Genomic DNA, 81,842 nt, shown 5'->3' with positions numbered 1-81,842 from the left:
CCGGCGTCGTCTCCAAGATCCTCGAGTAATCACTCGAACGATCGAAGAAACTTGGGCCGCCCTTCGGGGCGGCCTTTCTTTTGTTTTCAGTCTCTTGAAGATCGCTTGCCATGGCTTTGGAGCCAGCAGCCCGGCGTTGCGTCACAAGAGTGTCACCGGCTGCTGGGGAATCGGGTTGACAGCATCGCGCGCATGTAATTAAAGGCCCGAACGGAATTCGTGGCGCCCCGGTCGTATAACCATGAGACTGGGATGTGCCGCATTTGTCATTCGAACGTCGAGGAAAAAACCATGTCGCGTGTCTGCGAACTGACCGGTAAAGGCCCGATGGTTGGCAACAACGTCAGCCACGCCAATAACAGGACCAAGCGGCGCTTCCTGCCGAACCTGCAGGATGTGACCCTGATCTCCGATGCCCTTGGGCGGAGCTTCAAACTGAAGATCTCTTCCGCGGCACTGCGGTCGGTGGATCACCGCGGTGGTCTCGACGCCTTCTTGGCGAAGGCTGCCGACGACGATCTTTCGAGCAAGGCGCTCAAGATCAAGAAAGACATTGCCAAGGCCCAAGCTGCCTGAGGCTGTCCTTTCTTTAAGATCTGATCGGCCCCGCTGTTTAGCGGGGTCTTTTCTTTTGGGGGAGGTCGTCGAGACAAGGTAGTTTGCGCTACCGCGTTGACTAGTGTTGGGGGGGAGCGCGCGCAAGAGCGCGGGGGCAACGCCCCCGTTCCAGCAGCAACAAGCGGCCCAAGGCGATCCCGCGAAGGATGGTGCGCGCTGTGTGTTGCGTGCAACTCGGGGCACTGCCGGTTCGCCCTGTTGATTGTGGTGTCCGGCAAGAATCCCCTTTGCCTCGGTCCGAAGCGGCTTTAGATTGGTCGGAATGTTTTTTGCGCGCTTCTGTTCCCTGATGCTCGTCCTGGCGCTCGGTCTTTCGACCGTGGGCTTCGGTGTGGCACGTGGTCAGGCGCCCGCAGTCGGTCAGATGGTGATCTGTACCGGGATGGGAATCGTTACCCTGTCTGTCGACGCCGAGGGCAGCCCGGTTGAAACGCACACGCTCTGTCCGGACGCCGCCCTTGTGTCGCTTGCGGCGGTCGCGAGTGTCTCTCTTGTCGTCAAGTCAATTGATGCGTCCCTTGCCTGGCTGGACTGGCCGCAGGATGCCCAACTGAGCCGGGTTTTCTCTCCGCTGACCCGCAGCGCGCGTGCTCCGCCGGTCTGATAGCGGGCCGTTCCTGCCCGGGTTTTAACGCGCGACCGACAGACCAACGACCTTTTACAGACGGAGACGAAAATGTCCCTCAAGACTCTTCTTGCGGCCACCGCCGCCCTTTCCCTTGCCGCTCCCGCACTCGCGGAAATCGAGATCAAGGATGCCTATGCCCGTGCCGCCATGCCCAATGCCAAGGCTGGCGCGGCGTTCATGCATATCGTCAATACCGGGACGGAGGATGACCGCCTTGTCGGCGCCGCGTCCGGGATCGCAGGGAAGACCGAGCTGCACACCCATATCGATGACGGAAATGGCATCATGAAAATGGTGCATGTCGAGGAGGGGTTCCCGATCCCTGCCGGTGGCATGCACATGCTCAAGCGTGGCGGCGATCACGTCATGTTCATGGGGCTTAAAGGGCCAATGAATGACGGCGAAAACGTAACCGTGACGCTGCGCTTCGAGAAAGCCGGCGATGTGACGGTGGAGATTCCGATCGACCTTCAGCGCAAGGAAGGCGAGATGAAGATGGACGGCCACTGAGCCTCGCTCCGGATGTCGGCCCTTCGTCGGCATCCGGGCCGGCGCGGCTATCGGGCTGAAAGCAGCGCCTCGACCCAGGCCGGCACGACCTCGCTGGCCGGCCCTTCGTGGCGCTCTTCGAACATGCCGCTGAGTTCCGACGCCTCCAGGTTCAACTCGACCGTATGCGCGCCCATGGCATTTGCCTGAAGCACGAAACCTGCGGCGGGGAAGACCTGCCCGGAAGTGCCGATAGAGGCGAAGATATCGCATTCCGCGATGCGGCTGTCGATCAGGTCCATGTCATAGGGGACTTCTCCGAACCAGACCACGTCCGGCCGTGTGGCCGGTTCGCCGCATTCGGGGCAGGGGTCCGAGGACTGCATGACCTTTGGCGCTTCCCAATGTGCACCGCACTCGGCGCATTTGGCTTCCATCAACTCGCCGTGCATGTGGATCAGGTTCTGATGGCCGGCGCGTTCGTGCAGGTCGTCGATGTTCTGGGTCACCAGATCGACGCGACCGGGCCACTCACGTTCCAGTCGGGCCAGCGCGACATGGGCCGGATTCGGCGAAGCGGCCAGTAGGTTCTCGCGGCGATGATTGTAGAAATCATGCACAAGCGCGGGATTGCGGGCAAAGCCCTGCGGGGTCGCGACCTCTTCCAGGTCGTATTGGGACCAGACACCGCCCGCATCCCGGAAGGTGCCCAGTCCGCTTTCGGCGGAGACGCCCGCGCCGGTGAGAATGACAATCCGTTTCATGCCGGTCTCCATTTGCCGGGCACCCGAGCGGCGCCCTGAGCATGACAAAGACATCGGGGCGCGCCGCGTCAATGGGTTGGAGGGTCGCGCCAGGGGTCGGGGCCGAGATGACGCCTTGACCTGCGGTCGCGCTCTGGGCAGGTCATTGCCATGACCCAGAAACATCCGCCCCGCCTCCTCTTCGTTTGTCTCGGAAATATCTGCCGTTCGCCCACGGCCGAAGGCGTGGCCCGCAGGCTCGCCAGGAGGGCGCGGCTGCAGGTCGAGGTCGACGGGGCAGGGACAGGGGCCTGGCATGTCGGAGAGCCGCCTGACAGGCGTATGCAGGCCGCTGCGCGGAAAGCTGGCTATGACCTTTCCTCCTTGCGCGCGCGACGTACGCGGCCGGAGGATTTCGAGAGATTCGACCTGATTCTCGCCATGGACGAAGAGAATGTCAGGGATCTCGAACGGCTGCGGCCAGCGGGCAACGAAACCCCGGTTCGGCTGCTGCTGCCCTATGGCTCACTGGGGCTGCGGGAAGTGCCGGATCCGTATTATGACGGCGGCTTCGACAAGGTGCTTCACATGATCGAGGATGCCGTGGCAGCCCTTCTGGAGGAGGTTGCCCAAGGGAAGCTCGGCTGAGCCAGAAGTGAAAAACGCCGCGCGGATGCCGCGCGGCGTTTCCCTGAGATTGGAATGCCGATTACCGGCAGATATTTCCGGCGCTTTGGCCGAAGGCCTTGTATCTTTTCCAGAATTCCTCATGCGCTGCGCGGTCCGACTGGCGGATCTCCTGCGCGCGATGCGGGTCGTTGAAGAATTTCGCGGCCATCCTCTGTTCCTTGCGGGTCAGCATCTGGTCGGCAACCCGTTGGATGCAGCCGCAAAGCGGTTTGGACGCCGCGCGACGGTTCGATTTCATGCAGGCGCGCTCGATGGTCGAGCCGGCCTCCGCCGATGGGGCTGACATGACGCTCAGCGGTGCGGCGAGCGCGAGGACCAGGGCGGTATTGGTCAGGAATTTCATCTACTCTGCCTCGTTGAGATGCGCCCGTCCGTCTTGGTGCGGTTCGGGCCTGAACGGGAAAACACTGTCAGAAAACGCGGTAAATTTCAACTTCGGTAATTCGCGCGATAGCGTTGCGCAATCCCGCAACAGCTGAAACTCCCCGTGCGGTTGCACCTTAGGGAAGTGCGCGCAATCTGCCTTGTCCTCTCAGGAAAGCTTGCCGGCGACGACGTAGCTGATCGGAATGGCGGCTGCGAACCCGATTGCCGCGGCGATGACGATGGGGGTTTGTGTATCGAAACCGGCCACGAGCGCGGCAACGATCAGAATTCCGGCGACGGACGCGCCGATGATAACGAAGAGCAGTAGGGCAAGGCGGAACGTCGGTGTCTCCTGGCTGACCAAAATCTACCAAATGTGTATTTTCAACGTACCTTATGTTCGTTGACATGAGTCAATTTTCTATGCCGCACCTGCAACGGCTATCCGGAAAGGTGTGGGCGGGATTGGATATATCTGAAGAGAGGAGGGCAGGCTGGCGCTCCGGCCCGCCCTCTATCGCTTAGTAGGAGAAGGTTCCGCCTTGCTCGATTGCCGAGCGAAGCGCGAATTCCGGCCACGAGGTGCGGCCGCCCCGCGTACGAATCTCGGTAAGTTGTGCGCGTGCGGCCGGCAGATCGCCCATCTCGACCAGTGCTTGCCCCATGTAGGACCGGACAAGCAGGTTGTCGGGGTTCTTCTCCAGCGCGGCGCGGTAATACTCCATCCCGGCGTCGACATTACCGGTCTTACGGGCGAGGAAGCCGCGATAGGTCAGAACGCGGTCGCTGTCCTGTTCGGACATGGCGTCGAGCGCGGCGATGGCATCGCCATACTGCCCTGCATAGGCGAACTCGCGCACCGCGTCGTAGCGGCTATCGTCGTTCAGCCGGGAATCCTTGGGGGCGACGCATTTCCCTGTTGCGGCGTCGAATATCATCCCGCTCTGGCAGGTCTTGGTCGTGTCTGTCGGGGTGGGCGGTGTGCTGCTGTCCGAACCCGCGGCATGGGCGAGGATCGGCAGGGCGAGGGATAGTGCAAGCGTGGTGGCCGATAGGCGCATGGGAATCTCCTGTTCGCGGTAATTCGAGCAGTATGCCTCAGCCTTGCCACTTCCCGATGCACGCTGTCATCACGCTGCCGTGAAGACCCGAAAAAAAGGGAGCGCCCGAAGGCGCTCCCGAATGGTGATGTTGGCTGCGGGCTTAGCCAACGACGTTGTAGCCACGCTGGCGCATGCAGTTCCGGATGATGACTTCCTTTTTCTGCTGCTGCTGTACGGCGCCGCTGATCGTGCCGGCGGCCGCACCGACAAGTGCCGCGTCGCGAACATTCGTGCCTCGGTTGTTGAAGACCGCGGTGGTGCCGCCGGCAATCGCCGCGCCGGCCAGCGCCTGTTCGCCTGTCGTCGAGGAGAAAGCGCCTTGTTGCGAGGCGAGCGCCTGGCACTGGGCGAGGTCGTTGGAGTAATTCGGGTTCGTGTTGGCGCCGTCGATGACGGGAACGTAGTTGGCGCCGGAGGTTGCGCAAGCGGCTGTGAGACCGGCGAGAGCGATGGCGGAAATGAACTTGGCGAGGCGCATGGAATGGCCCTTTCGTCAGCAATGAAAACTGGTTCGGACGGAGCGGGTTAAGGCGCCGCCATTTGGAGTGTAACGCGAAAGCCCCTGTCGAAACAACGCGTACGTTGCCTGAAACCGCGACGTTCCGCGGTGCTGCCCTCCCGCTGGAGGATACCTGACATGCAAACATTCGCAAGATTGTGGATTTTGGCCTGCCGGCGGCCTAGGCTGTCAGGGCGAACAGATGGGAGGACATCATGAAAACGATCATTGGCGCGCTTGGCGTGTCACTGCTGGCGACATGCGCGCTGGCCGAAGGGGCCTTACACAAGGTTGCCATCCACGTGAACCAGAACGACCCGGCGGTATTGAACATGGCTCTGAACAATGTTCAGAACCTCAACGCCTATTACATGGCGCAGGGCGACAACGTGGAGATCGAGCTTGTCGCCTACGGGCCGGGCCTGAGCATGTTCGTGCCGGGCAAATCGCCTGTTGCGGATCGCGTGTCGACCATGGGGCTGGAGATGGAAAACCTGAAATTCTCCGCCTGCGGGAACACGCTGGCCAAGATGTCGGCCAAGGCGGGCACGGAGATCGCCCTGATGGACGAGGCACATGTGGTACCTTCCGGGGTGGTGCGCCTGGTCGAGTTGCAACAACAGGGCTACGCCTATGTGCGGCCCTGATCGCGAATAACGGTCTGCGGCGCGCGCCCGGGAGCGCGCCCACGCCTTGTGGGTTGACCCATGTCATTGACCCAAGGGCCGTTCATGCGATCTGATGAAACTGGAAGCCGGCCCGGGCGCGAAAGGGCGCGGCCGGGCCGTCGCGACATCACAGACACTGGAGGAGATGCGATGACGACGGTTGAACATATTCTCGACAGCAAGGGGCGCGGCGTATTCTCGGTCGGCCTCGACGCCATGGTGCTGGATGCGCTGAAGCTGATGGCAGAGGCGGATATCGGCTCGGTCATGGTGATGGATGGTGAGCGCATCGCCGGCATCTTCACAGAGCGGCAATATGCGCGGCGGGTGTTCCTTGCCGGGCGCGCCTCGCCGGTCACGCCCGTGCGCGAAGTGATGGAACCGGATGTCATCTGCGTGCGTCCCGGGATGAGCACGGAGGATTGCATGGCGCTGATGAGCGAGAAACGTCTCCGTCATCTGCCGGTAGTGAAGGATGGCGAACTGCTGGGGCTGGTCTCTATCGGTGACCTGCTCCAGAGCGCAATCGCGGACCGTGAGTTCCATATCGACCAGTTGGTGGAGTATGTCGGCCACTGACACCCGGGCCGCGCGAGGCGCCCCGGGCCGTTTCGGTACGGGGGTCAGCCGGGCGGCGAATAGGCGGCCGCCATGGACGCGGCTTTCTGCTGCATCCCAAGAAGTTCGTCAGACGTGAAAGCGCGCTGCGTTTGCAGGTTGCTGGCCGCCCCCGAAGCGCCGGCCACGATCAATGCGCTCATCAGATTGGTCACGTCGTCGACGGAGGCGATGATGATGAAATCGGTTGGACCGGTGGTGGCATAATAGGCCTCCATCGTGCCGCCCGCCGCCTCGACCAGCGCTCCGGTGGCCGTGCCGCGGTCGCTCGGGTTGGTCAGCATCCCCTTGGCCGCAGCCTGGGTGTAATTCCCTGTGATGATGAAACGTGGCATGGGTGTCCTCCCTGAAAATGGGGACCCGGATTCCGATCCGCACCGTGCGGATCGTTTGTCGTCCGCGGCCCCTGGGGAGAGAGTAACATATTTGGTTGACGTAGGGTTAGGAGTGATTGCCGGCCCGATTCCTGCTCGGCTCAAATGCTCCGGAACAGCGCCTTTGGCCCCATTCCGCTTTCCGTTGGGACGCCCAGTCGGGCCCCTTCCTGTCTTATCCGCCCGTCAAGACGTGGTTCGAACGCGCCGAAACCGGGCCACAAAGAATCGTTGCGGCATGCCCGAAAACCCAGGCATCGTCGTCCTTACGTAAGGGAACTTTAGGACAGGAGAGCGTAATGGCGGTCTTTGAAGTGATGAACGCGGCGGTACAGGATCGGGATGTGCAGGCCTATCTGGACCTCTATTCCGACGACGCCGTCTTCGTTCGGCATCAGAGTGGCACGACCATGAGCAAGGCGGATTTCTCCACGATGATCCAGAAGATGATGGCCTCCGGCAATACGGTGATGGGGCCGCGCCGCAAGATTTACGAGAACGAGGACATTCTCGTGATCCACTCGATCAACGACTATCCTGACGGGACGCGGGAGGCGGTCCTGATGGCTTGCACGCTCAAGGATGGCAAGATCACCCGCGTAGAGACCGGTGCCACTCCGCTGGAAAAGTGAAGCAACTCCGCCAGAGCCGGCTCACACCGGCTCCCGCGGACCTTAGGAATCCATCTTGAGAGCGTTGATGAACGCTTCCTGCGGAATATCCACCTTGCCGAACTGGCGCATCTTCTTCTTGCCGGCCTTCTGCTTTTCCAGAAGCTTCTTCTTCCGGGTGGCATCGCCGCCATAACACTTGGCTGTCACGTCCTTGCGCATCGCCGAGAGTGTCTCGCGCGCGATCACCCGGCCGCCGATGGCCGCCTGGATTGGGATCTTGAACATGTGGCGCGGGATCAGCTCCTTCAACTTTTCGCACATCGCGCGGCCACGCATCTCGGCCCGGTCGCGGTGCACCATCATTGAAAGCGCATCTACAGGCTCTTCGTTTACCAGCACGGACATCTTGACCAAATTGTCGGTACGGTAGCCCGCAAGCTGGTAATCGAAACTGGCATAACCCTTGGAGATCGATTTCAGGCGATCGTAAAAATCGAACACCACCTCGTTCAACGGCAGGTCATAGACCACCATCGCGCGGGAGCCGGCATAGGTGAGGTCCTGCTGGATGCCGCGGCGCTCCTGGCAGAGCTTGAGCACGTCGCCGAGATACTCGTCGGGCACCATGATCGTCGCCTTGATGCGCGGCTCGTCGATATGGTCGATTTCGGCGGGGTCCGGCATGTCGGCGGGGTTGTGCAGCTCGATCTGCCTGCCGTCGCGCATGTGGATCTGGTAGATCACGCTCGGTGCGGTGGTGATCAGCTCGATATCGTATTCGCGCTCGATCCGGTCGCGAATGACTTCCAGATGCAGCAGCCCGAGGAAACCGCAGCGGAAGCCGAAGCCGAGCGCGGCGGAGGTCTCCATCTCGTAGGTGAAGGAGGCATCGTTCAGCGCGAGCTTCTCGATCGCGGTTCGCAGGTCCTCGAACTCGGCATTGTCGACCGGGAAGAGGCCACAGAAAACCACCGGCTGCGAGGGTTTGAAGCCCGGCAGAGGCTTCTCGCAGGGTTTCTTCTGATGCGTGATGGTGTCGCCGACGCGGGTGTCGCGGACCTGCTTGATCGAGGCGGTCAGGATCCCGATCTCGCCCGGGCCAAGCTCCGCGATGTCCTGCATCTTGGGGCGCAGCACGGCGAGCTTGTCGACGCCGTATTTCGCGCCGGTCTGCATCATCAGGATGTTGTCGCCCTTCTTGATGACGCCATCCATGACACGGATCATGACGACGACGCCGAGATAGGCATCGTACCAGCTATCGACCAGCATCGCCTTGAGCGGCGCGTCGCGGTCCCCGGTGGGCGCGGGAAGGCGTTTGACGATGGCCTCCAGAACGTCCGGAATGCCGATGCCGGTCTTGGCCGAGATCAGGCAGGCATCGCTTGCGTCGATGCCGATCACGTCCTCGATCTGCTCGGCGATGCGCTCGGGCTCGGCGGCGGGCAGGTCGATCTTGTTCAGAACCGGGACGATCTCGTGATCGGCTTCGATGGCTGTATAGACATTGGCCAGCGTCTGCGCCTCGACGCCCTGGGTGGCATCCACCACCAGCAGCGAGCCTTCGACCGCGCGCATGGAGCGGGAGACTTCATAGGCGAAGTCCACATGGCCGGGTGTGTCGATCAGATTCAGGATATAGGTCCGACCGTCCTTCGCCGGGTACTCGATACGGACCGAGTTGGCCTTGATCGTGATGCCACGCTCGCGCTCGATATCCATCGAGTCGAGGATCTGTTCCTGCATGTCACGTTCGGCCACGGTTCCGGTCAACTGGATGAGCCGGTCGGCAAGCGTGGACTTGCCGTGGTCGATATGGGCGACGATGGAGAAATTACGGATATGGGTCAGGTCGGTCATGGACGGCATATGCGGCTGAATGGGGCGGCGGTCAAGGTGGGATAGGAGTTGGGCGCAAGAGGACGGATAGCTTGTCCGATGGGCGCTCGGTCTGGTTTTGAAGGCGGCTGAACAGTCGGACGGTTTCGAGTTGTTTTCGAACAGAAAAAAGGGGGCGTTGCCCCCCGCGCTCTTGAGAGCGCTCCCCCCAGGATATTTTAGGACAGATGATGAGTTAGGCGGTGATCCAATTCATCTTTCCGGAAATACCTCCACCAGAGGCACGATCCGAAGGATCGTTCCCGCGCGCGGAGCGCGCGCCCTCGAGCGGCAAGCCGGCACGCAAAGTGGATTCGGTCACCTTTGGGCAAAATCCTCAAGCGACCGGAATGCCAGGCGCCGTCCTCAATGGGTGTGGTCCATTCCGGCCTTGCCGCGAAACTTCTCGGTCAGTTCCTCGGGCACTTCGGATCCATCCACGAGGAAGGGCAGGATTCCCTTTCGTCCCGACGCGCCTCGCCCTGCAGCGATTTCGGCGTCTGAGCGGGTGATCCGCTGCGACTGGCGGCGGCCCCATCGGGATAGCTGCGCGTAGAGCCGTTCGCGTGTTTCGGCATGCGCGGGAGAGGCTCCGAGGTCATGGAACTCGTCCGGATCCTCGGCCAGGTCGAACAGCATCGGGCGGAAGCCGCCTTCGAAATGAATCAGCTTGAAGCGCCCGTCATGGACCATGACCATCCGGGCGTCCGAGGGCGAAAGCCCGAGCTTCACGCAATGGCCGGTGGCCGCATAATCGTATTCGGAGATCACGCAGTCGCGCCAATCCGGCGTCTGCCCGCGCAACCATGGCAGCAGGGAGCGGCCCTCGACGATATGTGCGGGGCGCTCACCCCCGGCGGTCTCGATGAAGGTCGCAGCGAGGTCGATGCTCTCTACCAACGCGTCGCAGATCGTCCCACGCGTGGGATCGGCTTGGGCGCGTGGGTCGTAGAGGATGAGCGGGATCTTGACGGATTGCTCGTGAAAGAAATCCTTCTCGCCCAGCCAGTGATCGCCCAGGTAGTCGCCGTGATCGGAGCAGAGCACGATCATGGTATTCGCGGCCCGCCCGGTCTCTTCGAGATGATCAAGCAGAACACCGAGTTGATCATCGCATTGCTTGATCAGGCCCATATAGGCCGGGATCACCTTTTGCCGGACCTCTTCGCGCTGGAAGGCCTTTGCAACCCGGCCTTTCATGTAGGCCGCGAGAACGGGATGGGGATCGTTTTTCTCGGCCTCGTGGCGACGGGCCGGCGGAATATGTTCGGGGCCAAACATGTCGTGATAGGGGGCGGGCACGATATAGGGCCAGTGCGGCTTGATATAGCTCACATGCGCGCACCACGGACCCTCGGCCTGCTCGATGAAGGAGAGCGCTTCGCGGGTAAGCCAGGGCGTTTCGCTGTCCTCCTCGCGGATATTCGCCGGGCGATCGCAATTCTGGAACATCCAGCCCGAGGCGATATTGCCATTCTCGTCGACGCCGGCATTGGCGTAATCGGACCAGGGGTTGTCGGACGGGTAGCCCTTCGACTTGAGGTACTCATTGTAGGGCGAGGGCTTGGGGTCGTAGAAACCGTCCGGTCCTTCGCCCCAGAGCCCGTCATCGCGCACCCAGACATCGAAGCCGCATTCCTCCACGCGTTGGCCCGCGCGGCTTGCCGTGCCGATCCCGAGCCGCTCCATGCCGGCCGTGTCCGCCTTCATATGCGTCTTGCCGATGAGCCAGCAATCCATGCCGGCGGCGCGCAGGTGGTCGCCCAGCGTCGGCTCGCCCACGCGCAGCGGCACGCCATTCCAGCTCGCCCCGTGCGAGGAGACGTAGCGACCGGTATAGATGCTCATGCGGGAGGCGCCGCAGATAGGGGACTGGCAATAGGCGTTGGTAAAACGCACTCCCCGCGCGGCAACGCGATCGAAATTCGGTGTCTGAAGGTGCGGGTGTCCTGCGCAACCCAGGTAGTCGAAGCGGAGTTGGTCATACATCACGAAAAGGATGTTAATCCGGTCGCCTTGCTGTGCGTCACTTGCCATGGGGCACCTCCTGATCACCGTAGAAAGAGCACGGAAACCAGAGTGGATCAAACGCCGCTTGGTCGCGCCTGGTCAGTGTTTCTCGAACAGCTTCATCACGACAGGCGCGAAGGTGATAACGAGGACCATGCGGAAGATATGGTGCAGCACGACAAAGGTCAGATCGGCCCCGGCGATGATCGAGAGCACCACCATCTCCCCCTGTCCGCCCGGCAGGAAGGCGAGGAACGCGTCCAGCCCCGGAGCGATCCCCGTCCGGGCGATGAACTCGATGAAGACGACCGAGATCGCGGCCAGCAGCAGCCCGTTCGTCACGCCTGCCAGCACCGTCCGCCGCAGTTCGCTGAAGGCGACGCCGGTGTATTTCGCACCGACGCCGAGGCCGATGAAGAATTGCGAAGCCCAGATCATTTCCGCTGGTGGGCGATGTGTGATCAACCCGGAAAGGCTCAGCGCCGCGGTCAGGATCATCGGGCCGATGATCGAGGCGCCGAACATGCCGATCCGCGCCGCCAGCCGCCATCCGGCGATCCCCGCCGCGATCATGAGGGCAATCTCGTGCACGGGAATTTCGGTTGCCGGCAGGCCGGGGGGCGCATGCAGGTCGACCTTCCAGATTGCGGTGAGGATGATCGGGGCAAGACTCACCAGCATGAGGATACGGGTGGCATGGATCAGGGACAGAACGCGCATATTGGCGCCAGCCTCCTCGCCATAGACGACGATGTCCTGCAGCCCGCCAGGCATGGCCGAGAAATAGCTGGTGATGTGATCGAAGCCGAACAACCGGCGCAGCATCGGGTAGGAACTGAGCGCAATGACGGTGACGAAGACCGGCACCAGCGCCAGCGATCCGAGCATGTCGGGCACGCGCGAGACGACCTCTGGTGTAATGGAGGCACCCGCCGCGACGCCCAGGATGGTTCGGAAAAACACGCCCAGAAGCCCCATCCCCTCCATGCGGGCTCCCAGCAAGGCAAACCCGAGGCAGGCGAACATCGGCCCGAGAAGGAAGGGCAGCGGCAAGCGCAGAAAGCTGAACAGGAGAACGCCGAAACCGGCGATGGCGACGGTCAGAAGGCGACGGGGCAGGCGCGAAGGCGCGTCATTCTCGGCAATTGGATTCATGCGCGTGCGATACAGCAGTTCGAGGACAGACATGGGGCGCCTGTGCGGAAAACTCGGGAGATGGAAACGCCGAGCCAGAACGCCGATGAAACCTGTGGGCTCCTGCGGTCATGGGGGAGTATCCAGTTGATCCGTCGATAGCAAACTTCATTTGATTTGACCAATGTTGAAATTTCCGAAATTCATTCGATATGCGTATCAATTATGATTTCAGTGATCTCGAGGCCTTTCTGGCCGTGATGGAAACCGGCGCCTTTCATCTCGCGGCCGAGCGACTCGGTCTCTCGCAGCCGGCCATTTCACGGCGGGTTCAGAAGCTTGAATCCGCCCTGGACTCGATCCTGTTCGAACGCTCCACGCGGGCGGTCAGGCCGACGCTGGCGGCCAAGAGGCTGAAGGTCCGGGCCGAGGCCATCCTGAATGACGCGCAGGAAACGGCGCTGGCGATGCGGGATGAAAGCGTGGCCTTTGCCCACCAGCGCAACATGGTCGTTTCGGTGGCTACAATCCCGACGGTAGTGGCGGCGGTGCTCCCACAGGCGATCCGCCGTTTCCGGCAGTCGGGGTTCGCCGCCCGTATCCGCTTTCTCGACCTGACGGCCAATGACGTGGCGGAGGCCGTTTCCCAGGGGGATGCCGATTTCGGTATTTCATCGACGCCGGCACTTGAGCGTTCCATCGAGTTCGAACCGCTCTTCGACGACCGCATGATGCTGGTGCTGCCGCGCGATCATCCGCTGGTGCAACAGGAGAAGATCAAGTGGCCGCAACTGAAGGGTGAAGCGCTGATCCTTCCGACACGGGGAACGGGAAACCGTCTTCTGATCGACGAGGCAATGGCCCGGGAGAGACTGCAGCTCGGATGGACATTCGAGGTACATCGCTCGACCACGGCGATGGAACTGGTGGCTGGCGGCTCAGGCGTGGCACTGGTGCCGAATTCCGCGATCACCTGCGGATTCGCGCATGAGGTGATATCCCGTCCGATGGTGTCGCCAGAGATCGTGCGGCCCGTTGGGTTGATCAGCCGGGTTGGACACACCGACAGTCCGGTCGCTCATGGCCTCAAACAGGCAATTCGGGCCGGAAATCCGCGATCTTCAGGTAAAATTGCGGGCTGACAAGGCTGTTTTTCCGGGCGGGAGCGCCTTCCAGGCAGAAGTCGGAATCGAAGGTCGTCGTGGGATGTCATTGATCTGACGCAAGGAATACAGCAGCCTATCCGCTATATGCATGAAATGGAAAACGTCGGCAGAGGAGGACGGGCGGATGAGCATTGGCGAATTGTTCAAGGAGGAACCGGACGGTTGGGTTCTGCGGGGCGATCAGGTCTTGTGGCGTGAATTCGCAGTGACTTTTGCCGATACACCGCTCCCTGAAAGCACTGCCGAGCTTCAGCGGATGCTGGAAGCGGCCTTCTGGGACGCGACCGGAAACAGTCTTGCCTTCTGCACCGAGGTCCTGGTCGGGCGCTTGGCAAAAGAGGACGAGACGCGCGGCGGTGTGTCCTGCGCCATGTGGCGCTACAGGTTCTTCCCGCTCATCATCAAGCGGTTCGAAGAAGCGAAGAGCGCATCGGCTGCCTAGGAGTATCCCGGCAACCGACAGACGCTCGAAGCGGGGCAGGGTGTGGGGGCCTTGGCCCGCTTTTTTGCAATCCGTTCCCGCAACCGATGCTGATGACCTCTGTAAAGAGGCAACGGTTGGATATTCTGACGGGACGTGCTTCCATTCGGGGGCGCGCGCTTTGCGCGCGTGAACGATCCTGCGGATCGAGCCTCCGATGGAGGTATTTCAAAAAAGATGAATTGGATCACTGCCCAACTCATCATCTGTTCTAAAATATCCTGGGGGGAGCGCTCTCAAGAGCGCGGGGGGGCAACGCCCTCTTGGGTCGTCCTGTCGGCTCTCGGCGAACCGCATTCGAATTGCATAGAAGCCCCACAAAAAAGCCCCGCCAAACGTTCGGCGGGGCGTGCAGAGGATTTCGTTCAGCGAAAAGCGCGTGACTCAGTCGTTCAGATATGCCTGGAGCGTGGCTTCCGTACCGTTATCCCAAAGGGCTCTGAGCGCTTTTGCGAAGGCTTCCTGGAAGATCGGGGATTGGCCGACATCGCCGTAGATGTCACTCATTTGCAGCCAGGCGATTGGATTGTCACGGGCCACGCGGGATGTGTCCCGAAGGCGATCCCAGGAGGGATCGTTCGGGGGGATTTCCTCGTGATGCTCCCCTTCGCCGAAGCAATAACGACACCACAACGCGCTGGCGAGCGCGAGCCCATCGACACTGCGGCCGGCCTTCAGGCAGTCGGCGGCCGAGGGCACGATGAATTTCGGCTGGCGGTTGGAGCCGTCCAGGCAGAGGCGTGACAGCGTATCCTCGACGCGCGGGTTGGCGAAACGCTCTTCGATCAGTTTGAAATAGGCGGTGAGCGATGTGTCGGGCACGGGGGGGACGATCGGGATGACCTCGGTCGTCTCGACTTTCTCCAGGAAGCCGCGCACCAGCGGGTGGGCCATGGCGTCATGGGCATAGGTCAGGCCGAGCAACGCGCCGGGATAGGCGATCATGGCGTGTCCGCCGTTCAGAATGCGGATCTTCATATGCTCGTAGGGCGTCACGTCTGGCACGAATTGCACGCCGACCTCTTCGAGGGCGGGGCGTCCGTCGGTGAACTTGTCCTCCAGAACCCATTGCCGGAAGGGCTCACAGAAGACGGGGCGGGCATCCTCCAGCCCGAAGGCCTCGCGCAGGTGGTTGACGCGTGCCTCGGTCGTGGCAGGTGTGATGCGGTCGACCATGCCATTGGGGAAGGCGACGTTCTGGTCGATCCAGTCGGCCAGTGCCGCGTCCTGGCCCCGGGCGATGCCGAGCACGGCAGCGCGGGTTACCTCGCCGTTATGGGGAACGTTGTCGCAGGACATGACGGTGAACGGCACCATGCCGGCCTCCCGGCGCGCCCGAAGTCCTCCGACAATGGCGCCGAAGATGGTGCCCGGCTTGCCGGGATTGGCGATGTCGGCCTGGATCGTGGGGTGGTCGGGGTTGAAGCCACCAGTCTCGGCAGAAACGAAATAGCCGCCCTCGGTCACGGTCAGCGAGACGATGCGAATGGACGGGCTGGCCATCGCCTGCAGGATGCCGGCGTGGTTGGCGTCGACCGGAGCGAAATCGGTCATGGCGCCGATTACGCGTCCCTTGTCGCCGGAGGCATCCTGTTCGAGCACCGTGTAGAGGCAGTCCTGCGCCTTGAGGCCGTCGCGCATCTGCGCATCGGCGGGCATGACACCCGCGCCGAGAATGCCCCACTCATCGGCGCCGCCCTTGGCAAGCAGGTCGTCGATGTAGACCGCCTGGTGTGCGCGGTGAAAATTGCCGAGGCCGACATGAAGGATGCCTGGGGTCACTTTCGAGCGATCATAGGCGGGACGAGAGATCTCCGGGTGAAGGTCGTCGAGTGTTTCTTCGGAAAGTTTCATGGTCTCAGCTCATCCATTGGCCGCCATCGACATTATATGTCTGGGCGACGATGTAGTTTGCCTCCTCCGAGGCCAGGAAAACGGCCAGGCCGGCAAGCTCCTCCGGCTTGGCCATGCGACCGAAGGGAACGCCCGCTCCCGCGATATTCTTCTTGTCGCCTGGCGCGAGGCCTTCGGCGATGGCGACGGTGGCGCCTTCGCGGATATAGGTTTCCGCGAAGGCCTTGCCTATGCCGCGTGCCGATCCCGTGATCGGCGCGGCCTTTCCGTCCAGACGTCTCATCTGATCGCGAGTCCCTGCGCGTCGAACTTGTGGAGATGTTCGCCTTGCGGGGTGAGGAACACGGTTTCACCGCGGTGGAGGTCGACCTCGCCGCTTGCGCGGACGGTGAGGGGGTCCTTGGACCCTTCGACCTTCACGTGGAAGAACGTGTCGGAGCCGAGATGTTCGGAGACGCCGACCACGCCCTTCCAGGCGCCGCTCTCGCGGGAGATGTCGAGATGTTCCGGACGAATGCCGATGGTCTTGCAGCCATGTTCGGCCGCCGCAGCGTCGGTCAGGAAGTTCATCTTGGGCGAGCCGATGAAGCCGGCGACGAACTGGTTGCGTGGAGTGCGATAGAGCTCCAGCGGCGAGCCGACCTGCTCGATATTCCCGGCACGCAGCACGACGATCTTGTCGGCCATGGTCATGGCCTCGACCTGGTCATGGGTGACGTAGATCATCGTCGTGTCGAGTTGCTTGTGCAGCTCGGAGATCTCCAGCCGCATGTTGACCCTCAGCGCCGCGTCGAGGTTGGAGAGCGGCTCGTCAAACAGGAAGGCCGCCGGTTCGCGTACGATCGCCCGGCCGATGGCAACCCGCTGGCGCTGGCCGCCCGAGAGCTGGCCGGGACGCCGGTCGATATAGTCGGCCAGGTTGAGGATCTTGGCGGCATTGTCGACGCGCTTGTCGATTTCTGCCTGCTCCATCTTGGCCATCTTGAGCGGGAAGGCGATGTTCTTGCGCACGCTCATATGCGGGTAGAGCGCATAGGATTGGAAGACCATCGCCAGGCCGCGCTTGGCGGGTGGCACGTCGGTGGCGTCCTTGCCGTCGATGGCGATATGCCCCGAGGTCATGTCTTCCAGCCCGGCGATGAGCCGCAGCAGGGTGGACTTGCCGCAGCCCGAGGGGCCGACGAAGACCACGAACTCGCCGTCCTTGATCTCCAGGTCGAGCGGCGGGATGACATTGACGTCGCCGAAGGACTTGGTGACTTGATTGAGAGTGATTTGTCCCATTGCTCTTTCCTTACTTCACAGCGCCAAAGGTCAGACCGCTGACGAGTTGCTTCTGGCTGAACCAGCCAAGGACGAGGATCGGCGCGATTGCCATTGTCGATGCCGCGCTGAGCTTGGCGTAGAAAAGCCCTTCGGGGCTGGAGTAGCTGGCGATGAAGGCCGTGAGCGGCGCCGCCTTGGCGGCCGTCAGGTTGAGGGTCCAGAAGGCCTCGTTCCAAGCCAGGATGAAGTTCAGCAGCAGCGTCGAGGCGATGCCGGGAATGGCCATCGGCGTCAGGATGTGGACGATCTCTTCCTTGAGGCTCGCCCCGTCCATCCGCGCTGCTTCGAGGATCTCGCCGGGGATCTCCTTGAAGTAGGTGTAGAGCATCCAGACGATGATCGGCAGGTTCATGAGCATCAGCACGATGACCAGACCGGTGCGGCTGTCCAGCAGACCGAGTTTGATGAACAGCAGGTAGATCGGGTAGAGCACGCCGACCGCCGGGAGCATCTTGGTCGACAGCATCCACAACAGGATGTCCTTGGTCCGCTTGGAGGGCACGAAAGCCATGGACCAGGCGGCGGGCACCGCGATGAGGATGCCGAGGATCGTCGAACCGCCGGCGATGATGATCGAGTTCCAAAGGAAGCGCGAGTAGTTGGAGCGCTCCAGGACCACGCCGTAGTTTTCCAGCGTCCAGTCGAAGGCGAAGAAGACCGGCGGGTCCGAGATCGCCTGCGCCTCTGTCTTGAAGCTGGTCAGGATGGTCCAGAGGATGGGGAAGAAGATCAGCAGGGCAACGGTCCAGGCCGCGGCCGTGTTGATCGCCTTGCGTTGGGTATTGACTGCACGGGCCATGATTTACCTCACGCGTCCAGGTTCTTGCCGACAATGCGCATCAGGAAGATCGCAATGATATTGGCGAGAATGATTGCATAGACACCGCCTGCGGATCCGAGGCCCACATTCTGGCTCTCCAGCACGCGCTGGTAGATCAGGTAGGTGAGCGTGCGGGTGCCAAAGGCGCCGCCGGTGGTGACGAAGATCTCGGCGAAGATCGCCAGCAGGAAGATCGTCTGGATCAGGATGACGATGGTCACGGCGCGGCTGAGATGCGGGACCGTGATGAAGGCGAAACGCTGCAGCGGCTGGGCTCCATCCATCTCGGCGGCCTCGAGTTGCTCACGATCGAGCGACTGGATGGCTGTGAGCAGGATCAGGGTCGCGAAGGGCAGCCATTGCCAGGAAACGATCATGATGATCGAGCCCATGGAGACATCCGAGAGCCATTCGACAGGCGTTGCGCCGAAAGCCTTCCATAGATGCGCAAAGAGGCCGTTGACCGGATCCATGAACATGTTCTTCCAGACCAGCGCCGAAACGGTGGGCATGACGAAGAAGGGAGAGATCACGAGGATACGGACGATACCTTGTCCCCACATCGGCTGATTGAGCAGGATTGCCAGGAGCACGCCGAGGAACACGGTGATGAGGAGCACGCCGCCGACGATGACAAGCGTGGTGACCACGCTGGGCCAGAAGGCGGATGAAGTGACGAAACGCACGTAGTTCTCGAAGCCGACCCATCCAAGATCGCCGCCACGCAGGGGCAGGAATTTCTTGAACGAGAAATACAGGGTCATCGAGAGCGGTACGAGCATCCATCCCAGAAGCAGGATGACGGCCGGGGCCATCATGATGCGTGCAGCGGAGCGGGAATGCTGGGTTGCCATGAAGTCTCCTCCTCTGTGGACGGGCGGAGCCCGTCAGGATGGGATGGCGAGGGGAAAGGATCGGGGTGGATGTCCGGGGGGCACGGGGAAGGGAGATTGGCCCCCCGGACGGGGAGGAAAGCCTTAGTAGCCTGCGGCTTCCATTTCGTCGGCGGTCAACGCCTGCGCCTTCTCAAGCGCTTCCTCGGCGGTCTGCTGACCGGCGAGAGCAGCGGAGAATTCCTGACCCGCCATCGTTCCGATACCGGCGAATTCGGGGATCGCCACGAACTGGATACCGACATAAGGGACCGGCTGCACAGACGGGTTGGTCGGATCGGCCGCGTTGATGCTGTCCAGGGTCATCTTCGCGAAGGGGATCTTCTGGTATTCCGGGTTCTCATAGAGAGAGGTCCGGGTACCCGGCGGAACGTTGGCCCAGCCTTCGTTCTCGGCGACCAGAGCGAGATACTCCTTGGAGGTCGCCCACTGGATGAACTCCTTGGCTGCGTCGACCTTCTGTGTGCCGGCCGGGATGCCAAGCGCCCAGGCCCAGAGCCAGTTGGCGCGCTTGCCCTTGCCCGCGTCGGGCGCCAGGGCAAAGCCGACCTTGTCAGCAACGGTGGAGTCGTTGGGGTTGGTCACGAAGGAAGCCGCCACGGTGGCGTCGATCCACATGCCGCACTTGCCCTGTTGGAACAGCGACAGGTTCTCGTTGAAGCCGTTGGTCGAGGCGCCCGGAGGGCCGGCTTCGTCCATCAGGTCGAGATAGAATGTGAGCGCTTCGTTCCATTCCGGCGAGTCGAACTGGGGCTTCCAGTCCTCGTCGAACCAGCGGGCTCCGAACGAGTTGGCAACCGTGGTCAGGAACGCCATGTTCTCGCCCCAGCCGGCCTTGCCGCGCAGGCAGATGCCGTAGATCTCACCATCCTTGTCGGTCATCTTGCGAGCCGCTTCGGCGATGAATTCCCAGGTCGGGGCTTCGGGCATTTCCAGCCCGGCCTTTTCCATCAGGTCGGTGCGGTACATGACCATGGAGCTTTCGCCGTAGAACGGCGCGGCATAGAGCGTGCCGTCGACCGAAAGGCCGCCCCGCATGGCGGGAAGGATGTCATCGACATCATATTCTGCCGGCAGGTCGTCGAGCGCCACAAGCCAGCCTTGCTTGCCCCAGATCGGGGTCTCGTACATGCCGATGGTCATGATGTCGAACTGGCCGCCCTTGGCGGCGATGTCCTGCGTCACACGTTGGCGCAGCACGTTCTCCTCCAGGGTCACCCATTCGACTTCGTGGCCGGTCTTTTCGGTGAAATCGGCCGTCAGGCCCTGCATGCGGATCATGTCGCCGTTGTTCACGGTCGCGATGGTAATGGTTTCGGCGGTGGCTGCGGTGCACAGGGCGGCCGCGGCGCAAGCGCCGAGCAAGGTGGAAACCTTGATGTTCATGCTTCTCCTCCTAAGCATTTTGAGCATATGCTCATGTAGTGGGTATATGCTCACCTATGGGCGTGATTCTGTCAACTCCCGAGAATTAGATTTCTCAATTATCTTTAGGTATTACCTGTCCAGGAGTGCCTGCGCCGTCGGCTCATCTGTCACCAAGCCGTTGATTAGGTTTCCGGAAAGAGCCGCACGCAGGGCCGGAACCTTTTTCTCGCCAGCCGCCACGGCCACGACCGTATTCTCCTCGGGCGGCAGCACCCGGACGCCGGCGTTGCGAAGATTCGAGCCGAAATTCAGGTATCGCCCCGACTCGTCATAGATCCAGCCGACGATTTCCCCGGCCGCTCCGGCGTTCCGCATGGCTTCCAGTTCTACCTGGGTGATGAACCCGTCCAGCCGTATCGGGGCGGTGTCGTCAATCTGCCCGACGCCCACGAATGTCACGTTGGCGGAGCGGGCAAGTTCCATCGTCCGCCGCATCGGATCGAGCGCGTGGAACATGTCTCGTTCCCTTGGCGAACCCGCGAAAACCGGCAGGGGCATCGGGTAATGCGCAGCATGGACCCGGTCGGCAAGCCGCATGATCACGTCATAGAAGGAGGCCGAGCCGTCGGGAGAGATGTTGCCGATCAGCGAGACAAGCTGGTGGCGCTCGCATTGCATTGTCTTGATCTGCTCGACGGCAGCGCGAAGGGTCCGGCCCGTTCCGACCGCCATCACGATCGGTTCGGGCGAGGCCAGAACCCGCTCCATTTCCACCGCCGCAATGGGGGCGATGCTCTTCGTGGGATCGGTTCCTGCTCCAAGGCTCGGTGCAACGCGGACCACTTTGAGTCCGTACCTGCGCGTCAGGGCGGCCTCCATTGCCAGGCAGGAGGACAGGCCGTGCTCCAGACGGAAATGGATCAGACCCTCGGAGACCGCGCGGGAAACCAGCCGCTGTGCCCGCTGCCGGGACATTCCCAGCTCCCGTGCGATCTGGTCCTGGGTCTTGCCTCCCACGTAGTAAAGCCACGCCGCGCGCGCCGCCTCGTCGAGCGGTGTTGCGTCCGGGTCGGTCTGTTTGGGGAGGTTCATGGATCAGGTGCCGGTCTTCTGGAGGGTAGGGACAGGGTGATAGAAATCCTCGAAGGATGCAAATCTGCGGTGTGGCCGGGGAATGTCGGGTCCATCGAAAGACGTTCCCTGCATATGGCTGCCGCCGGTAAATTGCCAGACGGACATGTTGGCGGCGAGCCCGGAGCGGACACCGTTGAGGCTGTCCTCTATGACGAGGCAACGTTCCGGGACCACCTGCATTTTCGCAGCGGCATGAAGGAACAGGTCCGGCGCGGGCTTGCCGAACTCGACCTCGGAGGCGGTCCAGACCCGGTCCTCGAAAAGCGCGGACATGTCGACGATTTCCAGCGCCCGTTTCACGCGCGGGGGGCTGGAGCTGGTGGCGACGCAGAAGGGGATGGAGAGGGATTCGATCACTGCGCGCACGCCTGGCATCTCGACCAGTTCTGCGTCGAAGGCTGCGAGCAGGCGGGTGCGGTAATCGGCTTCGAACTCGGGAGGCAATTCGAGCCCGAATTCCTTGCGGATCTGAGATATCACCACCGGGTAGCTGCGACCAAGGAAATGCCGGGCCACATAGTCCAGATCGATATTCACGCCCCATTCCGCCAGTTCGGCCACGAGCATTCGGGCAGAAATCAGCTCGCTGTCGATCAGAACTCCGTCGCAGTCGAAGATGACAAGATCGAATTCCGGCATTGCCGTCCCTCCCCAGAGCGCGTCCCCGAGGCGCAGAGCCCCGGGAGCGTACTCAACGTCCGCGCGTGGCGAAGGTCAATGGGCGCGCCGCCGCTTTTTGCCTGGGCGACAGTCCGCGGGCGGTCAGGCGCTGTAGTTCAGCGAGGCTTCGAGCAGGTGCTTGGTGTATTCGTGCCGGGGGGTCATGGCGCGCATGGTCTCGATATCCATCACCTCGACCATCTCGCCATCCTTCATCACGGCCACTTCCTCGCACATATGCCCGACCACCGAGAGGTCATGCGAGACCATGACGAAGGTCAGCTTGTGCTCGGCACGCAGGTCGTTCAGCAGGTTCAGGATCTCGGCCTGCACCGAGACGTCGAGCGCGGAGGTCGGCTCGTCCAGCAACAGGATCTTGGGCTCGGGTGCGAGCGCGCGGGCAATGGCGACGCGCTGGCGCTGGCCGCCCGAGAGCTGGTGCGGGTAGCGGAAGCGGAAGGACGGCCCGAGGCCGACATCGTCCAGCAGGCCGCGAACGCGGGCATCGATATCCTTGAACCCGTGCAGTTGCAGCGTCTCCGACAGCACCTGGTCCACCGAATGGCGCGGGTGGAGCGAGGCATACGGGTCCTGAAAAACCATCTGCACGAGCTTGTAGAACTCACGTCCGCGCTTGTGCTGCACATGGCGGCCATCGACCTCGATCTCGCCCGACCATGTCGGGATGAGGCCGGTCACGGCCCGCAGGATGGTGGACTTGCCAGAGCCGGATTCGCCCACGATGCCGAAGCTCGCGCCGGCATTGACGTAAAAGGTCGCGCGCTTCACGGCGTCAACCTGATCGCGTCCCACACCAAACCAGACGTCGAGATTTCTGACGGATAATGCCTTCATTTCAATCCACTCACGCTCGGTTGATGGCGCCAGTCCGGGTCTCGCACCAGCGCTTCGAGCCGGTCCTTCGGGGCATCCAGGCGCGGCAGCGAGTTCAGCAGGCCGCGGGTATAGGGGTGGGTCGCTTCGTGCAGACGGTCGGCCTGGCAGACCTCTACGATGCGGCCGGCATACATGATGAGCACCCGGTCGCAGAAATCGGCGACGAGGTTCAGGTCGTGGCTGATGAAGATCAGCCCCATGCCACGATCCTGCACCAGCTTGTCCATGATGCGCAGCACCTGCCCCTGTACCGAGACGTCGAGCGCCGAGGTTGGCTCGTCCGCGATCAGGATCTTGGGGTTGGGGATCATCATCATCGCGATCATGATCCGCTGCCCCATGCCGCCCGACATCTCGTGCGGATAGGCGCGCAGCACCCGTTCCGCATCGCGGATCGAGACCGCTTCCAGCATCTCGATGGCGCGGGCCTTGGCCTCGCGGCGGTTGGTCTTGTTGTGGAGCTGATAGGCTTCCATGATCTGGTCGCCCACGGTCATCACCGGGTTCAGCGAAAATTTGGGATCCTGCATGACCATGGAGATCTGGGAGCCGCGCACGTCGCGCATCTCCTTCTCACTCATCTGCATGAGGTTCGTCCCTTCTAGGTCGATCCGTTCCGCGTCCACCTGACCGGGCGGGCGTATCAGGCGGAGGATGGCGCGGCCGGTCATGGATTTTCCGGAACCGGATTCGCCCACGATACCCAGCCGCTCCCGTCCGAGCGAGAAGGAGACGCCCCGCACGGCCTCGAACATGCCCGAGCTGGTCGGAAAACGGACCCAGAGGTCTTCGACGTCGAGCAGGTTCATGACTTTTCGTCCTTCGGGTCGAGCACGTCGCGCAGGCCATCGCCCAGCAGGTTGAAGGCGAGCGAGACGGTGAAGATGGCCAGCCCCGGCACGGTGGCGACCCACCAGTGATCGAGGATGAAACGGCGCCCTTCGGAGATCATCGCGCCCCATTCGGGCGAGGGCGGCTGTGCGCCAAGCCCGAGGAAGCCGAGGCCCGCCGCGGTCAGGATGATCCCGGCCATGTCGAGCGTCACCCGGATGATCAGCGAGGAGATGCAGAGCGGCCAGATGTGCCGGGTGATGATCCGTATCGGCCCGGCGCCTTGCAGCTTGATCGCCGAGATGAAGTCCGAGGAGCGGATCGTCAGTGTCTCGGCGCGGGCGAGGCGCGCATAGGGTGGCCAGGCGGTGAGCGAGATGGCGAGCACCGCGTTCTCGATCCCGGCGCCGAGGGCTGCCACGAAGGCCAGAGCCAGAACCAGCTTGGGGAAGGCAAGGAAGATATCGGTGATCCGCATCAGGATCACGTCCGTCCAGCCGCCCGCATAGCCGGCAATGGTGCCCACCAGCAGCCCGGCCACCGGCGCGATCATTGCAACCAGCGTCACGATATAGAGCGTGATCCGAGAGCCGTAGATCAGCCGGCTGAGAATGTCGCGCCCAAGCGAATCCGTGCCAAAGACATGGCCCTCGGACCAGATAGGCAGCAGCCGGTTCGACAACTCCTGGTAATACGGGTCATGCGGTGCCAGCCAGGGCGCGAAGGCCGCGACGAAGAGCAGGCCGATCAGGATGGCAAAGCCGAACATCGCCATGTGGTTCGACCGCAGCCGCAGCCACCCCTTGTAGAAGGAGGCGAATTTCGCATGCCGCCGCGAGGTGGGCGTGTCGGTCAGGAGCCAGTCGCGCAGGGACTGGCTCTCGGGTGTGGGGGTGGTGTCGGTCATCGCGCCCTCGGGTCGAGGACCTTGTAGAGAAGGTCGCAGAAGATGTTCAGGAGGATGAAGATCAGGCCCACAACGACCGTGCCGCCCAGAACCGCGTTCATGTCGGCCGAGAGCAGGGCGGTGGTGATATAGGAGCCGATCCCCGGCCAGGAGAAGATGATCTCGGTCAGCACCGAGCCTTCGAGAAGGTTGGCATAGCTGAGCGCGATCACCGTGATGAGCTGCACGCGGATATTGCGGAAACAGTGGCGCCAGATCACGGCGCGTTCGGACATGCCCTTGACCCGTGCGGTGATGATATATTCCGCCGAGAGCTGTTCGAGCATGAAGCTCCGCGTCATCCGGCTGATATAGGCGAGGCTGTAATAGCCCAGCAGCGAGGCGGGCAGGATCAGGTGGCTGAAGGCGTCCTTGAAGACGGTCCAGTTGCCGTCGAGCGCGCTGTCGATCAGGATCATGCCGGTGACCACCGGCACCATGTCCTCGTAGAAGATGCTCACGCGGCCCGGTCCACCGACCCAGCCGAGAATGCCATAGAAGACCAGCAGGCCCATCAGGCCGAGCCAGAAGATCGGCATCGAATAGCCCACCAGGGCGACCACGCGGGCGACCTGGTCGATCCAGGAGCCGCGGCGCACCGCGGCCATGACGCCCAGCGGCACGCCGAAGAAGATGCCGAAAATCGTGCCGAGCGTGGCCAGTTCGAACGTGGCGGGGAAGACGCGCTTGATGTCTTCGGAGACAGGGTGGGCCGTCAGCAGCGAGTTGCCAAAATCGCCATGCAGCACGTCCCACAGATAGTAGCCGAACTGCACCAGCAGCGGCTTGTCGAGACCCATTGCCTCGAAGGCGGCGTCATAGGTCTCCTGCGAGGCCCGCTCGCCAACCACGGCAAGGACTGGGTCGATCGGCATCACACGGCCGATGATGAATGTGACGAAGAGCAGCCCCAACATGGTGACTGCCACCGATCCGAGCGTCGACAAGGTCGTGTTCGCCCAGCGGGGAAGGGCCGGTGCGGCCCGCCCCTTCCCGTTTTTCTCGGCCATTGCCATGTTACTTCGTGACCGGCCAGTAAGAGACGGCGGTAATGGCGCCGCCGAGGTTCAGGTTTGCGACGCTCTCGGCGCGACCCGTCTGTTCGATCTTCTGGAACATGATCGCGAAGGGCGAGGTTTCCTGAAACTTGGCCTGGATCTCGTGATACATCTCCGCGCGCTTGTCCCGGTCGCCCTCGACCACCGCGGCCGCGGTCATCTCGGTCAGGCCATCGGTATCCCAGGCGTTCCGCCAGGCCAGAAGGCCGGTGGCACCTGCCTCGTCCGAATTGTCCGGGTTGTAGGCGAAAGTGCCGGCATTGGTGTGCGGGTCCGGGTAATCCGGGCCCCAGGCGCCGAGATAGACGTCCAGTTCACGCGCACGGTAGCGCGCCAGGATCTGCTTGGCGGTGCCGACGGTGATGTTCATCTTGATGCCGGCGGCTGCCAGCGAGTTTTGTAGCGACTGGGCGATCTCGATCCGCTCCTGCGCCTCGCGCACGCCAACCTCGATTTCCAGACCTTCGGGCACGCCGGCGGCTGCCAGCATTTCCTTGGCCTTCTCGGGATCGAAGGTGAAGGGGTTGTTGTCCACGGCGCCCAGATAGGTGCGCGGCAGGAAGTTCTGGTGGATCGTGTACTGGCCGTTCAGGAAGCTGCCTTCCATGCCCTTGTAGTCGATCAGGTATTTGAACGCCTGGCGGACCTCCGGCTTGGAAAGTTCGGGATGCTTCTGGTTGAGCGAAACATACATAAGGCGACCGCGCAGCTCGTTGTCGATGGCGACACCCTCGACATCCATGATGCCCTTGACGTCCTCGGGGTTGAGGTTGCGGGCCACGTCGATATCGCCACGCTCCAGCATCAGGCGCTGGGTGGCGCTTTCCTGAACGTGACGCACAACGACGCGTTCCATCGCCGGGGCGCCGAGATAGAAATCGGGGTTGGAGACCAGCGTGACGGCCTCGTTGGCCTTCCAGCTTTGCAGCTTGTAGGCGCCGGAGCCTGCCGAGTTGGTCTTGAGCCATTCGTTGCCCATGTCGCCGTCAACTTCGTTTTCCATGACGGTCTTCATGTCGACGATGCCGCCGATGGTCGACGTCAGGCAGTTCAGCACGAAGGAAGTGGCGTATTTCTTGTCCGTGGTGATCGTCAGGGTGTTGCCGTCGGCGACGATCGTCTCCGCGACGTTTTCCGGCGTGAAGCCGAACTGGGTGAGGATAAAGGCCGGGGTCTTGTTCAGGATCACCGCGCGGCGCAGCGAGTATTCGGCATCGGCTGCCGTGACCGGGTTGCCGGAATGGAAGGTCACGCCCTCACGCATCGTAAAGGTGATCGACTTGCCGTCCTCGGAGACTTCCCAGCTCTCGGCCAGATCCGGCTGGTAGCCGGCATCAAGGTCCATCGGGTCGAAATTGACGAGCTTGCCATAGACGTTGCGGATCACGTCGGAACCGGCGAATTCAAAGCTTTCGGCCGGGTCGAGCGTGGTGATGTCGTCAATCCGGTTGGCGATGACCAGCATGTTCGGCGGCGTTTCCGCGAAAGCTGTCAGCGCTGTGGTGCCGAGCGCTACGCTCAGCGCCGCCGTGGTCAGTATACGGCTAAATGATTTCATTGTGTTACCTCTTCTGTCGGACTTTGTTGTCGTCGGATCTTTTCGGCCCGGGTTCATGAAGACCATGTGGCCTCCAACACCCGGATCCAGTTCTTGTTGCAGAGCTTGTCGATCAATTCGGGCCCGTAGCCGTTTTCGGCCATGGCCTGCCTCAGATTCGGGAGCCCTGCACAATCTCCGATCTCTTCCGGAACAGTCGCCCCGTCGAAATCGGACCCGAATCCCACCCGGTCTTCGCCGAGCTTCTCGATCAGATGGTCCAGATGTCTCAGCATCTGGGCAATCGGTGTTTCGGCAACCTGCCTTCCATCCTCGCGCAGGAAGGCTACCGCGAAATTCAACCCTACCATACCGTTGCTGTCCCGTATCGCTTTCAGTTGAGCATCGGTGAGATTGCGGCTTATGGGCGTGATGGCATGGGCGTTGGAATGGGTGGCGACCAGTGGCGCGGTCGAATGGCGCGCGGCATCCCAGAAGCCGGCTTCGTTGAGATGTGACAGGTCGAACAGGATGCCAAGTTCGTTGCAGCGCGCCAACAGTCGCAGCCCGTGATCGCTCAGCCCCGGCCCGGTATCGCCAGTGGAGGGAAAGCGGAACGGCACGCCGTGGCCGTAGATATTGGGGCGGCTCCAGACCGGGCCGAGCGAGCGCAGCCCGGCGGCATAGAGTACGTCCAGAGTGTGGAAGTCCGGGTCGATCGCCTCGGCGCCCTCCATGTGCATCACGGCCGCAACCTTGCCGGAGGCCAATGCGCCGCGGATGTCGTCGGCGGTGTGGCAGATCTTCAGCGCACCGGTTTCTTCCAGTTTCAGCAGGGTCGCCACCTGCGACAGCGCCACCGGCAGGGCGTCTTCCCAGGCGATCGGGTCGGGCAGTGGCAGGTCGTAGCGCTCCGCCTGCATCGCCTCGACCCTTTCGGAGCGATCCAAGGGGGAGGGGACGAAAACCGCGAAGAAGCCGCCGCCGAAGCCGCCCCGTTTTGCCTTGGGCAGGTCTAGATGCCCTTCGCGCCCTTGCGCGAACAGGGGCGCCGCGGAGGGGCCGCCCTTGCGATAAAGGTTGAGCAGCAGGTCGTTATGGCCGTCGAAAACGGGGGGCATCTCCGGGTGTGTCATCTGCGCATCTCCAGCCGTCAGGGCTTTCCGCGGAGGTTAACGGAAGAATCGTCATTGCCGAGAGGAAAGTCTATGAGCATTACTCATAGTTCCATGATGGATGAGCGCGAGGTTTTCGCATGGCGCGCAAGGCGTGGCACAGCTTGCCTGAATACGAGGCATTTCGGGCACTTATGGAAACCGGCACCACGACCGCCGCCGCGGCGCGACTCGGCCTGTCGCAATCTGCCATCTCCAGGTCCATCGCGCATCTCGAAGGACGGCAGGGTAGCACGCTGTTCGAACGCAACGGCGGACGGCTGCGCCCGACGGATGAAGCCATGCGTCTCAACCGACGGCTCGACCCGCTTTTCGAAGCGTTGAACCGGATCGACGGACCGTCAGAGCCGTTCAAGGAAACCCTGCGCCTGATCGCCCCGCCGAGCTATGCGCATCGCTATCTCGTCTCGTTGATCGCGAGTTTCCTGCAAGCCAACCCGGCCTTCTATGTCAGCCTGGAGGTTGCGCCTGCCGACGATGTCATACGCGGGGTGCTGGAGGACAATTTCGATCTCGGTATGACGGGGGTGGAGCTTTCGCGCGCGGGTGTCCGGCTGGACATTTTCCGCCGCTCCCCGGCTGTCTGCGCGATGCCGAAGGGGCACCCGCTCTCCGAGCGGCAGAGCGTCGGGCTGCTGGATCTGGATGGCCAGCGTCTGATCACGCTGTCGCATCGCCACGCCCGTCGCGGCCAGATGGATCGTATCCTTCTGGAGGCCGGCTCTCAGCCCTTGCTCGTGGCCGAGGTTGCCACGTCCTTTGCCGCCGCCGATCTTGCGCGCGAAGGGTTGGGCCTCGCGGTGGTCAACCCTTTCCCGGTGGCGATCTACGAGACCGGCGGTCTTGAATTCCGCCGGTTTGAATCGCCCATCTCCTACCGAACCTATTTCGTCCAGGCCGAACATCGTCCGCTTCCCCGCATCGCGCGTGCCTTCATGCGGCATGCGCGGCTCTTTACCCCCGCAGACGGGTTTTCCACCTGAGTTTCGGGCGATGTGGTGATCGTGGTTCTGTCTTCTGCCCCTCAGATGCGCCGATGGCCATGAATGAGGGAGGTGACTTCGGAGAGGTTCCTCCGCAACCATGATCCTGAGCCTGTTGAGCGCGGTCCCCGCACCGGGCGACGAGGAGGGACGGCCACCGCCGCAGGGCAAGCCAGCAGGAATGCAGCGTGCGCAACGGACATCTGGCCAATATCGCCGGTGTGTTCATGCCAGGCACGCGTTGCTGCGCAAATTCGCGGGCAAGAAAAAACGGAGGCGATCAAAGCTGAGCGTTGCGTCTAGGTTTACCCGCTTTGCGAACGAATGCGGCACTGGAGCCAGATGGCGCTGATCATCATCCTCATGCTCTCCGGTTGCGGCATGAACGAGGTTCGTCTTCCCGGCGATGGGGCCTTCGTCGTCACCCATGTCTACCTTATGACGCTGGGCCATGGCTTCCGGGCACATGTCTGTCCGATGATCGACGGCTACGAGGATATCGACCTGGCGCCTGAGCAGGAGACCTATCTGGAGACGAACAAAGGGACAAGTGTATACATCAGGACGTCCAGCCAGCCGAATAGAGAGGCCCCCTTGCCGGGGGAGGGTCGGCTTGCGGGGAGAAGACTCTGTTCGGGCGGCCTTAAGATAGCTTGCGCAGCGACATTGCATAACTGGATCCGGTCGCGGAAACGCCCCGCCTGTGGGAAGGCGGGGCGTTTTGCATTCAGGTCCAGCGGACCAGCCCCGTTGTCATCGAGGCTGGAAGATGCCGGACTTCAATTGCCGATCTTCGCTTCGAGGCAGACCGGGACAAAACCGGCCGGAGCGGCGCTGTCGACCACGGATTTGCACAACAGGATGTCGCCCGTGCGTCCATCGACGATCCAGAGGCCGTCTTGGGTCGTGAAGCCCTCAAAGGCGATTGCCGGGGAGCGCTGGCCCTTTCCGGCGCCACGCGACTGATCTTGGCCGCCCTTCTGGCCCTGTCCCTTGCCCTGGCGTTGCATGCCCGGTTGGTGACCATATCCGCCGCCTTGCATCTGCGCCTGGTCGCGTCCCTTGCCCTGGCCCTGGCCACGCCCTTGTCCCTGGCCTTGGCCCTGACCGTTACCCTGGCCTTGACCGTTGCCGCGTCCCATGCCCTGGCCTTGGCCACTACCCTGGCCCTGACCGTTGCCACGGCCCATGCCCTGGCCATTGCCTTGTCCCTGTCCACGATTGGCGAAATCGCGATCCGAGACGACGCCATCACTGTCACGGTCCATGATCTGCAGCCAGGTCCGCGAGGCGGCCTCAAACTCTTCGACCGAGACGGAGGCGTCATTGTCACGATCGGTTGCTTCGAAGGTCAGGGCTTGCTCGGCACGTCCCGTGCCATTGCCACGACCACCGGGGCGCTGCATGGAGCCGGCGCGGGCCTCGTCCAGAAGTTTGTACTCCTCGGCCGAGAGCTGCCCGTCCTCGTTCTCGTCGAAGGCGGAGAAGACATCGTTGCGCCGTTCGAGAAGTTCTTCAAGGGTGACGGTCCCATCTTCATTTGCGTCCCAGTTCGACAGGAAATTTGCACCGGGGACGAAATCCGGATCCGCCTGCTGCGCCGAAAGCGGCGCAACGAGCAGGGCGGAGGCTGCGATGGCGGAGAATGCCGTGACGGAGATCAGGGTCGGTTTCATCGGGGTGATCCTCTTGGGTTCCTGTTTGCCTTGTCTTTTCATACGCAGCGCGCGTCAGTATCCGTCGCGGCGAAATGCAATTTCCGGGATATTTCTTTCTGCCTGCCAAAAAACAAAAAAGGCGCACGGTTTCCCGCGCGCCTTGCGAGCTGACAGGACAGGGCTGGTCAGTTCATGTTGGGCCCATGCGTGGAGAGGTGGGAAACGAGCGGCGCGCCCTCGGGGTTGGCGAGGATGCGCTCGATGGCTTGTGCATTGCCACCCTCTTCGCGCAGGGAAACGATCTGCACCAGTTGGCTGGTGCTGTAGAGGCCGGGTTCGACCCCGGCGGTACGGGCCAGTTGCGTCTGGCTTGCAAGCGCGGGCATCGCCAAGATGGCGACGATACCGGCAAGAACGGTTGTCCTTTTCATCTTCGTGCCTTTCTGATCCAAAAAATCGGCGCCGCCCCGGTTGGGGAGTTGGGACGGCGCCCAGGGGAGAACTGACCCTCAGATGGGCGTTCTGCGGGGGAAAAACACCTTTCGAAATTCGAGCGGAACTGTTCATATACGCACAACACAATGGCGAGAAACGGGTGTGAGTGGAATGACGGTTGAGGCATGGGACGAAATCCGGACATCTTTTCACGTGGCCAAGATGGGAACGGTTTCCGGGGCCGCCGAGGTACTGGGCGTTCACCACGCGACGGTGATCCGCCATGTCGATGCGCTGGAGGCGCGGCTTGGCACGAAGCTGTTTCAACGCCATGCGCGCGGTTACACCCCAACAGAGGCAGGGATGGATCTGTTGCAGGTGGCGGCTGCCACCGAAGATCAGTTCACGCAGCTTGTCGGCCGGATCCGTGGGCGCGGCGCGGATGTGTCGGGCGAGCTGATCGTGACCTCCATTCCCGTGCTATCGCCCCGCCTGACGCCGCTTCTGGTCGAGTTTTCCGAAGCGCACCCGGAAATCCGGATTCGCTTTCTGACCGATCAAAGGCTGTTCAAGCTGGAATATGGCGAGGCGCATGTGGCGATCCGGGCCGGAACGAAGCCGGATCAGCCGGACAATATCGTCCAGCATCTGGCCGACGAGGAAATGGCACTCTACGCGACTCGCGATTACGTTGAACGCCACGGCCCGTTGGTGGAAGGCGACTGGGAGGGGCATCGTTTCGTTTCGACCGATGACGTCAACAGCCGCGTGCCCTTCTATCGCTGGATGTTCGAAAATGTCCCCAACGATCTGATCACCTTTCGCGCTTCGCAACAGCGTGCGGTCAATGATGGCATTCTGGCCGGCGCCGGGATCGGTTTCATCCTTGTGCGGGATGCGGAGACCAATCCCGACCTCGTGCAAATGCTGCCGCCCAAGGCCGAGTGGAACAGCCGTTTGTGGCTGGTGACGCATGTGGATCTGCACCGCACGGCGAAGGTGCAGACGATGGTGAAGTTCCTGAAGGACAGGGTCCGCAGCGAGACGCCCGCATGAGTCGGGTGCGCGTGCCGGGGCAGGCCCGGCGCGGGCATATCGCGATGCTCGTCTTCTCCGCCCTTGTCGCGGGCTCGTTCAGCCTCGGCGGCCTGGTCGCCAACGAGATTGCGCCCACCGCGCTCAATGCCGCCCGTTTCGTCATCGCGGCCGCCGTGATCGGCGCCGTGGTCATGGCCCGCGGGCAGATGCAGCGCACCGCCTTTGTCGCGCCCTGGCGATACCTGGTCCTGGGCGGGCTTTTTGCCATCTATTTCGTGACCATGTTCGAGGGGCTGAAGACGGCCCCGCCCGTTTCGGCAGCGGCGGTTTTCACCCTGACACCGCTTATGGCGGCCGGGTTCGGCTGGCTCCTGCAGCGGCAGGTTCTGACGCCGCGCATGGCGCTGGCGCTCGGCATCGGCGCGTTCGGAGCGCTGTGGGTGATTTTCCGGGCAGACTTCGCCGCGATGCGCGCTTTCGAGATCGGCCGGGGCGAGTCGATCTTCTTCTGGGGCTGCGTCGCCCATGCCGCCTATGCGCCGATGGTGCCGCGCCTCAACCGGGGCGAGAGCCCGGTCGTCTTCACCTTCGGAACGCTGGTGGCGGCGGCGCTTGTCATCATTGTCTATGGTGCCGGGGACATTCTGGCGACCGACTGGAGCGCGCTGTCGCCGCTCGTGTGGGTCACCCTGTTTTATATCGCGATCCCGGCCTCCTCGGTGACCTTCGTCCTTGTGCAGTTCGCGGCGCTGCGCCTGCCGGCCTCCAAGGTGATGGCCTACACCTATCTCGTTCCGAGCTGGGTCATCTGCTGGGAGATTGCGTTCGGCCAACCCGTGCCCCCGGCGCTGGTTCTGATTGGCATCGCCATGACCGTGCTCGCGCTCCTATTGCTGCTGAAATCCGAGTGACGCGCCACTTTATGGGCTGTCTTCGTGCAATTCCTGCTCCAGGAAGCGCTCGAACGCGTCGAGATTGATCGCCTCGAACTGCCCGAAGCCCTGCATCCAGATCGAGGCATCGCGCAGCGCGTCCGGTTCCAGCTTGCACCATTTCACCCGCCCACGCTTTTCCTGGCTGATCAGACCGGCGCGGGTGAGGATCACAAGGTGCTTGGAGATCGCGGCCAGCGACATCTCGAACGGCTCGGCAACGTCGGTCACGGCCATGTCGTCTTCCAGCAGCATCGTCAGGATCTGGCGGCGCGTCGGGTCCGAGAGGGCGGCAAAGACGGTGTCGAGCGTGGGCTGCATGGGGGCGAGCCTACGCTGTGTCAGGGGCGAGGAAAAGGGGCACGCAAGCGCAGGAAACGGGTCGCCTTTGGCGGTGCTACATGGCAGGGGAGGGGCCGGAGGTTCGCATGGCACCAAAAGACTGGCTCTGGGTTCTGCTGCTCGGCTTCGGCTGGGGCGCGTCGTTCATTTTCAACGCGGTTCTGCTGCGCGAGATAGGGCCGCTCTCGGTCTCCTTTCTGCGCATCGCGCTTGGCGCGGTGACCTGCTGGGCCTGGGTGTTCGCAACCGGCAAGAAGGTCCCCTGGAAGCCCGTTCTGGCCGGCCAGATCCTGATCCTGGGGGTGAGCAATTATGCCATCCCCTTCGCGATCTATCCTGTCGCCCAGCAATTCGTGACAAGCGGCGTGGCCGGGATCGTCAATGCGATGATGCCGATCATGGTCGTGATCGTCTCGCATTTCTGGCCCGGCGGCGAACGCGCGACCCTGCTGCGCAGCTTCGGGATCCTCTTCGGCTTTGCCGGCATCGTCGTGCTGACGCTGCCGGCGCTCGCCTCGGGCGCGGGCTCGCAGGCCTGGGCGATCCTGTTCATGCTGCTCGCGCCGATCTGCTACGCGGTGGCCATGAATTTCCTGCGCCGGTTCCGCGGCATTGAGCCGGCGGTGATTGCCGCCATGGCGCTGACGGCCGGTGCGCTCGCCATTGCCCCGGTGATGCTGGCCGTCGAGGGCCTCCCGGTGATCGTCACGCCCGAGGGCTGGGCGTCGCTGCTCGGGATCGGCGTGGCGCTCACGGGGCTGTCCTTCATCGCCATGTATGCGCTTGTCGGCCGGGTCGGAGCCACGAACGCCTCCACTGTCACCTTCATCGCGCCGGTGTCGGCGGTGCTGCTGGGACGGTTGTTGCTCGGCGATCCGGTTGAACCGGCACATCTTTTCGGGATGGGACTGATTTTCTGCGGCTTGCTTGTAATCGATGGACGACTTTTTCGTCGCTAGGCGTTAAACATTAACGAATTTTAAAAAGTATTCGAAAATTGGTTACCGACATGAAAATCATGAGAAATACCTCCCAGCAATTGGTTCTGGAAAGCACGCCGTGGATTCTGGCCATAGTTGCCAGCGTCTTCATGCTGGCCTTCGTGGCCGCCGGCCTGCGCATGGTCTTTGCAGGCAATATGACGGGGCTCTTCATTTCGCTGTTCGGGGGCGGGCTCGGTGTTGCCTGCCTCGTGATCTATGTCGAACGGCTTCAGGTCATCCTGGATCGGGACAGCGAAACTGTCCATGTGCGCCGGCGCACCCTGACCAATCACGAGGAAGACCGTTTGCACCTTGGCGACCTGCTCGGCGCCGTGGTCGAAAGCTCTTACAGCAAGAGCGGCGGAACGACCTGGCGCCCGGTGCTCATGTTGCGCGGATTGGCCGGGCCCGTTCCCTGTCCCATCACCGAGATCTTCACCGGCGACGACATGGCTCGGCTTGCCGCCGATGCCATCAATGACTGGCTGGGGATCGAACGGAGCGACATTTCCGGGTTGACGGGCTGAGTCCCCGCCTGCGGGTTGGGTGACAGTGCCGCACCCCCGGCTGCCGCGATGACAGCGCGACCGGACAGGCGCACAATTGGCGCATGAAAACCAGCCGCAACACCCCGCAACAGCTTGTTCTGGACTATGTTCCATGGCTTTGGGCCGTGGCGCTTGGTCTCTTTACGCTCGTCTTCGTCGCCATCGGCTTGTCCATTCTCCTGGGCGGGGAGCTTTTCGGACTTCTGTTCATTTTCATCGGTGGCGGGGTGGGACTGATCTGCCTCGCCGTCTTTGTCGAGCGTCTGCAGGTGGTGCTGAACCGCGATACGAACCTGCTGCGCATTCGCCGCCGAACGTTGCTTGGCTACCGCGAGGACACCTGGCAACTGGACCGGTTGGAACGCGCCGTCGTCCAGTCCAACTCAGGCGGCCAGAACAACTCCCGGACGTACCGTCCGGCGCTGATGCTCGTGCCCGAACAGGGCGGCCCCGCCGAAGCGACGCCGCTCACGCATGTCTACAGTTCCGGGCGCGGGGCCGACCGCGCGGTTCGGGCGATCAATGATTGGCTGGAAGCCCGCTAGGGCCCGTATCAACCCTTGTCCGGCAAGGCAGGCAAGCTTCTCAGGAACAGGATAATCGCGGTGAGATCGTCTTCGCTCGTGCCGGCAAGGTAGCCATAGGGCATCGGCGGCAGCATCGGCGATCCGTCGGGGCGCACACCCTTGGTGATTATCTGGACCAGTTCCGCATCCGTGTAGCCCGACAATCCGTCCTCGTGCGAGGTGATGTTGCTGGCAACCGAAATGCCCCAAGGTCCCTTGAACTCGAACCCGCCCCGGCCGAGATCGGTCTCCAGCATCGGTCCTTGCGGTCCGAACGGCGTGTGACATTCCAGACAATGGGCGACGGGACCGGCAAGATAGGCGCCATATTCAACGCTTACGCCACGCGGGATATCGGCCACGCTCTCGACCGGTGGGCCATAGGCCGGTGGCAGCGGAATATTGTAGACCGAGCTGCCGGGGTCGTTTTCGACGGCAGGAACCGTGCGCAGGAAGGCGACGATCGCGGCGAGGTCGCCGTCCGACAGGCCGCGATACATCGCATAGGGCATGGGTGGGCCGATCAGGCTGCCATCGGGGCGGATGCCCTCGCGAATGGCGCGGGCAAGCTCCTCGTCCGACCAGTCGGCAATGCGACCTGCCGGGGTGATATTCGGGGCGATCGCGGTAAAGGCTTCATTTTTCTCGACCAGCCGCCCGGCCAACTCCTGCCCCGGGACCGGGCCGTCTGGGCCAAGAGGCGTATGGCAATTGCCACAGCCGGCGATGCCGCGCACAAGGTATTCCCCACGTTCCTCGGGTGTTTCGGCAAGGGCGAGGGTGGCCCAGGCAATCGAGAGCACTCCGGCATTCAAAAGCGTCTTCATGGCAATCTCCAGGAAAAAGGGCTGAATTGAGTAACGTAGGGTAACACAGGGCCGATCAGCGCCAAAGACACCTTGTGGTTGCCGAAATCGGCGTCAGTTCAACCGACAGATCACGGCGAAATCGCAGGAAACGGGTCGCGCCATGTGCCGCCGGGGCCTAGGGTCGAGGCAGGCAACAGAACAGGTCCGAGATGAACGCGCCCACGTCCGAATATCATTTCAATGTCATGCGTCGCGCGCTGGACGAGATCGATGCCGCGCAGGAGGCGGGCGAGCTTTTGTCGTTGGAAGGGCTGGCCGACCGAATGCACATGAGCCCGGCGCATTTCCAGCGGTTGTTCAGCCAATGGGTCGGCGTGTCGCCGAAGCGCTACCAGCAATACCTGACGCTGGAGCAGGCGAAGGTGCTGCTGCGCGACAGCTTCACCACGCTGGAAGTGGCTGACGCGGTGGGCCTGTCGGGGTCCAGCCGCTTGCATGACATGTTCCTGCGATGGGAGGCGATGACGCCGGGGGAGTATGCCCGCTCCGGGCGCGGGCTCTGCGTCTATTGGGGCCGGTTCGATACGCCCTTTGGCGAAAGTCTCGCCATGGGAACGGAAAAGGGACTCTGCGGGTTGGCCTTCTCCTCCGAAACCGGCCGCGATGTCGCGATGCAGGACATGATCAGCCGCTGGCCGGAGGCGGAGTTCCGTGAGGATCCCGCACGGTTGGCGCCGTGGATGCAAGCCGCTGTCGGCGAGGGAGGCGAGGCCCGACTGCACCTGATCGGTGCGCCGTTCCAGATCAAGGTCTGGGAGGCGCTGCTGCAGATCCCGACCGGCCATGTGACCACCTATTCCGAGATCGCTGGTGCCATCGGTCACCCGCGCGCCGTGCGGGCCGTGGGAACGGCCGTGGGCCGCAACCCGGTCAGCTGGCTGATCCCCTGTCACCGGGCGATCCGCAAATCCGGCGGGCTGGGGGGGTATCACTGGGGGCTGCCGGTGAAACGCGCCCTTCTGGCGTGGGAATCCGCCCGGGCCGATGCCGCGCTCGATGGCCGTGGTGCAGGTGGCGAAACCTCGCCCGGCTGAGCAATCGGGGGCTGCCAAAGCGCTATAACTGGCGTATCACGGGGCAAGAAAAAAAGTCGAAGAGGCTATGAGCATGACCCCCCGTCTTTCCCTGATCGTCCTTGGTGGCGCCGCACTGGCCCTGTCTGCCTGTACCGATCCTTCGCGGCTCGACCCGAACGCCAATTATACCCGCGACACCGCTATCGCTGGCGGTGCCTTCGGTGCCATCGCGGGGCTCGCCGCCAGCGGCGGACAGGCCAAGCAGGCCGTGATCGGAGCGGCCGTCGGGGCCGGAGCCGGCGCGTTGATCGGCAGCCAGATGGACGCCCAGGCCGCCGCGTTGCGGCAATCGATCTCCAACCCGAATATCACCGTTACCCAAGAGGGTGACATGCTGCGGGTGACCATGCCGCAGGACATCCTCTTTGCCATCGACAGCACCGAGGTGGGTGGCGCCTTGCAGGGCGACCTGGCCGCTCTGGCCGGCAATCTCAACCAATACCCGGACACCACTGCCCAAATCGTCGGACATACCGACAACACGGGCGATGCCGCCCACAACCAGGATCTTTCGGTCCGGCGGGCACAGTCGGTTTCGGCTGTTCTGGCGTCGAACGGCGTCGCCGCAAGCCGGTTGTCGGCGAGCGGGCAGGGCGAGGACAACCCGGTCGCTTCCAACCTGACTGAAGAAGGGCGCGCCCGAAACCGTCGGGTCGACATCCTCATTCGCCCGGCCAACACCTGATCCCTTCCGGCGAGGTTGGGGCCTGCGGGCCGGTCAATTCGGCCCGCTCTTGCCTCCGATCTGTATTGGTGGTCAAGTATCCTGACCAATTCAGGTGGTTCAGAGATGCCCTTCACAGCGATCCAGTCGGAAAAGCTCAGCAGAGCGGTTGTCGAGCAGATCGAGAAGCTCATCCTGCGCGGTATCTTGGAACCCGGGGAGCGCCTGCCGGCCGAGCGCGACCTGGCCGAGCGGCTTGCCGTGTCCCGTCCCTCCCTGCGCGAGGCGCTGGCCGAGCTGGAAGAGCGTGGCCTGATCCACCGCAAGGCCGGTGCGGGGATCTTCGTCGCCGAGATCATCGGCGCTGCCTTTTCGGACCCCCTGATCGATCTCTTCTCCCGTCATGACGAGGCGGTTTTCGACTACCTCTCCTTTCGGAGGGACATGGAGGGCCTTGCGGCGGAGCGGGCCGCACGTGTCGGCTCCGATACCGACATTGCGGTGATCAAGGAGATCTTCGCACAGATGGAGCGGGCCCATAGCAATCGATCGGGCGCGGAGGAAGCGCGGCTGGATGCCGATTTTCACCTCGCAATCGTCGAGGCCGGCCACAACATCGTCATGCTGCACATGATGCGCGCGATGTACCGCTTGCTGCGCGAGGGAGTCTTCTACAACCGGCAGGCGCTCTTTCGTCAACGGGTGACGCGCAGCGCGCTGCTGGATCAGCACCGGGCTATCCGCGATGCCATTGCGGTCCGCGATCCGGAAGGTGCGCGCTCCGCGGTAGAGGCGCATCTGGATTATGTCGAAACAGCCATGCTGGACCTGCGGCGCGCCGAGCGCAACGAGGCAATCGCACGGCAGCGGCTGCAGCACACCAGGAACAATTGAACACGGGCTGCGTGGCCATGTCTGGCCGCGAATTCGGAGATTCCGACGATCCATGCTATCGTTCCCTAAGGTCAACCGACCTTCCGTCCAGTGACGGATCATTTCAGGGAGGACGAATATGTTTGCCAGAGTCACGAATTACAAGATGAAACCGGGTTCGCGCGCGGCGGCAACCGAGATCATGAACAGCCTGCGGGGCGATATCATGGCCTTGCCCGGAATGACCCGGTTCATCAACGTGATGAATGACGATGGCAATGGGTATGTCATTGCGCTTTCGACCGAAGAGGCGATGGCTCCGGAGACCGCAAACAAGGTCAACCAACTCTGGGGAGCCTTCGGCGACCACCTCGAAGGGCCGCCGGAACGCGGGTCCTTCCACGTGATCGCGGACTGGACGCCCTGATAAACCGAACACCCTTGTGAACCCGCCAATCTTCTTCTGACCTCGGATATCCTGGGGGGGTGGGGGGGGCCCAAGGAGAACACGGCAGGAGGGATGTCCAATGCCGGTCCTTGCGGTTGGCCAGACAAAAGAAAAAGGCCGGCGCGAGGCCGGCCTTTGTTCAATTTGTCTTGCTGTCAGGTTCAGTGGAACTTGGCGTCCACCACCTTGATGCTCTCGTCGATCAGCGCGGCGGCGTCGCCTTCGTTCATGCCCTTGGCAATGACATCGGCGGCGGCGGCAATCGCCACGTTGATGGCGCTGTCGCGCACTTCCTTGACCGCATTCGCCTCGGCTGAGGCAATCTGGTCCTCGGCGGCCTTCAGGCGGCGGACGATGGATTTCTCCAACTCCACCTTGGCCTGCTTGGCGGCTTCCTCGGCATCAGCCTTGGCCTGCTGCACGATCAGGTCGGCCTGCTCGGACACCTCACGCTGCTTGCGCTCGAACTGGGCCAGAACGGTCTGGGCCTCTTCGCGCAAGGCACGTGCCTCGTCCAGCTCGCTGCGGATCGTGTCGGCGCGCTTGTCCAGCATGCCTCCAAGCAACCCCGGAACCTTGAAATAGACCAACACGCCAATGAAGACGATGAAGGCAATCAAGACGACGAAATTGGTGTTGCCGAGCGAGAAGAAGGGACCCGAGGCGGCAAAGGCCGGCGCGGCGGTGCCCGTCAGGGCAGCACTCAGGATGAGCTTGCGCATCAGGCGTCTCCCTTGATCTGTGCTTCGACGGCCGCAGCCACGGCGCCGGCATCCACCGGACGGCCCAGGCTCGCCACGATCTCTGCGGCGGTGTCGTTGGCCACGGCGTTGACCGCTTCGAGCGCGCTGTCGCGGATCTCGGCGATATGGGCTGCCGACTCGGCCGATTTGGCAGAGATATCGGCATCCGCCTTGGCGGTAGCCAGATCCAGCTGTTCCTTGATCGCGGCGCGGGTTTCCGCGGCGATCTTCTGAGCCTCGGAGCGTGCCTCGGCCAAAGCCTTTTCATAGGCCTTCTCAGCCTCGACCGCCTTGAGCTTCAACTCTTCGGCCGCGGCAATATCGTTGGTGATCGTCCCTTTCCGCTCGGCAAGAACGCCGGCGATACGGGGCAACGCGATCTTGGTCAGAATGAAGTAAATCGCCAGGATCGTGATGATCAGCCAGAAAATCTGGTTCGGGAATGTCGAGAAGTCCAGCTGCGGCATGCCGGCGCCCTCGGCTGCCTGATGCGCAGCGTCCGTGGCTCCGTGTGCAGCGCCTTGCGCGGCGTCCGTCGCTTGTCCCGTTGTGGTTGCGTGGCTGTCGCCTGCCATGCTGTCCTCCTGGATCTGAAGATTCACCAAGGGGGCCGGTTCAGGCCCGCCCCCCTGGCGGCAAGGATCTCAGAAAGGTTTCTTAGACGGCGAACATCAGCAGAAGCGCGACCAGGAACGAGAAGATGCCCAGGGCTTCGGCGAATGCGATACCGATAAAGAGAGTGGCGGTCTGGCTGGCAGCCGCGGTGGGGTTGCGCAGGGCGCCGGCGAGGAAGTTGCCGGCAACGTGGCCAACACCGATGGCGGCAGCGCCGGAACCGATAGCTGCGAGGCCTGCGCCGATATGTGCGAGATCGCCTTCCATGATGATTTCTCCTTGCGATTGGAAGTTGATGTATTTGGTATTCGGGACCTTTGCGCCGCCCTTAGTGGGACGGGTGCAGCGCGTCCTTGAGATAGACGCAGGTCAGAATGGTGAAGACGTAGGCCTGGATGAAGGCCACGAGCAGTTCGAGCCCGTAGATCGCGGTGATGGCCAGGATCGAAAAGGGCGCAATGGCGGTGACGGCGGCGAAGCCCGCGAACACCTTGATCACGGCGTGACCGGCCATCAGGTTGCCTGCCAGACGAATGGAGTGGCTGACGGGGCGCACGAAGTAGGAAATCACCTCGATGATCGCCAGGATCGGGCGCAGTGCCAGCGGCGCGGAGCTCACCCAGAAGAGGCCAAGGAACTTGGTGCCGTTCTTCCAGAAGCCCACGAAGGTTACCGTCAGGAACACCGCCATCGCGAGGATCGCGGTCACCGCGATATGCGAGGTGGTGGTGAAGGACATCGGCAGCAGGCCAAGGAAGTTGGCAGTAACGATGAACATGAAGAGCGTCATGATATAGGGGAAGAAGCCAACGGCATCCTTGCCGGCGACATCCTCGACCATCTTGTAGACAAAGCCGTAGGCAAGCTCGGCGATCGACTGGGCACGGCTGGGAATGATCGCGCGGCCGCGGGTGCCGACAACGAGGATCACCGTGATCGCCAGCACCGACATGGCCAGCCAGAAGGTAACATTGGTGATCGTCAGCATGCCGACATGGTCGCCGCCAAAGAGCGGTTCGACCTTGAACTGGTCCATCGGGTGAATCTGGATGCCACCGCCGCCGTGTGCTTCGTCTGCCACGTCTCAGTCCCTCTTTTCCTCGACAGCGTCCGCCGTCTTCGTTTCCTGTGCAGCGGCCTGGGCCATCTGCTTCTTCTGAACATCCGCAGCGGTTCGCATCATAACGCGCACACCGGCCACGAAGCCCAGCAATATGAACAGCACCAGCAGGAAGGGTTTCGTGCCCAGAAGCGCGTCCAACCCAAGGCCGATGCCAAGGCCGATCACGATACCGGCCACCAGCTCCGTCACCATCTGCCAGGCGAAATTCGCCTGAGAGAGGTCTCCAGCCGGAGTGGCGTCACTTTCCTCGCCCTTGGCGCGTGCGATTTTCTCTTCGAGCTGCCTGAGCCGCTCTCGCTCGCTAGTTTCCGCCAATGGGGGGCACCCTCCAACCGTTGCGTTGGACACTATGCCGGGGGTGTGCTCAGAGTCAATCGGCTATGCTGCACGTGCATTGCTCCCTAAGATTATGAAAAATAATGATAAAAAATACAGGTGCGGATTCCGTTTTGGTTGTTAGCGCATGACAGTCCCGCCTGGGCAAATTCAACCAATCGGTTGATGGTTTCCTGGGCGGGATCGTCCGAAGGCGAGCACTCCAACCGCGCGGCGACCAGATCGGTCGCTGAAGGGGCGCCTCGTGGGTCTTGCGCCCGCTGTCACGCGCGGGCAAGACCGGGCCATGAGCAAGCAACTTCATTACAATGTCCTGCGGCAGATCTTCGAACGCTTCCGCGAGAGCGATCCGGAACCCAAGGGCGAGTTGGAACATACCAACGCCTACACGCTCCTCGTGGCCGTGGCGCTTTCCGCGCAGGCGACGGACAAGGGCGTCAACCGTGCCACGCGGGATCTGTTCGCGAAAGTAGCGACCCCGCAGGAGATGCTCGATCTCGGCGAGGAGACGTTGATCGAGCATATCAAGACGATCGGCCTTTTCCGCAACAAGGCGAAGAACGTGATGAAACTCTCGCGGATCCTCGTGGAGGAGTTCGGCGGTGAGGTTCCCAATTCCCGCGCCGCGCTGGAGAGCCTGCCAGGTGTGGGGCGCAAGACGGCCAATGTGGTGCTCAACATGTGGTGGGGAATGCCGACGCAGGCGGTCGACACGCATATCTTTCGGGTCGGCAACCGGACGGGCATTGCGCCCGGCAAGGATGTGGTCGCGGTGGAGCGCGCCCTCGAGGACAACATTCCGGCCGATTTCGCCCATCACGCCCATCATTGGTTGATCCTGCACGGCCGCTATGTATGCAAGGCGCGCAAACCCAATTGCGGGATCTGCGTGATCGAGGAATTCTGCCAGAAGGACGGCGTCGAATGAGTGCAAAATACCAGGTTGTCGGCATTGGCAATGCCATCGTGGACGTGTTGTCCCATTCCGATGACAGCTTTCTGGATATCATGGGGATCGAGAAGGGGATCATGCAGCTCATCGAAAAGGAGCGCGCCGAGATCCTCTTTGCCGCGATGGATGACCGCCAGCAGGCCCCTGGCGGCTCGGTGGCCAACACGCTGGCCGGGCTCGGCCATCTCGGGCTGAAGACGGCCTTCATGGGGCGGGTGCATGATGACCACCTGGGGCAGTACTATGCCAATGCGCTGACCGCGGACGGGACGGATTTCGTCAACCCACCGGTGCCCAACGGGGAGCTGCCCACCTCGCGCTCGATGATCTTTGTCTCGCCGGATGGCGAGCGGTCGATGAACACCTATCTGGGCATTTCGGCGGAAGTCGGCCCGGGCGATGTTCCCGAAGATGTCGCCAGCGGTGCCGAGATCCTGTTCCTCGAAGGCTACCTTTTCGACAAGGACAAGGGGAAGGAAGCCTTTCTCAAGGCGGCGCGCCTGTGCAAGGCCGGCGGTGGAAAGGCCGGGATCGCGCTTTCCGACCCGTTCTGCGTGGACCGTCACCGTGCCGATTTCCGCGCGCTGGTGGCGCAGGAAATGGATTACGTCATCGGCAACAGCCACGAATGGTGCTCGCTCTACGAGACCGAGGATCTGGAGAAAGCCCTCGCGCATGCGGCGGTGGATTGCGACCTGGTGGTCTGCACCCGGTCCGGCGACGATGTCGTCCTGATCCGGGGCGAAGACCGGGTGGAGGTTCCGGTGCACAGGGTGACCCCCGTGGATGCGACCGGCGCAGGCGACCAGTTCGCCGCCGGATTCCTTTACGGGTTGAGCACCGGGCGGGATCTTGAAACCTGTGGCCGCATGGGCGTGATCTGCGCGACGGAAGTGATTTCCCACATGGGGCCGCGTCCGCAGACGGATACGCACGACCTGTTCCACGCGGCGGGCCTTCTGTAGCAGCCTGTTTCCTGCATTGCTGGCTTGGGAGGCTGCCAACTGCGGGCGCCTTCGGGCTCCAGCGCGCGATAGCGTCCTTCCGAAATTCCTATCGCAATCGAGCGCATCTCCGCTGGCGAGCATCGCCGTGGCGATGTCTTTGCCATCCGTCGTGCTGGTGCCGATCAGCTGGTCCGAGAGACGGCAGGTGACGACCCTGCCTTCGAGGATTCCTGCATCCGGTGACGCGCGGTTTCGGCCTCCTTGCGCGCACACCGGGCGGGCGCCATTCCGTTCAGGCGATCAGAGGCGGACGTCACAGGCGTATCGCCGCGCGCCGCGTAGTCTTTCTCCTGCGAAGCGGCCGGGATCAGGGCAAAGACCGTTGCGAATAGAGGAATTTTAAATACGGTTTCAAATCGCTGAACTCGCAAAGTCTGAAGAATAATAGAGTATTTAACAGGTAGCAGTTCTGCTAGGCAGGGTTGATTTTTTCATTCCCAAATGCGATGCGGCGCGCATGAAAATCGGCGAAGTGATATCCCGCGCTCGGCGCGCGGCCGGCTTGAAGCAAAAGGAGCTGGCAGCGTCGGCGGGCGTCCATGTTCAGACGCTCAAACGGCTGGAAGGCGGCGCCGGCGCCGGGTACTCGACGGTGCGCGCCTTGGAAAAGGCTTTGGGCAAGGCGGGCGCCACCTGGACCGAGACCGAAAACGGCTACGAGCTGCATGTGGTGCTGAAGTCGAAGAAATAGAGACGATCTGCGGATCGTGCCGGTGACGATTGAAGGCCGCTTCGTAGCCTGCCTCCGACAGAGGTTTTTTCGAAAGATGAAGTCGACGGCGTCGCGCAGCGACTTGCGCGCGGAACGCGCGCGAGCCCAAACGGTGGGCGGTGCGACAGCGCCAGAGCCGGAGGGGTCCTCCCCGGTAGGCCCGATCAGCGCCCGAGCTTTGCGTGAACCTCATTGAGGTCTATCTCACCGGTGGGCATCTTGTTGGCCGGGTTTTCGAAATCGTAGCGGAACAGTTCGAAGTCGCGATTGTAGATCTCGTAGACGAGATGCATGGACAGATCGTCGAAATAGTCTTCGACCGGGTGGGCACGTTTCGGTCCGTGCCCTTCGCTTTCGTTGAAACGCGGGATCGTGCTCAGGTCTACCGGATGCGGAAGCGCGAGCCCGTCAAGGACCTGCGCCATGCCTTGGTTGAATTTCTCCGTCCAGACAATTCGGTCATAACGGCCGCCATTGACGATGAAGGTGGAGATATGGCCCGACATGGCCGACCAGTGAATGTCGGGGTCCATCGGGCGACGAAAACGGATCGTGTCGCGGGCAAAGAGCAGGAAACGGCGGAAGCTCTTCACCTGGTCGAAATCGAAATCATCTTCGGGCGAGCCAACCTCCACACCGTATTGTTGCGCGAGTTTGGGCACCAGGTTGCCGCGATAGCGACGGCCATTGCGTTGGATGCCGGCAATCTTGTCGAAAAACGAGGACAGGATGCGCGTATAGGGGTTGCGCACGCAGGTGAAGCTGCGCGAGCGATGCGCTGAGACATTGGCCTCGATCAGCGGCTGGCTCTCCTCTTGTGCCCATTTATGCAGCCCTTCGGTGGAATCGTGGATGTCGCCGTCGAAAAAGCGCCCATGGTCGGAATAGAACATGATCTGGCCGATGGTCGAGCAGGCGCATTTTGGCACCACGCGATAGACCATGCTTTCGCTTTCCGTCATCCAGGTGCCGGGGTATCCCATGGGTTTTTTCCTAGTTTGGGCTCTCTGCTCTGCTCTCTTTTGAGAGATACTCATAAAAAAGCAAACAAACCCTGTCATTTCAATTGGCGTTCGGGCTATCTGGCTTGAACAATGCCGCGCAAGCCCCGAGGATTGTTCTCGAAATGGTACAGATCGCCTATATCCTGCTCTGTCACAAGGATCCTGACGCGATCGTCGCGCAGGCCCGGCGGCTGACGGCGGCGGGCGATTGCCTGTCCATTCATTTCGACGCACGCGCTTCCGCGGCCGATTTCACCAAGATTCGGAGTGAACTGGCCGACAATTCCAATGTCACCTTTGCCGCAAGGCGCCTGAAATGCGGCTGGGGCGAATGGAGCCTTGTCGCGGCATCGCTGGAGGCGATCCGGGCCGCCACCGCCGCCTTTCCGCGCGCCACGCATTTCTACATGCTGTCGGGCGACTGCATGCCGGTCAAATCCGCCGAATATGCCCATGCCTTCCTGGAGGCGGAGGATGTGGATTACATCGAATCCGTCGATTACTTCGATGGCGGCTGGATCAAGACCGGCTTCGTGGAAGAGCGGCTGATCTACAGGCATTACTTCAACGAGCGCCAGCGCAAGTGGCTGTTCTATCGCAGCTTCGAACTGCAGAAATGGCTCGGCCTAAAGCGCAAGGTGCCGCAAGACCTGCAGATGATGATCGGCAGCCAATGGTGGTGCCTGCGCCGGCGGACCATCGAGGCGGTGCTGGATTTCGCCGACAAGCGACGCGATGTCATGCGTTTCTTCGCGACAACGTGGATTCCGGATGAGACCTTTTTCCAGACCATCGTGCGCCACCTGATCCCGCGGCAGGAGATCCGCTCGCGCACGCTGACCTTCCTGATGTTTTCCGACTACGGAATGCCGGTCAATTTCTACAACGACCATCACGATTTGCTGCTGGCGCAGGACGCGCTTTTCGCCCGCAAGATCAGCCCCGAGGCAACGGAGCTGAAGACGCGGCTCGGCAAGCTCTATTCCGCCAGGGGCAAGCAGTTCCAGATTTCGAACGAGGGGCGCAATCTCTTTCACTACCTCACCGGGCGCGGCCGGGAAGGGCGACGCTTTTCCCCGCGTTTCTGGGAGGAAGGCGGGGGCCTTGAGCGCGACAAGGAACTGCTCCTTGTCGTCTGCAAGAAGTGGCATATCGCCAAGCGTCTCATCGCCGAGATGCGTGGGCAGACCGGCCTGCAGGCCGTGGAGTACCTGTTTGCCGAACAGGATGCCGGATTGCCCGAACTCGGCGGGATCGAGACCAGCATCTACAAACGCATGCGGCACCGGCGCGTGCTTGTTTCCATGCTCTTCGGCTATCACGACACGAGCAAGCTCGCACTCTGCCTGGACCCGTCCATGTTCGATATCATCAGCGATTTCGCTGGCGACCGGGCGACGGTGCGTATCCTCGATATCCGTTGCCAGTTCTCCGATGCGTATCTGGTCGGCCATGCCGAGCGCGTGGGGTTGGCTGGGGCAGGCGGCAATGCCGAGACTTTGGCGGAATTGATCGACACGTTACGCCGGGATTTCGCGCAGGAAACAGACCGGATCCGCGACGCCGGGTTCCAGCATCACCATGTGATCGCGCAGGATGCGACGCGGGAACAGAATGCCCTGTCGCTGGCGGCGTTTCTGTCTATACCGAAAGAGACAGCGCTGAAGATTGCGGCGTGTGAGACCCTGTTTGACGACTGAACGGAAGGAGAAGGGTAGGAAATGGCATATGTGTATGACGAGCAGAATATCTTTGCCAAGATTCTGCGCGGCGAGATCCCCAGCAACCCCGTGCTGGAGACGGAACATTCGCTGGCCTTCAACGACATCAACCCGCAAGCGCCCGTGCATGTGCTGGTGATTCCGAAAGGGCCGTATGTCTGCTACGACCATTTTGCCCTCGAAGCCTCCGATGCGGAGATTGTCGATTTCACCCGCACCGTCGGGCGGATCTGCAAGATGCTTGGCGTGCAGGCGGATGCTGCGGGCGACGGTTGCCGCCTGATCGCCAATGCCGGCGCGCATGGTGTGCAGGAGGTTCCGCATCTGCATGTCCATATTCTTGGTGGACGGATGCTCGGACGGATGCTGGCACCCGCGAAGTGATCGCGGCGCCGGCTCGAACGGGCAGGGGGCGTCTCAGTTCTCGCCGATCCGCAGCCGGAGCATCTCCGTTACGATAGAACGGGCGCGTGGCCAGTTCTCCGGCGTGGCGGTAGCGAAATAGTCCAGCCCGGGCGCTGAATTGACCTCGAGAATGGTCGCGCCCTCCATGCCCTTTTCGAGAGCCGGAGCCAGTATGTCCACGCCGGCAAGGCGCAGGCCAAGGCTGTCAGCCGCCCGGATTGCGAGGGCTTCGGCCTCGGCGGGCATATTCCCCGTCCAGTCGCGCAGGGTGCCGCCGGTGGACAGGTTCGCATTGTCCAGCAATCTCTGGCTTTCGCCTTGGCGTAGAATCGTATCCAGGCTGCGACCATCGGCGGCGAGACGCAGACGCAAGCGGGGGTCGTCGGCGGAAATCTTGGCGCCGCGATGTCGTGCCCGCAGCTCCGCGAGCACCACATCGACAAGCTGGGCCAAAGGGGTGGATCCGTCGCCTTTGACCGAGAGCGGGACACGCTCATAGGCCAGCAAGACGCGCCCGTCCAGAACCAGCAACCGGTAGTCCCGCCCGGGCACGCGTCGCTCGACGCGCAGGACGTCGTCGCTGGCAAAGGCCAATCGCAGGTCTGAAAGCAGGTGTTCGCGATCCGTGCACAGGCGGATATCCCGCCCTTCGGAGCCCGTATTTGGCTTGACGATTACCGGCCAGCCCTGCGCCTCGGCAAACTCGGCAGCGGCTTCAGGGCCGGGCAGGCGGGCTGCGGTGTCGGCATTTCGCAGCGCCATGCGGTTCTGGTAGGCGGGGCTGAAGACGATCCTGCCGGCGGGAGTCGGCAGAGTGTCCGCCGCAAGCCAGCGGGCGGTATAGTCCTTGTCGGCTGCGATATGGGCGGCGGCATCGGCATTCAAACCGATTGATTTTCCGAAGATCGGATGGCGCCGGCCCTTCCTGTCAACGATCCGGCCAACGAAACCATATTCGTCGTCCATTTCCAGCGAGATACCGAGCGCTTCAGCCGCCTCGGACAGCATGCGAACGAAGGGCGCCGTGCGCGCCATCAGCTTGCTGTCGGGCCGCGACAAGGACAGCACGGATCAGGCGGCCCGGTGCGCGCCAGCGGTGAGCGCGAGGAAAATGTCCTCCAGCCGCGGATCCTCGGAGGCGACGTCCGATATCCGGATGCCGGCCGCGCGAACGGCGTCCAGCACATCTTCGGCCGATGTCACCCCGCGCCGATAGGAAAGCGCAATAGCTCCTCCGGGGCGGCGCTCGCAGGTCACATCCGTTGGCAGGGGAAACTCCTCGGGCACCGGTCCTTCCGGCTGGATGACCAGCGTCTTTGCATCTAGACGCCCGATCAGGCGGTCCGTGCGGTCATGCGCGATCTTCTCGCCATTATGGATGATGGCGATCTGGTCGCACATCTGCTCGGCCTCTTCGAGGTAATGCGTCGTCAGGATGATCGTCATCCCCTGCTCGTTGAGCTTGCGGACATTGTTCCACAGCATCTGGCGCAGCTCGATATCGACGCCGGCCGTCGGCTCGTCGAGCACCAGCACGTGCGGATTGTGCACCAGCGCTTTTCCCAGCAACAACCGCCGCCGCATGCCGCCCGAAAGGGTTCGCGAATAGGCATCGGCCTTGTCCGTCAGCCCGATCATCTCGAGGATCTCGTCGGTCCGCCGCTCGCGTTTCGGAACCCCGTAGAGTCCGGCCTGCACATCAAGCGCGGCGCGGGCGGTGAAGAACGGGTCGAGATTGAGTTCCTGTGGCATGACGCCGATGGCCGCGCGGCTCTGGCGCGGGTTCACATCCTGATCGAAGCCCCAGATTCGGACACTCCCCGCGGATTTGCGCACCAATCCGGCAAGGATATTGATCAGCGTCGATTTCCCCGCCCCGTTCGGACCCAGCAGGCCGAAAATGGCCCCCTGAGGCACCTGCAGGTCCACCCCTTTGAGCGCTTCCTTGGGCGGTTCGCCCTTGTGGGCGGCGTAGGTCTTGGCCAGTCCTTCGATTTCGATGGCGAATTGGCTCATATGCGGCGCTCCGGCACTTGCCCGCGCACGGGCGTTCCCTATGATGCCGCGAACCTATTCCGAGCCGGGCTGCGCCACAAGGAGCCGCCGGACCAGATTGCCAGGAGCCTGTTCATGTCCGTGATCCCCCAGCCTCCCGAAACCGAGGTCGTAACCGCCAGGCGCGTCTGCTGTGATGGCGGCGAGGGGGCTTTGGGCCACCCCAGGGTCTGGTTGAGCCTGGGCGAGGATGGCGAAGTCGAATGCCCCTATTGCGACAAGAGATTTGTCCTCGAGGGCAAATCCAAGACCTGATCCCATAACGATTGTTGGCTTGGACGGCATGGCTGTCGATCAGCTCCGCGAGCCAAGCCGCCTTTTGCAGGCGCACGCTTTGAGCGCGCGAACGGTCCTGTGGATCGTGCTTCCGGCGGAGGTATTTGGGGGGCGATGAAATCCATTTGGGTTTCTCTTCCATTTTCTACAAATACCTTGAGGCAAGAGCGCGCGGCGGGCAAAGCGCCCCGACTTTATCGGGAACCTTCGTTGGCAGGACGGCATCGGCGCTGTTGTAAGGTTCGGGGGCTGCGCCAAAGGCACTGGCCCACTTCTGCGTATCGCGGTGCCACGCTGCGCAGCATCTGTCGGGCTGGTTCTCCCGTGCAGAACATGTCACCAAAGAACAAGCACTGTTTCATGGAGCGCGGAATGGCATTCGGCAAGGGACATCACCTGCATCTGATCGACGGCTCGGCCTTTATTTTCCGGGCCTATCACGCGCTGCCGCCGCTGACGCGCAAGTCCGACGGGCTGCCGATCGGCGCCGTGGCGGGTTTTTGCAACATGTTGCACCGCTATATCGAGGGAAATACCGGGCCGGATGCACCGACCCATGCGGCGGTGATATTCGACTATTCCGGCAAGACATTCCGCAACGAGCTCTATGATCTCTACAAGGCCAACCGTCCTCCCGCGCCGGAGGATCTTGTGCCGCAATTCCCGCTGACGCGGGAGGCGACGCGGGCCTTCAATGTCGCCTGCGAGGAGATCGAGGGATACGAGGCCGATGACATCATCGCCACGCTGGCCTGTCAGGCGCGCGAGGCCGGTGGGCGCTGCACGATCATCAGCTCCGACAAGGACCTGATGCAGCTTGTCGGGGGCGGTGTAGAGATGCTCGACGCCATGAAGAACAAGCGGATCGGAATCGAGGAGGTCGAGGCCAAGTTCGGTGTCGGCCCGGAGCGGGTGGTCGATGTGCAGGCGCTGGCGGGCGACTCGGTGGATAACGTGCCCGGCGCGCCGGGGATCGGCATCAAGACCGCCGCCCAACTCATTCAGGAATATGGCGATCTCGAAACGCTGCTGGACCGCGCCGAGGAGATCAAGCAGCCCAAGCGCCGCCAGACGTTGATGGAAATGCGCGAGCAGATCGAGCTGTCCAAGCGGCTTGTCACGCTCGATTGCGCCACTCCGCTGGGCTTTACCCTCGACGATCTGGAAGTACGGGATCCGGAGCCAGAGGCGCTTCTGGGCTTTCTGGGCAAGATGGAATTCCGGACGCTTTCCAAGCGGATCGCCGATCAACTTGGTGTCGAGGCACCGGCAATTGCGGAGGCGCCCGCGGCGGCGACCGAAGCCGATGCCCCGGAATCGCTGCCCTTCGATCACACGAAATACGAGATCGTTCGAGATGCCGCGGCGCTCCAGGCTTGGATCGACCGGATCAACGCCATGGGTCGCGTCGCCGTAGATACGGAAACGACTGGGCTGGACGAGATGACCGTCGATCTGGTCGGGATCTGCCTTTGCGTTGAGGCGGGCGAGGCTTGTTACATCCCGCTGGGGCACAAGGCGGGCGGCGGCGACGGCCTTTTTGCGGACGAAGCGTTGGCCGAGGGCCAGATGGCGCTCGACGAGGCGCTCGCGCTTCTGAAGCCGGTTCTGGAGGATGGGGCCGTCCTCAAGATCGGCCAGAACATGAAATACGACGCCAAGATCCTGTCGCGCTATGGCATCGAGGTCGCCCCCTATGACGACACGATGTTGCTTTCCTATGCCATGCATTCCGGGCTGCATGGCCACGGTATGGATGCGCTTTCGGAGCGGTACTTGTCCCACGTTCCCATCCCCATCAAGGAACTGATAGGAAGTGGGAAAAGTGCAATCACCTTTGACAAGGTCGAGGTGGAAGTGGCTGCAAAATATGCGGCTGAAGATGCCGATATCACGCTGCGATTGTGGGAATTGTTCAAGCCGCAACTGCACCTGAACAAGGTCACGACCGTCTACGAGACGTTGGAGCGGCCGCTTTCGCCGGTTCTGGCACGGATGGAGATGGCGGGCGTGAAGGTTGACCGCGACACGCTCAGCCGCATGTCCAACGCATTCGCACAGAAGATGGCGGGGCTGGAGGCCGAGATCCACGAATTGGCGGGCGAGAGCTTCAATGTCGGTTCGCCCAAGCAGCTTGGCGAGATCCTTTTCGACAAGATGGGGCTGGAGGGCGTGAAGAAGGGCAAGACGGGCGCATGGTCGACCCCGGCGCAGGTCTTGGAAGACCTCGCCACGGAGCACGAGCTTCCGGCGCGGGTGCTGGACTGGCGCCAGCTTTCCAAGCTGAAATCGACCTATACCGACGCGCTGCAGGACCATATCAACCCCGAGACCGGCCGGGTGCACACCTCCTATATCCAGTCGGGCGCCAATACCGGCCGGTTGGCGTCGACCGATCCGAACCTGCAAAACATCCCCGTGCGCAGCGAGGAAGGCCGCCGTATCCGGGAGGCATTCGTCGCCGAGCCGGGCAAGTTGTTGGTCAGTCTCGACTATTCCCAGATCGAACTGCGCATCCTGGCCCATGTGGCCGGGATCGACGCGCTGAAACAGGCCTTCCGAGAGGGCCAGGACATTCACGCCATGACGGCGTCGGAAATGTTCGATGTGCCGCTGGACGAGATGACGCCCGATATTCGCCGTCAGGCCAAGGCGATCAATTTTGGCGTGATCTATGGCATTTCGGGCTTCGGACTTGCGCGGAACCTGCGGATTCCGCGCTCAGAGGCGCAGGGCTTCATCGACCGCTATTTCGAGCGCTTCCCCGGGATCCGGACCTACATGGACGACACCGTGGCCTTTGCCAAGGAGCATGGCCGGGTCGAAACACTGTTCGGTCGCCGTATCCACACGCCGGAGATCAATGCCAAGGGGCCGGGTGCGGGCTTTGCCAAGCGGGCGGCGATCAACGCGCCGATCCAGGGCACGGCGGCGGACATCATTCGCCGGGCGATGATCCGGATGGAGGACGCAATCGCCGGTTTGCCAGCCAAGATGCTGCTGCAGGTGCATGACGAACTGATCTTCGAGGTGGACGAGGACGCGGTGGACCAAACCATTGCGCGTGTCCGCGAAGTGATGGAGGCCGCCGCCGAGCCGGCGGTGAAGATCGACGTGCCGCTGGTTGTCGATGCCGGGCAGGGGGCGAACTGGGCCGAGGCGCATTGAGTGCTCCGTCACCGCGCGCGGTGACGGAAGTCCGTCTCAACTTGCCTGCTCGCGGATTGCCCGTGGTGCGCCTTTACGGGCCAATGCCGGGGGACGTTCGTAGCGGAGCGGCGTCGATCTCGTTGGTGTCTGCTCGCGGTCGGCGGAAGTACCGGTGCGGCGGGCGAGCCCCCAGAGGCCAAATCCGATGAAACCTATCTGGATCAGAAAGGCCGCGAGGTTGAAGGAGTCGATCAGGCTCAAAAGGACAAGGGCTGCGGCAATGATCTTGGAGACGGAATAGGCCGTTCCATTACCGCAAGCGATGTCGCACTGAACCAGCGCGAAACCGCCGACATAGACGATCGACCCTATTACGCCACAGATTTGAAGGAGGAGGGGCAGGTTGTCTTGAATCGGGACAGGGTTGAACATTGATAAAGGTCCATAAAAATAAATTGGCACATTTCACACGCAAACGATCCGGTTAATGCCGGAAATCAAACGAAATAGGGTCCAGAAAATCGACCCGTCACCGCTTTCTGCTCACCTTGGAGAAGGACCCGAATGGGAGTGCCGACTTTTCAGGTGATCAGCGACGATGGGGACTATTCTACAGGAATTCGGCCTTCAGGGCACGCCAAAATAATCGACCGAGGCCCGTAGCTTCCATGTCCCTGGACTGACCGTGCCACCTAGATCTCCGGCGGCGAGAGAGGTAGCCCGGGATGGAAGAAACAGGTGTGAGGGACAACGATGCCGCACGACCATCATCATGACCATCACCACGGTCTCGATCCCGAGAGCGGCGACCGACGGGTCTTTGTCGCCATCGCAGTGAACTTCCTGTTAACCTTCGTACAGATCATCGCAGGAGTGATTTCCGGCTCTCTCGCGCTGGTGGCCGATGCCATCCACAATCTAAGCGACGCGCTTTCGTTGGTGATCGCCTTTGCTGCCCGCAAGATCGCGCGGCGTCCCGCCGATGCCCGGATGACCTTCGGCTATGGCCGGGCCGAAGTCGTGGCCGCGCTCATCAATTATACCGTGTTGATCGTGATCGCTTTTTACCTCGCGGTCGAGGGCATCAACCGCCTGCTGGATCCGCCACAGGTGCAAGGCTGGCTTGTTGTTGGCGTGGCCGCTGTCGCGTTGGTGATCGACACCGTGACAGCGTTGCTGATTTTCCGGATGTCGAAGGACAGCGTGAACATGCGCGCGGCCTTTCTTCACAACCTCATGGACGCCCTGGGCTCGGTGGCGGTCATCATCGGGGGCACGTTGATCCTGCTCTATGACTGGCGGCTGGTTGACCCGATCGTGACGCTGATGATCGCGGGCTATATCCTGTGGCATACGGCGCGCGAAATCGGCCCGGTCATTCGCATTCTCATGCTGGCCAGCCCGGGCTCGCCAACCGTCGAGGAGGCGATCGCCGGTATGGAAGAGTGCCCCGACGTGGTCGAGATCCACCACCTCCACCTCTGGCAGATGGGCGAACACGAGACCTCGCTGGAGGCGCATGTCGTGCTCGCACCGGGAGCGGCCGCCGCACAGGTCAAGGCGGCACTCAAGGGCCTTTTGGCAGAGCGTTTCGGCATTCGACATTCGGTGCTGGAAATGGAAGGCGCTGCGGATCGTTGTGTCGATGCCCAGCCAGTTGGTCACGGTTGAGACGAACGTACCCTCCGTCATGCTTGACCTCTGCGTAAGCTCTGGCCTTTGTTGCTTAAGGGACGGAGGAGAGCAGGATGTCACAGGAATTCGTTGAACTGATCGGGGCCGATGAGGCTGTCGCCGAGGTGCGCCTGAACCGGCCGGAGAAGAAGAACGCGCTGACGCTGGAGATGCTGGATGCGCTGGTCGCCGTCGGCAAGGAACTGTCGGGCAAGCCGGGGTTGCGGGCGGTGATCCTGTCCGGCGAGGGCAGCGATTTCTCTGCCGGGCTTGATACCGGAGCGCTGATGGGGATGGCGGGCAAGCTGGATGCGATAAAGCAGGAGATGCTCAGCCCGCCTGAGGGCGAAACCGCCAACCGCTTCCAGCTTCCGGCCATGGTGTGGAGCCAGCTTGCCGTGCCGGTCATTGCCGCACTGGAGGGAGTCTGTTTCGGCGGCGGGGCACAGATCGCGCTTGGAGCGGATTTCCGGGTCGCCCGGCCGGATATGCGGTTTTCGATCATGGAAGGCAAATGGGGGCTGATCCCCGATATGGGCATTTCGCAAAGCCTGCCGAGGCTGCTGCCGGCAGACAGGGCGAAGGAACTTGTCATGACCGCGCGCGTGATCACTGGGGCAGAGGCGCATTTGCTTGGCCTGGTGACCCGGCTGTCGGATGCCCCGCGCCAGGAGGCCCGTGCCTTTGCCGAGGCCCTTGCCGGACGTTCTCCCGAGGCGATCCGTTCCGGCAAACAGTTGGTGGACGCGATGTATGAGGGTAAGCCCGCCGAGCATCTGCGGCTGGAGGCCGTCCTGCAAGCAGAACTGATGGGGGCGCCAAACCAGGTCGAGACGATCATGGCCAATATGCAGAAACGCCCGCCGGTCTATACGTAACGCAGCCGCTCAGAAGCGCGCCGGCCGATGGGTCCGTCAGGCGGTTTCCTTCATCGCTTCCAGCGTATGGGCCAGTCCGCCGCGGATGTGGGTTTCGAGAATGTCACTGGCCTTCGTCGCGTCCCGCGCGAGCGCCGCGTCGAGAATTGCCCGGTGCTCGAGAACGGCCGTTTCGCCCCGGTTGGTCAGCACGAGCATCTGGTAACGCAGGTATTTGTCGTAAAGCAGCGCGTGCAGCGAGAGCAGGTTCGTGGAGTTGCAAGCCTGGATCAGGGCCAGGTGAAATTCCCAGTCATAGCGCTTCCAAGCTTCCACCTCGGAGTGGTCGCCCTGGAGCATCCGCTGTTCCATGAGGTGCAGCTTGTGATGGGCGGCAACGAGATTGCCCTCCCACTCCGTATCTCCGTTCGAGATCGACAATTCCAGTGCGTGGCATTCCAACAGAACGCGCAGGTTGGACACTTCGATGAGGTCCTCGCGAGAGACGGGCGTGACGAAGAAGCCGCGCTGCTCGGGGGCATCGACGAAACCCTCGCTGGCAAGGCGGTTGAGCGTTTCGCGCAGCGTCGACAGGCTCGCCGAATACCGTTGCTTGAGCGGTTCCAGCTTGAGCTTTTCGCCCGGCTCGAGAACGCCGAAGATGATGTCGCGCTTGATCCGTTGGTAGGTGCTTGTCCCTACCGTTGTACGTGCTTTGGTCATCTCGGTCATTCATCGGAGTTTTCAGATTTTGTCATGAATATAGATAGGCATCATAGGATGCTCAATGGAAATTAAACAACCTACAAAGCTAATAATATCGGAAATTATTGAAAGTGCCGGTGGCATGCCCTAGTCTCTCCGAGACAGTTGCGAGTCGCCTGGATGTGGCGCCGCGCCGGCTTGGGAGGGAGATTTCATGTTCATGGGATTCGAGAGAGGAGTGCGTCATGTGCGCTTTCCCGGGGGGAGCGCGGCATGACGGGTGACGTGTGTATGGCAGTTGCGGGTGTCGGCCTGGTTGGTCGGCGTCATGTGGATGCGATCGCGAATACGGCCGGGGTCACCCTTTCCGGGGTCGTGGATCCTAGCGAGGAAGGGCGCAGCTACGCGGCAGAGAACGGCCTGCGCCATTTCGATACGCTGGAAGCGCTGTTGCAAGCGGGAGGCACGGACGGGGTGATCCTGTCGACGCCGACGCCCTTGCATGTCGAGCAGGCGCAGGTTTGCGTTGCGCGCGGGCTGCCGGTGCTGGTGGAGAAACCGCTGGCAACTTCGGCGGAGGCGGCTGCAAAGCTGGTCGCGGAAGCGGAACGCAAGGGGGTACCGGTCCTCGTCGGCCACCACCGGCGGCACAATCCGTTGATCCGGAAAGCCTGGGAGTTGATCGACGCCGGCGAGATCGGTCAGGTTCGAGCAGTTCAGGCAACCGCCTGGTTCTACAAGCCGGACGGGTATTTCGAGGTCGCGCCCTGGCGCAAACAGAAGGGCGCGGGGCCGATCTCGGTCAATCTCGTCCATGACGTGGATCTGATGCGCCATCTCTGCGGCGAGGTGATAAGCGTGCAGGCGCAGGCGACGCCCTCGCTGCGCGGTTTCGAGAACGAGGATGTCGCCGCAGCTGTGTTTCGTTTCGAGAATGGCGGCATCGGCACGATCACTGTCTCCGATTCCATCGTCGCGCCGTGGAGTTGGGAGCTGACCTCGCAGGAGTACCCGATTTACCCCCGCACCTCGGAGAGCTGCTACCTGATCGGTGGCTCGCATGGCGCGCTCTCGCTGCCCGACCTTCGGCTCTGGCGTCACGGCGGCGAACGCGATTGGTGGAGCCCGATCAGCGCGACCTCGATGGTGCGGGCCTCCTCGGATCCGCTTTACAACCAGATCGCCCATTTCGCCGCCGTAATTCGAGGTGAGGAGGCGCCGTTGGTCAGCGGCCGCGAAGGGCTGCGCACGCTCAGGGTGGTCGAGGCGATTCAGGCGTCGGCCGAGGCAGGAACGACGGTCACGATCCCTCGGGACTAAGGCCCCGTTGAGCGGGACGCTCAGCAGAAAATCTAGATACCGATACCAGGGAGGGCAGCGCATTCGAGCAGCCCTCCCTTTGTCATTGATCTTGGCCGATGCAGTTTGGATCGGGTTCCGGGCCGAAAATCGTCCTCGCGAATTCAATAGTTGATAATTTAAAAAATATCAGATAATTTATAAATCGAATGATTATTGACGCTGGCACGGAAAGTCCGGAAGGAACCCAAAATGTCCCATGAACTCAGGAATACCGGCGGCAGATCGCTCTTCGCGCGGGCGATTCTGGCGTTGATCGAAGCGGCCACCCGGGAGTTGGTCCATTTCACTGGGCGCGAGGGCATGATCCAGCTTTCCCGCGACGCGCAGCTCAACTCAGGCGAGAGATGAAGCGGCGTAACAGGAAATGTCGAAAGCGCGCTGCTGCCCGCGCCCCGCGACGGAAACATCCAGCGATTCGCGGTCCCGCCACCGCATGCCGGACATGGCTGCCATTCAGGGAAACGAGGAAAACCATGGGCAAAGAGCTCACTGAACAGGAAGCGGCACTGGCCGCCGAGATGCTGACACGTGCACGCGCAGCGATGGCCGAGATCGAGGATTGGAGCCAGGCCGACCTGGACCGCCTCTCGCAGGCCATTGCCTGGTATGCGGGGAACGAAGAGACGTTCACGCGGCTGGCACAGCGGGGTGTAGACGAAAGCGGCATTGGCGACCGCGACGGCCGCCCGGGCAAGCGCTTCAAGATCCACATGGTTCTTCGCGACGTTTTGCGCACGCCCTCGACGGGCATTGTCGAGGTGGACGAAGCGAAAGGGCTGGTGAAATATGCCAAACCCGCCGGCGTGATTGCCTCCCTGATCCCGATGACCAACCCGGCCATGACGCCGCCGGTCACGGGCGTCTCCTCGGCCAATGCGCGCAACGCGGTGATCTTCTCACCCCACCCGCGCACCGCGGGCACGACCTATGAGATGGTCGAGGTTATGCGCGCGGCCTGCCGGGCCGTGGGCGCGCCGGAAGACCTGTTCCAGTCGATCCAGAAACCCTCGATCCCGCTCACCCAGCACCTGATGGAAATCTGCGACCTGACGCTGGCCACCGGTGGCAAGCCGATGGTCAAGGCCGCTTATTCGTCGGGCAAGCCGGCCTATGGCGTGGGCGCGGGCAACTCCTCCATCGTCATCGACGAGACAGCGGATATCGAGATCGCGGCGCAGAACACCCGCATATCCAAGACCTCCGATTTCGGCTCGGGCTGCTCGGCGGATGGCAATATCATCATCCAGCGGTCGATCTATGACCGCATGGTGAAGGCGCTGGAGGCTGAGGGCGGCTATCTGTGCAATGATGAGCAGAAGGCGCGGCTGGAAAAGGCGATGTGGGACGAGAAGGGCAACCGCACCTTCCCGACCATCGCCTGCCGCCCGCAGCAGACGGCGGATGTGGCCGGTTTCTCCATCCCCGAGGATCGAAAGTTCCTGATGGTCGAGAACCAAGGCCAGATCGGGCGGGAGCACAAGTTCTCCAAGGAGAAGCTGACCACGCTCATGGCGCTCTACCATTTCGAGAGCTTCGACGACGCGCTGGAGACCGTCCGCCAGATCTACGAGACCGGCGGCAAGGGCCATTCCTGCGGGATCTACTCGCATGATGACGCGAATATCGACGCGCTCGCCCGTCTCGCGCCGGTCAGCCGGATGATGGTCCGCCAGCCGCAATCCAAGGCGAATGCCGGTGCCTGGACCAACGGTATGCCGATGACCTCATCCCTCGGCTGCGGCATCTGGGGCGGCAATATCACCAATGAGAACGTCACCATCAAACACATGATGAACTACACTTGGGTGAGCCGTCCGATCCCGGAGGACCGGCCCTCCGAGGAGGAACTGTTCGGCGAGTTCTACGGCAAGGAAGCGCTGTGACGGCGAACAACAAGACCGTCGCCCAACGTATCGTCGGTTTCCTTGAGCGGCGGGAGATCACTCATGTCTCCGGCCTCTGCGGACATACCAATATGGCCGTGCTGGCGGCGGTGGCCGAGAGCCCGATCGCGTTTGTGAAGGGGCTCCATGAATAGATCGCCAGCCATGCCGCCGATGCGTATTCCCGCGTGCAGGGCAGGGCCTCCATCGTGTTCTCGCACCTTTCCCCCGGCCTGACGAACTGTGGCACCGGCGTCGCCAATGCTGCGCTGGATTGCATCCCGATGGTGGTGATCGCGGGCGACATCCCGACCCATTACGACGGCAAGCACCCGCATCGGGAGGTGAACCTGCACGCGGATGCCCAGCAATACGATGGATATCTTCTCCAAGGTGATGCGCTCGGACGGCTTCGAGCGCATCCGTGGCAAAACCCGTGCGATTGTGAAGCCTTCCATCGACGACGAAGCCGCGCGGATCAGCCTGCGCAAACTTGCCGAGGCCGAGAAGCCGGTGATCCATGGCGGCGGTGGCATCCTGCTGGCAAAAGCCTCCGAGGAGCTACGCGAATTCGTCGATCACATGCGGATCCCGGTCGCGCATTCGCTGATGGGCAAGGGCCTGCTGCGCGACGACCGTCCGCTGGTGCTCGGCATGAACGGTTTCCGGGGCACATCGCTCACGAAAAATGCCTGCCTTGAAGCCGATTGCGTCTTTCCCATCGGCACGCGGTTCAAGGAGGCGGATTGCTCCTCCTGGTATCCCGGTTACACCTTCAATATCGGCGGCAAGGATGACAAGACGAAGGTCATCCACATCGATATCGAACCGCAGGAGATCGGTCGCAATTACCCGACCGAGATCGGTGTGGTGGCAGATACGAAAGCGGCGCTGCGTGTGCTGACACGGGTGGCAAGGGAAATGTACCCGGATGGCTTCCAGCGGCCGGAAACCGTCCAGAAAATCGCGACTTTCCGTGCCGGGTTCAAGGAAAGCAGGCGCGAGATGGCGATCTCCAGCGCCTTCCCGATGATGCCCGAACGCATCCTCGCAGACACCCGAGCGGCCCTGCCGGAGGATGCGACCCTCACCACCGATGTGGGCCGGAACAAGAACGGCGTCGGCCAGCAATTCGACATTCTGACCCCCGGCTCGATCCTGACCCCGGGCGGTTTCGCCACCATGGGCTTCGGCCCGCGGAGGCCATCGGGGCCAAGCTCGCGGCACCCGATCGGGTGGTGCGCTCCCTCGTCGGTGACGGTGGTTTCGGTCGGAACCCGGCCATGCTCGCCACGGCGGTGGAACTGGATCTCGCGATCATTTGGCTGGTGATGAACAACAACGCCTTCGGCACCATCGCCGGGCTGCAAAAGGCGCATTACGGCCTGACCGATGACGCTGAAGGGCTGCGGATCCGTTCGGCCGATGCGCTTCTGCCAGCCCTCAAGGCGGCCATCGCCAGCGGAAGGCCGACGGTTCTGGACGTGCCGATGATCAACAACCCGACGCCCACGACCGGGCATTGGAACATCCTCGACATCTATTTGCCCGGCAAGGATGTCTCCCAAGTGGCCACCTGACGGAAACGTGGGGTCGCCAGACAGGGCGCGCGTCGCTGGCGCGCGCCCATGATCTTGCTGACAAGCGACGAAAACAGGCGCAGACTGCGTATCAGGAATGCGCGACGATGATTCATTGGGAGGAGTTCATGGCTCGCTTCGCATTTCCGATTGCATTCGCCCTCGTTCTGTTCGGCAGTTCTGCCATGGCACAGCAATTCGTGCCGGGTGGAAACATGCTGACCCGGTGGGACACGAACAATGATGGCAGGGTAACGCTGGCCGAGATAAAAACCGGTCGTGCCGCCTATTTCGACGCTTACGACACGAATCGGGATGGCGCGCTTTCCGCTGCCGAGTTTGATCGCATTTCGCAGAAATCCAATGGCGGGCGTCAGGCAAACGGGGTCCGCGGGACGACCGGCGTTCTGGGCAGCCAGATTGACACCAATCGTGACGGCTACGTTTCCCGCAAGGAATACGTGGACGGCGCGCGGCTCTGGCGGGACCGGATGGACCTGAACGGGGATGGCGTGCTGACCTCTGCGGATTTCGGCCGCTCGCAGGGTGGCAAGGGGCGCGGTGTGCGCTGGAACAACGGCTGACGCACCCATTTCCCGGCAACTCGCCGAACCCGTGTCGACAGCGGCGCGGAATGCCTCGCTGTCGAAGGTGGCCGTCCTCCAGACGGCGGAATCCTCCTCGAAATCCAGATCGCAGGCCATAGGCTCCGCCGCGCGGGCTGCTCCTGCTCTCCGGCCGCGACAGAGGCCGCGATGGCGTGCAGTCCGGCCAGCAACCCGTTCAGCCATTGCCGCTGTGCGAGGTCGAAGGGCGCGTCTTCGGGGGTGTCTCAGGCGGCGGTTGCCGTGCGCGACGAAGACGCGCAGCATCGTTTCCGCCACATTGCCCGCCCCCTCAGGGCGACAGACAAGTCCGGTATCGCGGGCAAGATCCTTGTGCCCGGTGATCCCGCCGGGGGGCGATACGACACCAGATGCCGGGCTCCACGCCGTGATCGTTGGCCTGCACATCCCCGGTCAGCAGCTTGGCAACATCGTAAACCGTCAACATCCGGCTTTGTTCCTTGTCCCCCATCGACCCGCTCGCGCGCCGCCGGCGTGTGTCGCTGGAGATCAGACGGATGCGCCGTGCGGTGGCGTCTAAACAGGCGCGGATCCCGTCGGGCGCTGCCGTGTGGTGTTTGTGTGGGCCGGGGCGGTCTGGCCCTCCTATTCTCCTTGACCTTTGCCGTATCGCGCCTGAACGCTTTGATGAAACGCAACGCAAGAGGCTCGAAGTGAAGGTATTTTTCAGCGAGGAACACCGCCGGCATTTCCCACAGGCGGAATTGTGCGGTGGCGAGTTCGTCACCCCGTTCGAACGGCCGAGCCGGGTGGAATACGTGCTCGGGCGGCTTAACGAGCAAGGGCTCACCGACATCGTCGCCCCCGGCCCGGTGGACATGGCGCCGATCCGGGCGATGTGCGATCCCGGCTATCTCGACTTCCTCGAAAACGCCTGGGACGAGTGGAAGGCCGAAGGCTTCGCCGGCGAGGTGATCGCCGCGAATTTCCCGGCGCGGCGCATGCAGATTTTCCGCCCGCCACGCAATATCGACGGCAAGGTTGGCTATTACTCGCTGGCCTCGGAGACCGCGCTAACCAATGGCACATGGGCGGCAGCGCTCTCCTCGGCGGCCTCGGCGCAGGCCGCGCAGGCCCACGTCGCCGCCGGCGCGAAATCCGCCTTCGCGCTCTGCCGCCCGCCGGGGCACCACGCCACCGCTGACATGTTCGGCGGCTATTGCTTCCTCAACAACGCGGCGCTGGTGGCCGAGGCATTCCGCCGTGACGGTGCCGGGCGGGTGGCAATCCTCGACATCGACTTCCACCACGGCAATGGCACGCAGGACATCTTTTTCGGGCGCGGCGATGTCTTCTTTGCCTCGTTGCACGGCGCGCCGGAGGATGCCTTCCCCTATTTCCTCGGCTATGCGGACGAGACCGGGATCGGCACCGGTGAGGGGGCGAATGCGAATTACCCGATGCTGCCGGGCACGGCCTATGATGTCTGGTCCGGCGCGCTCGACACGGCGCTGGCGCGAATCCGGGCGTTTGGCGCCGAGGCGCTGGTGATCTCGCTGGGCACGGATGCCTACAAGGACGATCCGATCAGCTTCTTCAAGCTTGACTGCCCCGATTTCCTTGATGCCGGGCGCCGGATCGGATCGCTCGGCCTGCCGACCGTCTTCTGCATGGAGGGTGGCTATGCTATCGAACAGGTTGGCATCAATGCCGTGAACGTATTGGAAGGATTCCTCGATGCGTGAAGTTACCGTAGCCGTCACGCAATTCGCGTGTTCCGACGATCACGGCGCGAATGCCGATCGTGCCGAAGCGCTGGTCCGGCAGGCCGCCGCGGAGGGTGGGCAGGTGATCCTGCCGCAGGAGCTGTTTCACGGCCCCTATTTCTGCATCACCGAGGATCCGCGCTATTTCGACTGGGCCGCGCCCTTTGAGGGCAACCCGCTGATTGCGCGTTTCGCGGAGCTTGCCCGCGAGTTGGGCGTGGTGCTTCCGATCTCCTATTTCGAGCGCGCGGGGCAGGCGCATTTCAATTCGCTTGCGATGGTCGATGCCGATGGCAAGGTGCTCGGAAACTACCGCAAGAGTCATATCCCGCAGGGGCCGGGCTACGAGGAGAAGTTCTATTTCTCCCCGGGCGATACCGGCTTCAAGGTCTGGGAAACGGCGTTTGGCACCATCGGCGTGGGCATCTGCTGGGACCAGTGGTTCCCGGAGGCGGCGCGGGCGATGGCGCTTCAGGGCGCGGAAATACTGCTCTATCCGACCGCCATCGGCTCGGAGCCGCCGGCGCCGGAATATGACAGCCAGCCACATTGGGAAATGACGATGCTCGGCCACGCGGCGGCCAATATCATGCCCGTGGCGGCGTCGAACCGGATCGGACGCGAGGTACAGGACGGCCGGGAGGTGACCTTCTACGGCACCTCCTTCATTGCCGATCAGGCCGGGCAACTCGTGACCCAGGCAGGGCGGGAGGACGAAGCGGTTCTTCTGGCGCGGTTCGATCTCGACGAGATCGGCGCTCTTCGGCGGAGCTGGGGCCTCTTCCGCGACCGGCGCCCGGAGCTTTACCGGCCCCTGATGAAGCTCGGCGGCTGACGGATCAGAGCGGCGGCGGGCGGCGCCCCGGCCAGTCCGTCGCCGCGTGATAGGCATCCCCCATGGCGAGGATCGCGGCATCGGCGCCTGTCGGGCCGAAGAGCTGCATCCCCATCGGCAAACCTGTCTGCGAAAAACCCGCCGGCATCCCGAGGCAGGGCAGGCCGGCGAGGCTGACCGGCACGACCACTTCCATCCAGCGGTGATAGGTGTCCATCTGGCGGCCGGCGATGGTTTCGGGCCAGCGCCAGTCGACGGGGAATGGCCAGACCTGCGCCGAGGGCAGGGCGAGCGCGTCGTAGCTTGCGAAAAGCTCCGAGGTGCGTTTGTACCAGCGCGAACGGGTCATGCTGGCAGCGTAGAACTCGGCGGCGGTCAGGGTTGCGCCCTGTTCAATCTCCCAGAGGGTTTCCGGCTTGGTGAGCGCCCGCTTGGCAGGATCGCTCGCATAGTCGCCCTTCGCGCTGGCGTTGAGGCCCGCACGGAGTGATGTCCACGAAGTCCACAGCTCCTCGGCGGGAAAAGGGGGTGCGAGCGGTTCGACCACGGCGCCGAGGCTTTCGAAGACCTTGAGCGCGGCCTCGCAGGTTTCAAGGATACCGGGTTCCATCGGATGGGCGCCGCCCCAATCGCCGAGCCAGCCGATGCGCTTGCCGGTGAGGGGGGCTCCGAAACGGGCAGTGAAATCCTCCGTCGCGCGGCAGAAAGGCACCTCCGGGTTCGGGCCAGCGAGAACGGAGAGCAGGAGCGCTATGTCGCGCGGGCTGCGGGCCATCGGGCCTTCGGTCGCGAGTGTATGAAGGAAAGTCTCGCCGCCGGCATCCTGCGGCACCAGTCCCCAGGAGGGGCGGAAGCCGTAGACATTGTTGAAAGCGGCGGGGTTGCGCAGCGAGCCCATCATGTCGGAGCCGTCGGCAAGCGGCAGCATCCGGGTGGCCAGCGCCGCCCCTGCGCCGCCCGAGGAACCGCCGGCGCTGCGGGAGAGGTGATAGGGATTGCGCGTCGGCCCGAAGACCGGGTTGAACGTGTGCGAGCCGTGGCCCCATTCGGGCGTGTTGGTCTTGCCGATGAGGATCGCGCCGGCCGCTTTCAGCCGGGCGGCGACCAGTTCGTCCGCCTCGGGGACGTGATCGGCGAAGAGGGGCGAGCCGAAGGTGGTGCGGATGCCCTTCGTCGCCACCAGATCCTTCACCGCGATGGGCAGGCCCGCGAGTGGGCCGCTACGGGGTTGGGCAGCCTCGGCGAGCAGTTCCGCGCGCGGGCGCAGGGTGACGATAGCGTTGACCTTGTTATTGACCGCCTCGATGCGGTCGAGGAAAGCGGCCATGACGTCCGGTGGCGAGACCGTTCCCGCGCGCATGTCCGCAAGAAGCTGCGTGGCGTTGAGATCGACGAGGTTTTCCGGCATCCTGCCCTCCGAATGAAGACGGGCGCCGAAGCGCCCGTCCGTCTTGCATCTAAATTTCGCTTACTTCTGAAGCTCGGTCCAGATCGCGGTGTAGTATTCCTGCGCCTTGGGCGAGCAGGTGGGCAGGAAGTGGCCCGCGGACTTCAGCTCCTCCGGAACGATGATTTCCGGTGCGGTCTTCATGTCCTCGGGCATGAATGCATCCGATCCGGTTATGCCGTTGGCATAGCGCGCGAAGGAGGAGATCATCGCCGCGTTCTCGGGCACCATGATGAAATCGAGGAACTTGTGGGCTTCCTCGACGTTCTTGGCATCCGAGAGCAGCATCACCTGGTCCATCCAGAGCGGGAAGCCTTCCTTCGGATAGCCATAGACCACGTCGGCGTTCTTCAGCCGGGCGCGGAAGATGGCGCCGCTCCAGTAGACCGAGGCCATGACGTCATTGGCGGCCATCTTCTCGGTCATGCCGTAATCCATCGACATCCAGTTGGGCTTGGCGGCCATCAGCGCATCACGCGCCTTCTTCAGAACCTCGGTATCTTCGGTGCAGGGCTCGCCGCCGACATACCACAGCGCCAGCGACATCACGTCGTTCATCTCGGGTGTGACGTTGACCTTGCCGACCAGCGCCTCGGGCGTGTCCATGAAGATCGCGGAGGTGTTGATGTCCCCGTCATAGGCGGTCTTGTTGACCGCGATGCCGGTCGAGCCCCACTGCCACGGCACCGAGTATTTCCGGCCCGGATCGTATTCGGATTCCAGCCATTCAGCTGCGATATTGCCGTGATTGGGCAGCTTGGAGAGGTCGAATTCCTGCACCAGCTCCTTCTCGACATAGATCGGCACCCAGGAGTTCGACGGCACGACGAGGTCGTAGCCATGTCCGCCGGCCTCGATCTTGGCCATCGCGGTCTCGTTGCTGTCATAGTCGGTGACTGTCACCTTGATGCCGGTCTCGGCCTCGAATTTCTCGAGCAGTTCCGGGCTGGTGTAGTCGCCCCAGTTGAATAGCTGCAGCTCGCCCTCGGCCTGCGCCATCGTGGCGGCAGCGAGGGTCATCGCCGTGGTCAGGAGTATTTTCTTCATAATTACCTCCGGGTTGGTATCTCAATTTTCGCGGGTTCAGTCCCGCTTTCGCGTGAGTAGAAAGAAGGCGGTGAGCAGGATCACCGTCAACAAGAGCAGCAAGGTCGAGATCGCGTTGACCTCGGCCGAAACGGACCGGCGGATCTGCCCCAGCATGTAGGTGGGCAGCGTATCCTGTCCGGCCGATTTCACGAAGAGGGTAATCACAACGTCATCGAGCGAAGTGACGAAGGCCAGCATCATGCCCGCGCCGATGCCGGGCGCGAGAAGAGGCAGGGTAACATGGCGGAAGGTCTGCCAGGAGGAGGCGTAGAGGTCGCCGGCGGCGATCTCCAGCGTCAGGTCCATCCCTTCCAGGCGTGCGCGGATCGGCAGGTAGGCGAAGGGAATGCAGAAGGCGGTATGGGCGGCGATCAGGTATCCCAGCCCCTGATAGCCGGTGGCGACCTTGATCGAGGCGAAGAAGATCAGCAGCGCCACGGCGGTCACGATCTCGGGCACCATCAGCGGCTGGTTGATCAGCAGGTAGATGAAGGTCTGGCCGCGGGTCTGGCGGCGGCGGGTGGTGCCAAGGGCGGCCATCGTGGCAACCGTGGTTGACAGCAGCGAGGCCGTTGCCGCGATGGTCAGCGAGCGCAGCGTGACCTCGCGTACCTCTGCATTGTTCCAGGCGACCGGATACCACTTGAGCGAGAAGCCTTCCCAGATCGCGATGCTGTCGCCGGCGTTGAAGGAATAGGCCACGAGCATCAGGATCGGTGCGTAGAGCGCGACGAAGACGGTGATGGCGATGGTGGCGAAGCCCGGCAGGCGGGAGGCGGAAAAGTCGCGTCTAGCCATGGGGACCCTCCTTGGTCGCTGCCCGCGTGTAGACGATGAGCGCAGCCGCGACGATGACGAGCAGGAGGACCGAGAGCGCAGCGCCGAGCGGCCAGTTGCGGCCGGGGCCGAACTGCATCTCGATGAAATTTCCGATCATCATGTTGCGCCCGCCGCCGAGGATCCGCGGCGTGACATAGGCGCCGAGCGAGGGGATGAAGACCAGGATCGAGCCGGCGATGATGCCGGGCTTGACGATCGGTAGGATCACCTTGCGCAGGACCTGCCAGCGCGAGGCATAGAGGTCGTAGGCGGCCTCGATCAGCCGCATGTCGAAACGGTCGATGGCGGCAAAGAGCGGCAGCACCATCAGCGGAAGGTAGACATAGGTCATGCCGATGAACACGGCGAAGTCGGTGTAGAGCAGGATGAGCGGCTCGTCGATCACGCCCAGCCACAGAAGGAAGGTGTTGAGCATCCCTTCGGTGCGGATGATCTGGTTGATCGCGAAGGTTCGGATCAGCAGGTTGGTCCAGAACGGGATGGTGATCAGGAAGAGCAGCGCGGCGCGGTTGCGCTCGCCTCGCGTGGCGATGAACCAGGCGGTGGGGAAGCCCACGAGGAAGGTGAAGAGCGTTGTTATCAGCGACAGTTTCACCGAGCGCCAGAAGATCTTCAGATGCGCATCTGCGAGGCTCAGCGTGCCATCGAATATATCGCGGGTGAGCACCGTGGAGACCCAGGCATCGGTCGAGAATTCCCAGATGACATTGCCGTATTTGCCGGGTGTCAGGAAGGAATAGACCAACATGATCAGGAGCGGACCGGCTGCGGCGAAGATCAGGATGATCAGCGCCGGCGTGGAGAGCAACCACATGCTGCGGGTCTCGCTCCGGGCGGTTTTCTCTTCGCCTGCGCTCATCGGCTCAATCCTCGAGAACCTGAAGCGCGCCGGGAGCGAAGATCAACCCGACCTCGGTATCCACGGGGGGCGCGTCGCCGCCGGCTTCGTCGGACTGGAAGCGGGCCATGAGTTCGATGTCGTTGGCCAGCCGCAGGCGGACATGGCTGTCGGTGCCGAAATAGACCGACTCGGTGACGAGCGCCCGAAGCGTCGCCTCCGCGTCCGATGGGACGATGCGGATATGTTCGGGACGCACCGCGAGCGTATGGGAGCCCTGGGGAGAGGCGGGATCAACGGGCAAGGCGATGTCGCCGCCGATGGTTGCCGTTGTGCCCGCGACCTGTGCGGGAATGAAATTCGTCTCGCCGATGAAATCCGCGACGAAGCGGTTCACCGGGTGGTTGTAGATCTCCTTCGGCGTGCCGACCTGGAGCAGGTTGCCCGCGCTCATCACCGCGATCCGGTCGGACATGGTGAGCGCTTCTTCCTGGTCATGGGTAACGAAGATGAACGTGATGCCAAGTTCGAGCTGGAGCCGCTTGAGCTCTGTCTGCATTTCCTTGCGCAGTTTCAGGTCCAGCGCCGAGAGCGGCTCGTCGAGCAGCAGAACTTCGGGCGAGGGCGCCAGCGCCCGCGCCAAGGCCACGCGCTGCTGCTGGCCGCCCGAGAGCTGCTGCGGCTTGCGGTCGGCCATTGCTTCGAGCTTCACCAGCCCGAGCGCGCGGTTCACCACCTCGTCGACCTCGGCTGCCGGCCGGCCCAGCATGTTCAGCCCAAAGCCGACATTCTGGCGCACGGTGAGATGGGGAAACAGCGCATAGCTCTGGAAAACCGTGTTCACCGGGCGCCGGTTTGGCGGCTGCTCGGTGATGTCACGGCCGTTGAGCAGGATATTGCCCTCGCTCGGTGTCTCGAAGCCGGCAATCATCTTCAGAAGCGTGGTCTTGCCGCAGCCCGACGGACCCAGAAGGGTGAAGAACTCGCCTTTCCTGATGCTGATCGATACGTCGTCGAGCGCTACGACGGCATGTTGGTCCGTGCCATAGACCTTGCGAAGTGAAACTGCCTCGATTGCGACGTCCCGCACCTGTGCCTCCGGGTGTTCGATGAATATGATCAAATCCTTTCCACAAGCTGGACAGATGCAACTCTGCCTTTTGATAAAATTATCGGCGCCGTTACGGGAGGTTGGGCGTTGCCTAAGAGATGGGCGTTTGCGCCTTCGATATGGGCGGTCGGCGATGAAACCAGGGGCGTGCGCGTTCAATTTCCGCGCAAAGCGAAAGCAGCAATGTGTCCGCACCGAACCGCGCCGCGAGATGAACACCAACGGGAAGTCCCTCCGCCGTCCAATGGAGCGGAACGGTCGCGGCGGGCTGGCCGGTGGCGTTGAAGGCCGCAGTGAACGGGGAATAGGTGAAGACGCCGTCGGGGCCGGTGCGGTAATCGACATAGTCGGCGCGGTGATGGCCGAAGCGGCCGATCTTCGCCGGCGGCTCGCCCATCGTTGGCGATAGCAGGATGTCGTATCCGCACATGAAGCCCTCCATCGCCCGGCCATAGGCATGGACGATGTTGACGCATTCCAGGTAGCGGTCGCCGCTGACCGTGGCGGCATGGGCGACGGCACTTTGCATGACCGGTTCGATCTCACCATGCTCCAGCGGCCGGCCGCGGGCCGTCACCGCGCGGCGGACAGAAAGCGCGGCACCGCAGGCGACGATATCGGTCCAGGCGCGCATCATGCCGGCGGTATCCGCATCGGCCGGAAGGGCGGGGGTGACGTGATGGCCCATTTCTTCCAGCAGTTTTGCCGCATCGTGGACCGCCGCCACGCAGTCCGAATGTACCGTGGCACCAGTGAAGCTGGTCTCGCACAGCGCGATGCGCAGACCTTTGGGCGCGCGTTCCATGGCCTCGACGAAGCCCTCCTCCAGCGGCGGCGCACGGTAGGGCGCGCCGAGATCGGCCCCCTGACAGCCGTCGAGCAGGATCGCCGTGTCGCGGACCGAGCGGGTCAGGAAGCCGTCGATAGCCATGCCCGCCCAACCTTCGCCGACATAAGGTCCATCCGGCAGGCGCGCCCGCGTCGCCTTGAGCCCGAAGAGGCCGCAATTGGAGGCCGGGATGCGGACCGAGCCGCCGCCGTCGGACCCATGGGCCGCCGGCACGATGCCCGCCGCCACGGCCGCCGCAGAGCCGCCCGAGGAGCCGCCGGGCGTGCGCGAGAGGTCCCAGGGGTTGCGGGTCGGCCCGCCATAGACAGCGGCTTCCGTCGCCGGGCCAATGCCGCCTTCGGGCGAGGTGGTGCGGCCGAATACCACCAGCCCCATCGCTTCCAACCGCGCATAGATCGCCGAATCCTGCGCGTAACGCATATTGGCGAAGAGCCGCGAGCCGTTATTGGTGGGATAGTCGATCGCTTCGGCGCCGAGATCCTTGAGCAGGAAGGGCACGCCCCTGAGCGGACCTTCGGGCAAACCCTCAGTGATCTTTCGCCGCGCAACCTCTTCGGCAAGCATGACGACGGCATTTAGCTCGCTGTTGACCGCACCCACCCGTTCCAGGGCGAGATCAAGCAGTTCGCCGGGGCTGACCTCGCCGTCTGCAACACGCGCTGCGAGCGCGGTAGCGTCCAGCGACTCATATTCGGTCATCTCTTACGTCTCCCGGCGAGTGTCCCGTTCCAACCCTAGCTGCGGGATGATCGGTCGGGAAGTCTCATATGTGCGGCCTGCCAACAGGCGCCCGGGTTGCAGGCATCCGCCTGGTCGGTCGGTATCAGGCTGGCACGACCGAACAGGAATCGGAGAGTGCCCGGATGCCCGTGTCGGACAGAACGTAGTCGTTCTCGATACGGACGCCCGCGCGCAACTCGGGATCGTAGAGCCCCGGCTCGAGCGTGAAAACGTCACCTGCCTCGAACCGGTCGTTCCAGTGCGGATTGATGCGCGGCGTTTCCACGGGCCGCAAGCCGATGCCATGCCCCAGATGCGTCTTGAAGCTCCAGCCGCGATAGCCGTCGAGGAAGCGTGACAGCTCGTCATAGACTGTGCGGCAGGAAACCCCCGGTGCGATCATGGACAGTGCGAGATCATGCGCCTCCGCGACCCGACGAGCAGCATCGCGTTGTGCCGGAGCCCAAACCCCGCCGACCGGATAAGTGCGGCAGAGATCGGAATAGTAGCCGCGGATCATGACGCCGGTATCGATCGGGACAAGGTCTCCCGTGCGAAGGGGGACGGTGCGCGGCGGGCCGCCCATCGCGCAGCCCCGAAAGTCGTTTCCCAGTTCTCCGATCGGTTGCCCCGCCGCCGCCACCGCCGCCGCCTGATAGGCCGCGAACAGGTCGATCTCGCGCGTGCCGTCTACCAGAAGCGGCTCGATGGCGGCAAAGGCGGCCTCGCCGGCCGCCGCACCCGCTGCGATCAGCGCAATCTCGTCGGGATCCTTCGCGCGGCTCAACCGGTCGAGTTCGAGGCGCATGTCCACAGGCTCCACTCGTCCCAAAAGGGCGAGCGGCAGGTCGCCCTCGACGCCAAGGCGGCAGCCGTCAGGTATCAAGTCTTGGAGTTGGTCCAGCGCCAGGTCCAGCAATTGAGGGCGCAGCGACGACAGGCGCGCGCCTTCGAACTCGCGCACCTCGTCGGCAAACGGCGCGCCATCGCCAGGGGCCATGCTGCACAGAACGGCGGGGCCGTCGGCCTGGATCAGCCCAAGGGCCGGAAAGACGTTTCGGGCCCAGTAGTTGAACAACCGGCACACCTGGCCACGGTTCACGACGAGAAGGGCGGCGCAACCGGCAGACCGCAGGCTTTCGCGCAGCGCGTCCTGTCGCTGACGGCAACGGGATTGCTCCAACTGATGGCCGACCATGATTGCAGACGTCATCCCGGACACTCCCTTCCTCTGGCATTGTCGTCTCAACAACGGCAGGACAAGGTTCGAGGCGTTTGTCGCAAGCGCAATAGGCCAGATTGAAGCGGCACCTTGTGTGCTCGAACGCTTCGGGCCGCGCCTTGGACGGGGCAGCGCGGCTCAGCTTCGTTTCGGTCTGGGCCAGACCAAGGCGCATTCCCTTGGCCGATCCGAGAGGCGTGGACATCAAGGAAGGTGATGCCGAATACGGCAGTTGCGATCATGGTGAGCGCGTTCAGATTCAAGCCGATTCCCGGGGTGCATCACCGAGCAGCAGAAACTCTTCTGGTCAGCCAACCTAGACCGTCTTCTTTGGTGGTTTTATTGGTGGGCAAGGCCCGGCACCCTGAGAAATTCTCTCCTTCAATGGGAGCGCGCGCGGTGTGATGGCAGTCCGTAGGGGATCCCCAAGGGGCGCCGAAACGCCAATAAAACATGGCTCGAGGTGTCCCACGGAGTGTCGGATACGCCCCAAAGAGATCAATGGGTTGGAGCGCCGGTGTCCCAAGCGGTCCGGCCATCAAGCGGGCAGCGCACGCCGAAGATCTTCTCCCGGATTTCCGGGGGACTGCAATCTCAGCCGAGCCGCCAATCGGACCGTCCTCGGCGCCCCTTCATCCACAGATGGACGATGAACCCTCCAGCGAAACAGGTGAGCGCAAAGCCCACGAGACCGTTGAAGCCGAAAGCGCCGAGGGCGGCGAGCAGGATCGGGGTGCCGAGCGTGTTGCCGAGGTTGCCCATCTGCGCCACCGCCCCGTTGGCATTCGCTTGTTCCGCCATGCCGGGATTCAACTCCGGAATCGAGGCGAACCCGGCGCCCTGCACCAACCCGAGCGTGCCGAAAAGCGCGATGGCAAGCCAGGGGCTACCGGGGGACCACGCCATCATCAGGCTCACGCCGGCCGAGAGGGCGAAGCCGGTCATGACAAGGGTCACAGCCGACACCCACCGCAGGAGCAGGACACCGAGGGTCATGGAGGTCACGAGCGAAGCGATGGGCATTGCGCCGGCCGCCATTGCCCGGTGGGGCTCGGCGATCTGGCCGGGCAGGACGGTCAGGAGCGACACGAAGGTGAGCGTGTAGAACAGCCAGGCCAGCGCAGGTGCGGCCTGATGGGGCGAGGCATAGACCGTAGTGTGTTTGCGAAGGATTCCCCGAACGCCGCCCAGCGGAGGCGGCGCGACGCGGTCGGGCTCTCCGGGAAGCCGCCAGGCCAGCAGCACCGCGATACCCGCCATGACGGCGGCATGGGTCAGGAACAGGCTTTGAAGCCCGAATGTCCGGACCAGCGGCAGGCCCAGCCAGGCCACAATCGCGAAGGAGACACCGAAGAAGGTGCTCCATAGGACCATGGCGACGCCCCGGTCCCGAGAGGATGCCACCCGGGCGATCAGCGTCGGCGCAGCCACAACGATTACCAAATGCGACGCTCCCTCGATCACGCGGCTGAGCAGCATGACCGGCAACGGCGGCAGAACTGACTGCCCAAGCGAGACTACCGCGCCGAGGGCAAGGGCAGGGATCAACATTCTGCGGAACCCGAAGCGGGGGAGGATGAGGCCGGCAAGGAGACCGAACAGGATGCCCAGAAAGCTCAGCAACGAGACGAGGAACCCCAGCCCCAGCCCGGCCTCCGGATAGGCCTGTTGCAGAAAGGCGAAGGGGACGGAAATCTTGGCGAACTGTGCGGCCGCGCCAAGGCCGGCCGCCCAGAGCGCGAGGACAAGGATCCAGGATGTGCGTTCGGACGGCATTCCGGACCTGTGGGGCATTTCAGGACGGATGGAAAGGCCCAATCTCGGACGGGCGCAAGATCTGGATGCGCCGTGCGATCCCCGCTGCGACCTGTCTCCCGGGGGCGACGGGAACCGCAGGTGCCGTTGATGCTGGTGGTGATCTGGAGATCCGAAAAGAAGTGGCGCGAACCTGCGTTCGCGCCACTTGAACTGTATCGGTTGTTGATCGGTGCGCCGTTACTGCGCGGAAGCCCCGTTCCGCTTTGCTTCCCGTGCCTTGCGCGCAGTTGCCAGCCGCCGATTATTCTCTTCGACGCGCGCTGCGATTTCCGCCCGCACATCCGCGGGGCAGTCAGGATGGGTCGCGATGGTCTTGGCATTGCTCAGCGAGGCGGTTTGCCCGAAGAGCGAGAAGATCTCCCGGATGAGCGCCGGGTCCTCGCATTCGGCGACGGCATCGTCGAAGGAGTCTCGGACGGCGTCGAGGATTTTCTCGTGCCGCTCGTGCTGACTGATCGCCAGACCGCCGCCGAGCTGGAGGACGCGGTCGTGGGCGCGTTTCTCGCGCTCGGTGAGGTTGTTCATGTCGATGGCGGGGCGGCGTTTCTTGGGCATGTAATGCTCCTCTTGATACGGGTTCAGGTGGTAGCCACCGGCCGGACCCTCGGGCTTGACCTGCTTGGCTTCCCAGTAGATCGATCCGTTGCCCGAGGGCGGGAAACGGATTTCCGGATTTTTTTACTCCCGCCGGTGATTTCCGGATTCGGGGCCGAACCAGCTCTGCGCCTTGCGCGATAGCGCGATGATCGGACGGGACAGGGATGTCCGCATGTTCGCGATTTTCTGCCTTGCCGAGAGGGGCAATGCCCTGGCGATCTCTACGATCGCGTCATCCGCGGCCGTTATCTGCTGGAAGGCTTCCGAGAGTTCGGCCCGGGCGTCCTGGCGTGCCTTCTGTCGCAGCACTTCAAGGGCCCGGCCGAATATCCGAACCGGAAGATGCGCCGTCGCCGTAGCCTCGCCGGTGTCGGGGCAGGCACCGTTGGAGGGCAGTGCCAACGCCTCGGGATCGATCCGTCCGTCCGCAATGTCGGCGGCGGTTTCCAAGACAGCCTCGGCATCCGCCGACTTGGCGTCAGCGTCGGCCTCCCGGGCGACAATTGCGGTTTCCCGTTTCGTGAGCTGATGTCTCGGTCGGCCAGCTTGCGGTCCTGCTCCTCCCGCCACTTCCGCGGGCTGACATGCCGGCGATGCTTTGGCACTTCGACAAGCTCTCCGGGGGCCTTCTCTCCGGCTTGCTGCGCTTTCCGGACCTTCTTGTTGTGCTCAAGCGCATCCCGGATCGCCTGCTTGCGCTTCTCGCCACGCTTCAAGCCGATCTCGGCGAACCAGGCGCCGACATCGTCCTGCGCCTTCTCGTAGCTGCGGATCATCGGGTGAACGGAGGGCTGAAGCATCCGCCGTCCATCCTTGGTGGTCGCCCTGGGCAGGATAACCGCGTGGATATGGTATGCTTCTTCGTCGAGATCCGCCCGCGCATGCACGCAATCCGCGCCGAAATGCTTCAACAGCCAGGCCTTCGCCAATTCCTCGAACTGTTCCTCCCGCGTGGGGCCTCCCTCCCCGAAGAACTCGGTGAGATCGGCGTCGAACCATTCCCGCTTGACCGTCAGGATGACCTCGCGGAGCGGCCCATGCCGTGTTGCCCGCCACGGATCCCGCGGCCCCTCGGCAAGGCGCCGTTCCAGCTCCGAGGTCCTGCGCCGATCCCGGAGCTTCTCGAGTTCCATGGCAAAGTTCTCCGCCCGCATCTCCCGAATCTCGCCGAGCGCCTCCTGTGCCCATGTCGCGCTGCCCAGAAGGCGCCGGTTCAGGCGCGACCGCGAGCGATCGACATGGCCAAGATCGCCGCCCTTGCGCAGGCGATGGCTTTCGAAACCGCCAAGTTTCGTTGGCCACAACCCCTGCATCCGCATGACGATCAGGTATTGGCGCTCTTGATCCGGCATCTTCTGTCCTCCTGTCGTGGAGGTCGGGAGGTCGGTTCAGGTGGGTGGGGGCGGAAACGCAGCGCGCCAGAAAAAATGAGGGTTAATCGCTGAAGCTCCGCGCGACACCGTGAATAGCGAAGGGGAACGGATTGAAATCGCCTCGGGTGCGATCACTCGATGGAACGCAGAACGAGGCCAGCGAAGCGTGATCCCGCCTTGAAGCGCGAAATCAGACTCGGACCGGGCGCTCCAATAGCTCGTAGGTCGATGGGAACCGGGCCTTCGTCCCAACTCGCGGGAAAGCCTACAATGCGGACTTGTCAGCTGTTCGCGAGATATGGTCCGCAGCGCCAAGCCTGTATTTTGCGCAATACTGCCGTTCGTGCCGGCGTGAATCCCGCAATTGGAGCAGACTGGCAGATCCAAAGTCATCACCTAGGCCGAATCCTAGGAGGAGGGCCGTGAACTGATGCCGTGCGAGCTTTCGCCTTGATCGGCGCAATTCGTGGATCAATTGATTTTGCCACGAAACGGAAGCACACAGCAGGCGTCCTACCTGTCCGCTTCTGCGCCTTTCGAGAGGATCATGCACCACTCATGATCCGCGCACGGGAGATTTCATTACTGATCCACATCCTCTGGCGCACGAACAATGGCCAAAGAGGGCTTACGGCGCGATGCGAGGGCGCATCCGCGAAGCTATTCGCCAGACCTGCGAGGAAGTGGGCGTGCGTATCGTGCGCGGCGGGCTGGTGCGCAACCCTTGTCCACATGATCCTGTCCGTCCTACTGAAGTTTTCGCGCTATTTCGCGGTGCAACCGTTCCTGGCACTATTCCCATGGGTCCAGGACGGTCTCGTTTGGGTATGCGTCAGCCGCCCCCATTGACAGGCTTCGCTCGTCAACGGTTTGTTTCCAGGAAAGCAGCCCAGAGAACCAAGACGAGAGAGCCTGTTATGGATACCGCGCCGCAGCACCAGGGTGGAACTGAACAGACGGATGGAAAGCCTGCTGCGATCAATGTCGAATACAGCCAGTCAGCGGGACTGTTGAGCCGGCTGGCAGCGCTCGATTGTTCCATCGCCATCAGCTCCTACCAATCCGGCCTGCTCTATCATCTCGGTCGCGCTCCCACCGGCGGGCTGCACCTGCACCAAACCGGGCTGCCAAAGCCAATGGGCCTTGTCTACGAAGGCGAAGGACGGCTGACCGTCGCCGGAGCAGCGCAAATCATGCGGTTTGAAAACGCTCTGCTGTCGCACGAGCGCATCAACAATACATTCGACGCGTGCTTTGTGCCCCGCCGTATCCACATGACCGGTGCGCTGGACGCTCATGATATTGGCATCGACGCCAAAGGAGAGCCGATCTTCGTCAATACCCGCTTCAATTGCCTTGCCCGGCCCTCGCTGAAACACAGTTTCGAGCCGGTCTGGCAACCGCCCTTCATCGACACCATCGTCGACGAGGACCGCTGCCACCTCAACGGGCTGGCCATGCGCGACGGACAGGCGGCCTATGTCACCGCGGTCTCACGCTCCAACACGATTGACGGGTGGCGGGACCGGCGCGACAGCGGTGGTGTCGTGATCGAGGTCGAGACCGGACGCGTCGTCTGCGAAGGCCTCTCCATGCCGCATTCGCCGCGCTGGTATAACGGTCGGCTCTGGCTGCTCAATGCAGGCACCGGCGAGTTCGGTTATGTCGAAGGACTCGACGCCGCCACGGGGCAGGACAGCGTCCCCGGACGCTTTGTCCCCCTCGCCTTCTGCCCCGGGTTCCTGCGCGGGCTGTCCTTTGCCGGTGGCTACGCCTTCATCGGCTTGTCGAAACCGCGTTACAAGCGCTTCGAAGGTCTCGATCTCGACCGCCGACTGCGGGAGGCCGATAGCGAACCCTGGTGCGGCGTGCAGATCATCGACCTTTCACGCGGCGCTTGCGTCGACTGGTTCCGGATCGACGGCGATGTGGCCGAGCTTTACGACGTCACGACGATCCCCGGCTTCGCCCTGCCCATGGCGATCTCGCCCGACTCACCCGAGGTCGCGCAGTTCGTCACCTGGGACACGCCGTCCCGACACCCGCCTTCGCCGCAATCATCCTCGACCGGAACGCCGCTCTGACCGGGGCAATGCGCGCCAGGAATCGCAAAATGCAAATTGATGTATTTTTGGTGTGACATTTTTTCTAACCATTAGGAATTAGTAAATGGCCGTGTTGACAGCGCGGCCGCTCCTCCACATTTTTATCATAATCTGAAGAAAATCTGTGGTTCGGGCTGCGCGATGCCCATTCCGGAGGCATTTGATGCGAAAGTGAAGGGGCCAAAAGGTATTTTCCGAACCTGTAATTTGGCTCCAGGTTTGGGGGCAGTCATGTCGAACGGAGTTCAAGCGATCTACGGGTCGTCCTGCAAAACCTTGCGCGGTGGCCGGATGACGAAATGGAAAGGCCGGGTGGCGAGCTGCTCGCCAATGCTGGGTCGCTTCCTTGCAACAGTCTCGCCCGCTGCGATCTCCCTTGCAGTCGCATTGCCCGCCGTAACGATCACAACCTCCGCCGAGGCCGCCTGCACCGTTGGGCCGGATACATTCTATTGCTCCGGGAACAATGGCAGTGTCACCCTTTCGGGAAGCCCGCTCACCGTGACGACGAGCACCGATTTCTGGGTTTACGATCCCTTCGGCGGCACCGGCGTCGATCTCAACGGCTATGGTGGCCTGAGCTTCACGCAATCGGGCGATGGGATCATCGAGAGTGGCGACAATGGTATTACCGCCGTGAATGCACCGGGCGCACTCGGGGGCGGCGCACTTGAGGTAACGACGGTCGGAGACGTCTCGGGCTTCAATGGAGATGGCATCCAGGCGACCGGTCTTGCCGGCACGAATGGCCTGTCTGTCACGACAAACGGAACCGTGCTGGGCCAGAACGGGAGCGGGATCGAGGCCCTGAACCAGGGCAACGGCGCGCTGACGGTCACGTCCACAGCAGATGTTTCGGGGACAAGGGAATTCGGCATCTGGGCGTTCCATCAAGGCAGCGGGGCGCTTGCGATCACCGCGAACGGCAACACGACCGGCAACACCATCGGGGTCGTTGGCGTGCATGCCGGCGATGGCGACCTGTCGATCGCGACGACGGGGACGGTAACCGGCGAAAACAACGAAGGGATTTTCGCGAAGCACTATGGCGTCGGAACGCTCGAGATCACGGCGAGCGGAGACGTATCGGGCGGACGGTATGGCGACGGAATAGACGCCCGCCACTACAATAGCGGCGCACTCTCGGTGACCGCGAATGGAGACGTGACCGGCTACTATAGCGGTGTCAATGCGCGACACGTCGGCAGCGGTGACATGTCGATTACGACAACCGGAAACGTGTCCGGCACCAATGTCGACGGAATTCGCGTCGAGAATTTGGGATCTGGCGCAACGGAGATCACGACATCCGGCCCGGTTTCGGGCGGTGATGACGGGATCGAGGCGCGGCATACCGGCTCTGGCTATGGGATCGATTACTACGGCGGAATGGCCCGGGCCACGCAGGCGGCGTCCTACAGCACTGCCAGCGGTTCGCTGACGATCACGGCGACCGGTGACGTGACCGGGGCAGATAACGGGATTGAGGCCTATACTGGGCCTGCCGCTACGGACATGACGATCTCGGCAGCCAATGTCACCGGTGGCGATACTGGTATCTACGCGATCCACCACGGCAGCGGCGCGCTTTCAGTTACGACAACTGGGCAAGTCAGCGGTACGGCTGACGACGGCATTCATGTCGAGAATTCGGGATCGGGCGCCACGGTGATCGCGACGAGCGGACCCGTGTCCGGCGGTGATGACGGGATCGAGGCGCGGCATACCGGCTCTGGCTATGGGATCTATTATTATGGCGGAATGGCCCAGGCAACCGGCGCGGCCTCCTATAGCACCGCCAGCGGTTCGCTGACGATCACGGCGACCGGCGACGTGACCGGGGCAGATATCGGGATCGATGCCTATACCGGGCCGGCGGCCACGGACATGACGATCTCGGCAGCCTCTGTCACCGGAGGAACTACTGGTATCTACGCGAACCATAACGGCAGCGGCGAGCTCTCGATCACGATGACTGGAACGGTCAATGGTGTCCGCGATGACGGGATCATCGCCCAGACGGGTGACAACTCCACCGGTCTGACGATCTCGACAGCCTCCGTCACCGGCGAAACTGGGATCATCGCCCGCCACTATGGCAGCGGCGCCATATCGATCACGACAACCGGCGACGTAACCGGCACCAGCCACAACGGGATTGACGTCTACGGCGACGCTTCGACCTCTGACCTGACGATCTCGGCCACCTCGGTGACCGGGGAATCGGATGGCATCGAAGTCGATCATTTCGGCAGCGGCGCGATTTCGATAACGACGACCGGCGATGTGGTCGGGCTGGACGAAGACGGGATCAACGTCGACAACGGTAGCTCGGGGACGGATCTGACGATCTCGGCGGCTTCGGTCACCGGGGGAGAAGACGGCATCCAAGTCAATCATCGCGGAAGCGGCGCGGCCACGATCACGACGACCGGCGAGGTTGTCGGAGATGGCGACGGTATCGATGTCAACAGCTACGGTTCCGGCGTTGTCACGGTCACGACCACTGGCA

The 81,842-nt window shown here is 62.7% G+C and carries 82 protein-coding genes and 2 pseudogenes (1 of these 84 running past the window's edge); 37 read left to right on the top strand and 47 right to left on the bottom strand.

Features of this window, described 5'->3' with window-relative positions:
* The first annotated feature begins 291 nt into the window (after positions 1-291).
* The 3 genes from rpmB (at position 292) to AX756_RS17180 (ending at position 1,756) form a co-directional block, all read left to right on the top strand.
* Positions 292-576, top strand: a complete 285-nt coding sequence (gene rpmB / locus AX756_RS17190; protein WP_068314373.1) for a 50S ribosomal protein L28 — start codon at positions 292-294, stop codon at positions 574-576.
* A 304-nt stretch (positions 577-880) separates the two neighbouring features.
* A complete protein-coding gene (locus AX756_RS17185; protein WP_068314371.1) occupies positions 881-1,222 on the top strand; it encodes a hypothetical protein in 342 nt (113 codons plus the stop codon).
* Positions 1,223-1,294: 72 nt separating this feature from the next.
* Entirely contained in the window at positions 1,295-1,756 is a 462-nt protein-coding gene (locus AX756_RS17180) for a copper chaperone PCu(A)C (protein WP_068314369.1), read from the top strand.
* 47 nt (positions 1,757-1,803) lie between these two features.
* On the opposite strand, the gene AX756_RS17175 is transcribed toward AX756_RS17180, so the two are convergent.
* Positions 1,804-2,499, bottom strand: a complete 696-nt coding sequence (locus tag AX756_RS17175) for an NAD-dependent deacylase (RefSeq protein ID WP_068314367.1) — start codon at positions 2,497-2,499, stop codon at positions 1,804-1,806.
* Between the two features lie 150 nt (positions 2,500-2,649).
* Between AX756_RS17175 and AX756_RS17170 the strand changes: the two genes are divergently transcribed.
* A complete protein-coding gene (locus AX756_RS17170) occupies positions 2,650-3,126 on the top strand; it encodes a low molecular weight protein-tyrosine-phosphatase (protein ID WP_068314365.1) in 477 nt (158 codons plus the stop codon).
* Positions 3,127-3,187: 61 nt separating this feature from the next.
* Here the strand turns inward: AX756_RS17170 and AX756_RS17165 are convergent, their stop codons facing one another.
* The 4 genes from AX756_RS17165 to AX756_RS17150 form a co-directional block, all read right to left on the bottom strand.
* Entirely contained in the window at positions 3,188-3,511 is a 324-nt protein-coding gene (locus AX756_RS17165) for a hypothetical protein (RefSeq protein ID WP_068314363.1), read from the bottom strand.
* 189 nt (positions 3,512-3,700) lie between these two features.
* A complete protein-coding gene (locus AX756_RS17160) occupies positions 3,701-3,898 on the bottom strand; it encodes a CTP synthetase (protein WP_068314361.1) in 198 nt (65 codons plus the stop codon).
* A 157-nt stretch (positions 3,899-4,055) separates the two neighbouring features.
* Positions 4,056-4,595 (bottom strand): tetratricopeptide repeat protein, encoded by a 540-nt coding sequence (locus AX756_RS17155; RefSeq protein WP_068314359.1) that lies wholly within the window; start codon positions 4,593-4,595, stop codon positions 4,056-4,058.
* A 142-nt stretch (positions 4,596-4,737) separates the two neighbouring features.
* The gene (locus AX756_RS17150; RefSeq protein ID WP_068314357.1) at positions 4,738-5,115 is read right to left on the bottom strand and encodes a hypothetical protein; all 378 of its coding nucleotides are present in this window, start codon (positions 5,113-5,115) and stop codon (positions 4,738-4,740) included.
* 236 nt (positions 5,116-5,351) lie between these two features.
* Here AX756_RS17150 and AX756_RS17145 point away from each other — a divergent pair, with 236 nt between their 5' ends.
* A complete protein-coding gene (locus AX756_RS17145) occupies positions 5,352-5,783 on the top strand; it encodes a DsrE family protein (RefSeq protein WP_068314355.1) in 432 nt (143 codons plus the stop codon).
* A gap of 171 nt (positions 5,784-5,954) precedes the next feature.
* Positions 5,955-6,383 (top strand): CBS domain-containing protein, encoded by a 429-nt coding sequence (locus AX756_RS17140; RefSeq protein ID WP_068314353.1) that lies wholly within the window; start codon positions 5,955-5,957, stop codon positions 6,381-6,383.
* A 44-nt stretch (positions 6,384-6,427) separates the two neighbouring features.
* Here the strand turns inward: AX756_RS17140 and AX756_RS17135 are convergent, their stop codons facing one another.
* Complete coding sequence (locus tag AX756_RS17135; RefSeq protein WP_068314351.1) at positions 6,428-6,757, bottom strand: GYD domain-containing protein; 330 nt, start codon at positions 6,755-6,757, stop codon at positions 6,428-6,430.
* Positions 6,758-7,095: 338 nt separating this feature from the next.
* Here AX756_RS17135 and AX756_RS17130 point away from each other — a divergent pair, with 338 nt between their 5' ends.
* A complete protein-coding gene (locus tag AX756_RS17130) occupies positions 7,096-7,428 on the top strand; it encodes a nuclear transport factor 2 family protein (RefSeq protein ID WP_068314349.1) in 333 nt (110 codons plus the stop codon).
* 42 nt (positions 7,429-7,470) lie between these two features.
* On the opposite strand, the gene lepA is transcribed toward AX756_RS17130, so the two are convergent.
* The 3 genes from lepA to AX756_RS17115 all read right to left on the bottom strand — a co-directional run bounded on the left by lepA (position 7,471) and on the right by AX756_RS17115 (position 12,486).
* Positions 7,471-9,270 (bottom strand): translation elongation factor 4, encoded by a 1,800-nt coding sequence (lepA, locus tag AX756_RS17125; RefSeq protein ID WP_194247534.1) that lies wholly within the window; start codon positions 9,268-9,270, stop codon positions 7,471-7,473.
* A 384-nt stretch (positions 9,271-9,654) separates the two neighbouring features.
* Positions 9,655-11,325: a sulfatase-like hydrolase/transferase gene (locus AX756_RS17120; protein ID WP_170307782.1), complete on the bottom strand. Its 1,671-nt coding sequence runs from the start codon at positions 11,323-11,325 to the stop codon at positions 9,655-9,657.
* 72 nt (positions 11,326-11,397) lie between these two features.
* Complete coding sequence (locus AX756_RS17115) at positions 11,398-12,486, bottom strand: AbrB family transcriptional regulator (RefSeq protein WP_321186411.1); 1,089 nt, start codon at positions 12,484-12,486, stop codon at positions 11,398-11,400.
* Positions 12,487-12,644: 158 nt separating this feature from the next.
* On the opposite strand from AX756_RS17115, the gene AX756_RS17110 reads away from it, so the two are divergent.
* Both AX756_RS17110 and AX756_RS17105 read left to right on the top strand, forming a co-directional pair.
* Positions 12,645-13,574, top strand: coding sequence for a LysR family transcriptional regulator (locus tag AX756_RS17110; RefSeq protein WP_068314344.1), 930 nt, complete (start codon positions 12,645-12,647; stop codon positions 13,572-13,574).
* A 148-nt stretch (positions 13,575-13,722) separates the two neighbouring features.
* Positions 13,723-14,040 (top strand): hypothetical protein, encoded by a 318-nt coding sequence (locus AX756_RS17105; protein WP_068314340.1) that lies wholly within the window; start codon positions 13,723-13,725, stop codon positions 14,038-14,040.
* 423 nt (positions 14,041-14,463) lie between these two features.
* Here the strand turns inward: AX756_RS17105 and AX756_RS17100 are convergent, their stop codons facing one another.
* The 14 genes and pseudogenes from AX756_RS17100 to AX756_RS17035 all read right to left on the bottom strand — a co-directional run bounded on the left by AX756_RS17100 (position 14,464) and on the right by AX756_RS17035 (position 28,539).
* Positions 14,464-15,933, bottom strand: coding sequence for a mannitol dehydrogenase family protein (locus AX756_RS17100; RefSeq protein ID WP_068314337.1), 1,470 nt, complete (start codon positions 15,931-15,933; stop codon positions 14,464-14,466).
* A 4-nt stretch (positions 15,934-15,937) separates the two neighbouring features.
* A pseudogene (locus AX756_RS26415) lies at positions 15,938-16,126 on the bottom strand (SDR family oxidoreductase); the annotation flags it as partial.
* An 86-nt stretch (positions 16,127-16,212) separates the two neighbouring features.
* Positions 16,213-17,217 (bottom strand): ABC transporter ATP-binding protein, encoded by a 1,005-nt coding sequence (locus AX756_RS17090; RefSeq protein ID WP_068314331.1) that lies wholly within the window; start codon positions 17,215-17,217, stop codon positions 16,213-16,215.
* Positions 17,218-17,227: 10 nt separating this feature from the next.
* A complete protein-coding gene (locus tag AX756_RS17085; RefSeq protein ID WP_068314327.1) occupies positions 17,228-18,058 on the bottom strand; it encodes a carbohydrate ABC transporter permease in 831 nt (276 codons plus the stop codon).
* A gap of 8 nt (positions 18,059-18,066) precedes the next feature.
* Positions 18,067-18,933: a carbohydrate ABC transporter permease gene (locus AX756_RS17080; protein WP_068314324.1), complete on the bottom strand. Its 867-nt coding sequence runs from the start codon at positions 18,931-18,933 to the stop codon at positions 18,067-18,069.
* Positions 18,934-19,056: 123 nt separating this feature from the next.
* Positions 19,057-20,358, bottom strand: a complete 1,302-nt coding sequence (locus AX756_RS17075; protein WP_068314321.1) for an ABC transporter substrate-binding protein — start codon at positions 20,356-20,358, stop codon at positions 19,057-19,059.
* 111 nt (positions 20,359-20,469) lie between these two features.
* Entirely contained in the window at positions 20,470-21,432 is a 963-nt protein-coding gene (locus AX756_RS17070) for a sugar-binding transcriptional regulator (RefSeq protein WP_068314318.1), read from the bottom strand.
* Between the two features lie 3 nt (positions 21,433-21,435).
* Positions 21,436-22,113: an HAD family hydrolase gene (locus tag AX756_RS17065; protein WP_068314317.1), complete on the bottom strand. Its 678-nt coding sequence runs from the start codon at positions 22,111-22,113 to the stop codon at positions 21,436-21,438.
* A gap of 123 nt (positions 22,114-22,236) precedes the next feature.
* Entirely contained in the window at positions 22,237-22,989 is a 753-nt protein-coding gene (locus tag AX756_RS17060; RefSeq protein ID WP_068314314.1) for an ABC transporter ATP-binding protein, read from the bottom strand.
* Positions 22,986-23,840: an ABC transporter ATP-binding protein gene (locus AX756_RS17055; protein WP_068314311.1), complete on the bottom strand. Its 855-nt coding sequence runs from the start codon at positions 23,838-23,840 to the stop codon at positions 22,986-22,988. Before AX756_RS17055 ends, AX756_RS17060 begins: the two co-directional genes overlap by 4 nt.
* Positions 23,837-24,769 carry an ABC transporter permease gene (locus tag AX756_RS17050; protein WP_068314308.1) on the bottom strand — a complete coding sequence of 311 codons (933 nt, stop codon included), beginning with the start codon at positions 24,767-24,769 and terminating at the stop codon, positions 23,837-23,839. The genes AX756_RS17055 and AX756_RS17050 overlap by 4 nt, the downstream gene beginning before the upstream one ends.
* Positions 24,766-25,824 (bottom strand): ABC transporter permease, encoded by a 1,059-nt coding sequence (locus tag AX756_RS17045; RefSeq protein ID WP_068314306.1) that lies wholly within the window; start codon positions 25,822-25,824, stop codon positions 24,766-24,768. The genes AX756_RS17050 and AX756_RS17045 overlap by 4 nt, the downstream gene beginning before the upstream one ends.
* A 1-nt stretch (position 25,825) precedes the next feature.
* Positions 25,826-27,424 (bottom strand): ABC transporter substrate-binding protein, encoded by a 1,599-nt coding sequence (locus AX756_RS17040; protein ID WP_068314304.1) that lies wholly within the window; start codon positions 27,422-27,424, stop codon positions 25,826-25,828.
* A gap of 53 nt (positions 27,425-27,477) precedes the next feature.
* Positions 27,478-28,539, bottom strand: coding sequence for a dipeptidase (locus tag AX756_RS17035; RefSeq protein WP_068314301.1), 1,062 nt, complete (start codon positions 28,537-28,539; stop codon positions 27,478-27,480).
* A gap of 119 nt (positions 28,540-28,658) precedes the next feature.
* Here AX756_RS17035 and AX756_RS17030 point away from each other — a divergent pair, with 119 nt between their 5' ends.
* Positions 28,659-29,561: a LysR family transcriptional regulator gene (locus tag AX756_RS17030; RefSeq protein ID WP_068314298.1), complete on the top strand. Its 903-nt coding sequence runs from the start codon at positions 28,659-28,661 to the stop codon at positions 29,559-29,561.
* Between the two features lie 779 nt (positions 29,562-30,340).
* On the opposite strand, the gene AX756_RS17020 is transcribed toward AX756_RS17030, so the two are convergent.
* Together AX756_RS17020 and AX756_RS17015 are read right to left on the bottom strand one after the other, a co-directional pair.
* The gene (locus AX756_RS17020) at positions 30,341-31,237 is read right to left on the bottom strand and encodes an EF-hand domain-containing protein (protein WP_068314292.1); all 897 of its coding nucleotides are present in this window, start codon (positions 31,235-31,237) and stop codon (positions 30,341-30,343) included.
* Between the two features lie 167 nt (positions 31,238-31,404).
* Positions 31,405-31,650, bottom strand: coding sequence for a hypothetical protein (locus AX756_RS17015; protein ID WP_068314290.1), 246 nt, complete (start codon positions 31,648-31,650; stop codon positions 31,405-31,407).
* A gap of 175 nt (positions 31,651-31,825) precedes the next feature.
* Here AX756_RS17015 and AX756_RS17010 point away from each other — a divergent pair, with 175 nt between their 5' ends.
* Together AX756_RS17010 and AX756_RS17005 are read left to right on the top strand one after the other, a co-directional pair.
* Positions 31,826-32,710 (top strand): LysR family transcriptional regulator, encoded by an 885-nt coding sequence (locus tag AX756_RS17010; protein ID WP_068314287.1) that lies wholly within the window; start codon positions 31,826-31,828, stop codon positions 32,708-32,710.
* On the top strand, positions 32,707-33,603 hold the full coding sequence (locus AX756_RS17005; RefSeq protein ID WP_068314284.1) for a DMT family transporter: 897 nt from the start codon (positions 32,707-32,709) through the stop codon (positions 33,601-33,603). The genes AX756_RS17010 and AX756_RS17005 overlap by 4 nt, the downstream gene beginning before the upstream one ends.
* A 9-nt stretch (positions 33,604-33,612) precedes the next feature.
* On the opposite strand, the gene AX756_RS17000 is transcribed toward AX756_RS17005, so the two are convergent.
* Positions 33,613-33,945 carry an ArsR/SmtB family transcription factor gene (locus AX756_RS17000; RefSeq protein WP_068314281.1) on the bottom strand — a complete coding sequence of 111 codons (333 nt, stop codon included), beginning with the start codon at positions 33,943-33,945 and terminating at the stop codon, positions 33,613-33,615.
* Between the two features lie 107 nt (positions 33,946-34,052).
* Between AX756_RS17000 and AX756_RS16995 the strand changes: the two genes are divergently transcribed.
* From AX756_RS16995 to AX756_RS16985, 3 genes are all read left to right on the top strand, one after another.
* Positions 34,053-34,925 carry a DMT family transporter gene (locus tag AX756_RS16995; protein WP_068314390.1) on the top strand — a complete coding sequence of 291 codons (873 nt, stop codon included), beginning with the start codon at positions 34,053-34,055 and terminating at the stop codon, positions 34,923-34,925.
* A 50-nt stretch (positions 34,926-34,975) separates the two neighbouring features.
* Positions 34,976-35,476 carry a hypothetical protein gene (locus AX756_RS16990; protein WP_068314278.1) on the top strand — a complete coding sequence of 167 codons (501 nt, stop codon included), beginning with the start codon at positions 34,976-34,978 and terminating at the stop codon, positions 35,474-35,476.
* Between the two features lie 83 nt (positions 35,477-35,559).
* Complete coding sequence (locus AX756_RS16985; RefSeq protein WP_068314274.1) at positions 35,560-36,042, top strand: hypothetical protein; 483 nt, start codon at positions 35,560-35,562, stop codon at positions 36,040-36,042.
* Positions 36,043-36,050: 8 nt separating this feature from the next.
* Here AX756_RS16985 and AX756_RS16980 read toward each other — a convergent pair whose 3' ends face one another.
* Positions 36,051-36,890, bottom strand: coding sequence for a c-type cytochrome (locus tag AX756_RS16980; protein WP_068314271.1), 840 nt, complete (start codon positions 36,888-36,890; stop codon positions 36,051-36,053).
* Positions 36,891-37,081: 191 nt separating this feature from the next.
* On the opposite strand from AX756_RS16980, the gene AX756_RS16975 reads away from it, so the two are divergent.
* The 4 genes from AX756_RS16975 (at position 37,082) to AX756_RS16960 (ending at position 39,972) form a co-directional block, all read left to right on the top strand.
* Positions 37,082-37,966: a bifunctional helix-turn-helix domain-containing protein/methylated-DNA--[protein]-cysteine S-methyltransferase gene (locus tag AX756_RS16975; protein WP_068314268.1), complete on the top strand. Its 885-nt coding sequence runs from the start codon at positions 37,082-37,084 to the stop codon at positions 37,964-37,966.
* Positions 37,967-38,039: 73 nt separating this feature from the next.
* Complete coding sequence (locus AX756_RS16970; RefSeq protein WP_068314385.1) at positions 38,040-38,693, top strand: YiaD family glycine zipper/OmpA-like lipoprotein; 654 nt, start codon at positions 38,040-38,042, stop codon at positions 38,691-38,693.
* Positions 38,694-38,798: 105 nt separating this feature from the next.
* The gene (locus AX756_RS16965; RefSeq protein WP_068314265.1) at positions 38,799-39,566 is read left to right on the top strand and encodes an FCD domain-containing protein; all 768 of its coding nucleotides are present in this window, start codon (positions 38,799-38,801) and stop codon (positions 39,564-39,566) included.
* A 118-nt stretch (positions 39,567-39,684) separates the two neighbouring features.
* The gene (locus tag AX756_RS16960) at positions 39,685-39,972 is read left to right on the top strand and encodes a hypothetical protein (RefSeq protein ID WP_068314262.1); all 288 of its coding nucleotides are present in this window, start codon (positions 39,685-39,687) and stop codon (positions 39,970-39,972) included.
* A gap of 182 nt (positions 39,973-40,154) precedes the next feature.
* Here AX756_RS16960 and AX756_RS16955 read toward each other — a convergent pair whose 3' ends face one another.
* The 5 genes from AX756_RS16955 to AX756_RS16935 all read right to left on the bottom strand — a co-directional run bounded on the left by AX756_RS16955 (position 40,155) and on the right by AX756_RS16935 (position 42,789).
* Positions 40,155-40,715, bottom strand: coding sequence for a F0F1 ATP synthase subunit B (locus tag AX756_RS16955; RefSeq protein WP_068314260.1), 561 nt, complete (start codon positions 40,713-40,715; stop codon positions 40,155-40,157).
* On the bottom strand, positions 40,715-41,311 hold the full coding sequence (locus AX756_RS16950) for a F0F1 ATP synthase subunit B' (protein WP_068314257.1): 597 nt from the start codon (positions 41,309-41,311) through the stop codon (positions 40,715-40,717). The genes AX756_RS16955 and AX756_RS16950 overlap by 1 nt, the downstream gene beginning before the upstream one ends.
* An 82-nt stretch (positions 41,312-41,393) precedes the next feature.
* Positions 41,394-41,618 (bottom strand): F0F1 ATP synthase subunit C, encoded by a 225-nt coding sequence (locus AX756_RS16945; protein WP_068314254.1) that lies wholly within the window; start codon positions 41,616-41,618, stop codon positions 41,394-41,396.
* 61 nt (positions 41,619-41,679) lie between these two features.
* The gene (locus tag AX756_RS16940) at positions 41,680-42,432 is read right to left on the bottom strand and encodes a F0F1 ATP synthase subunit A (RefSeq protein ID WP_068314250.1); all 753 of its coding nucleotides are present in this window, start codon (positions 42,430-42,432) and stop codon (positions 41,680-41,682) included.
* Positions 42,433-42,435: 3 nt separating this feature from the next.
* Positions 42,436-42,789 (bottom strand): AtpZ/AtpI family protein, encoded by a 354-nt coding sequence (locus AX756_RS16935; protein ID WP_068314247.1) that lies wholly within the window; start codon positions 42,787-42,789, stop codon positions 42,436-42,438.
* 307 nt (positions 42,790-43,096) lie between these two features.
* Between AX756_RS16935 and nth the strand changes: the two genes are divergently transcribed.
* The 3 genes from nth (at position 43,097) to AX756_RS16920 (ending at position 45,460) form a co-directional block, all read left to right on the top strand.
* A complete protein-coding gene (gene nth / locus AX756_RS16930) occupies positions 43,097-43,738 on the top strand; it encodes an endonuclease III (RefSeq protein WP_068314243.1) in 642 nt (213 codons plus the stop codon).
* Positions 43,735-44,727 (top strand): adenosine kinase, encoded by a 993-nt coding sequence (locus tag AX756_RS16925; protein WP_068314240.1) that lies wholly within the window; start codon positions 43,735-43,737, stop codon positions 44,725-44,727. Before nth ends, AX756_RS16925 begins: the two co-directional genes overlap by 4 nt.
* Positions 44,728-45,226: 499 nt before the next feature.
* Positions 45,227-45,460, top strand: a complete 234-nt coding sequence (locus AX756_RS16920) for a helix-turn-helix domain-containing protein (RefSeq protein WP_068314237.1) — start codon at positions 45,227-45,229, stop codon at positions 45,458-45,460.
* Between the two features lie 185 nt (positions 45,461-45,645).
* On the opposite strand, the gene AX756_RS16915 is transcribed toward AX756_RS16920, so the two are convergent.
* Entirely contained in the window at positions 45,646-46,464 is an 819-nt protein-coding gene (locus AX756_RS16915; RefSeq protein ID WP_068314234.1) for a sulfotransferase family protein, read from the bottom strand.
* A 143-nt stretch (positions 46,465-46,607) separates the two neighbouring features.
* Here AX756_RS16915 and AX756_RS16910 point away from each other — a divergent pair, with 143 nt between their 5' ends.
* Both AX756_RS16910 and AX756_RS16905 read left to right on the top strand, forming a co-directional pair.
* Positions 46,608-48,185 carry a DUF5928 domain-containing protein gene (locus tag AX756_RS16910; RefSeq protein WP_068314232.1) on the top strand — a complete coding sequence of 526 codons (1,578 nt, stop codon included), beginning with the start codon at positions 46,608-46,610 and terminating at the stop codon, positions 48,183-48,185.
* A 21-nt stretch (positions 48,186-48,206) separates the two neighbouring features.
* Entirely contained in the window at positions 48,207-48,590 is a 384-nt protein-coding gene (locus AX756_RS16905) for a histidine triad nucleotide-binding protein (RefSeq protein ID WP_068314229.1), read from the top strand.
* A gap of 33 nt (positions 48,591-48,623) precedes the next feature.
* Here AX756_RS16905 and AX756_RS16900 read toward each other — a convergent pair whose 3' ends face one another.
* Positions 48,624-49,679, bottom strand: a complete 1,056-nt coding sequence (locus tag AX756_RS16900; protein ID WP_156461539.1) for a cyanophycin synthetase — start codon at positions 49,677-49,679, stop codon at positions 48,624-48,626.
* A 3-nt stretch (positions 49,680-49,682) separates the two neighbouring features.
* Positions 49,683-50,627, bottom strand: a complete 945-nt coding sequence (locus AX756_RS16895) for an ABC transporter ATP-binding protein (protein WP_068314224.1) — start codon at positions 50,625-50,627, stop codon at positions 49,683-49,685.
* A gap of 120 nt (positions 50,628-50,747) precedes the next feature.
* Between AX756_RS16895 and AX756_RS16890 the strand changes: the two genes are divergently transcribed.
* Both AX756_RS16890 and polA read left to right on the top strand, forming a co-directional pair.
* A complete protein-coding gene (locus AX756_RS16890) occupies positions 50,748-50,921 on the top strand; it encodes a zinc-finger domain-containing protein (protein ID WP_156461541.1) in 174 nt (57 codons plus the stop codon).
* A 393-nt stretch (positions 50,922-51,314) separates the two neighbouring features.
* Complete coding sequence (gene polA, locus AX756_RS16885) at positions 51,315-54,110, top strand: DNA polymerase I (RefSeq protein ID WP_068314381.1); 2,796 nt, start codon at positions 51,315-51,317, stop codon at positions 54,108-54,110.
* Positions 54,111-54,146: 36 nt separating this feature from the next.
* Here the strand turns inward: polA and AX756_RS16880 are convergent, their stop codons facing one another.
* Complete coding sequence (locus AX756_RS16880; protein WP_068314221.1) at positions 54,147-54,524, bottom strand: CBU_0592 family membrane protein; 378 nt, start codon at positions 54,522-54,524, stop codon at positions 54,147-54,149.
* Between the two features lie 321 nt (positions 54,525-54,845).
* Between AX756_RS16880 and AX756_RS16875 the strand changes: the two genes are divergently transcribed.
* Both AX756_RS16875 and AX756_RS16870 read left to right on the top strand, forming a co-directional pair.
* Positions 54,846-55,763: a cation diffusion facilitator family transporter gene (locus AX756_RS16875; protein ID WP_068314218.1), complete on the top strand. Its 918-nt coding sequence runs from the start codon at positions 54,846-54,848 to the stop codon at positions 55,761-55,763.
* Between the two features lie 77 nt (positions 55,764-55,840).
* On the top strand, positions 55,841-56,644 hold the full coding sequence (locus tag AX756_RS16870) for a crotonase/enoyl-CoA hydratase family protein (RefSeq protein WP_068314214.1): 804 nt from the start codon (positions 55,841-55,843) through the stop codon (positions 56,642-56,644).
* Positions 56,645-56,680: 36 nt separating this feature from the next.
* Here the strand turns inward: AX756_RS16870 and AX756_RS16865 are convergent, their stop codons facing one another.
* Positions 56,681-57,346, bottom strand: coding sequence for a GntR family transcriptional regulator (locus AX756_RS16865; protein ID WP_068314379.1), 666 nt, complete (start codon positions 57,344-57,346; stop codon positions 56,681-56,683).
* Positions 57,347-57,601: 255 nt separating this feature from the next.
* Between AX756_RS16865 and AX756_RS16860 the strand changes: the two genes are divergently transcribed.
* The 7 genes and pseudogenes from AX756_RS16860 to aguB all read left to right on the top strand — a co-directional run bounded on the left by AX756_RS16860 (position 57,602) and on the right by aguB (position 65,320).
* The gene (locus tag AX756_RS16860; RefSeq protein ID WP_068314211.1) at positions 57,602-58,648 is read left to right on the top strand and encodes a Gfo/Idh/MocA family protein; all 1,047 of its coding nucleotides are present in this window, start codon (positions 57,602-57,604) and stop codon (positions 58,646-58,648) included.
* A gap of 231 nt (positions 58,649-58,879) precedes the next feature.
* Positions 58,880-59,038 carry a hypothetical protein gene (locus AX756_RS25700; RefSeq protein WP_156461538.1) on the top strand — a complete coding sequence of 53 codons (159 nt, stop codon included), beginning with the start codon at positions 58,880-58,882 and terminating at the stop codon, positions 59,036-59,038.
* 125 nt (positions 59,039-59,163) lie between these two features.
* On the top strand, positions 59,164-60,573 hold the full coding sequence (locus AX756_RS16855; RefSeq protein WP_068314209.1) for an aldehyde dehydrogenase family protein: 1,410 nt from the start codon (positions 59,164-59,166) through the stop codon (positions 60,571-60,573).
* A pseudogene (locus AX756_RS26880) lies at positions 60,570-62,153 on the top strand (thiamine pyrophosphate-binding protein). The gene AX756_RS16855 and the pseudogene AX756_RS26880 overlap by 4 nt, the downstream one beginning before the upstream one ends.
* 128 nt (positions 62,154-62,281) lie before the next feature.
* On the top strand, positions 62,282-62,737 hold the full coding sequence (locus tag AX756_RS16845; RefSeq protein ID WP_163887000.1) for an EF-hand domain-containing protein: 456 nt from the start codon (positions 62,282-62,284) through the stop codon (positions 62,735-62,737).
* Positions 62,738-63,432: 695 nt separating this feature from the next.
* Positions 63,433-64,464 carry a histone deacetylase family protein gene (locus AX756_RS16840; RefSeq protein WP_068314203.1) on the top strand — a complete coding sequence of 344 codons (1,032 nt, stop codon included), beginning with the start codon at positions 63,433-63,435 and terminating at the stop codon, positions 64,462-64,464.
* Positions 64,457-65,320, top strand: a complete 864-nt coding sequence (aguB, locus tag AX756_RS16835) for an N-carbamoylputrescine amidase (protein ID WP_068314200.1) — start codon at positions 64,457-64,459, stop codon at positions 65,318-65,320. Before AX756_RS16840 ends, aguB begins: the two co-directional genes overlap by 8 nt.
* 4 nt (positions 65,321-65,324) lie before the next feature.
* On the opposite strand, the gene AX756_RS16830 is transcribed toward aguB, so the two are convergent.
* The 10 genes from AX756_RS16830 to AX756_RS16785 form a co-directional block, all read right to left on the bottom strand.
* Entirely contained in the window at positions 65,325-66,728 is a 1,404-nt protein-coding gene (locus AX756_RS16830) for an amidase (protein ID WP_068314197.1), read from the bottom strand.
* Between the two features lie 60 nt (positions 66,729-66,788).
* Complete coding sequence (locus AX756_RS16825; RefSeq protein ID WP_068314194.1) at positions 66,789-67,814, bottom strand: extracellular solute-binding protein; 1,026 nt, start codon at positions 67,812-67,814, stop codon at positions 66,789-66,791.
* Between the two features lie 36 nt (positions 67,815-67,850).
* Complete coding sequence (locus AX756_RS16820) at positions 67,851-68,654, bottom strand: ABC transporter permease (protein WP_068314191.1); 804 nt, start codon at positions 68,652-68,654, stop codon at positions 67,851-67,853.
* Positions 68,647-69,555 carry an ABC transporter permease gene (locus AX756_RS16815; RefSeq protein ID WP_068314188.1) on the bottom strand — a complete coding sequence of 303 codons (909 nt, stop codon included), beginning with the start codon at positions 69,553-69,555 and terminating at the stop codon, positions 68,647-68,649. The genes AX756_RS16820 and AX756_RS16815 overlap by 8 nt, the downstream gene beginning before the upstream one ends.
* A 4-nt stretch (positions 69,556-69,559) precedes the next feature.
* Positions 69,560-70,657 carry an ABC transporter ATP-binding protein gene (locus tag AX756_RS16810; protein WP_170307780.1) on the bottom strand — a complete coding sequence of 366 codons (1,098 nt, stop codon included), beginning with the start codon at positions 70,655-70,657 and terminating at the stop codon, positions 69,560-69,562.
* Between the two features lie 79 nt (positions 70,658-70,736).
* A complete protein-coding gene (locus tag AX756_RS16805; RefSeq protein WP_068314184.1) occupies positions 70,737-72,194 on the bottom strand; it encodes an amidase in 1,458 nt (485 codons plus the stop codon).
* A 124-nt stretch (positions 72,195-72,318) separates the two neighbouring features.
* Entirely contained in the window at positions 72,319-73,428 is a 1,110-nt protein-coding gene (locus AX756_RS16800) for a M24 family metallopeptidase (protein ID WP_068314181.1), read from the bottom strand.
* A 603-nt stretch (positions 73,429-74,031) separates the two neighbouring features.
* Positions 74,032-75,213, bottom strand: a complete 1,182-nt coding sequence (locus tag AX756_RS16795) for an MFS transporter (protein ID WP_068314178.1) — start codon at positions 75,211-75,213, stop codon at positions 74,032-74,034.
* 219 nt (positions 75,214-75,432) lie between these two features.
* Positions 75,433-75,810 carry a hypothetical protein gene (locus tag AX756_RS16790; RefSeq protein WP_068314175.1) on the bottom strand — a complete coding sequence of 126 codons (378 nt, stop codon included), beginning with the start codon at positions 75,808-75,810 and terminating at the stop codon, positions 75,433-75,435.
* A gap of 287 nt (positions 75,811-76,097) precedes the next feature.
* Positions 76,098-77,204, bottom strand: a complete 1,107-nt coding sequence (locus AX756_RS16785) for a plasmid recombination protein (protein ID WP_068314172.1) — start codon at positions 77,202-77,204, stop codon at positions 76,098-76,100.
* A gap of 938 nt (positions 77,205-78,142) precedes the next feature.
* Here AX756_RS16785 and AX756_RS16775 point away from each other — a divergent pair.
* A complete protein-coding gene (locus AX756_RS16775) occupies positions 78,143-79,309 on the top strand; it encodes a TIGR03032 family protein (protein ID WP_068314166.1) in 1,167 nt (388 codons plus the stop codon).
* Positions 79,310-79,561: 252 nt separating this feature from the next.
* Positions 79,562-81,842: the 5' portion of an autotransporter outer membrane beta-barrel domain-containing protein gene (locus tag AX756_RS16770; RefSeq protein ID WP_197431088.1), read on the top strand. Its footprint extends 2,498 nt past the window's final position; the window shows 2,281 of its 4,779 coding nt (coding positions 1-2,281); the start codon lies at positions 79,562-79,564; its stop codon lies off the right edge, out of view.

It is taken from the genome of Aliiruegeria sabulilitoris (assembly GCF_001558155.1).
Classification (GTDB): domain Bacteria; phylum Pseudomonadota; class Alphaproteobacteria; order Rhodobacterales; family Rhodobacteraceae; genus Tropicimonas; species Tropicimonas sabulilitoris.
The sequence above is the reverse complement of the archived record's forward strand: the minus strand, read 5'-3'. Positions and strand labels throughout refer to the sequence as shown.

Excerpts from the sequence above, each read along its gene's own strand:
- rpmB (WP_068314373.1), top strand. The coding sequence starts at position 292 with ATGTCGCGTGTCTGCGAACTGACCGGTAAAGGCCCGATGGTTGGCAAC.
- AX756_RS17185 (WP_068314371.1), top strand. The coding sequence starts at position 881 with ATGTTTTTTGCGCGCTTCTGTTCCCTGATGCTCGTCCTGGCGCTCGGT.
- AX756_RS17180 (WP_068314369.1), top strand. The coding sequence starts at position 1,295 with ATGTCCCTCAAGACTCTTCTTGCGGCCACCGCCGCCCTTTCCCTTGCC.
- AX756_RS17175 (WP_068314367.1), bottom strand. The coding sequence starts at position 2,499 with ATGAAACGGATTGTCATTCTCACCGGCGCGGGCGTCTCCGCCGAAAGC.
- AX756_RS17170 (WP_068314365.1), top strand. The coding sequence starts at position 2,650 with ATGACCCAGAAACATCCGCCCCGCCTCCTCTTCGTTTGTCTCGGAAAT.
- AX756_RS17165 (WP_068314363.1), bottom strand. The coding sequence starts at position 3,511 with ATGAAATTCCTGACCAATACCGCCCTGGTCCTCGCGCTCGCCGCACCG.
- AX756_RS17155 (WP_068314359.1), bottom strand. The coding sequence starts at position 4,595 with ATGCGCCTATCGGCCACCACGCTTGCACTATCCCTCGCCCTGCCGATC.
- AX756_RS17150 (WP_068314357.1), bottom strand. The coding sequence starts at position 5,115 with ATGCGCCTCGCCAAGTTCATTTCCGCCATCGCTCTCGCCGGTCTCACA.
- AX756_RS17145 (WP_068314355.1), top strand. The coding sequence starts at position 5,352 with ATGAAAACGATCATTGGCGCGCTTGGCGTGTCACTGCTGGCGACATGC.
- AX756_RS17140 (WP_068314353.1), top strand. The coding sequence starts at position 5,955 with ATGACGACGGTTGAACATATTCTCGACAGCAAGGGGCGCGGCGTATTC.
- AX756_RS17135 (WP_068314351.1), bottom strand. The coding sequence starts at position 6,757 with ATGCCACGTTTCATCATCACAGGGAATTACACCCAGGCTGCGGCCAAG.
- AX756_RS17130 (WP_068314349.1), top strand. The coding sequence starts at position 7,096 with ATGGCGGTCTTTGAAGTGATGAACGCGGCGGTACAGGATCGGGATGTG.
- lepA (WP_194247534.1), bottom strand. The coding sequence starts at position 9,270 with ATGACCGACCTGACCCATATCCGTAATTTCTCCATCGTCGCCCATATC.
- AX756_RS17120 (WP_170307782.1), bottom strand. The coding sequence starts at position 11,325 with ATGGCAAGTGACGCACAGCAAGGCGACCGGATTAACATCCTTTTCGTG.
- AX756_RS17115 (WP_321186411.1), bottom strand. The coding sequence starts at position 12,486 with ATGTCTGTCCTCGAACTGCTGTATCGCACGCGCATGAATCCAATTGCC.
- AX756_RS17110 (WP_068314344.1), top strand. The coding sequence starts at position 12,645 with ATGCGTATCAATTATGATTTCAGTGATCTCGAGGCCTTTCTGGCCGTG.
- AX756_RS17105 (WP_068314340.1), top strand. The coding sequence starts at position 13,723 with ATGAGCATTGGCGAATTGTTCAAGGAGGAACCGGACGGTTGGGTTCTG.
- AX756_RS17100 (WP_068314337.1), bottom strand. The coding sequence starts at position 15,933 with ATGAAACTTTCCGAAGAAACACTCGACGACCTTCACCCGGAGATCTCT.
- AX756_RS17090 (WP_068314331.1), bottom strand. The coding sequence starts at position 17,217 with ATGGGACAAATCACTCTCAATCAAGTCACCAAGTCCTTCGGCGACGTC.
- AX756_RS17085 (WP_068314327.1), bottom strand. The coding sequence starts at position 18,058 with ATGGCCCGTGCAGTCAATACCCAACGCAAGGCGATCAACACGGCCGCG.
- AX756_RS17080 (WP_068314324.1), bottom strand. The coding sequence starts at position 18,933 with ATGGCAACCCAGCATTCCCGCTCCGCTGCACGCATCATGATGGCCCCG.
- AX756_RS17075 (WP_068314321.1), bottom strand. The coding sequence starts at position 20,358 with ATGAACATCAAGGTTTCCACCTTGCTCGGCGCTTGCGCCGCGGCCGCC.
- AX756_RS17070 (WP_068314318.1), bottom strand. The coding sequence starts at position 21,432 with ATGAACCTCCCCAAACAGACCGACCCGGACGCAACACCGCTCGACGAG.
- AX756_RS17065 (WP_068314317.1), bottom strand. The coding sequence starts at position 22,113 with ATGCCGGAATTCGATCTTGTCATCTTCGACTGCGACGGAGTTCTGATC.
- AX756_RS17060 (WP_068314314.1), bottom strand. The coding sequence starts at position 22,989 with ATGAAGGCATTATCCGTCAGAAATCTCGACGTCTGGTTTGGTGTGGGA.
- AX756_RS17055 (WP_068314311.1), bottom strand. The coding sequence starts at position 23,840 with ATGAACCTGCTCGACGTCGAAGACCTCTGGGTCCGTTTTCCGACCAGC.
- AX756_RS17050 (WP_068314308.1), bottom strand. The coding sequence starts at position 24,769 with ATGACCGACACCACCCCCACACCCGAGAGCCAGTCCCTGCGCGACTGG.
- AX756_RS17045 (WP_068314306.1), bottom strand. The coding sequence starts at position 25,824 with ATGGCAATGGCCGAGAAAAACGGGAAGGGGCGGGCCGCACCGGCCCTT.
- AX756_RS17040 (WP_068314304.1), bottom strand. The coding sequence starts at position 27,424 with ATGAAATCATTTAGCCGTATACTGACCACGGCGGCGCTGAGCGTAGCG.
- AX756_RS17035 (WP_068314301.1), bottom strand. The coding sequence starts at position 28,539 with ATGACACACCCGGAGATGCCCCCCGTTTTCGACGGCCATAACGACCTG.
- AX756_RS17030 (WP_068314298.1), top strand. The coding sequence starts at position 28,659 with ATGGCGCGCAAGGCGTGGCACAGCTTGCCTGAATACGAGGCATTTCGG.
- AX756_RS17020 (WP_068314292.1), bottom strand. The coding sequence starts at position 31,237 with ATGAAACCGACCCTGATCTCCGTCACGGCATTCTCCGCCATCGCAGCC.
- AX756_RS17015 (WP_068314290.1), bottom strand. The coding sequence starts at position 31,650 with ATGAAAAGGACAACCGTTCTTGCCGGTATCGTCGCCATCTTGGCGATG.
- AX756_RS17010 (WP_068314287.1), top strand. The coding sequence starts at position 31,826 with ATGACGGTTGAGGCATGGGACGAAATCCGGACATCTTTTCACGTGGCC.
- AX756_RS17005 (WP_068314284.1), top strand. The coding sequence starts at position 32,707 with ATGAGTCGGGTGCGCGTGCCGGGGCAGGCCCGGCGCGGGCATATCGCG.
- AX756_RS17000 (WP_068314281.1), bottom strand. The coding sequence starts at position 33,945 with ATGCAGCCCACGCTCGACACCGTCTTTGCCGCCCTCTCGGACCCGACG.
- AX756_RS16995 (WP_068314390.1), top strand. The coding sequence starts at position 34,053 with ATGGCACCAAAAGACTGGCTCTGGGTTCTGCTGCTCGGCTTCGGCTGG.
- AX756_RS16990 (WP_068314278.1), top strand. The coding sequence starts at position 34,976 with ATGAAAATCATGAGAAATACCTCCCAGCAATTGGTTCTGGAAAGCACG.
- AX756_RS16985 (WP_068314274.1), top strand. The coding sequence starts at position 35,560 with ATGAAAACCAGCCGCAACACCCCGCAACAGCTTGTTCTGGACTATGTT.
- AX756_RS16980 (WP_068314271.1), bottom strand. The coding sequence starts at position 36,890 with ATGAAGACGCTTTTGAATGCCGGAGTGCTCTCGATTGCCTGGGCCACC.
- AX756_RS16975 (WP_068314268.1), top strand. The coding sequence starts at position 37,082 with ATGAACGCGCCCACGTCCGAATATCATTTCAATGTCATGCGTCGCGCG.
- AX756_RS16970 (WP_068314385.1), top strand. The coding sequence starts at position 38,040 with ATGACCCCCCGTCTTTCCCTGATCGTCCTTGGTGGCGCCGCACTGGCC.
- AX756_RS16965 (WP_068314265.1), top strand. The coding sequence starts at position 38,799 with ATGCCCTTCACAGCGATCCAGTCGGAAAAGCTCAGCAGAGCGGTTGTC.
- AX756_RS16960 (WP_068314262.1), top strand. The coding sequence starts at position 39,685 with ATGTTTGCCAGAGTCACGAATTACAAGATGAAACCGGGTTCGCGCGCG.
- AX756_RS16955 (WP_068314260.1), bottom strand. The coding sequence starts at position 40,715 with ATGCGCAAGCTCATCCTGAGTGCTGCCCTGACGGGCACCGCCGCGCCG.
- AX756_RS16950 (WP_068314257.1), bottom strand. The coding sequence starts at position 41,311 with ATGGCAGGCGACAGCCACGCAACCACAACGGGACAAGCGACGGACGCC.
- AX756_RS16945 (WP_068314254.1), bottom strand. The coding sequence starts at position 41,618 with ATGGAAGGCGATCTCGCACATATCGGCGCAGGCCTCGCAGCTATCGGT.
- nth (WP_068314243.1), top strand. The coding sequence starts at position 43,097 with ATGAGCAAGCAACTTCATTACAATGTCCTGCGGCAGATCTTCGAACGC.
- AX756_RS16925 (WP_068314240.1), top strand. The coding sequence starts at position 43,735 with ATGAGTGCAAAATACCAGGTTGTCGGCATTGGCAATGCCATCGTGGAC.
- AX756_RS16920 (WP_068314237.1), top strand. The coding sequence starts at position 45,227 with ATGAAAATCGGCGAAGTGATATCCCGCGCTCGGCGCGCGGCCGGCTTG.
- AX756_RS16915 (WP_068314234.1), bottom strand. The coding sequence starts at position 46,464 with ATGGGATACCCCGGCACCTGGATGACGGAAAGCGAAAGCATGGTCTAT.
- AX756_RS16910 (WP_068314232.1), top strand. The coding sequence starts at position 46,608 with ATGGTACAGATCGCCTATATCCTGCTCTGTCACAAGGATCCTGACGCG.
- AX756_RS16905 (WP_068314229.1), top strand. The coding sequence starts at position 48,207 with ATGGCATATGTGTATGACGAGCAGAATATCTTTGCCAAGATTCTGCGC.
- AX756_RS16895 (WP_068314224.1), bottom strand. The coding sequence starts at position 50,627 with ATGAGCCAATTCGCCATCGAAATCGAAGGACTGGCCAAGACCTACGCC.
- polA (WP_068314381.1), top strand. The coding sequence starts at position 51,315 with ATGGCATTCGGCAAGGGACATCACCTGCATCTGATCGACGGCTCGGCC.
- AX756_RS16880 (WP_068314221.1), bottom strand. The coding sequence starts at position 54,524 with ATGTTCAACCCTGTCCCGATTCAAGACAACCTGCCCCTCCTCCTTCAA.
- AX756_RS16875 (WP_068314218.1), top strand. The coding sequence starts at position 54,846 with ATGCCGCACGACCATCATCATGACCATCACCACGGTCTCGATCCCGAG.
- AX756_RS16870 (WP_068314214.1), top strand. The coding sequence starts at position 55,841 with ATGTCACAGGAATTCGTTGAACTGATCGGGGCCGATGAGGCTGTCGCC.
- AX756_RS16865 (WP_068314379.1), bottom strand. The coding sequence starts at position 57,346 with ATGACCAAAGCACGTACAACGGTAGGGACAAGCACCTACCAACGGATC.
- AX756_RS16860 (WP_068314211.1), top strand. The coding sequence starts at position 57,602 with ATGACGGGTGACGTGTGTATGGCAGTTGCGGGTGTCGGCCTGGTTGGT.
- AX756_RS25700 (WP_156461538.1), top strand. The coding sequence starts at position 58,880 with ATGTCCCATGAACTCAGGAATACCGGCGGCAGATCGCTCTTCGCGCGG.
- AX756_RS16855 (WP_068314209.1), top strand. The coding sequence starts at position 59,164 with ATGGGCAAAGAGCTCACTGAACAGGAAGCGGCACTGGCCGCCGAGATG.
- AX756_RS16845 (WP_163887000.1), top strand. The coding sequence starts at position 62,282 with ATGGCTCGCTTCGCATTTCCGATTGCATTCGCCCTCGTTCTGTTCGGC.
- aguB (WP_068314200.1), top strand. The coding sequence starts at position 64,457 with ATGCGTGAAGTTACCGTAGCCGTCACGCAATTCGCGTGTTCCGACGAT.
- AX756_RS16830 (WP_068314197.1), bottom strand. The coding sequence starts at position 66,728 with ATGCCGGAAAACCTCGTCGATCTCAACGCCACGCAGCTTCTTGCGGAC.
- AX756_RS16825 (WP_068314194.1), bottom strand. The coding sequence starts at position 67,814 with ATGAAGAAAATACTCCTGACCACGGCGATGACCCTCGCTGCCGCCACG.
- AX756_RS16820 (WP_068314191.1), bottom strand. The coding sequence starts at position 68,654 with ATGGCTAGACGCGACTTTTCCGCCTCCCGCCTGCCGGGCTTCGCCACC.
- AX756_RS16815 (WP_068314188.1), bottom strand. The coding sequence starts at position 69,555 with ATGAGCGCAGGCGAAGAGAAAACCGCCCGGAGCGAGACCCGCAGCATG.
- AX756_RS16805 (WP_068314184.1), bottom strand. The coding sequence starts at position 72,194 with ATGACCGAATATGAGTCGCTGGACGCTACCGCGCTCGCAGCGCGTGTT.
- AX756_RS16800 (WP_068314181.1), bottom strand. The coding sequence starts at position 73,428 with ATGACGTCTGCAATCATGGTCGGCCATCAGTTGGAGCAATCCCGTTGC.
- AX756_RS16795 (WP_068314178.1), bottom strand. The coding sequence starts at position 75,213 with ATGCCGTCCGAACGCACATCCTGGATCCTTGTCCTCGCGCTCTGGGCG.
- AX756_RS16790 (WP_068314175.1), bottom strand. The coding sequence starts at position 75,810 with ATGCCCAAGAAACGCCGCCCCGCCATCGACATGAACAACCTCACCGAG.
- AX756_RS16785 (WP_068314172.1), bottom strand. The coding sequence starts at position 77,204 with ATGCCGGATCAAGAGCGCCAATACCTGATCGTCATGCGGATGCAGGGG.
- AX756_RS16775 (WP_068314166.1), top strand. The coding sequence starts at position 78,143 with ATGGATACCGCGCCGCAGCACCAGGGTGGAACTGAACAGACGGATGGA.